At 44.9% G+C, this 115,343-nt stretch carries 122 protein-coding genes, 5 tRNA genes and 1 riboswitch (2 of these 128 cut by a window edge); of the genes, 34 read left to right on the plus strand and 93 right to left on the minus strand.

Translation table 11 applies throughout. The annotated features are described in order from the left end of the window. Positions 1–2,969, plus strand: the 3' portion of a protein-coding gene (locus K7399_RS06785) for an MMPL family transporter (protein WP_037563100.1). The gene continues 256 nt to the left of window position 1, outside the view; only the last 2,969 of its 3,225 coding nucleotides appear in the window; its start codon lies off the left edge, out of view; the stop codon is at positions 2,967–2,969. Positions 2,970–3,051: 82 nt separating this feature from the next. Here K7399_RS06785 and K7399_RS06790 read toward each other — a convergent pair whose 3' ends face one another. Continuing rightward, complete coding sequence (locus tag K7399_RS06790; protein ID WP_160168704.1) at positions 3,052–3,189, minus strand: hypothetical protein; 138 nt, start codon at positions 3,187–3,189, stop codon at positions 3,052–3,054. A gap of 365 nt (positions 3,190–3,554) precedes the next feature. Between K7399_RS06790 and K7399_RS06795 the strand changes: the two genes are divergently transcribed. Beyond that, positions 3,555–5,408 carry an acyltransferase family protein gene (locus K7399_RS06795; protein WP_164875490.1) on the plus strand — a complete coding sequence of 618 codons (1,854 nt, stop codon included), beginning with the start codon at positions 3,555–3,557 and terminating at the stop codon, positions 5,406–5,408. Positions 5,409–5,576: 168 nt separating this feature from the next. Here K7399_RS06795 and K7399_RS06800 read toward each other — a convergent pair whose 3' ends face one another. Further along, positions 5,577–5,735 (minus strand): IDEAL domain-containing protein, encoded by a 159-nt coding sequence (locus tag K7399_RS06800; protein ID WP_223362563.1) that lies wholly within the window; start codon positions 5,733–5,735, stop codon positions 5,577–5,579. A gap of 377 nt (positions 5,736–6,112) precedes the next feature. On the opposite strand from K7399_RS06800, the gene K7399_RS06805 reads away from it, so the two are divergent. Then, a complete protein-coding gene (locus K7399_RS06805; protein WP_172968978.1) occupies positions 6,113–7,018 on the plus strand; it encodes an AEC family transporter in 906 nt (301 codons plus the stop codon). A 37-nt stretch (positions 7,019–7,055) separates the two neighbouring features. On the opposite strand, the gene K7399_RS06810 is transcribed toward K7399_RS06805, so the two are convergent. From K7399_RS06810 to K7399_RS06825, 4 genes are all read right to left on the minus strand, one after another. Then, the gene (locus tag K7399_RS06810; protein WP_051577836.1) at positions 7,056–8,039 is read right to left on the minus strand and encodes a VanZ family protein; all 984 of its coding nucleotides are present in this window, start codon (positions 8,037–8,039) and stop codon (positions 7,056–7,058) included. A gap of 359 nt (positions 8,040–8,398) precedes the next feature. Continuing rightward, the gene (gene tpx / locus K7399_RS06815; RefSeq protein WP_028976491.1) at positions 8,399–8,917 is read right to left on the minus strand and encodes a thiol peroxidase; all 519 of its coding nucleotides are present in this window, start codon (positions 8,915–8,917) and stop codon (positions 8,399–8,401) included. Between the two features lie 118 nt (positions 8,918–9,035). Next, on the minus strand, positions 9,036–9,476 hold the full coding sequence (locus K7399_RS06820; RefSeq protein ID WP_028976492.1) for a MarR family winged helix-turn-helix transcriptional regulator: 441 nt from the start codon (positions 9,474–9,476) through the stop codon (positions 9,036–9,038). A gap of 235 nt (positions 9,477–9,711) precedes the next feature. Next, the gene (locus K7399_RS06825) at positions 9,712–11,127 is read right to left on the minus strand and encodes an MFS transporter (RefSeq protein ID WP_201770043.1); all 1,416 of its coding nucleotides are present in this window, start codon (positions 11,125–11,127) and stop codon (positions 9,712–9,714) included. Positions 11,128–12,074: 947 nt separating this feature from the next. On the opposite strand from K7399_RS06825, the gene K7399_RS06830 reads away from it, so the two are divergent. The 4 genes from K7399_RS06830 to leuD are packed head-to-tail and all read left to right on the plus strand — an operon-like array spanning position 12,075 to position 16,413. Continuing rightward, the gene (locus K7399_RS06830; RefSeq protein ID WP_051577837.1) at positions 12,075–13,238 is read left to right on the plus strand and encodes a 2-isopropylmalate synthase; all 1,164 of its coding nucleotides are present in this window, start codon (positions 12,075–12,077) and stop codon (positions 13,236–13,238) included. A 25-nt stretch (positions 13,239–13,263) separates the two neighbouring features. Then, on the plus strand, positions 13,264–14,352 hold the full coding sequence (gene leuB / locus K7399_RS06835) for a 3-isopropylmalate dehydrogenase (protein ID WP_028976494.1): 1,089 nt from the start codon (positions 13,264–13,266) through the stop codon (positions 14,350–14,352). A gap of 32 nt (positions 14,353–14,384) precedes the next feature. Beyond that, positions 14,385–15,794, plus strand: a complete 1,410-nt coding sequence (gene leuC / locus K7399_RS06840; protein WP_028976495.1) for a 3-isopropylmalate dehydratase large subunit — start codon at positions 14,385–14,387, stop codon at positions 15,792–15,794. Between the two features lie 25 nt (positions 15,795–15,819). Continuing rightward, entirely contained in the window at positions 15,820–16,413 is a 594-nt protein-coding gene (gene leuD, locus K7399_RS06845) for a 3-isopropylmalate dehydratase small subunit (RefSeq protein ID WP_028976496.1), read from the plus strand. A gap of 52 nt (positions 16,414–16,465) precedes the next feature. Here the strand turns inward: leuD and thiE are convergent, their stop codons facing one another. The 7 genes from thiE to K7399_RS06880 form a co-directional block, all read right to left on the minus strand. Further along, positions 16,466–17,122: a thiamine phosphate synthase gene (thiE, locus tag K7399_RS06850; protein WP_028976497.1), complete on the minus strand. Its 657-nt coding sequence runs from the start codon at positions 17,120–17,122 to the stop codon at positions 16,466–16,468. After that, on the minus strand, positions 17,112–17,924 hold the full coding sequence (thiD, locus tag K7399_RS06855; protein ID WP_028976498.1) for a bifunctional hydroxymethylpyrimidine kinase/phosphomethylpyrimidine kinase: 813 nt from the start codon (positions 17,922–17,924) through the stop codon (positions 17,112–17,114). Before thiD ends, thiE begins: the two co-directional genes overlap by 11 nt. After that, positions 17,921–18,733, minus strand: coding sequence for a hydroxyethylthiazole kinase (gene thiM / locus K7399_RS06860; protein ID WP_028976499.1), 813 nt, complete (start codon positions 18,731–18,733; stop codon positions 17,921–17,923). The genes thiD and thiM overlap by 4 nt, the downstream gene beginning before the upstream one ends. Further along, on the minus strand, positions 18,708–19,418 hold the full coding sequence (gene tenA, locus K7399_RS06865; RefSeq protein WP_028976500.1) for a thiaminase II: 711 nt from the start codon (positions 19,416–19,418) through the stop codon (positions 18,708–18,710). The genes thiM and tenA overlap by 26 nt, the downstream gene beginning before the upstream one ends. Before the next feature lie 82 nt (positions 19,419–19,500). Next, a riboswitch (TPP riboswitch) is annotated at positions 19,501–19,599 on the minus strand. 250 nt (positions 19,600–19,849) lie between these two features. Further along, positions 19,850–21,139 (minus strand): IS91 family transposase, encoded by a 1,290-nt coding sequence (locus K7399_RS06870; RefSeq protein ID WP_081787979.1) that lies wholly within the window; start codon positions 21,137–21,139, stop codon positions 19,850–19,852. Positions 21,140–21,228: 89 nt separating this feature from the next. Then, on the minus strand, positions 21,229–21,471 hold the full coding sequence (locus tag K7399_RS06875) for a DUF896 domain-containing protein (RefSeq protein ID WP_223362564.1): 243 nt from the start codon (positions 21,469–21,471) through the stop codon (positions 21,229–21,231). A 151-nt stretch (positions 21,472–21,622) separates the two neighbouring features. After that, on the minus strand, positions 21,623–22,534 hold the full coding sequence (locus K7399_RS06880; RefSeq protein ID WP_028977440.1) for a proline-specific peptidase family protein: 912 nt from the start codon (positions 22,532–22,534) through the stop codon (positions 21,623–21,625). Between the two features lie 171 nt (positions 22,535–22,705). Here K7399_RS06880 and K7399_RS06885 point away from each other — a divergent pair, with 171 nt between their 5' ends. Then, the gene (locus K7399_RS06885) at positions 22,706–23,566 is read left to right on the plus strand and encodes a hypothetical protein (protein ID WP_128166756.1); all 861 of its coding nucleotides are present in this window, start codon (positions 22,706–22,708) and stop codon (positions 23,564–23,566) included. Positions 23,567–23,620: 54 nt separating this feature from the next. Here K7399_RS06885 and K7399_RS06890 read toward each other — a convergent pair whose 3' ends face one another. Next, positions 23,621–23,932, minus strand: a complete 312-nt coding sequence (locus tag K7399_RS06890) for a rhodanese-like domain-containing protein (protein ID WP_028977438.1) — start codon at positions 23,930–23,932, stop codon at positions 23,621–23,623. A gap of 35 nt (positions 23,933–23,967) precedes the next feature. Further along, positions 23,968–25,218: a L,D-transpeptidase gene (locus K7399_RS06895; RefSeq protein WP_028977437.1), complete on the minus strand. Its 1,251-nt coding sequence runs from the start codon at positions 25,216–25,218 to the stop codon at positions 23,968–23,970. 390 nt (positions 25,219–25,608) lie between these two features. Between K7399_RS06895 and K7399_RS06900 the strand changes: the two genes are divergently transcribed. The 8 genes from K7399_RS06900 to K7399_RS06935 all read left to right on the plus strand — a co-directional run bounded on the left by K7399_RS06900 (position 25,609) and on the right by K7399_RS06935 (position 29,997). Continuing rightward, complete coding sequence (locus tag K7399_RS06900; protein WP_028977436.1) at positions 25,609–26,463, plus strand: VOC family protein; 855 nt, start codon at positions 25,609–25,611, stop codon at positions 26,461–26,463. A 125-nt stretch (positions 26,464–26,588) separates the two neighbouring features. After that, positions 26,589–27,428 carry an aldo/keto reductase gene (locus K7399_RS06905; RefSeq protein WP_028977435.1) on the plus strand — a complete coding sequence of 280 codons (840 nt, stop codon included), beginning with the start codon at positions 26,589–26,591 and terminating at the stop codon, positions 27,426–27,428. 317 nt (positions 27,429–27,745) lie between these two features. Next, the gene (gene comGC, locus K7399_RS06910; RefSeq protein ID WP_028977434.1) at positions 27,746–28,081 is read left to right on the plus strand and encodes a competence type IV pilus major pilin ComGC; all 336 of its coding nucleotides are present in this window, start codon (positions 27,746–27,748) and stop codon (positions 28,079–28,081) included. A 10-nt stretch (positions 28,082–28,091) separates the two neighbouring features. Next, positions 28,092–28,532 carry a competence type IV pilus minor pilin ComGD gene (comGD, locus tag K7399_RS06915; RefSeq protein ID WP_160168726.1) on the plus strand — a complete coding sequence of 147 codons (441 nt, stop codon included), beginning with the start codon at positions 28,092–28,094 and terminating at the stop codon, positions 28,530–28,532. A 25-nt stretch (positions 28,533–28,557) separates the two neighbouring features. After that, entirely contained in the window at positions 28,558–28,842 is a 285-nt protein-coding gene (locus tag K7399_RS06920; RefSeq protein WP_028977432.1) for a hypothetical protein, read from the plus strand. After that, positions 28,839–29,297 carry a competence type IV pilus minor pilin ComGF gene (gene comGF / locus K7399_RS06925; RefSeq protein ID WP_051577984.1) on the plus strand — a complete coding sequence of 153 codons (459 nt, stop codon included), beginning with the start codon at positions 28,839–28,841 and terminating at the stop codon, positions 29,295–29,297. The genes K7399_RS06920 and comGF overlap by 4 nt, the downstream gene beginning before the upstream one ends. Next, a complete protein-coding gene (comGG, locus tag K7399_RS06930; RefSeq protein WP_028977431.1) occupies positions 29,275–29,664 on the plus strand; it encodes a competence type IV pilus minor pilin ComGG in 390 nt (129 codons plus the stop codon). The genes comGF and comGG overlap by 23 nt, the downstream gene beginning before the upstream one ends. A 129-nt stretch (positions 29,665–29,793) precedes the next feature. Further along, on the plus strand, positions 29,794–29,997 hold the full coding sequence (locus tag K7399_RS06935) for a YqzE family protein (RefSeq protein ID WP_028977430.1): 204 nt from the start codon (positions 29,794–29,796) through the stop codon (positions 29,995–29,997). 27 nt (positions 29,998–30,024) lie between these two features. On the opposite strand, the gene K7399_RS06940 is transcribed toward K7399_RS06935, so the two are convergent. The 3 genes from K7399_RS06940 to K7399_RS06950 form a co-directional block, all read right to left on the minus strand. Next, positions 30,025–30,750 carry a class I SAM-dependent methyltransferase gene (locus tag K7399_RS06940; RefSeq protein WP_028977429.1) on the minus strand — a complete coding sequence of 242 codons (726 nt, stop codon included), beginning with the start codon at positions 30,748–30,750 and terminating at the stop codon, positions 30,025–30,027. A 63-nt stretch (positions 30,751–30,813) separates the two neighbouring features. Then, on the minus strand, positions 30,814–31,455 hold the full coding sequence (locus tag K7399_RS06945) for an MBL fold metallo-hydrolase (protein ID WP_028977428.1): 642 nt from the start codon (positions 31,453–31,455) through the stop codon (positions 30,814–30,816). A 39-nt stretch (positions 31,456–31,494) separates the two neighbouring features. Beyond that, positions 31,495–32,469, minus strand: a complete 975-nt coding sequence (locus K7399_RS06950) for an ROK family glucokinase (RefSeq protein ID WP_028977427.1) — start codon at positions 32,467–32,469, stop codon at positions 31,495–31,497. A gap of 200 nt (positions 32,470–32,669) precedes the next feature. Between K7399_RS06950 and K7399_RS06955 the strand changes: the two genes are divergently transcribed. Beyond that, entirely contained in the window at positions 32,670–33,518 is an 849-nt protein-coding gene (locus K7399_RS06955; protein ID WP_028977426.1) for a hypothetical protein, read from the plus strand. A gap of 6 nt (positions 33,519–33,524) precedes the next feature. On the opposite strand, the gene K7399_RS06960 is transcribed toward K7399_RS06955, so the two are convergent. From K7399_RS06960 to rpmG, 3 genes are all read right to left on the minus strand, one after another. Further along, on the minus strand, positions 33,525–33,674 hold the full coding sequence (locus K7399_RS06960; RefSeq protein ID WP_156031509.1) for a hypothetical protein: 150 nt from the start codon (positions 33,672–33,674) through the stop codon (positions 33,525–33,527). Positions 33,675–33,785: 111 nt separating this feature from the next. Further along, the gene (locus K7399_RS06965) at positions 33,786–34,361 is read right to left on the minus strand and encodes a 5-formyltetrahydrofolate cyclo-ligase (protein WP_028977425.1); all 576 of its coding nucleotides are present in this window, start codon (positions 34,359–34,361) and stop codon (positions 33,786–33,788) included. 160 nt (positions 34,362–34,521) lie between these two features. After that, a complete protein-coding gene (gene rpmG, locus K7399_RS06970; protein ID WP_010025034.1) occupies positions 34,522–34,671 on the minus strand; it encodes a 50S ribosomal protein L33 in 150 nt (49 codons plus the stop codon). Between the two features lie 275 nt (positions 34,672–34,946). On the opposite strand from rpmG, the gene K7399_RS06975 reads away from it, so the two are divergent. Together K7399_RS06975 and K7399_RS06980 are read left to right on the plus strand one after the other, a co-directional pair. Next, complete coding sequence (locus K7399_RS06975; RefSeq protein ID WP_028977424.1) at positions 34,947–35,153, plus strand: hypothetical protein; 207 nt, start codon at positions 34,947–34,949, stop codon at positions 35,151–35,153. Between the two features lie 5 nt (positions 35,154–35,158). Beyond that, positions 35,159–35,695, plus strand: coding sequence for a hypothetical protein (locus K7399_RS06980; protein WP_028977423.1), 537 nt, complete (start codon positions 35,159–35,161; stop codon positions 35,693–35,695). Positions 35,696–35,748: 53 nt separating this feature from the next. On the opposite strand, the gene K7399_RS06985 is transcribed toward K7399_RS06980, so the two are convergent. From K7399_RS06985 to K7399_RS07020, 8 genes are all read right to left on the minus strand, one after another. Then, positions 35,749–36,057, minus strand: a complete 309-nt coding sequence (locus K7399_RS06985; protein ID WP_028977422.1) for a DUF6506 family protein — start codon at positions 36,055–36,057, stop codon at positions 35,749–35,751. A 177-nt stretch (positions 36,058–36,234) separates the two neighbouring features. Continuing rightward, positions 36,235–38,301 (minus strand): peptidoglycan D,D-transpeptidase FtsI family protein, encoded by a 2,067-nt coding sequence (locus K7399_RS06990; RefSeq protein WP_028977421.1) that lies wholly within the window; start codon positions 38,299–38,301, stop codon positions 36,235–36,237. A gap of 310 nt (positions 38,302–38,611) precedes the next feature. After that, positions 38,612–38,701 (minus strand) — tRNA-Ser (locus K7399_RS06995). Positions 38,702–38,709: 8 nt separating this feature from the next. After that, positions 38,710–38,786 (minus strand) — tRNA-Ile (locus tag K7399_RS07000). Between the two features lie 3 nt (positions 38,787–38,789). Then, positions 38,790–38,862: transfer RNA gene (locus K7399_RS07005), tRNA-His, on the minus strand. A 26-nt stretch (positions 38,863–38,888) separates the two neighbouring features. Further along, positions 38,889–38,962 (minus strand) — tRNA-Met (locus K7399_RS07010). 1 nt (position 38,963) lies between these two features. Beyond that, positions 38,964–39,038 (minus strand) — tRNA-Asn (locus tag K7399_RS07015). A 313-nt stretch (positions 39,039–39,351) separates the two neighbouring features. After that, on the minus strand, positions 39,352–39,990 hold the full coding sequence (locus K7399_RS07020) for an NfeD family protein (RefSeq protein ID WP_028977244.1): 639 nt from the start codon (positions 39,988–39,990) through the stop codon (positions 39,352–39,354). A 231-nt stretch (positions 39,991–40,221) separates the two neighbouring features. On the opposite strand from K7399_RS07020, the gene K7399_RS07025 reads away from it, so the two are divergent. Then, positions 40,222–40,566, plus strand: coding sequence for a LysM peptidoglycan-binding domain-containing protein (locus K7399_RS07025; RefSeq protein ID WP_028977245.1), 345 nt, complete (start codon positions 40,222–40,224; stop codon positions 40,564–40,566). A 131-nt stretch (positions 40,567–40,697) separates the two neighbouring features. Then, the gene (ispG, locus tag K7399_RS07030; RefSeq protein ID WP_028977246.1) at positions 40,698–41,807 is read left to right on the plus strand and encodes a flavodoxin-dependent (E)-4-hydroxy-3-methylbut-2-enyl-diphosphate synthase; all 1,110 of its coding nucleotides are present in this window, start codon (positions 40,698–40,700) and stop codon (positions 41,805–41,807) included. A gap of 82 nt (positions 41,808–41,889) precedes the next feature. On the opposite strand, the gene K7399_RS07035 is transcribed toward ispG, so the two are convergent. The 4 genes from K7399_RS07035 to K7399_RS07050 form a co-directional block, all read right to left on the minus strand. Next, a complete protein-coding gene (locus K7399_RS07035) occupies positions 41,890–43,404 on the minus strand; it encodes a glycosyltransferase family 2 protein (RefSeq protein WP_037581929.1) in 1,515 nt (504 codons plus the stop codon). A gap of 217 nt (positions 43,405–43,621) precedes the next feature. Continuing rightward, positions 43,622–44,200 carry a nitroreductase family protein gene (locus tag K7399_RS07040; RefSeq protein ID WP_028977248.1) on the minus strand — a complete coding sequence of 193 codons (579 nt, stop codon included), beginning with the start codon at positions 44,198–44,200 and terminating at the stop codon, positions 43,622–43,624. A gap of 129 nt (positions 44,201–44,329) precedes the next feature. Continuing rightward, on the minus strand, positions 44,330–44,680 hold the full coding sequence (locus K7399_RS07045) for a hypothetical protein (protein ID WP_028977249.1): 351 nt from the start codon (positions 44,678–44,680) through the stop codon (positions 44,330–44,332). Between the two features lie 79 nt (positions 44,681–44,759). Continuing rightward, the gene (locus K7399_RS07050) at positions 44,760–45,755 is read right to left on the minus strand and encodes a sensor histidine kinase (protein ID WP_128166758.1); all 996 of its coding nucleotides are present in this window, start codon (positions 45,753–45,755) and stop codon (positions 44,760–44,762) included. A 253-nt stretch (positions 45,756–46,008) separates the two neighbouring features. Here K7399_RS07050 and K7399_RS07055 point away from each other — a divergent pair, with 253 nt between their 5' ends. Further along, positions 46,009–46,272 carry a DUF2624 domain-containing protein gene (locus K7399_RS07055; protein ID WP_028977251.1) on the plus strand — a complete coding sequence of 88 codons (264 nt, stop codon included), beginning with the start codon at positions 46,009–46,011 and terminating at the stop codon, positions 46,270–46,272. A 60-nt stretch (positions 46,273–46,332) separates the two neighbouring features. On the opposite strand, the gene K7399_RS07060 is transcribed toward K7399_RS07055, so the two are convergent. Next, positions 46,333–47,229 (minus strand): deoxyribonuclease IV, encoded by an 897-nt coding sequence (locus K7399_RS07060; RefSeq protein WP_028977252.1) that lies wholly within the window; start codon positions 47,227–47,229, stop codon positions 46,333–46,335. Between the two features lie 213 nt (positions 47,230–47,442). Here K7399_RS07060 and vrrA point away from each other — a divergent pair, with 213 nt between their 5' ends. Both vrrA and K7399_RS07070 read left to right on the plus strand, forming a co-directional pair. Then, positions 47,443–48,108 (plus strand): VrrA/YqfQ family protein, encoded by a 666-nt coding sequence (gene vrrA, locus K7399_RS07065; protein WP_128166760.1) that lies wholly within the window; start codon positions 47,443–47,445, stop codon positions 48,106–48,108. A 92-nt stretch (positions 48,109–48,200) separates the two neighbouring features. After that, positions 48,201–49,163 (plus strand): 4-hydroxy-3-methylbut-2-enyl diphosphate reductase, encoded by a 963-nt coding sequence (locus tag K7399_RS07070; protein ID WP_028977254.1) that lies wholly within the window; start codon positions 48,201–48,203, stop codon positions 49,161–49,163. A 193-nt stretch (positions 49,164–49,356) separates the two neighbouring features. Here K7399_RS07070 and aroD read toward each other — a convergent pair whose 3' ends face one another. Further along, positions 49,357–50,142 carry a type I 3-dehydroquinate dehydratase gene (gene aroD, locus K7399_RS07075; protein WP_028977255.1) on the minus strand — a complete coding sequence of 262 codons (786 nt, stop codon included), beginning with the start codon at positions 50,140–50,142 and terminating at the stop codon, positions 49,357–49,359. Between the two features lie 314 nt (positions 50,143–50,456). Between aroD and K7399_RS07080 the strand changes: the two genes are divergently transcribed. From K7399_RS07080 to aroB, 4 genes are all read left to right on the plus strand, one after another. Next, positions 50,457–51,869: an ISLre2 family transposase gene (locus K7399_RS07080; protein WP_223362565.1), complete on the plus strand. Its 1,413-nt coding sequence runs from the start codon at positions 50,457–50,459 to the stop codon at positions 51,867–51,869. A 492-nt stretch (positions 51,870–52,361) separates the two neighbouring features. Beyond that, positions 52,362–54,380 carry a transketolase gene (gene tkt / locus K7399_RS07085; RefSeq protein WP_128167327.1) on the plus strand — a complete coding sequence of 673 codons (2,019 nt, stop codon included), beginning with the start codon at positions 52,362–52,364 and terminating at the stop codon, positions 54,378–54,380. A gap of 56 nt (positions 54,381–54,436) precedes the next feature. After that, a complete protein-coding gene (gene aroF / locus K7399_RS07090) occupies positions 54,437–55,438 on the plus strand; it encodes a 3-deoxy-7-phosphoheptulonate synthase (protein WP_128166761.1) in 1,002 nt (333 codons plus the stop codon). 2 nt (positions 55,439–55,440) lie between these two features. Further along, positions 55,441–56,523 (plus strand): 3-dehydroquinate synthase, encoded by a 1,083-nt coding sequence (gene aroB / locus K7399_RS07095; RefSeq protein WP_028983882.1) that lies wholly within the window; start codon positions 55,441–55,443, stop codon positions 56,521–56,523. Between the two features lie 282 nt (positions 56,524–56,805). On the opposite strand, the gene K7399_RS07100 is transcribed toward aroB, so the two are convergent. The 20 genes from K7399_RS07100 to rpsU form a co-directional block, all read right to left on the minus strand. Continuing rightward, on the minus strand, positions 56,806–57,930 hold the full coding sequence (locus K7399_RS07100; protein WP_028976787.1) for a Nif3-like dinuclear metal center hexameric protein: 1,125 nt from the start codon (positions 57,928–57,930) through the stop codon (positions 56,806–56,808). Continuing rightward, positions 57,924–58,664, minus strand: a complete 741-nt coding sequence (locus tag K7399_RS07105; protein WP_128166763.1) for a tRNA (adenine(22)-N(1))-methyltransferase — start codon at positions 58,662–58,664, stop codon at positions 57,924–57,926. The genes K7399_RS07100 and K7399_RS07105 overlap by 7 nt, the downstream gene beginning before the upstream one ends. 287 nt (positions 58,665–58,951) lie before the next feature. Beyond that, positions 58,952–60,058 (minus strand): RNA polymerase sigma factor RpoD, encoded by a 1,107-nt coding sequence (gene rpoD / locus K7399_RS07110; RefSeq protein ID WP_028976785.1) that lies wholly within the window; start codon positions 60,056–60,058, stop codon positions 58,952–58,954. Between the two features lie 21 nt (positions 60,059–60,079). After that, positions 60,080–61,903 carry a DNA primase gene (gene dnaG / locus K7399_RS07115; RefSeq protein ID WP_176557851.1) on the minus strand — a complete coding sequence of 608 codons (1,824 nt, stop codon included), beginning with the start codon at positions 61,901–61,903 and terminating at the stop codon, positions 60,080–60,082. A 26-nt stretch (positions 61,904–61,929) separates the two neighbouring features. Further along, positions 61,930–62,382 carry a YaiI/YqxD family protein gene (locus tag K7399_RS07120; RefSeq protein ID WP_128166765.1) on the minus strand — a complete coding sequence of 151 codons (453 nt, stop codon included), beginning with the start codon at positions 62,380–62,382 and terminating at the stop codon, positions 61,930–61,932. A 169-nt stretch (positions 62,383–62,551) separates the two neighbouring features. Continuing rightward, a complete protein-coding gene (ccpN, locus tag K7399_RS07125) occupies positions 62,552–63,175 on the minus strand; it encodes a transcriptional regulator CcpN (RefSeq protein ID WP_028976782.1) in 624 nt (207 codons plus the stop codon). Positions 63,176–63,223: 48 nt separating this feature from the next. Continuing rightward, positions 63,224–63,979, minus strand: coding sequence for a DNA repair protein RecO (recO, locus tag K7399_RS07130; protein WP_028976781.1), 756 nt, complete (start codon positions 63,977–63,979; stop codon positions 63,224–63,226). A gap of 31 nt (positions 63,980–64,010) precedes the next feature. After that, the gene (locus tag K7399_RS07135; protein WP_414625721.1) at positions 64,011–64,163 is read right to left on the minus strand and encodes a YqzL family protein; all 153 of its coding nucleotides are present in this window, start codon (positions 64,161–64,163) and stop codon (positions 64,011–64,013) included. Between the two features lie 96 nt (positions 64,164–64,259). After that, positions 64,260–65,165, minus strand: coding sequence for a GTPase Era (gene era / locus K7399_RS07140; RefSeq protein ID WP_128166767.1), 906 nt, complete (start codon positions 65,163–65,165; stop codon positions 64,260–64,262). Continuing rightward, positions 65,165–65,557: a cytidine deaminase gene (locus tag K7399_RS07145; RefSeq protein ID WP_028976779.1), complete on the minus strand. Its 393-nt coding sequence runs from the start codon at positions 65,555–65,557 to the stop codon at positions 65,165–65,167. The genes era and K7399_RS07145 overlap by 1 nt, the downstream gene beginning before the upstream one ends. 18 nt (positions 65,558–65,575) lie before the next feature. Beyond that, entirely contained in the window at positions 65,576–65,950 is a 375-nt protein-coding gene (locus K7399_RS07150; RefSeq protein ID WP_028976778.1) for a diacylglycerol kinase family protein, read from the minus strand. A 3-nt stretch (positions 65,951–65,953) separates the two neighbouring features. Beyond that, positions 65,954–66,433, minus strand: a complete 480-nt coding sequence (gene ybeY / locus K7399_RS07155; protein WP_028976777.1) for an rRNA maturation RNase YbeY — start codon at positions 66,431–66,433, stop codon at positions 65,954–65,956. Then, on the minus strand, positions 66,430–68,580 hold the full coding sequence (locus K7399_RS07160; RefSeq protein ID WP_028976776.1) for an HD family phosphohydrolase: 2,151 nt from the start codon (positions 68,578–68,580) through the stop codon (positions 66,430–66,432). Before K7399_RS07160 ends, ybeY begins: the two co-directional genes overlap by 4 nt. 88 nt (positions 68,581–68,668) lie before the next feature. Continuing rightward, entirely contained in the window at positions 68,669–69,568 is a 900-nt protein-coding gene (locus tag K7399_RS07165; protein WP_051575068.1) for a PhoH family protein, read from the minus strand. A gap of 235 nt (positions 69,569–69,803) precedes the next feature. Further along, positions 69,804–71,018 (minus strand): sporulation protein YqfD, encoded by a 1,215-nt coding sequence (gene yqfD / locus K7399_RS07170; protein ID WP_128166769.1) that lies wholly within the window; start codon positions 71,016–71,018, stop codon positions 69,804–69,806. Positions 71,019–71,036: 18 nt separating this feature from the next. Next, positions 71,037–71,318 carry a sporulation protein YqfC gene (gene yqfC / locus K7399_RS07175; protein WP_010027274.1) on the minus strand — a complete coding sequence of 94 codons (282 nt, stop codon included), beginning with the start codon at positions 71,316–71,318 and terminating at the stop codon, positions 71,037–71,039. Between the two features lie 199 nt (positions 71,319–71,517). Further along, the gene (locus K7399_RS07180) at positions 71,518–71,979 is read right to left on the minus strand and encodes a hypothetical protein (protein WP_028982543.1); all 462 of its coding nucleotides are present in this window, start codon (positions 71,977–71,979) and stop codon (positions 71,518–71,520) included. Positions 71,980–72,012: 33 nt separating this feature from the next. Continuing rightward, entirely contained in the window at positions 72,013–73,014 is a 1,002-nt protein-coding gene (gene floA, locus K7399_RS07185) for a flotillin-like protein FloA (protein WP_028976771.1), read from the minus strand. A gap of 137 nt (positions 73,015–73,151) precedes the next feature. Beyond that, complete coding sequence (locus K7399_RS07190) at positions 73,152–73,598, minus strand: GatB/YqeY domain-containing protein (protein WP_128166771.1); 447 nt, start codon at positions 73,596–73,598, stop codon at positions 73,152–73,154. A 15-nt stretch (positions 73,599–73,613) separates the two neighbouring features. After that, positions 73,614–73,793 (minus strand): 30S ribosomal protein S21, encoded by a 180-nt coding sequence (gene rpsU / locus K7399_RS07195; RefSeq protein WP_010025726.1) that lies wholly within the window; start codon positions 73,791–73,793, stop codon positions 73,614–73,616. 240 nt (positions 73,794–74,033) lie between these two features. Between rpsU and K7399_RS07200 the strand changes: the two genes are divergently transcribed. Further along, positions 74,034–74,954: a Na/Pi symporter gene (locus K7399_RS07200; protein ID WP_028976769.1), complete on the plus strand. Its 921-nt coding sequence runs from the start codon at positions 74,034–74,036 to the stop codon at positions 74,952–74,954. A 13-nt stretch (positions 74,955–74,967) separates the two neighbouring features. Here K7399_RS07200 and mtaB read toward each other — a convergent pair whose 3' ends face one another. From mtaB to gpr, 11 genes are all read right to left on the minus strand, one after another. Continuing rightward, on the minus strand, positions 74,968–76,314 hold the full coding sequence (gene mtaB / locus K7399_RS07205; RefSeq protein WP_028982545.1) for a tRNA (N(6)-L-threonylcarbamoyladenosine(37)-C(2))-methylthiotransferase MtaB: 1,347 nt from the start codon (positions 76,312–76,314) through the stop codon (positions 74,968–74,970). Positions 76,315–76,316: 2 nt separating this feature from the next. Beyond that, positions 76,317–77,084: a 16S rRNA (uracil(1498)-N(3))-methyltransferase gene (locus K7399_RS07210; RefSeq protein WP_028976767.1), complete on the minus strand. Its 768-nt coding sequence runs from the start codon at positions 77,082–77,084 to the stop codon at positions 76,317–76,319. A 1-nt stretch (position 77,085) separates the two neighbouring features. Next, the gene (gene prmA / locus K7399_RS07215) at positions 77,086–78,024 is read right to left on the minus strand and encodes a 50S ribosomal protein L11 methyltransferase (RefSeq protein WP_128166773.1); all 939 of its coding nucleotides are present in this window, start codon (positions 78,022–78,024) and stop codon (positions 77,086–77,088) included. 84 nt (positions 78,025–78,108) lie between these two features. Beyond that, a complete protein-coding gene (gene dnaJ / locus K7399_RS07220; protein ID WP_128166775.1) occupies positions 78,109–79,245 on the minus strand; it encodes a molecular chaperone DnaJ in 1,137 nt (378 codons plus the stop codon). 196 nt (positions 79,246–79,441) lie between these two features. Continuing rightward, complete coding sequence (dnaK, locus tag K7399_RS07225) at positions 79,442–81,301, minus strand: molecular chaperone DnaK (protein ID WP_028976764.1); 1,860 nt, start codon at positions 81,299–81,301, stop codon at positions 79,442–79,444. Between the two features lie 49 nt (positions 81,302–81,350). Then, the gene (grpE, locus tag K7399_RS07230; protein WP_028976763.1) at positions 81,351–81,974 is read right to left on the minus strand and encodes a nucleotide exchange factor GrpE; all 624 of its coding nucleotides are present in this window, start codon (positions 81,972–81,974) and stop codon (positions 81,351–81,353) included. A gap of 41 nt (positions 81,975–82,015) precedes the next feature. After that, on the minus strand, positions 82,016–83,032 hold the full coding sequence (gene hrcA / locus K7399_RS07235) for a heat-inducible transcriptional repressor HrcA (protein WP_028976762.1): 1,017 nt from the start codon (positions 83,030–83,032) through the stop codon (positions 82,016–82,018). 105 nt (positions 83,033–83,137) lie between these two features. Next, positions 83,138–84,283 (minus strand): radical SAM family heme chaperone HemW, encoded by a 1,146-nt coding sequence (gene hemW / locus K7399_RS07240; RefSeq protein WP_028976761.1) that lies wholly within the window; start codon positions 84,281–84,283, stop codon positions 83,138–83,140. Then, entirely contained in the window at positions 84,273–86,096 is a 1,824-nt protein-coding gene (gene lepA / locus K7399_RS07245) for a translation elongation factor 4 (RefSeq protein WP_028976760.1), read from the minus strand. Before lepA ends, hemW begins: the two co-directional genes overlap by 11 nt. Positions 86,097–86,539: 443 nt before the next feature. Continuing rightward, the gene (locus K7399_RS07250) at positions 86,540–86,869 is read right to left on the minus strand and encodes a hypothetical protein (protein WP_028976759.1); all 330 of its coding nucleotides are present in this window, start codon (positions 86,867–86,869) and stop codon (positions 86,540–86,542) included. Positions 86,870–86,940: 71 nt separating this feature from the next. Beyond that, the gene (gpr, locus tag K7399_RS07255) at positions 86,941–88,020 is read right to left on the minus strand and encodes a GPR endopeptidase (protein WP_028976758.1); all 1,080 of its coding nucleotides are present in this window, start codon (positions 88,018–88,020) and stop codon (positions 86,941–86,943) included. Between the two features lie 269 nt (positions 88,021–88,289). On the opposite strand from gpr, the gene rpsT reads away from it, so the two are divergent. Continuing rightward, positions 88,290–88,556 (plus strand): 30S ribosomal protein S20, encoded by a 267-nt coding sequence (gene rpsT, locus K7399_RS07260; protein WP_028976757.1) that lies wholly within the window; start codon positions 88,290–88,292, stop codon positions 88,554–88,556. Between the two features lie 61 nt (positions 88,557–88,617). On the opposite strand, the gene holA is transcribed toward rpsT, so the two are convergent. The 4 genes from holA to K7399_RS07280 all read right to left on the minus strand — a co-directional run bounded on the left by holA (position 88,618) and on the right by K7399_RS07280 (position 93,506). After that, complete coding sequence (holA, locus tag K7399_RS07265) at positions 88,618–89,646, minus strand: DNA polymerase III subunit delta (protein WP_028982552.1); 1,029 nt, start codon at positions 89,644–89,646, stop codon at positions 88,618–88,620. Positions 89,647–89,934: 288 nt separating this feature from the next. Continuing rightward, complete coding sequence (locus K7399_RS07270) at positions 89,935–92,247, minus strand: DNA internalization-related competence protein ComEC/Rec2 (protein WP_128166778.1); 2,313 nt, start codon at positions 92,245–92,247, stop codon at positions 89,935–89,937. 64 nt (positions 92,248–92,311) lie between these two features. Further along, positions 92,312–92,779 carry a ComE operon protein 2 gene (locus K7399_RS07275; protein WP_028976754.1) on the minus strand — a complete coding sequence of 156 codons (468 nt, stop codon included), beginning with the start codon at positions 92,777–92,779 and terminating at the stop codon, positions 92,312–92,314. A gap of 82 nt (positions 92,780–92,861) precedes the next feature. Continuing rightward, positions 92,862–93,506: a helix-hairpin-helix domain-containing protein gene (locus K7399_RS07280; protein WP_028976753.1), complete on the minus strand. Its 645-nt coding sequence runs from the start codon at positions 93,504–93,506 to the stop codon at positions 92,862–92,864. Between the two features lie 95 nt (positions 93,507–93,601). Here K7399_RS07280 and comER point away from each other — a divergent pair, with 95 nt between their 5' ends. Further along, entirely contained in the window at positions 93,602–94,435 is an 834-nt protein-coding gene (gene comER / locus K7399_RS07285; RefSeq protein WP_223362566.1) for a late competence protein ComER, read from the plus strand. Positions 94,436–94,650: 215 nt separating this feature from the next. Here the strand turns inward: comER and rsfS are convergent, their stop codons facing one another. From rsfS to K7399_RS07315, 6 genes are all read right to left on the minus strand, one after another. Continuing rightward, entirely contained in the window at positions 94,651–95,004 is a 354-nt protein-coding gene (rsfS, locus tag K7399_RS07290; protein WP_028976751.1) for a ribosome silencing factor, read from the minus strand. Beyond that, positions 95,001–95,591 carry a bis(5'-nucleosyl)-tetraphosphatase (symmetrical) YqeK gene (yqeK, locus tag K7399_RS07295; protein WP_028976750.1) on the minus strand — a complete coding sequence of 197 codons (591 nt, stop codon included), beginning with the start codon at positions 95,589–95,591 and terminating at the stop codon, positions 95,001–95,003. The genes rsfS and yqeK overlap by 4 nt, the downstream gene beginning before the upstream one ends. Further along, on the minus strand, positions 95,581–96,162 hold the full coding sequence (locus K7399_RS07300) for a nicotinate-nucleotide adenylyltransferase (RefSeq protein ID WP_128166780.1): 582 nt from the start codon (positions 96,160–96,162) through the stop codon (positions 95,581–95,583). The genes yqeK and K7399_RS07300 overlap by 11 nt, the downstream gene beginning before the upstream one ends. A gap of 8 nt (positions 96,163–96,170) precedes the next feature. Beyond that, on the minus strand, positions 96,171–96,467 hold the full coding sequence (yhbY, locus tag K7399_RS07305) for a ribosome assembly RNA-binding protein YhbY (RefSeq protein WP_028976748.1): 297 nt from the start codon (positions 96,465–96,467) through the stop codon (positions 96,171–96,173). A 131-nt stretch (positions 96,468–96,598) separates the two neighbouring features. Then, entirely contained in the window at positions 96,599–97,699 is a 1,101-nt protein-coding gene (gene yqeH / locus K7399_RS07310) for a ribosome biogenesis GTPase YqeH (protein WP_028976747.1), read from the minus strand. Positions 97,700–97,705: 6 nt separating this feature from the next. Then, positions 97,706–98,221: a YqeG family HAD IIIA-type phosphatase gene (locus tag K7399_RS07315; protein WP_028976746.1), complete on the minus strand. Its 516-nt coding sequence runs from the start codon at positions 98,219–98,221 to the stop codon at positions 97,706–97,708. A gap of 537 nt (positions 98,222–98,758) precedes the next feature. On the opposite strand from K7399_RS07315, the gene sda reads away from it, so the two are divergent. The 3 genes from sda to K7399_RS07330 all read left to right on the plus strand — a co-directional run bounded on the left by sda (position 98,759) and on the right by K7399_RS07330 (position 100,156). Further along, complete coding sequence (gene sda, locus K7399_RS07320; protein WP_037563254.1) at positions 98,759–98,899, plus strand: sporulation histidine kinase inhibitor Sda; 141 nt, start codon at positions 98,759–98,761, stop codon at positions 98,897–98,899. A gap of 118 nt (positions 98,900–99,017) precedes the next feature. Continuing rightward, positions 99,018–99,719, plus strand: coding sequence for an RNA polymerase sporulation sigma factor SigK (gene sigK, locus K7399_RS07325; RefSeq protein WP_028976745.1), 702 nt, complete (start codon positions 99,018–99,020; stop codon positions 99,717–99,719). Positions 99,720–99,859: 140 nt separating this feature from the next. Beyond that, positions 99,860–100,156, plus strand: coding sequence for an acylphosphatase (locus tag K7399_RS07330; RefSeq protein ID WP_028976744.1), 297 nt, complete (start codon positions 99,860–99,862; stop codon positions 100,154–100,156). Between the two features lie 115 nt (positions 100,157–100,271). Here the strand turns inward: K7399_RS07330 and K7399_RS07335 are convergent, their stop codons facing one another. From K7399_RS07335 to recD2, 17 genes are all read right to left on the minus strand, one after another. Continuing rightward, positions 100,272–100,496 (minus strand): YrhC family protein, encoded by a 225-nt coding sequence (locus tag K7399_RS07335; protein ID WP_028976743.1) that lies wholly within the window; start codon positions 100,494–100,496, stop codon positions 100,272–100,274. 117 nt (positions 100,497–100,613) lie between these two features. Further along, the gene (locus K7399_RS07340) at positions 100,614–101,747 is read right to left on the minus strand and encodes a bifunctional cystathionine gamma-lyase/homocysteine desulfhydrase (RefSeq protein WP_128167330.1); all 1,134 of its coding nucleotides are present in this window, start codon (positions 101,745–101,747) and stop codon (positions 100,614–100,616) included. Positions 101,748–101,777: 30 nt separating this feature from the next. Then, positions 101,778–102,695 carry a PLP-dependent cysteine synthase family protein gene (locus K7399_RS07345; RefSeq protein ID WP_028976741.1) on the minus strand — a complete coding sequence of 306 codons (918 nt, stop codon included), beginning with the start codon at positions 102,693–102,695 and terminating at the stop codon, positions 101,778–101,780. A 274-nt stretch (positions 102,696–102,969) separates the two neighbouring features. Beyond that, on the minus strand, positions 102,970–103,668 hold the full coding sequence (gene mtnN, locus K7399_RS07350) for a 5'-methylthioadenosine/S-adenosylhomocysteine nucleosidase (protein ID WP_128166783.1): 699 nt from the start codon (positions 103,666–103,668) through the stop codon (positions 102,970–102,972). A gap of 19 nt (positions 103,669–103,687) precedes the next feature. Continuing rightward, positions 103,688–104,329: a class I SAM-dependent methyltransferase gene (locus tag K7399_RS07355; protein WP_028976739.1), complete on the minus strand. Its 642-nt coding sequence runs from the start codon at positions 104,327–104,329 to the stop codon at positions 103,688–103,690. A gap of 270 nt (positions 104,330–104,599) precedes the next feature. Next, positions 104,600–105,175 carry a YrrS family protein gene (locus tag K7399_RS07360; protein WP_028976738.1) on the minus strand — a complete coding sequence of 192 codons (576 nt, stop codon included), beginning with the start codon at positions 105,173–105,175 and terminating at the stop codon, positions 104,600–104,602. Positions 105,176–105,518: 343 nt separating this feature from the next. Then, positions 105,519–105,989 (minus strand): transcription elongation factor GreA, encoded by a 471-nt coding sequence (greA, locus tag K7399_RS07365; RefSeq protein WP_081787905.1) that lies wholly within the window; start codon positions 105,987–105,989, stop codon positions 105,519–105,521. A gap of 84 nt (positions 105,990–106,073) precedes the next feature. After that, positions 106,074–106,718 carry a uridine kinase gene (gene udk, locus K7399_RS07370; RefSeq protein WP_028982557.1) on the minus strand — a complete coding sequence of 215 codons (645 nt, stop codon included), beginning with the start codon at positions 106,716–106,718 and terminating at the stop codon, positions 106,074–106,076. Positions 106,719–106,722: 4 nt separating this feature from the next. After that, positions 106,723–107,397 carry an O-methyltransferase gene (locus K7399_RS07375; protein WP_223362567.1) on the minus strand — a complete coding sequence of 225 codons (675 nt, stop codon included), beginning with the start codon at positions 107,395–107,397 and terminating at the stop codon, positions 106,723–106,725. A 99-nt stretch (positions 107,398–107,496) separates the two neighbouring features. Beyond that, complete coding sequence (gene mltG / locus K7399_RS07380; RefSeq protein WP_128166786.1) at positions 107,497–108,582, minus strand: endolytic transglycosylase MltG; 1,086 nt, start codon at positions 108,580–108,582, stop codon at positions 107,497–107,499. 259 nt (positions 108,583–108,841) lie between these two features. Beyond that, positions 108,842–109,162, minus strand: coding sequence for a DUF1292 domain-containing protein (locus K7399_RS07385; RefSeq protein WP_037563251.1), 321 nt, complete (start codon positions 109,160–109,162; stop codon positions 108,842–108,844). After that, positions 109,155–109,592 carry a Holliday junction resolvase RuvX gene (gene ruvX, locus K7399_RS07390; protein ID WP_028976732.1) on the minus strand — a complete coding sequence of 146 codons (438 nt, stop codon included), beginning with the start codon at positions 109,590–109,592 and terminating at the stop codon, positions 109,155–109,157. The genes K7399_RS07385 and ruvX overlap by 8 nt, the downstream gene beginning before the upstream one ends. Further along, a complete protein-coding gene (locus K7399_RS07395; RefSeq protein WP_010024681.1) occupies positions 109,589–109,855 on the minus strand; it encodes an IreB family regulatory phosphoprotein in 267 nt (88 codons plus the stop codon). The genes ruvX and K7399_RS07395 overlap by 4 nt, the downstream gene beginning before the upstream one ends. Positions 109,856–109,893: 38 nt before the next feature. After that, a complete protein-coding gene (gene alaS / locus K7399_RS07400; RefSeq protein WP_128166788.1) occupies positions 109,894–112,536 on the minus strand; it encodes an alanine--tRNA ligase in 2,643 nt (880 codons plus the stop codon). A gap of 319 nt (positions 112,537–112,855) precedes the next feature. Then, positions 112,856–113,920, minus strand: coding sequence for an AI-2E family transporter (locus tag K7399_RS07405; protein WP_223362568.1), 1,065 nt, complete (start codon positions 113,918–113,920; stop codon positions 112,856–112,858). Between the two features lie 71 nt (positions 113,921–113,991). Beyond that, on the minus strand, positions 113,992–114,189 hold the full coding sequence (locus tag K7399_RS07410) for a hypothetical protein (protein WP_028976729.1): 198 nt from the start codon (positions 114,187–114,189) through the stop codon (positions 113,992–113,994). 217 nt (positions 114,190–114,406) lie between these two features. After that, a protein-coding gene (recD2, locus tag K7399_RS07415; RefSeq protein ID WP_128166790.1) for an SF1B family DNA helicase RecD2 crosses the window boundary here: on the minus strand, positions 114,407–115,343 show its end. 1,421 nt of this gene lie beyond the right edge of the window; 937 of the gene's 2,358 nt are visible here — the last part of the coding sequence; its start codon lies off the right edge, out of view; its stop codon occupies positions 114,407–114,409.

Genomic DNA, 115,343 nt, shown 5'->3' on the forward strand with positions numbered 1-115,343 from the left:
AAACACTACAGAAAATAAGGGCGGATCAGAAAGACCTCCATATCAATAATGTCGTGGACAGTTTTGATCAGACCGATTTAAAGAGTCAGCTGGTCGCAAAAAACAACAAAACGCTCATGGCAGTCTTTCAAGTAGAAAACACGAACGATGTGACCGTCCATCAATTGCGCGCCAAAATGGATACGCAAATCAAAACGAACGGAGTCAAGACCTATCTTACGGGTCAAGAACTGATCAATGACGATATGAGTACCTCCGCGGAAGCGGGACTACAAAAGACTGAATGGATTACCGTTGTATTCATACTCGTTGTTCTTTTACTCGTCTTCCGTTCACTGATCGCACCATTTATTCCGCTCGTCACCGTAGGAATCAGTTACGTCGTTGCTCAGAGTGTGGTTGCGTTTCTGATCAAATATTTTGACTTTCCGGTCTCCAATTTCACACAAATTTTCATGGTTGCCATCATGTTCGGGATTGGAACGGACTACTGCATTTTACTCATGAGCCGTTTTAAAGAAGAACTTGCAAAAGGAAAGGACAAAACCCGAGCAACACAGGCAACTTTTAGAACTGCCGGTAAAACCGTACTGCACAGTGGGATTCCGGTCTTCATCGCGTTCCTGTCTCTTGTTTTTGTTCAATTTAGCCTTTACCGTAGCGCGATCGCCGTCGGTGTCGGCATTATCTTCCTGCTGTTAGCACTTTTCACCTTGCTGCCTCTGTTCATGTCCACGTTGGGCAAACAGTTATTCTGGCCGATGGTTGGTAAAATCAAAGAACCGAAGAGTCCGCTTTGGGCGGGTGCAGGCAATCTTGCGTTCACGCGTCCGCTGATTGCACTTTTAATTGTTGCTGCCTTTCTCGTTCCGCCGATTCTGACTTACAATGGTCAATTATCTTTTAACTCACCTGAAGAGCTGCCTGACCATTATGCAGCAAAGGAAGGATTCGACGTTGTCTCAAATGACTTCGGTCCGGGAAATATATCCCCAGCAACCCTCTACTTAAAAAATGATGATAACATGAAAACAACGGACTATATTGCACTCATTGAACGGATTTCAACTGAACTAAAGACGGATGCAAATGTGTCAAAGGTCATGAGTATTTCCCGTCCATTGGGAGATCGTTTAAAGGATATCTACGTTGCGAAACAGTCACAAGCACTGCACAGTGGTTTATCGGATGCCTCTGACGGCTTAGGCACCTTACAAAAAAGTCTGAACGACACAAGCAAGAAAATTGATGCCTCGCAGCCTCAGCTTGCAGCCGTACAAACCGGAGCTGACAAACTGCAAGTCGGCACAAACGATACAAAAAAAGGCGTTCAAGATCTGCAATCTGCACTGGCAAAGATTTCCGACGGAATTAAAAAGGGATCAAGCGGAACCAGTGAAATCAGGACGCATGTTCACGATGCGCAAAAGCAGCTGACACAACTGCAAACGGGTCAGCAGCAACTTCAAAATGGGTATCAAAACGTTGCTCAGAGCTTGCAGACACTCTCCGATCAGCTCGGAAAATTTTCGACCGGATCAAGCGCTCAGCCGGCCATCGATACAACACAACTAAAGAAAACCTTAGGACAAATTCAATCGGGTCTGCAGGCATACGCCGCGGCACACCCTGAAGCGATGCGGGACCCTAATTTCAGAACCATAGCTGCTGGATTGCAAAAGCTTCCGGATGAGATGAACCAGCTGCAGTCCTCGATCCAGTCTGAAGCAGCGAAACAGTCGCAAGCAGCACAAGGACAAATCAGCCAACCCAATAAGAACATCCAAGCGCTGGCAGACGGAATGAACACCCTGAACGCCCAGTCTGCCAAAGTCTCCGATGGACTTAGCGCTTTTAAGTCCGGTTTGGCACAACTCGATACAGGCCTCGCTCAACTGGAAAACGGGTTAAACCAGGCAAGCAATGGTCAAGCGCAAGTGATTGCCAGCACCCCGAAGATCACTAATGCCTTAACGCAAATTGCATCGGGTCAAGAAAAACTGAAAAATGGATTTTCTGATGTTCAAGATCAGATGAAAGACCTGTCTAGCGGATTATCCGAAGGTGCAAGCGGGACCAATAAAATTCAAAGTGGCCTTCAATCGGCAAACAAGTTAGTCGGCAGCTGGGCAAAGGTTCCTTATGATCAGTCGGGCATCTACGTACCTGAACAGATTTTTAACAATAAAGATTTTAAGACCGCCCTTGATCAATACATGAGCAGTGACGGAAAGATCACAACCCTTCAAGTGACGATGAAGGAAGATCCGTATACCAATAAAGGGATCGCTGATCTGCGCAATCTGAAAAAAGAACTTCCATCAATACTAAAAGGAACGAAGCTCGAAAATGCTCAAGTTGGGGTCAGCGGTATCGCCAGCTTTAACAGTGATTTGAAACAACTCGTAAGTTCCGACTATCAAAAAGCCGTTACCTTTGTCATTATCGGTGTCTTTATTGCGCTCGTTATCGTGCTGCGCTCGCTCAGCATGCCGATCTATTTAATGGCATCGCTTCTGCTCACTTATTTCGCGTCAATGGGCTTCACAGAGCTGATCTTCACTAAACTCTTTCATTTTTCAGGGTTGACGTGGACGACTCAATTTTTCGGCTTTATCGTCCTCGTAGCCTTGGGCATTGACTACTCAATCTTTGTCATGACACGATTTAATGAGTATGTTAATCAAGCAATAAAAGAACGCATGCTGCTCACGTTGTGGCATATGGGAAGTGTAATCTTCTCCGCTGTTTTGATCCTCAGCGGTACTTTTGCGGCAATGATGCCTTCCGGAATGCTGTCGCTCGTTGAAATTTCAACGGTGGTCATTATTGGTTTGGTGCTTTACGCAGCGATCTTGATTCCATTGTTCATCCCGGTAATGGTAAAACTGCTTGGGCGTGGCAACTGGTGGCCGTTTATGGAGCGTCCGAAAAAATCGGTACCTTCAGATGATTCACCCTCCATGTAAATGAAAGCACACAACGAAAAAACCTTGACGGCGTATAGCCGACAAGGTTTTTTCTATAGCTTCCTTTTGTTGTCCAAGCGCTTTAAAAATTAAAGCTGCCCGATGCATAATAGTAAATTAATGTTGCAACCACATCAACGGCGCAGATGATCGCGATGATGGGTACAATTTTACCGCCTTTTTTCTTCGCTTCTTCCGACTTAATCGTCTTTTTATTCATAACCGCACCCCCAAAACCATTATCTCGTTCCTTTTGTTATAATAATGATTGATCCCGATTGCGATCAGCTTTTTCAAACCACGTTGTTCCGTGCATGCATTCATACGAAAAACCTCTGTTTTTTTACTAGTTTAACATAAAATCAAACAAATAAATGACATGCAATTCTGATTCATTTCGAATCCTTTAGCCGATGGATAAAATTTCAATCTTTTTTTAAATGGAATGCAATCTTTTCTCTTGCGTCATGAGGTAAACTTAATCTATAGCTATTAAGCAATGTGAGCAGTTTGTTCGTAACAACAAGAAACAACGCTCGCCTCAGCAACATGGCAAAACACATCTTTCACGGAGGGCGAGTTCACTTGAAATTAAACACGAAACACCGCTATATGGGCGGTTTGGATGGGCTGAGGGCGATTTCGGTTCTCGCTGTCATTGCCTATCATATGAATTTGCCCTGGGCCGGCGGCGGTTTTCTCGGAGTCGGTATCTTTTTTGTTCTGTCCGGCTATCTGATTACTGATCTTTTAATTGACGAATGGGAAACATCCGAAACCATTAATCTCAAACGGTTTTGGATCAGACGTGCAAGACGACTATTGCCTGCAATGATCACTGTGGTCACAATTATATATGGCTATGTTTTTTTCTTCCAGCCAAGCTTGCTGCATGAAACGCAGATGGATGCCGTTGCCGCGCTCTTTTATTTCAGCAATTGGTGGTCGATCTTTCATCATCAATCCTATTTCGACAGTTTTATAAATCCTTCACTCTTGAAACATTTTTGGTCCTTAGCAGTTGAAGAACAATTCTATCTTATTTGGCCACTGCTCGTCCTGCTTGTCCTGCAATTGTTTAAAAGTAAAAAAGCCCTCTATTTTCTGACCCTTGTTTTAGCTGCAGGATCCTTATTGTGTATGGGACTGCTTTATCACTTCGGTACGGATCCGAGCCGTGTTTATTATGGAACCGACTCGCGGGCATTTTCACTGCTTTTCGGTGCAATTCTTGCTTGTATTTGGCCAAGCCGTCACCTAACCGGCAGCAAGGCACAGGGCATTTTTCTTGATGGAATGGGCAGTCTTGCACTTCTGTTTCTATTCTTATGCATTGGCTATGTCGACGCTTTTGAACCTTTTCTCTATAGCGGCGGTCTCGGTCTGTTTTCTATTGTGGTGGTGGTTCTGATTTCAGTACTTGCCCATCCGTCTACTCTGCTTGGCAAGTGGATCGGTGCCAGACCACTGCGTTGGATCGGTGTACGCTCTTATGGAATGTATTTATGGCATTATCCCGTCATACAACTCACAACGCCTGCAAATCAGGCAAACGAGATACATCCGCTGCGTATTGTGATACAGTTAATCTTAATTTTCCTTATTTCTGCATTGTCCTATCGTTTGATTGAACAGCCCATTCGGCGCAGAAATCATGCAAGCAGTAGCTGGCTGATCGTGCAGCACGCAGGCATCGGTCTATTCGCACTGTTTTTGATTTTTTCGGGAACATCCATTGCGGTCAGGCACGTTTCGTTCCCGGTTCATTCTGAACGGTCTGCAATTGAGCAGCACCATCCGGATGCCCGCCATAAAGAAACACATGCGGACAAAAAGAGTGAACCGGTAAATGCAAAAGAGCAGACAAGCCATCCAAAGCAGAAGCAAAAGGCAACGAAGAAAAAAACAAAAAGCAAAAGTGAAGTCAAAACACAAAGTCCGCCATCAAGCAGTGCCAGCTCATTTACCAGTGGAAAAGTCACTGCGATCGGTGATTCCGTCATGCTCGGCGCCGAGCCTTATTTAAAAAAATCGATTCCACAGCTCACGATTGATTGTAAGGTGGGCAGACAGTTCCGAGAAGGATTTACCACGCTCAATCAATTAAAACAATCCGGTGCCCTCGGTCGTTATGTGATCATTGAACTCGGAACAAACGGTCCATACGATCAAGAAGAAATGGATGAATTAATCCGCTTAATCGGCCCGAATCGCAAAATTGTTCTGATCACAATTCGCGTTCCGCGACCATGGGAACGCGTCGTAAACCAAATGATTCAGCAAACAGCTGCGAAACACAAAAATGTCACATCCGTTGACTGGCATCAGGCCAGTGCGGGTCAAGCATCTTATATCGGTAGCGACGGCGTTCACCTGTCAGTTACCGGCGCAAAGAAATATTCAGCACTAATTGTTCATGCCCTTCATCAACTGGATTAAGCGTCTATCCACTGTTTTTTGTCTCGCACAACAATGATAAAGAGAGCGTCTCCAAGTCAAATACTGATTTGTGAGACGCTTTCTTGTGATTGAGGGAGTGATCCGATAAAGAGGCTGATCTATTTTGTAAGGGTTTACATTTGTTTAGCCAGCTCCGTGATCATTCTGTTACTTGATCTGTTCCTTCAGTGCCATAGCGGTTAGTCTTTCAAACCATTCTTTATCATAGGTAGCCAAAGCCAAATCAATTAAGCTCTTCAACTCTTGGTTCGTCAATGCATCATGATTAGGAAGTACATCTTCAAAAGAAATTTCGAGCCACTTCATTCGTGGATGATTTTCGCACTGTGTGACACGCAGCTTGCACCTTTTAAAGTCAGGATAAATTGATGTCACGAAACCAATGCAATCATGCTTTCCCATATATTTTGTGTGAACCCACTGTCCCATTTCCATGGCTGATCGCCTCACTCTGTCTCAAGTTGCCTGGCCATCATCACACTTCCAAGAATGTATCTGCTCTTAGCATATGATGCAAATCCGTTTCCTGCCACAGATCCAAGCCTGTTTGACAAAAGAAATAATCATTTCTCCGCAATTCTTTTGATTGGAACATCTCTTCCCCGAAACAAACAGGCTTCATGGTATGCTATAGAAAATGAAATTCCCTTTAAAGGGAGCCAAGTCATTGGAGGCGCTTTATCATGGCATATATCCATTTATTCATCTCTGTCAGTCTGCCCATCTTGATTATTTGTACATGCGGCGCTTTATTGCAAAAAAAACAGCCCATCGATACAAAAATGCTGGCGAATATCAGCTTATACATACTCGCACCTGCCCTAATTTTATCAGCACTTTCACAGTCGCATTTAAAGGGATCTTACGTGCTCCACATCTTTGCTTTTTCACTGATTATGACCGCTGTTCTTTGGCTGCTCGCCGTTGTTGCCGCTAAATGGATGCATTTATCCGAGGGAAGCAAACGGGCATTAACGTTAACACTCGTCTTTAGCAACGCAAACAACTACGGACTTCCGGTTCTTTTGCTTGCATTTGGCCAATCCGGATTTTCACTTGGCGCCATTTACGTCATCGGTCAGATTATTCTCGTCAATGTGCTTGGTATGTACATTGCATCCCGTGCAGAAATGAGCGGTAAAGCAGCGTTGGTTCACATCGTAAAATCGCCGCTTATCTATGCATCCTTGATTGGTTTTCTCTTTGCATTTCTGCAGCTGCCGCTACCAAGCGGAATTGATACCGCAGCTCAAATGCTCGGCGCAGCCTATCCTGTGCTCGTTCTATTGATCCTTGGAATAAAATTAGGTCATACCCGTTTGGCAGGAATTCGGCGACGCGATGTTTGGGGCGGCGTGCTGCTTCGCTTGCTGCTGGTCCCACTTATCGCTAAAGGCGTCTTATTCCTGCTGGGGATTCACGGCATGCTTGCCTCCGTTTTATTCGTTGAGGTCAGCATGCCGGCTGCCGTAAACAGCGTTATGTTAATCGAAAAATTTAATGGAGACTCTGAGCTCGCGTCTCTGATCGTAACCCTTACAACCGTTCTAAGTTTCATTTATCTTCCCTTTCTCATTCGCATTGGATGAGTTGAAAAGCAGTTGCTACCAGTTGATTCCTAAATGCCTAAAACGTAACAAAAGACGTTTGCATCAGATGAGTATGCGTTGTGGACGCGGAACGAATCATAATGATTTCTGCATGAAAGACGCCTTTCTGCTCCTTCCCCCATACACGAATGGGTACGTTGCGATGCAATCGAGAGAGATGATCTAAGGAACGATGCTTATAAACTGCTTGTTCCGGTTGATGAGAACGGGCATTTTCTTCAGTATAAATTTGCGTTGCCGCACTTAGTTGAACAGAAAGGTTAATTTTCCCCTGATTGTCGTCTGTCTGTAAAGTCAGTGTTTTTCTGCTGCTTGCAAGCAGTGTTCCTGCGTAATCCGGAATACCTAGTGAACGAATCACTGCTCGCTGTGCTTGACCCGATGAATTTGCATGGCTCATTTCTGCAAACTGAACCATGAGCGTGCAGAAAATAATTAATGAAATAACGATCAGACAATGGTTTCGATTCTGGTGATCAATTGCCAGCCAATCAGACAACAGATGCCACAGTGCAAACCCAAGAATACTTCCCAGCATGCAAAGAATTAAATCATCAACGTTTGCATTTCCAGTCGCAAAGAAGAATTGAATCGTTTCGATCAATGTTCCAATTAACAGGGTCATCCCGATAAACCGTTCGAATTCCATCGGCTTTCGTAATAGAATCGGAACAAAAAAACCTAATGGCAGTGCAGCCATAAAAATCTGAACAACACTGAATAGAGCGGAACGAAACTCCTGATCATGTTGGTCCGCTAGGTAAAACAAAGTGTTCACAAAATTCATCGGCACCAAATTATAAGCCTGAAAATTAAATTGCGGACTGGATCCATTCGTTGTTAAGTGTAAAGGTGCCACTAAATTCATTCTGCTCAATGCCCATAGATAGAGAATAAACAGGATCCATAGAAAACAGGACAGCCATTTCTGGCGATGCAGCCTTTTCGACGGGACTCCTGATTGTTCCCTTTTGTTCGTATGATCCGTTGCCTCCGGCATAGTACCCCTGCTTCCCGTGATCGATGATTCAGATTCTTTTCGGGTAAATCGCTGATTGAACCATTGAAAATTTCACATACTCAGGCTATTCCCTTTTCTGTAACAAACAGCACGTATTCGCCAAAAATCGAACCTATTCTTTATGTACCTATTAAAACATTTTAAAAGGAACATTCAGGTTACAAAATTCTTATAAGTTCCTTAAATTTATCTGCTGCTTGCACAATAAAAAGCAAAACGCGCATCGGCTTGTGACAAACGCCGATACGCGTCTTGCTGCTGAACCAATCAATCCATCTTCAAGGGGCTTTTATGCAACGTTTTTTGCTTCAATCCAGTGATTGGTCCGCAATCTTCGCTTATACTAATGCCCGTAATGCGTTTAGAGCTGCTTCGTAATCCGGATGATCGGTCATCTCTTTTACATATTGAACGTAACGAATCGTATTCTCCTGATCAATAATAAAAATTGAACGCATATCCAGTTGAAGTTCCTTAATCAACACACCATAATTCTTGCCAAATGCATGTGTCTTATAATCAGACAGTGTATCAAGGTTGTCAATTCCAGCCACGGAGCAGAAACGATCCTGCGCAAACGGCAAATCGACTGAAATGGTCAGTACAGCAACCCCATCACCAAATTTTGTCGCTTCTTCATTGAAGCGCCGTGTCTGGGCTTCACACACTTTCGTATCCAATGATGGAACAACAGAAATCAGCTTGATTTTTCCTGCATAATCGGAAAGCGACTTCTCTTCCATTAGATCCTTATTCACCGTGAAATCCGGTGCTTTATCTCCGACTTTCAATTCCGGTCCAATTAAAGTGATCGGATTTCCGCCAACCGTTGCAATTCCTTTTTTTTCTTCACTCATCATTTATCCCTCCAAAAGTTCGGTTAGTATTTAATACAAAATCCATCCGTATACGGGTATTCACAAATCAGGTTGCCAACACCTCCTTAACCGAGATAAATGAACTTCTTTGGGACAATCATTTCATTTGACCTTGCGTCACCTGTTGGGTTAACAATTTGATCGTCCGGTTCAAGTTTTGAATCTCGGCTTCAGTCATCTGGCTTGATCGAATAAGTGTCTCAGGAATGCAAACGGCTTTTTCCTTTAAGGCTGCACCCTTTTCCGTTAATCGAACCGTAACGATTCGCTCATCATCCAGCGATCGTTTCCGCTGCAACAGAGCTTTGCTCTCCATTCGTTTCAACAAAGGAGTCAATGTTCCTGAGTCAAGGTCAAGAAGCACACCAATCTGCTTCACCGAACATTCGCGATTTTCCCACAGTGCAAGCAAAACCAAGTACTGCGGGTAAGTGATTTCTAACTTTTTTAACACAGGTTGATACATACGCAGGATTGCTCGTGAGCAACTGTAGATCGAAAAGCATAAGTGGTCTTCTAGACGGAACGCAGGTTTCAATGCTCTCTACTCCTTTATATTTTGCACAATTTAAACGTACACAATTTAGTTTTCCCCGTCAAATATTTTGCTTAATTAAAGATGCGTGTCGTATAAAATCAATGGATCACGCGCACATTCATTGTTTAACAAAACAGAAAAGAAGATCTCCTAGGCTATACAGAGATCCTCTTTTTGCCGTTTCTATTATTTTAAACACTCGGACGTGCTTCCGCACAACGTCCGATCTCATCATTCACTTTAAAATCTGCTGTTTCGTTTCCGGACCCCAGCTGATTGTCAATACCGCAGTTATCGCTAAGAAAATGCCGATCACGATAAAGACCGATAGAATGCCCTGATTGGTCAGCAGCCAAGCCACGATATATGGTGTAACAATGGTGAACAGTCGGCCAACTGCTTGCGCCGTGCCGTTCCCGCGCATTCTCAGTGCCGTTGAGAAAAGTTCAGGAACATAGATTGACAGACCCACCGCCATCAGTATGTAGAGACATACCGTCATCAAAAAACCAATGGTCATTAAAGCTGCCGGTTGCGTCTGAAAAGCATAGATATAGCCTAATAGAGCGGTCATGATCAATGCACCGACAATCATCCATTTTCGCCCAAGACGATCAACCGTCATTCTTCCGATCAACGCACCAATCGGGGCACCAAGCATCATAAGTGCTGTATAACCAAGAGACTTAGAAACGGTAATCCCGCTATTCACCAGTAAAGTCGGTACCCAGGTAACAAAAGTAAATGCAGCTGTATTAATCGCAGCTAGGATCATACACCCTAACAAAGTACGTCTGATCATGCTTTTGCTAAACAATTCACCATAATGCCCCTCTTTGGTAACGATCTGATTCACTGAATCTTGTTGATCGCTGTTCCTCTGAAATTTTCCACTCTTTCTTGCCTCTTCCTCAAACTGTGCAACAATTTGTTCTGCTTTTCTATAGTTTCCCTGAGAGAAGTACCAGCGCGGGGATTCCGGAAGCCCGCGTCGAAAATACCAAACAATGATGGAGAGCACACCGGCAATCGCAAACATCCAGCGCCATCCGATCGTTGGAATAATCATAAATCCAAGAAAAGTGGCGATTGGCGCGGAACAGTTTGCAAAAACCGATAATCCGCCAACCCATTTTCCTCGAGAAGCGGCAGGCACAAATTCCCCTAACAGTGTAAAGCCTGTCACGATTTCGGCTCCAAGTCCAATCCCGCTGATCCCTCTTAAAATAATAAGCGTGGTCATGTTTGGGGCAAAGAAGCTTGCCAGAGAAGCAACACCAAAAATAAATAGATTGACTTGATAAGCAAACTGGCGTCCCCTCCAGTCTCCAATAAATCCGGTTGCTAACGACCCGATGAATAGGCCAACAAAGGTTGTCGAAATAAAGGTGGCATTCAAAGCAAGTGACGACCATCCGCTTTGGACCAATTGACCGAGAACACCTCCTGCCAGATAAACATCAAATCCGTCAAGCATCATCCCTAGCGTGATCAAGGTGAAGATGCGATACATCGTTCTCGTAACTGGAAGCTGGTTAATTCTACGCTCCAAATTAAGGATTTGTTCCTGTGTTAAACAATTCGTTTCAGCATTGATTGTGGTCCGTTTCTGGATCCCCTGTCTTCTGATTACGCCTTCTGTATCAATCATAGCGAGCACCTCATCCCTTCTGTTTCTGTTTCAATTTTTCTCTGTTTTGTTCGTAATACGTTCATTCGCCGTTGCGCTGTCTTCCCTCCCTACCCTCCTTATCTGCTAAAAAAGTGTAAAAAAAGAACCCATTCATGTTTGAATGGGTCTTGAGAACGGTTGAACATCCCACGCACTGCATGAACAGGACACATCGCCCTGTTCACATCCGTACGGTTGCTGTGTCCTACTAAAGCATGAAGTTAGGCTGAGGGCAAACGGTTAGCCCTTGCAACAATTCACTTAGTAGACTTTGCAATCGACGATTTGTGCTCATCATGAGACTTCCTTTCGCTTCGTTATTGGCGTATCGTCAGTCTACTCCTGGACTTTTGATTTTGTCAAGAGAATTTTTTGTTTTTTCGCTCAAAAGAAAATTATATCGATCATTGGCTGGCCGAAACAACGGTCACATTTTTTATAGAGAACTTTCCAAAAAAATTTGATTGAATGGTTGACAAGAAAAATAAACCATGTATTATTGGGGGCACAAACATTTTTCAGAAAACGCGATGATGAGGAATAAGTAATCAGCAAGGGTACTTGCAGAGAGCCGGAACACGGTGAAAGTCCGGCAGTACTACTGATTGCGAACTCACCTCAGAGTGCCGGTTTGAACTTTTCAGATGAGTAGATCCGGCCGAGTGTATGGTGCACTCGTTATCAAATCGACATTTTGCTTGCCAAAATGCCGCTGAGTCATTACTTGTGAAAGTAGTGAAAAGCCGGGTGGTACCGTGAAACAAGTCCTTTCATCCCTGCATCGAGTCATTATTGTGACTGGTGCGCGGTGGAAGGACTTTTTATTTTATTCAGATGCGCCGGGGGAACCGCACCACGATTCCTCCTTGCCATAAAAAGAGATACAGACCAAAAAACAGAAAAATTTTCAGAAGGGAGATTCGAAAATGGAAAAGGTTGAAATTTACGACACGACGCTCCGCGACGGAGAACAGTCACCGGGATGCAGTTTAAACGAAGAAGAAAAAGTGCAGGTGGCACAGCAATTGGAGCATCTTCACGTCGATGTTATTGAAGCGGGCTTTCCCGCTGCTTCACCAGAAGACTTCAAAGCGGTGCAAAAGATTGCAAAAATTGTCAAGAAAAGCACTGTGACCGGTCTTGCCCGCTCAATAAAAAGTGATATTGATACGGCGTGGGAAGCACTGAAAGAAACAGAAAATCCGCGTATTCATATTTTTATCGCTACATCACCGATCCACATGGCTGACAAATTAAAGAAAAGCCCTGAAGAAGTGTTAAAAATGGCTGTTGAATCTGTAAGCTATGCCCACAAATGCTTCCCGCAAATTGAGTTTTCCTGTGAGGATGCTTCGCGTAGCGATTACCCTTTTATGTCTCGGGTTATTGAAGGCGCGATTAAGGCTGGGGCCTCCGTCATCAATCTTCCGGATACGGTCGGATATTGTTCTCCTGAAGAATATTCGGGCATGTTCCGTTATGTTCAAGAGCATGTACCTGGAATTGAAAAGGTTCGTCTGTCCTGTCATTGTCATAATGATCTTGGCATGGCAGCTGCAAATACGCTCGCCTCAATTGAAACCGGCGTGAGACAAGTCGAATGCACCATAAACGGTGTTGGCGAACGTGCAGGAAATGCCGCGCTCGAAGAAATTGCCGTTGCCCTTCACGTCCGAAAAGATCACTACAAGATGATGACCCAGCTTAAAATGAACGAAATCGCCAAAACAAGCCGGATGATCAGCCGCTTCATGAACAGCCCGATTGCCGCGACAAAACCGGTGGTCGGTGCGAATGCATTCGCTCATGAAGCGGGAATCCATCAGGATGGTGTACTGAAAAACCCACAAACCTATGAGATTATCTCCCCGGCACTCATTGGTCTTGATTCTGGAAAACTAGTCCTTGGCAAGCATTCAGGACGACACGCGCTTCGAAATAAGGCTACAGAAATGGGCATTCATCTCACCGACGAACAGGTCAATCAATCCTTCCACGTGTTTAAAGCACTTGCGGATCAAAAGAAAGTGGTAACCGATCAAGACCTGCGCATTCTATTCGCACCGTTTCAACGGGCAGCCATTCGTTAAAATCCTTTTCAAAAGAGATGATGAATTGATGAAAACCATAACCGTCTTACCTGGTGACGGAATCGGTCCGGAAGTCACCGCTTCTGCCGTACGGGTATTAAAATCGATTTTTTCCACCAGCAACAGAAATGTCCAATTCATTGAGAAGAAAATTGGCGGTGCAGCAATTGACGCATACGGTACGCCGCTTCCACAAGAGACGATCGATCAATGTCATCACAGTGATGCCATTCTGCTTGGTGCGGTCGGCGGCCCGAAATGGAATCAACAGTCCATGCAGCTGCGGCCGGAGCAAGGCTTACTCGGCATCCGCAAAGCGATGGGATTGTTTGCAAACCTGCGACCAGTAGAAGCCTTTCAAGCACTGGTCGATGCCTCACCACTGAAGCAGTCGTTTGTTGAACAAGTTGATTTTGTTATTGTTCGTGAACTTACCGGCGGCTTATATTTCGGACGCCCAAGTGAACGGCTTGGACCAAACCAAGACCGCGTTGTCGACACATTAGCCTACAGCAGACAAGAAATTCAACGCGTCGTTGAAAAAGCATTCCAGTTGGCACTGAAACGTCGCAGGAAGATCACGTCAATTGATAAAGCGAACGTGCTTGAATCAAGCCGGATGTGGCGTGAAGTTGTTAATGAAACCGCCAAACGCTATCCGGAAGTTGCAGTTACCCATCAGCTCGTCGATTCTGCGGCAATGCAACTGATTACCAACCCTTCACAATTTGATGTGCTGGTCACCGAGAATATGTTTGGCGACATACTCAGCGACGAGGCTTCTGTCCTTACCGGTTCACTTGGAATGATGCCATCTGCAAGTTTGAGAGCGGATAAAGTCGGTTTATATGAGCCGGCCCACGGATCGGCACCAGACATCGCCGGGCAAGGAAAAGCAAATCCGCTGGCAACCATTTTGTCGGCTGCTCTGCTCTTACGGTACTCCCTGGATATGGATACAGAAGCTGCGCAAATTGAAACAGCCGTTCGTCAGATTCTCAATCAAGGGATCCATACGAGTGACCTGCATGTCGCAAACCATGAAGATCAAATCGTCAGCACCTCAGAAATGACCGATCACGTGATTCATGCCATTAATGCGAACAGAACGTGATCCAACAGTAATCATAAAGAGGAGGAAAACGAATGAAGCCGCGTACGATTATTGAGAAAATATGGGATCAGCATCTGATCCATGAAGAACCGGGAAAACCAGATCTTCTCTACATCGATCTCCATCTGGTTCATGAAGTTACATCCCCGCAAGCCTTTGAGGGACTGCGCATCAATCATCGGCCCGTTCGCCGTCCGGATCGAACATTCGCAACGGTTGACCATAATGTGCCGACATCGGAAAACCGTGAAACAAAGGACGCAATCTCTAAACTTCAAATTGAAACGCTGCAAAAGAATTGCCAAGCGTTTGATATTGAATTGGCCGATATCTATAGTCCGCATCAAGGCATTGTGCATGTGATCGGACCTGAACTCGGCTTGACACAGCCGGGCAAAACAATGGTTTGTGGGGACAGCCACACCTCAACCCACGGTGCTTTCGGAGCGATCGCGTTTGGCATTGGCACAAGTGAAGTAGAACATGTGCTGGCAACGCAGACACTTTGGCAAAAACGTCCAAAAGCGATGCAGATTAAAGTTAATGGAAACCTTGGTATCGGCGTCGGAGCTAAGGATTTAATCCTTGCCATTATTGCCAAGTACGGCATTTCGATTGGCACCGGCCATATCGTTGAATATACCGGTGAAGCGATTCACAACTTGTCAATGGAGGAACGAATGACCGTTTGCAACATGTCGATTGAAGCGGGTGCAAAAGCAGGTCTGATCAGTCCCGACCAGACAACAGTCGACTACCTGCGCGGACGTCGTTTCGCGCCAAAAGGCGCAGCGTTCGATCACGCAGCGCAAAAATGGCTAGCATTAGCCAGTGATGATGGTGCCCACTACGATCGCACGCTCGAAATCGATGCTTCTGAAATTCAGCCTCAGGTTACATGGGGAACGAACCCGTCAATGGGCGCATCGATCAATGATTTGGTCCCCGATCCTGAATCTTTTGATGATGAAGAAAAGAGGCAAGCAGCACAAAAGGCAATTGCTTATATGGACTTAAAGCCGGGCACTCCGATCCATGCCATTCCAATTGATGTCGTCTTCATCGGTTCCTGTACCAATAGTCGAATTGGCGATCTAAGGCAAGCCGCTGAAGTGGCACAGGGAAACCATGTTCATGAAGGCGTACGTGCGCTCATCGTTCCCGGATCATACCAAACCAAGAAACAGGCAGAGGCTGAAGGATTGGATCAAATTTTTAAAGAAGCCGGTTTCGAATGGCGGGAACCTGGATGTAGTATGTGTCTTGCAATGAATGACGATATTGTTCCAGCCGGAAAACGCTGTGCGTCAACCTCGAATCGAAACTTTGAAGGACGTCAAGGTACCGGATCAAGAACGCATCTGGTCAGTCCGGCAATGGCTGCTGCCGCTGCGATCCAAGGACATTTTGCCGATATCCGCGAATTCACTGCGATCCACTAATTTATCAAAAAGGGGAGGATTAACGATGCATCCATTTAAAACGTTTGAAGGCCGCGTTTGTCCGCTCGATCGAACAAACGTTGATACCGATCAAATCATTCCGAAACAATTTCTGAAACGGGTGGGACGTAAAGGCTTTGGTTCCTGCCTCTTCTATAACTGGCGATTCGATGAGCATGGGAATAAAAAAGCGGACTTTGTTTTAAACAAACCTGAATATGCTCAATCATCGATTCTAGTCGCTCGAGACAATTTCGGTTGCGGTTCCTCACGTGAGCATGCGCCGTGGGCACTGCAGGATTACGGGTTTCGTGCCATCATTGCACCGAGCTTTGCCGACATCTTCTATAATAACTGTCAAAAAAACGGCATTTTAGCCATTCGACTCGATCCAACCCGTGTGGACGAACTGATCCGGCGCGGAGCAACTGAGGTATTTGCACTCACTGTAGATCTTGAACAGCAAAAGCTGTCCGCAGCGAATTTTGACGAACATTTTGAGATTGATCCTTATCAAAAAGAAGTATTGCTCAAAGGATTGGACGAAATCGCAATGACTTTAACCTATGAAGATGAAATTGCGACTTATGAAAAGCAGCATGAAACCGTAGTTCACTAATTACCAAGTGCTTGAAAGCCTCCTGGATAACCAGGAGGCTTTTTCATAATCTCTACCCTTTACAAAGCTTTGTTAAAAAACAGTTGACGGCAGCCGCAGGATCTTTCGCTTTTGAAATTGCTGAAATGACGGCGACACCACTTGCGCCCGCAGAACAAATGTCCGGTACATCATCGGGCGTGACACCACCAATGGCGACCATCGGTAACGGGTATTTTTCATCCGATAACTTGCGAATGACCGAATCACCGATCGGTGCCTCTGCATCGTTTTTGGACTGTGTTGGCTTATACGGACCGACACCGATATAATCTGCGCCATCGCGCAACGCCTTTTCTGCTTCTTCAGTGGAGTGCGCCGATACGCCAAGCCACATCGTGTTGCCGATTTTTTGTCGCACTCGCCTTGCCTGTTCATCTTTTTGGCCGACATGGATACCATCCGCCTTAAGCAGGAGCGCAAGGGCTGGATCATCATCAACAAAAAAAGGGACATGATAGTCTCGGCATAATTGCCTTGCGGCGTAAGCGAAGTCGACCCTCTCATTACCGGTTAAGGACTGTTCTCCTTTTTCTCGCCATTGAAAACAGGTAATGCCTGCCTGCAGTGCGATTCTGATTGTTTCCAATGGCGCGTGGCTGCCTGCATCCGGGGATCCCATTACAAAATATAAGGACAGTACGTCGTGCAAGTCTCGATTACTGATCATGAGCGGCATCGCCCCTAAGTGTCCAATGACTTACCGGGCCATGTCCGTGGCCAATTTCTGGTGCACAAGCGATGGCTCGGGTCAATAAATGTTTTGCTGTTTGTACGCTTTTCTCTAATGGACTGCCTTTTGCAAGCTCCGCAGTAATTAATGAAGAAAGGGTACAGCCGGTTCCATGGGTGTGCGGCGTTGGATACCGATTTGCGGTGAACCATGTTATTCGATCTTTTGTTGCGAGACAATCGCGGGCTTTATCGGGATGATTCCTATCATGCCCGCCTTTTAGCAGAACGGCTCTAGCTCCGCGCATCATGATTTTCTTTGCGGCTTTTTCTCGATCTTCATCTGAACGAATGGTCATTTCCGCTAGGACTTCCGCTTCCGGTGTATTGGGCGTAATTAGGTCGGCAAGCGGCAGCAAGTTACGGATGATTGACTCAATCGCTTCGGGAGCGACCAAATGCGCGCCGCCTTTCGCTACCATAACCGGGTCGACAACCAAAGGGCACCACACAAATCGGCGAATCCCATCAGCCACGGTTTCAACCCGTTCCGCATCAACCAGCATACCGGTTTTCAAAGCGGAAACGGTGAAGTCATCGGCGATTGACCGCATTTGCGCCTCAATCGCTTCGATGGATAACGGATAGACGCCTTGAACTCCTTTTGTATTTTGAGCGGTCACCGCCACCACGACCGACATGCCAAACACATCCCGTTCCTCAAACGTCTTTAAGTCCGCTTGAATCCCGGCACCGCCGCCGCTGTCGGTTCCTGCAATGGTCAAAACTTGCGGTCTCATAAATCGGTCACATCCTCAACGGCGGCATAGCGTTGTATTTTTTCTTCATTCATTAAATATAATTCGTCCATCAAGTGTTGACGAAAAGAACCGGGCCCTGCGCATTTTTCACCAGCAAGCTGTCCGGCAAGCGCATAGATCGTCGAAGCAGCAACGGAGGCTTCGAGCGCATTTGACGTAACAGCAACATAGGCTGCCTGAATCACGCCATTCAGACAGCCGGAGCCGGTCATATATGGAAACAGCGGATGGCCGTTTTTCACACGGTAGGTTCGTCTTCCGTCAGTAATTGTATCGACAGCACCTGAAACAGCAACAACGGTGTTCCAGCTCAATGCCACGCGATTCGCCATGTCCGTGACATCCCCATTCCCATCGCCCGCATCCACTCCTTTTGCAGCCCACTTTTCACCGGCAAGCGCAGCAATCTCTCCGGCATTTCCTCGGATAATTGCAACCTTCACTTTCTCAAGCAGTTTCTGAACCGTTTGCAGTCGAAAATCCGTGGCACCTGCACCCACCGGATCAAGAACAACCGGTACACCTGCTTTATTTGCTGCCCGGCCGGACAATCGCATGCTTTCAATTGAATAGGGCGTTAGATTGCCAATATTAAGCTCAAGCGCCCCGCTTATTGCCGCTATTTCTGCCACCTCTTCGTGAGCTTCGGCCATGATTGGCGACGCACCAACTGCAAGTGCTCCATTTGCCGAATCGTTAATGGCGACACGGTTGGTAATAACGTGCAACAATGGTTTTTGCTTACGCACTTCATCCATCAATTCAATGAACCGTTGATTTTTGACCATAAGCGTTTTCTCCTTTTCCGTATGTCGGCCAGTCTTTAAGATTGGCAGCCATTTCCCAAAAGTGATATTCATAATCGCTGCTTTGCATGAAGATATGGATCATTTCGCGACGTTCTTCATCAGATGCTGATCTGCTTGTCTCATCCCACAGCGCACGCTCAATTTCCATATTTTTCTCGATCCCTTCACCGCTGTACTCGGTAATCCACTCGCGGTAAATCGGTTCTTTTGGTCGTGCATCTTTTAATTGCAAGCCAATTTCATAGTAGAGCCATGGGCACGGCATTAACGCAGCCAAACTATGCCCCAAACTTCCTTTACTCACAACATGGTAAAGATGGCTGATATAGCCATAAGCAACTGGAGCCGGACGAAAAGTCTTCCATTCCTGTTCACTGATTTCAAGCGTTTGGAATAGCTTTTGATGCAGCTGCAATTCTCCTTCAGCAAGTCCAAGACCAATTTTTAAAAGCGTAGCCACAACATCTGCGTCATCGCTTTGCGCGGCAGCCATACCATGCAGTTTAGCAAATTCGCGTACATAGTAAGCATCTTGCTTGATGTAGAAACGGAACTGTTCCAAAGGAAGGGTTCCATTCTTAATTCCCTGCACCAACGGATGTCTGAAACTCTGTTGCCACAGCGCATCGCATTGTTTCCGTGCCACCAGTGAAATACTCTCCATTTAATCACCCCTATTTCTTTTTTGACAAAATGAAAACCGCTTTCAGTTATGAAAGCGGTTGATCACTCAAGGTGAAAAGCTGGAATTTGATCAGCCACTTCCCTACGCCGGTATCACCCGGATCAGGTTCAAAGGGTCTTGACGGAGTCAATCTCAGCTTCTCGCTCCCCTAGTGGATCGTTTATTCATTTGTTTTCATTTTAACATAAGCGCTTACATCACTCAATAAGAAAAACCGGGCAAAATACGCCCGGTCCTTTTTTGTTTAGAGATAATCTTTAATTCTGTATTCCTGGCCGTGAACCCCTTTGTAGTATTCAGGATACATTTCTCCTCCACATTGTTCACATGAAAACCGAGGGGGAATGATCGAATCTCCACCATCCATAAGATCCATTTCTCGTACAATTTGTGTAGGGATTTCTTCTTTCTCATGACACGATAGGCAAAAAAACCGTACGGTTTTTTTGTTTGTTTTTTGCACGATTTTCTTTTTGACCGATTTGCGTCGTTTTTTGGTTGAGATAACGAATCTCCTCCTCTAGATACTCTCTTGCCGTTCTTCCTAGGGCTACTTTGATGACTAACCTGCCTTCTTCAAGGCAGACTTCTCCCTTGTATTCATAATAGTTACCGCATTTAGGACAAATATGAGGATCTTTATTGCCAGTTGCGATCGTCCGTTCTCTCCATGTACGTCTGCGCAGAACTTTATTTACCTTGATGACCCAGCGCTTTGTTACTTTTTGCCATGCCATTAATAACTTTTTGCTTAATTTTTTATTTTTTCTAGAATACATGCCATAATGCCGGATCGTTTTAAACTGCTCGTCAGGGATATGACGGATCAAACGTGCAATAAAGGCTTCAACTGAAAGCGTCAAACGCTTTTCCTGATTGTCTCTTTTGTCCTTGTACGTAAAGGTCACGTTGTGACCATCGTAGTCTTCGATGCGATTCAGTCCAATTGCTGGACGGCGGATATAGCGACCAATATAACGGAGTTGTTCTTTCACATGGCCTCGTTGTCTTGGGGCATGAACATAGAAACCTTCTCCATTTTGTAAATAAGCTTTCTGTAATAGAGGCTGAACGTTCTCCTTCTCTTTCGCAGTCAAATGTTTACGAATAAGTTTTAGCACCACCGTCTGCCACTGTTTCCGAAGCATCTTAAACGGAATGAAGTCATAGGACTTCCATTCTCCTTTGCGAGTGATTCCACCCATACTCACAAGCATGTGAACATGCGGATTAAAATTGAGCTGAGATCCAAATGTATGGAGACCAGCAATAATGCCGGGAGTCACTTTCGCTTTCTTCTGAAAAAAGTTTTTGATAAGCCTTGCGGCCTCGTCCATTAAAGGCTTTAGTAAGTGCCGGTGTAAAAGGAAAACATCACGTAAACCTTCATCAATTGTGAAAATGACATGTCTATGATTGACTTGTAGCACATCTTCCGCAAGCAGTCTGCTCCATTCTTCGCTCTCTCCAATAGAACACGTGGTACAAAAACGTCCTTTGCATCGAAAAGGTACTTTTCGAACATCATGACAACCTTCGCAAACCAGCAATTTAAATCCCTTTTTAAGGTTTCCACAATCCTTAAATTTCTCCACTTCTTTGATGACAATTGGGCGTATCTGTCCCTGATACTTTTTCCTAAAAGCTTCCCAATGTCTATGATGATCGAAGAAGATACGTTTAAGAATATTAGGTTTCATAAATAAAAGGTATCACAGTCATATTCACTGCGATACCCCCAAAATCATATACTTTCTTTACCTGTAAAAAAATCCCAAACCCGGAATCCTTACTCCTGATTTGAGGACTTGCGCAACCTTTTTACTTTTTTCGGCGTAATATCTTTCCCTGTTGGGTCGACAACCGTGATCTGAGCCAATTGTTTTTTAAAACGACTACGGAAGTTTTTCAAATACTTTTGGCGTAATTCCGCCTGACGCTTTTTTTCTTGTATTGTTAGCGAACGTTCCCGCGAAAGCCGCGCCAACCTGTTAATTTCATCAATTAATGAACGCATTTTAGTTTCTATCACTCCTGTTTCGTTCTCCTTGTTGCATTATCGCACAGGATTCCATCCGATTTCAATCATTGCTGGACGAATTTACTACAATTAGCAATTCCATTAATAATACGATTTTGGCTGAACATTGCTTTAAAAAGATCATTGATCATGATTTTTAGGTTTATTTATCAAAGCTTCCGCTCTCAACATCTTTGATAAAATCAGCCAGATGTTTGAAATAAACCGGTGCATTATCAATCATGTGGTGATGACCGCCTTCAGGCGTTGTTGTCAAGCGAGCATGCGGAATTGTTTCAGCCATGCGGTGCGCAGCAGCAAGCGGCATCGTTTCGTGTTCACCGAAGGTAATCAAGGTTGGAGCCTTGATGTCCTTAATCTGATCACGTACATCCCACTCTTTCAGCTTTCCGGTCACAACAAACTCATTATCTCCTTGGAATGCGTTATATACGGGGGTTGCCATTGTTCCAATCAGATGAGAGATAGCTTTAGGTTGCTTACGATCAACATATCCTTTATTTAAGAGATCGACATAGTCTTGATAGCGATCATTAGCATAATCATTTTCTACTTCACATTGTTTCATAAAAGAAACCGCATCGGCGGGCAGCACGAGCTCACGAATTTTATTAATGTTCGCCACGTATTCATCGATGTTGTCGGTCATCGATGAAATAATCGCTCCTTTTAAATGATGGCCGTACTTTAGTGCATACAGTTGCACCAGTGCACCACCCCAGCTCTGACCGATCAGATAGAATTGATCCAAACCTAACTTTTTCCGTACCTCTTCCACTTCTTCAAGAAAGTATTCATAAGTCAAATAACGGTTTGCAGTTTCAGGATCCGAGTAATCCGGCTGATCCGAATAAAAAGACCCGAGTTGATCATACATATGGACCTGAATGCTCAACCCTTGTTCAGCCAACTTTTGCGCGAAGTTTTCATAGTATTCATGGGTTCCTCCCGGACCGCCGTGCAAGCATAGTAAATGAAGGTCGCCTGTTCCTTGTGTGTTCGTCCAAAGATGATACCCATTATCTAACGTGATGATCGTTGTCCCTTGCTTCATCAAATCACCTGTTCTTCAATTTCCTATTTAAAAACCTAACCACAGCATGAACTCGATCACGCAAAAAGTCAAACCGTGCATTCACTTTATCTTCAAGAATGTAATTACTGCTTTCGCATCGGGGAATGTTTCCGATCCAGTCGTTAAGGGAATCATTAGTGATAAGCGATCATGAACAAACAGCAGAAAGCAGGTGTATTTATGAAATTACGTGCCGTTATTTGCCTTGCACTAAGCACCTTACTGTTGATTGCCGGTTGCAGTCAAAGCAGCAATGGCCCTAACACCGCTGAAAACCATGACTCGGTACAGACAGACCGCTCAAACGCTGAATCAAGAAATGACAAAAGTGCAGCGGATCAGAATGATGTCAAGGATCACTCATCGACGGCAAGCACACCAAAGCTTGGCTCACTTAATCAAACGCTTCAAGCGATTCAAAAACAATTAAACGATCAAAAACAACTCTTTCTCCCAGACTATGTGCCCATTGAAGATGGAAAATATCGTTCAGCTGTTGTGACGGAGCAAGCTTCAGATTACTCCGTCACCTTTAAACAAACGAACACTCCGGCTGCTGTTAATGACCCATCATTAGCTCATGCAAAAACGATCGCAGCAATTCGCGCACGTACGTTCCAAAACAAAAATGATGCAGCCAAGCAGATCAATCACAACACATTCAGTGCTTCCGATGGGAAAGCGGTAGAGCTTGGACACGGTATCACCGGCTATGCAGATGCCGGGGCAGGTACGGCCGGCATTTCATGGAACGAAGGCCGGTGGACACTGGCTTCATTATCACCGACCTCCGATGCTGCAGACGGTACAGATTTAGCGCGTGAAATCGTTGCTTATCTTGAGCAGCATCGCTTACCCATTCCTCACCAGTACGGAACGGTTCAAGTCTATACGGACAAACGGCAAAGCATCGTTCGCTGGCAAGCAGGCGCAGCAATGCTTGAGCTCACGGGTACCATCCCGCCGCTTACACTAATCAAAATCGCTTGTTCAATCCAAAAATTCGATTAACAAAAAGCAGGATGACTTTTATGTTACAGTCACCCTGCTTTTTTACTCAGGAAATTAATTCGGATCCCGTTCCACTCCGCCCGTCCATTCCATCATCCCGCCGCTCATGTTTTTCACGGTATAACCATGTTCAGCCATAAATTCAGAAGCAGCGACACTTCTTACTCCGGCATGACATACGACAATATATGTTTTGGACGGATCGATTGCTTTGCAACACGAAGGAAGCTCATTGAGGGGAATATTCACTGCTCCGGCAATGTGTTCTTCTTTGAATTCAAAGGGTTCTCGCACATCGATAATATTTATCGGTTTTTCTTTCATTATCAGTGCTTCAACGTCTTCAGGAAAGATTTCTTCGTACATGTGCGTGCTCCTTTATTTCGATGTATTCTTTGTATTTAGTAGATAATGACCGGTTCGTTCTGTTCAAGGTGATCATAGACTGTTTTCATGACGTTCGGCGGCGTATTGACACAGCCGCCCGATCCTTGAGTGAGGTAGGCATCCTTCTTCCAATTACGTCTCCAGCTCGCATCATGAAAACCACAACCGCTCATGGTAAACGGTGCCCAATAATCGACTTTTACAGAGTAGTGCGGGTTCCCTGCCTCGCTGCCTTCAAGTACAGATGGAGATTCTTTGTACATGATATACCATAAACCTTTTGGCGTATCTTCTTGAGTATCATGCCTACCGGTGACGACATCAGTCGAAAGTATGAGTTTGCCATTTTGATAGATCCATATTTTTTGCTCAGAAATCGATACTTCTGCATACGTATTGCCAATTCCGTTATTCGCTGTATTATGGTAGCCGATTCCATAAGTGCTGTACCCGACTCCGTAAACATTATAAGCCTTCAATGCAGGGTCACTGTCTTCGAATGCTTTGGTAATGCGCTTGGTTTCATCGTTTACCTCCAGCGCCCAGCCATACGATTCACCCTGTACAGAAATGATCTTTCCTGAGTGTGTTTTGAAAGAGAATGTCTTGTTCAATGTTGACTGGTTTTTATTAATCTCGGCAACTTTATGCTTCAAATCTGCAGAATCAATCTTCAGTTTTAAATCAGGGGAAACCGAAGCATTTTTAATGTAGGTGTCAGCTTTCAATACATAATCCTTATTTTGGACGGTATAGGTTACCTGCCGTTTCCGCAATGCTTGCAGTGTACTTTTTTCTTTTTTTACCGTTTCGCTGTCTGCAGTAACCGGTTGAAGAAACTGCTGCTTCAGATGGATCACACGCTTATAACTTTGATGCTCATAATCTTTTATGATTTTTGCACGATCAAACTGGTTGCCATTTTCGCTCTTTACGACATGAACCACACCATCGCTCAGATAGGCATAAGCATCTTTCGGTGCCTTTCGCTGCTTGTTCAATTGATTCAGCTTATCTTCTAATTGTTTTTTTAATGTTACAGAACGGTACGTGTCTTGTTGGTTCGGCATTAATGAAAAATTTTTGGTTTTATAGGATGGCCACCATGTCTTCTGTTTCTCAAAGATCTGTTTAATCTTCGAAAGATCTTGCCTAGAGAATGTTGCAACAGAATTTTTTCCGTTAATCACCCGCTCCTTATCTATGTAAATATCATTTTTCAACCTCAATTCAGATAAATGCTTCAACGCTTGCTCCGGTTTCATATGACCGACGGCCACGCCATTGATGGTCACATGTGCGTTAAACCGGGTTGCCTGAACATAACGGATTCCCCCGAGTATAACAACTGCGATGAAAAAGATACTGCTACTTATAATGATTAAATTACGTCTATTTATGATCGCTCACCTCAAGAAAGAATTATATGCATTAACGATCCATATCATCAATCGGTTTCATGGTACTCGTTATCTATAAGATAAATGAGTACGCACAATTTAACAAGAATTTATTAATCGTGACTATTCGCACAAAACAAATTCTTTGATCCAAATCAAAAATGTTGATCAACCCTGCCCCTCAAACTATAATTAATATACTTAATTACAATTTGTTAGTTTCTAGGTTCATGACAAATAGGAAATGAGGTTTAAATGATGCCCTTACAAGCGAACGAGCAAACCATGATTAAACAGGTTTCATTAAAAGTGAATAATCTGGTAAAAATGATTGAATTTTATTCGAAAACGATCGGTTTAAGGCTCATCAAACAGAGTCAGACTCAGGCACTTTTTTCTGCTCAAGGCTCCGATCAAGTGATTCTTCAATTAAAGAAAATTAATGACGGAGCAAGCTCACTCGCAAAAACCGGTCTCTATCATACCGCTTTTTTGCTGCCTACTCGAAAGGATCTTGGCACGATGCTGCTGTGGTTTTTAAACAATAAAGTGACGCTCATTGGAGCCGCTGATCACGGTTATAGCGAGGCAATATATCTTAATGATCCTGAACAAAACGGTATCGAAATTTATCGGGACAAACCGATTTCTGAATGGGATATTCTTTCTAATGGGCACATCAAAGGTGTGACGGAACCGATGGATGCACAAGCGGTACTCGCAAGCGCTGATGGTCAGTGGCAAGGGATTGTACCCGGTTCGAAAATCGGTCACATTCATCTAAAAGTGAATGATTTAACTGAAACTGAATCCTTTTATAACGGCATTCTTGGGTTTGATGTGAAGGATCATTTCGGAAGACAGGCGAAATTCTTTGCTGCCGGTTTGTATCATCACCATATCGGAACAAATAATTGGTCCGGAAATCAGCTCGCACCTATGGCAAGCAACGATTTGGGATTGGATTACTTCTCGATTCAACTGCCGGATGGAGTAACCAGCAAGCACGTTCAAAAACGGTTAGGCGCTCGGAAAGAGCCTTTTGAAATCGGTAAACAAGGAGAACTGATTGTGACTGATCCTAGTGGAATTACCCTCCATCTTGATTAAAAATTAAATACAGTCCCCCGCATCAGTCAATGCGCGATCAAAAGAATTTCCAGTGTGCTGGTGCACATGATTAGACGAGGGCTGAAGGGTTTGCTACACTTTAAGTATTGAGGAGGAGGAAAAATATGACTACTATTCCACAAGTAACACTCAATGATGGATTGCTGCTTCCCGCTGTTGGTTTCGGTACATACAAGCTCAATGGCGCCGCAGGCATTAACTCAATCTTAAGCGCAATTGATACCGGTTACCGTTTGCTTGATTCAGCCTTTAATTACGAAAATGAAGGTGCGCTCGGTGAAGCGGTTCGAAGAAGCTCCGTTCCGCGCGAAGCATTGATCATTACCTCCAAGCTGCCCGGACGTCATCATAAATATGATGAAGCCATCACAACCATTCAAGAGTCATTGTTTCGAGCAGGTCTTGATTATTACGACCTTTATTTAATCCACTGGCCCAATCCAAGCAAAGATCTATACGTTGAGGCTTGGCAAGCGTTAATTGATGCCCAGAAGTGGGGATTAATCCGTTCAATCGGCGTTTGCAACTTTCTGCCGGAACACTTGGATCGTCTCATAAAGGAGACTGGAGTAACGCCAAGCGTAAATCAGGTTGAACTTCATCCTTACTTCTCTCAAGAAAAGCAGCGTGCCTATGACAAAGAACACGGCATCGTTACGGAATCATGGAGTCCACTTGGTCGTGCGAACAAACTGCTTCAGGATCCGGATATCAAACAGATTGCCGATGCCCATCAGAAAACGATCCCGCAGATTATTCTGCGTTGGCATGTTCAGTTAGGCGCTGTTCCAATTCCAAAGTCTTCAAAACCATCACGACAGCTTGACAACCTGTCTCTATTTGACTTTAAATTAAATGACGAAGAAATGCAGAAAATCGGACGGCTCAGTCATGCGGATGGCCGAACCTATAATCAGGATCCGGCAATATATGAAGAGTTTTAATGATATCCGATCAAACGACTTTCCGGGATATTCCAGCGGAGAGTCGTTTTTTTGTGGACTGCAAAAAAGCAGTGTTTTGAATTTTGTCACACTGATGTGTCTTTAAAAAAGGAAATCATTCGTTACATGACGAAATAAGAATATGTGTTCTTAAATAATCTCAATACCAATAAGGAGGTGGAGAATGCTTATGGTCAAATAAGTAACCCGCTTACAACTCCCAGCTCAATTTATTCATTTCGTCGACGCGTTTCTCGTTACTCACATTTCCTGCTTTACCCCCACTACATTTCACCCATCATAAAGGAGTCCTTCGCATGATTAAAACCTTTCATAAACTGATTCTCGCCTCTGAAAAAGCTTTCACCCTAATCGAAATGATGATCGTACTTTTTATTATTTCCATCCTGCTGCTTATCGCTGTACCGAACATGACCAAATCCAATGATGTCGTACAGGAAAAAAGTACGGAGGCAACGGTTCAATTGGTTCAAGGTCAAGTGGCTGCTTATCAAACCAATCACAATGGCGAACTTCCCGATAATTTAGAGGAACTTGTTCCTGAGTATGTCAGCAGCATCACCGCATCAAATGGCAAACCTCTTGTGTATAATGCAACGACCGGTGAAGTCCGGGCACCTGCGGATGAATGAGCCGCCACCGATGCATCAAGCATCATTATTGCAAAACACGAAAGGTTTCACCTTGATTGAGGTGCTGATCGCATTGTCTATCATCTGCATCATTGTTCCTTTGTCCTTTTTCTGTTTTTCTCGGCTCACTGATGAGCTCACAATCAGACATTTCGTTGAAGCGGTCAATGAAACCATTTACGACACGCAAATGGAGGCGATCGCTCGTGCCGATTTTGCTCAAATTGTTTTTTATGATGATTTTTACTATGTCTCAATTAATGGGCGGACCAAACGGATTCTGATGAATCCACGTATCGAGGTTCTGAGTGCAAACAAATCAATCAAGATTAATCAGCTCGGCCATTTTAGCAAAATTGATTCATTCTTTGTTAAACTTGGGCGCATCAGTTACAAATTCACCTTTCTACTTGGTCAGGGGAGGTTTTACTATCAGAAGGTTTCAGGATGAGCACGGTTTTATTTTCGCTGAAGCCATGATGGCTTTAAGTATACTTTCAATTCTCTTGATCGTTTCTATGCCCATTTTGGCGCATGTATACGACGAACGGCAGATCATCAAACAAAAGCATGAAGCCATCCGTATGCTTCAACACCAATTATTATTATGGCGCAGAAACGACAATGCTTCACTGAATGCAGAACAGGACACTGACTTTCAGTTCGAATGGATTGAAAGAAAGGAACATTCCGCTTATCTTTCGGTTCACTGGACTTATCGCGGACGCACCTATCGGCTAACCGGAGAAGCGTTACGATGAAAAAGCAAGCGGGGTTTACACTGCTCTCAACAATGCTTGCACTTACTGTGTTATTCGTCGTTCTCAGTCTAACGACTGCCCTTGTACAATTAATGAACCACCACTTTCAGCCTCGTCTTGACAGCCAAAAAGAAGTGCAACTTTTCTTCGCCCAAACAGCAAATGAACTCCATCAATCCACTTCTGTCCTAAACACATCGGATCATCAACGGTTAACGTTAATTCACAGTGAAGGGGTAATCAGTTATTCGTTTCTGTCACCAGGACGCATTGTCCGGCGTGTTAATGAACAAGGCTATGAAATTGTGCTTCAGCGTGTTGCAGGCGTCTCCTTCCAAACAACAGATGATGAACAGGTTTCCATTCATGTAACCGATCAGCAAGGACGGGACTTCTACTGGACGGATCGACTCTATTTAAGGAGTGATGCTGATGAAAAGCAAAGTGCTGAATAATCAACAAGGATTCATTCTTCCGTTGACAATGATTTTGTCGCTGGTTTTCATTGCCTTTATTTTTCACGCGCTTTTTCTGCTGCAAAGCGACCGTACCTTTTTTCAACATACACAGACGCACTTTTTTCTTCAACAGTTGCGTGAATGCGCGCTCAACGACTTCCAACAGAAATTAGAACAGGACGCTTTGCCGGATGAAGGAACATTTAACTATCATAACGGTACCGTTCAATACATTGTTACTGAAGATTCGGCATTTGTGACCATAAACTTCACCGTTCACTATGGTGATGAGCGGGAAATTGATCGAATCGTCTACGATAGGGAAAGCGGGAATCCGGTACGATGGCTGGAGCGGATCAGTTAATGCAATGCTTCATGAATCGTGTTTGACGGCATGCTTGAACCTCGGTTTGCGTTTATTCTGTCCACCATGTATCCAATTTCATTTTTATGGGCATACTGATCATAAAAAGCAAGAAGGTGCACGTACGCGATGAAGTCGGAAGAATACGTTCGCTTCTTAACCGAACAGTTTGTTCGCTACATGGAGACGCCGCGCGATCAAAGGAAGAAGGTGCGTCAGGAACAGAAAGCGAATCGCCCTCCGCTTCGCAATCTTCTCTTTGGTCAGATCCCCGATGCCATTGAAGACTATACGTCAAAAATGAGTAAACGCATAAAAAAGCATAAAAAATAACTCGGTGATTCGATGCCGAGTTATTTTTTATGACTGCTCTTGTTTTTCCATTGTAAAAGCGCGATAAGTCAGTTTCCCTTGGAACATCTGCAGGATTTGAATATGCTGAAGCCATACATCGAGCGCTTCTTCATCAAGCTTACTCGTGAAATGGTAAGAAGGCTGAGCATCCTGCTCATCTTGTCGCAGCTGATTTGTACGGTATGCTTGAATCTTAGTGAAACCGGCTTGTTTCCAAAGGGTGAGCCACTCTTTTTCAGTACGTACATCTTTTACACCATAAACCGTTTCAATGAGCTGCTTCTGTTGCTCATCCAACGCTTCTTCAATGGTCATCTCGACGGCAGCCATTCGTCCACCATTTTTCAGTACGCGAAAATATTCAGGGACAGAATGCGCTACATTGGTAAATGCAGTTACTGATTCAGAGAATACAGCATTGAAGCGCTCCGATTGAAACGGCAAGGCTTCTGCCGAGGCTTGAATGATCTTGGCTGTTCGTTGCCTATTCTTAAGCCTTGTTTTCGCATGTTCAACCATTAATGGATGCAGATCAATACCGGTTACCTCTGCCTTTAATTGATCCGAGAGGTACATGAGCGTTGCCCCTGTTCCGCAACCTACATCAAGCACCTTGTCTCCTGCTTTAATTTGTAATTGATGGACAAGCTGCTCCGTGAGCACATGTCCGCCTGGATGCGCATGATCAACTGCCAACTTTGCAAGAAAATCAAGATACCGATGATTACTCACTTCTTGCACGTCCCTTCGCTTTTGCTTCTCATGCTATCGTATGATCAGCAGTTGGGAACGTGCTCAGGTCAATCCCATCAAGAATGGATTCGCGATTCGTTCATGCCCGATTGTGGTCGAAGGTCCATGCCCGGGACAAACCACGGTTTCATCGGGCAAAAACAGCAGCTGTTCGCGAATACTCTCCAGCAATTGCACTTGATTGCCGCCATATTGATCGGTCCGTCCGATACTTTCGCGAAAAAGCGCGTCACCGCAAAACACGGTATGTTCTTGAGGAAAATAAAAGGAAACCCCTCCGGGTGAATGTCCCGGCGTCGGAAGAACCTTGAAAGAAAAAGATCCAATCGATAAATGTTCATTTCCTTCCAGTAAATGCTCAGCTGCGCCGGCAGTAACCGGCTGAGCCATCGCAAAATGGGCAGATCCGTTCTTTTCCGGATGATCCGGCCAGTCCGCTTCGTTCGTTTGGCCATAAGCCGGGACAGCCCATTCATCGCGAACAGCGTCTAATGCACCAATATGGTCAAAATGAGCGTGAGTCAATAGAACCGCTTGGGGAACTGCGCCGCTTTGTGCAATGATTTTTTTAATTTTATTAAACTCCTCACCCGGATCAATAATTAAACACATGTCGGAGCTATTATCGATCAAAATATAGCAATTTGCTTGTATCGGTCCAAATGGACAAACCGTCCATTTCAAGTCATACACCTCCCCATTCACTCAATCACTATACTGTTCTTATTTAACGGTTGCACGATTTATTTTCTTAATACAGAGCCATGCGGAACCAATCACGCCAGCGTCGTTACTGAGCTTCGCAATATCAATCGTACATGCATCAAAAACCCGAGGCAACGCAAACTGTTTAAAGGACTTGGTCAGCGGCTGAAGCAATGAATCCCCGGCATGGGAAACGCCTCCACCAATCACGATTTTCTCGGGGTTAAGGGTTACAGCGAGCGCGCCAAGCGCGAATCCAAGATAATAGGCCGCTTTTTCAGCAACGGTTACTGCCAACGGATCCTTCTTGGCTGCACAAGTAAAGACATCTTCAGAAGTGATATCGCCCTTGCCCTCAAAGATATCGCGTAAAATGCTTTCCGAGTCGTTATAGTCCAGTGCAGCTAAGGCAAGCCGTCGAATACCCGTAGCCGATGAAACCGTTTCAAGGCAGCCGGTCTTGCCGCAATTGCAGGATACACCTTCATCAGGGATTACCGTAATATGACCAATTTCTCCAGCCATTCCGCACGTACCATGAAGGATCTCTCCGTCACAAATGATGCCTCCGCCAACTCCGGTTCCTAGGGTGACACAAATCAGATTCTTTGCACCCTTGCCGGCGCCCAGCCACATTTCGCCGAGTGCAGCCATATTCGCATCATTATCAATAACAACCGGAAGACCAATCGCCTTTTCAAGCGCTTCTTTGAACGGATAGTTTTTCCAGCCTATATTCACCGCCTGGTAGATAAAACCGCTATCGACATCGATAAATCCCGGAGCTCCGACTCCAATCCCTCGAACCGTCGAACGCTCCAAATTGAATTGGGTCATTTTTTTCAAAACGCTTTCACTAATGTCCGCGGCTATATGTTTTCCATTATCAATCGTATTTGTGCCAATGGCCCACTTATCAATCATTTTGCCGTCATCATCAATCAACGCCATTTTTATCGTTGTGCCGCCTAAATCTACACCAATATTAATCATTCAATCACACCGCCTATTTATTAGGATCATCTTTTTTATTTTCACAAAAAAAAATCCTTTTGCCAATCACCCAATTAAGGAATTTTTCTTTGAGAGCTGAATTCTTCATCACTTTGACATATCTTTGTGAAAACCTGATCATCTTTGCGCAGAACCGTGAATAGGATAAAACATTGAGACTTGTCCGGAGGTTTTTAAAGATGCACAAAAAAAAAGCTCTCGTACTCCCACTGCTCATCACAATAACAACAATTTTCACCTTACTTGTCTTCCCATTCTTATTATCGGATCGTCCTACGATCACTTATTTCCCCGGTCATGAACGTATCCGCTTTCTAAAAACGGAAACACAATTACGAAGCGACCTAGATGCAGAAACCCTGCAACTTGATACCTTCGCTCGTACACAGGAAAAGAACAATTTAATGCAGAATTTTTCTTTATTGTATCGCAATAATCAGCTCGTTTCCACCCTAAATCATTGGGAAAAAAATACGGCGGCGTTGTCTTCAATAAAAAAAACCGGTCTGGAATCCGGTTTCTACGAAGGTCTTACGGTTCACCAAGCAGAACTTCACCTGGATGAATCGATCTATGGAAGGGAACGCTATTCTCAAGATCAACTTATGGTTCTAAAACAGAATGATTCTTATAGCGCGTTTCGCCAACCGAGAAATCGTCAAGAAGCACTCGCACTTGCCGACTATAATCGTCGAGTGGAACAGCAAAGGACCCAGCTTTTGCAGCAAGCAGCGCAAAACGATCACATTCGGATTGCCGATTATCGTGTTATCCCTTTAAATGAACTGACAGATGAAACCTTAACGAAGGTCTTTCCCTTTAACGAAGCAAAGGCAGAGCGCATTGCCGGCCAGCTTTGGGAAGGACTTTACAAAAACTATGTACGCGGCATTCAGCTCACTCAGGAGCAAGGGGTACAAGCAATTGGGAGTACCCTGCCGCTGCTGCTGATTGCGCCTGACCACATGCTGATCGTGATTCGCGCACAGTCTGGCCAAATCGTCCTGCTTCGTCAAAATTTTTCTTAATCAACTTTAAAATTGATCGTCTTTGATACGGCGAAACATGATGACATGCCCTACAATTAAGACGGCAAGTTCAAAGAGCACACGTCTTCGCTTCATTAGAAAAAAAGTGGTGAGTATCAAAAGCAGCGTTTCAATAATCGTGTTTCTCTTTGTCAAAACAAGCACCCCATCCTCTCATTGATCTGCGTTTAGTGTGGCTTTCGCGCAGAATTTTCATTCGTCAAGGATGGATAGCCTGCTGGGAACATGAAATAGCGATGATCGTTATTACTTGACTTGATAACAGCCGCGTTCTGTAATGAGCCATCCGACCTGCTGATCATGAGGTTCAACCGGAAGTTGTTCATTGAACTGCTGCTCAAGCAATAATGAAGCCGTTATTCCTTTGAATCCCGCTAGAAAACGGTCATAATAACCGCCGCCATAGCCGATCCGGTACCCCTTATGATTGAATACGACACCGGGCACAATAAGCAAATCAATCGTATCAGTGGCTTGTTTCTGTGTTTTTTTCGGATCTGGTTCCATTAATCCGTAGAAGCTAGACTCAAGCTGGCTAAATGTATCCAATCCATAAAAGGTCATACTGTGCGCTTTGGGATTGCATTTTGGCACAACAATTCGTTTATTCTCTGTCCAGGCCCTTGTGATGATCGCCATCGTTTCCACTTCTCGGCCAACGGATAGGGTAATTCCGATCACCTGAGCATCCTGCCAAATTGCGGTATCAAAAAGATGTTCTCTAATCTGCTTGCACTTCTCTGTAAACACATCGTCATCTAATGTTTCCATAGCCATAGCATGGAGTATTTGATTGCGCAAATTCTTTTTTTGACTCTTCATAATTTCCTCCATATCTTGATGTCTATTCTGTGATGTTTCGTAACGATTGTTCTGTTTCTGTCGGTAACCTTACAGGGGCTGTTTTCGTCCAACTTTATAGCTATACAAAAAACCGCAAAAAACCCATAAAAGGTCTTTCGCGGTTTTTTTAAAGCAAAACTTACTTTGTTTCGCGATAAAGCACGTATTTCCTCAGTTTTGGGCTGTATTTCTTCAGCTCAAGACGTTCCGGATTTTTTTGCTTATTTTTCGTTGTGATATAATCGCGATCACCGGTTTCGGTATTTTCCAAAATAACCTTTACACGCATATTTATCCCTCCATTACTTGACTACTCATCGTGTTCATAAAAACATACACCTAATCTTAACAAAAATACTATGGTGCTTCAACCTTTAATTCGATTCAATCGCAATATCTATTTTTTGCCAATAGAAATCCCCAATTTTTTCTATTTATTTTACAAACTTCTTTCTTTTTCGTCGAAATTCTTCCGTAACAATAGGAGATATGATATAAATAAAAATGAAGTCATGTGGCTGTTTCACCACATGCGCCTCAGACAATGGTGAGGGGGGTAATGAATTGGGGTTAATCATCTTGATACTCATGATTGTGGGGTTGGTCGCTTTAGCTGTGTCTTACTTTAAACAAGACAGCATCAAGCAAGTTGAAGGGCAGCTAGAGGAAAATTCAATAACCATGATGCAAGAACTGTACAAGGTCAAGAAAAAAATTCGTGTACTCGAAGAAGAAATTATGCTCGGGGACCAAGATCATTCTAAAGGGTGAATGCAGTGACAAATAATGGAATCCGCGGTTTTGCCGCCGGCATTTTGCTTTCTTGTGCCGTCTTTGCTTTCTTTTATTATTTGATTTTCAATCATGGAGAGCAGGCAGCAACCAAGCAGGTTGTGAAGCAAACGCCATTGACGGAAGCAACCGTTAATCAATACCTTGCCAGCAACCACCGTAAAGCGATCGATCTTGATGCGTATAACCAGTGGCAGAACGATACTCAAAAAGCTACGGAAAAAGCCGGCAGCGAGCAGAAATCAGACAGTGACAACAGCAAGAAAGAAAGTTCTTCCGACTCGGACAAGAACAAAAAGACAACCTACAAACTACATATCAAAAGCGGTATGACTCCTGGCGATATTTCTCAAGAACTTGTTGCGGCGAAAATTCTAAAAGCAGACAAACGAAGCGATTTTGACGCATATCTCAAGAAAAACAAGTTAGAGAAATATGTGCAGCTTGGAAGCTTCAACGTTTCTAGTGATATGTCGATCGCAAAACTCGCTCAAGTCATTACAAAAAATCATACAAACTAATTTTATCGTATCAAAAACCCAAGCAGTGGTTGCTGCTTGGGTTTTCTCATGTATTAACAGAAAGCCTCGTCACCGCTCGTAAATCCAAGGCCGGGATGGTGATCAAATCGGACCACCCCGACAGCAGCCTTCCCTCTTACTGCTGCAGAGATTTTCCCTACGCCTTCATTTCCGAATCCGCCGCATAATTCAATGCATTTAATGCCTTCATCAGCCAGCGCCACAGCTGCATTCACCGCTTCTTCATAATTTTGTACGCCAACCACTTTAAGATTGATTACCGGTGTTTTAATCTGAGCCTGCGCTTGTGCTGTATTGATTTCCGGTCCGATAAAAAGAAATGCTGCTTTTACTTCTGCCATCTCTCCCACCCTCTCCTTCTTTTAACGGATTACACAATTCAGCATAACATAAATGTATGCGATTACAATGCGGTTAAATCGTTTCGATTTATAACTCTTATCAATAAAAAAAAGCCTTTGCGGCTGTATACAGCAAAGGCTTTTTTGATGTGAGCTTCGTTTCGGCACTGATGGTATTTACTTGCTCGTGTAGTGGTAAAACTTATCATATTCCTTATACATTTCAAGCGCAATTTCTTGGTTTTGATGACCGTTGCGCACGCGCGGAACAACGACCGCAATAGCAACCTGCGGATCGTCATACGGCGCGTAGGAGACAAGCGTTTCATTATACAGGCTGTGGTCTTTGCGATCAATCTGCGCGGTACCGGTTTTTGCTGCGACTTTATATTTCTCGCCTTGAGTTCTGAACACACTGCCTGTGCCGTTCGCCCCATGGGTCACGAGATAGAGCCCATGCTGAACACGTGCTAAATCGCGCTTATTATTGCCAATTGTATTCAGCACTTTCGGTGTAAACTGATCGATTGTTTTTCCCAACTGGTCGCCATCTTTCCCAGGTTCATGAACCGACTCAAGTAGATGCGGCTGCATCCGGTAGCCGCCGTTGGCAATGGTCGAGATGTATTGCACCATTTCAAGCGGCGTATAGGTATCATACTGGCCAATGGAAAACTGATGGATCAGCCCTGGATTATCCGGCATGCCGCCATTGAATCCAGTACCTTCTTTAGGCAAATCAATGCCCGTTTTCACACCCATGCCAAACTGACTGTAGCCGTTTCTCAGATCATTAAACGCTTTTTGAAACCTCGGCGTATCTACCGACGGAAAGCGTGCGTTATAGTAGCTGCCGGCTGAACTTAAATGGATACCGGCCATGTTTGAAACAATTGCCCCCATAAATACGTTCGAGGAAAACTGCAAGGCTGTTTCAGGCGTTTGCGCGCCTAACCCACCCGGTTCCCATGAGGAGAAACTTCCCTTGCCTCCGGGATATTTAATCGTTTTATCATAAAAATGTTCGGGAACCGCGTTGTGTTGAAAGCCAATTAGTTCCGTTGCGCCCTTAACCGCGGATCCCATTTCAAACTGGGAAGTAATGACATCACTGGATACATCTTTGAATTTGCCATTGACATATTTTTTACCGCCAATGGCTAAAACCGCGCCTGTTTTCGGATTCATCATCACGGCATAGGCGCTGTCATTTTGCCCGTTTCCCCCGATTGACCGTGCAGATATTATTTTTTGTTCCAGAACTTGATCAAGTTTCTTTTGCAAGCGAATGTCAATGGTAAGCCGCAGATCATCCCCACGTGTCCCATCTTTAATCTGCGGATTGCCAACCGGAAGTCCTTTTTCGGTCTTATAGGTCAAGGTCATTGGTACACCACGTAAATAATTTTCATACTGTTGCTCTAAATAACTGGTTCCTACTTCGGTATTGCGGCTGTATCCTTGTGCCAAATAAGCATTAAGCTTATCTTCCGGTATATCGCCTGTTTTACCAACATAAAAGGGTTTGTTTTTAATATATTCTCTTGAAGAGACATCGGCAGTCTGGATTGATCCGTCAAACTCATTCAAGTGATCGACAACATTGATGTATTCTTTGTCGTCAACGTTCAATCCTCGTTTAATAATGTAGGGATTTAAATTGGATGCTTGATTAAAGGCATGCTGAATCGCCATGATCTGAACATCCTTTGCAGAGTAACCGGTTAATTCCGACTTTGGAATCTTCGAGAGCAACAGCTTGTACGCCTGAATTGGTTTCTTTTCATACTTTTTCTGCTCTGCTGCAGTCAGGTATTTAGCATACGCATCCTTCGGATCGTTGAACTTTGTCAACACATAATATTCCCTTTTATCACGATCGGAAATTTTTTTAATTGCCGTATTATCCATGGTTAAGTACTGAGACAGCTTCTTTGCATAGTTTAAAGCTTCCTGCGCACTGATCCCCGCATTGCGAATAAAAACGATCGCAAGTTCTGCTTTATTGTCGGCAAGCGTCACACCATTCCTATCGAGAATTCTGCCCCGTGCAGAATCGACGTGCGCAGCCTGTGTCTTATTTTTATTTACAGCATTACGATAATCTTCACCTTTGACGATCTGAACGTAGCCGAGCCTCAAGATTAAGCCGGCAAAAGCGACAAAGACAACCAAAAATAATAGATTCAATCTCATCGGCAAATTATTTTTTGTTCCCTTATTTTTCACTGTTTGTTGCGCCACTTTTTCCCCTCCTAGGACAATGCTTTCATCACCCAAACATATCTATTCGTTAGCCGTTTTTCATTTAAGCGCAGCGGTATTGATGATCATTGACTCAAAGCCAACACGAACGCATTGTGATACAACTTGAACTCTTTATCATTTTAAGTTCGTACCATCTTTCTGTCAAAACGCAACGTGTGCAGAACTTGCGCAAAATGATTTGATTTTCTTTGCTTTTCATTGACGATCGGAACATAATAAAACACCCGGAAGTGCCTTTAAATGGCTACTTCCGAGTGTTTGCAAAATGGTAAATATTATGTACCAACGGAGGAAGAGGGATTCGAACCCCCGCGAGCCGTGAAGCCCCTGTCGGTTTTCAAGACCGATCCCTTCAGCCAAACTTGGGTATTCCTCCATGATAAGTGGTGGACCCTGTAGGACTCGAACCTACAACCGGACGGTTATGAGCCGTCAGCTCTAACCAATTGAGCTAAGGGTCCACGGGCGGTTAGTGGGGATCGAACCCACGCATGCCGGAACCACAATCCGGTGTGTTAACCACTTCACCATAACCGCCAGGTTAGTGAAATGAAGTAAAAAAATAGCGGCGGGGGGGATCGAACCCTCGACCTCACGGGTATGAACCGTACGCTCTAGCCAGCTGAGCTACACCGCCATGGCTCCACAGGTAGGATTCGAACCTACGACCGATCGGTTAACAGCCGATTGCTCTACCACTGAGCTACTGTGGAATAAAACCAGAACAGGAACTAATTTATCACATGCGTCAAGGCTTGTCAACATCTTTTTTAACAGGTCAACGTCTGTCCTAACGACAAGAAATAATATACCATATCTGGTTGTTAATGACAATATCTTTTTTTGAATTTGATTTGGGAAATTTTATTGAGTGATTCACTGGTTTGAACGTCTGCAAAAAATGCGCATGCTGTACAAGCCATACTTCCCCTACCCTCAGCGGCTATTCCTTCGCTAAAGACGGAAAATTGACTTGTTGTGCGTTGGCGAATCAAAAAATACGGGCCTGTCAAAAGAGCGCCGTATTTAATTCATTTCGTTCAATTGGTCGACAAAAATGCGTGTTCCGTCCACAGAGATGACTTTTATCGGCACCCCTTTTTCAAGGTAGATTCCATCGGTGATTGCACTATAGTTCTTCCCGTCAATCTTTACCGTTCCTACCGGTCGAAACGGCGTAATCGTTCGTCCTTCCTTACCGACTAATTGACGATAATCATCATTGATGGAGTTATAGCCTTGTTCAGACGATAGTCGATCATGGAGCATCAATTTATTTAGATAATCACGCTGTGGGATTATTTTGCGAAAAAACCATGAAGCGCATGCACCAATGACAAAAGCAATGCTCACAAGCAGACCGTAAATCAATGACGGCGTCGGCAGTGCGCAGCCAAGAAGCATCAGAATAAAACCCAAAGCACCAATAATACCGGTTGTAAACAACTTGCCGTCGATAATAATCAACAGCAGGCCGCCAACAAGCAGCAAAAAGATCCACGACGAAGATTGTTCGGTAAGAAAGTGTAAAAAGTAATAAATAAACAAACCGCTCCCAGTCAGTGCCAGCAAGCCTTTCGCTTTTACAAGCAATTCTGCAAATAAAAAGCAGGAAGCCAGCAATATAACAATAAATCCTCCTGCAGGATAAGCAAGTATCATCATGTTCCCCCTCTATAATCAAAATGCCGCTTTCATTGCTCCACAAGTTGAAGCGGATGGCATCCACATCATTTTCTATCTATAAACATTAAACCATACAACCGCAGCTTAGGGAACGATACTAAGAAAAATCACTATCTATTTAAAAAAACCGGCATATTTTCATAGATTCATGCATATAAATGAAAGGGACGCCTTTCTAGAAAATTTAGGAGTAAGAATGGAGAATGAATCATGAAAAAACGATTCTTTACAATTCTTTTCATTTTGGCCTGCTGGACAAGTTATTCGGATCTGACTTCAGGATCACTTCCAGCCGGACAAGCCTCCGCGACGCAACCTTCAATAAAGGAATCTCGGCAGTCGCGCCCTGTTGAAAAAGCAGCGATTAATTTTCAACGCATCACGGTTGAACCCGGTGATACACTGCTTTCCATTACTGAGCGCATGAATGAGCAGCAACCCTCCATTGAACAAGTGCTCAAGGACTTTTCCATCCTGAATCCTTCTGCCGATCCGAATCATCTGCAAATCGGCAACACCTATGCTTTCCCTTATTATCATAAAAAAGCAAATTGAGTTTCGCGGGCACTGCCTTCATGATCAAGGTTAGACGATCATTTCTTCATACAGATTCGGCGAATTCATGATATACTGACTTTAACTGAAAGATTATCTAGTCATTCATTTTACGAAGGAGCGAATCGCTCGTGTCTGAACTTACACACCGCACGAAAACCAGAAAAGTCAAAGTTGGCAATCTAACCATTGGCGGTTCTAATGAAGTGATCATACAGAGTATGACAACAACGAAGACAAGAGATGTTGCCTCAACCGTTAAACAAATTCATCGGCTTGAGGAAGCAGGTTGTCAACTCGTTCGGGTGGCTTGTCCGACCATGGAGGATGCCCTTGCCATTCCGGAAATCAAAAAACAAATCAAAATTCCGCTTGTAGTGGATATTCACTTCAACTACAAACTTGCATTGAAAGCCATTGAAGGCGGCGCCGATAAAATTCGAATCAATCCAGGAAATATTGGAAAACAGGAAAATGTTGAAGCCGTCGTTCGAGCAGCTAAAGAAAAGCATATCCCAATCCGAATTGGTGTCAATGCCGGCTCGCTGGAACGGCACATTCTTGAAAAGTACGGTTATCCAACAGCAGACGGTATGGTCGAGAGCGCTTTGCACCACATTAAGATTCTTGAAGATCTTGATTTTCATGACATCATCGTTTCACTGAAGGCGTCAAATATCCATTTAGCTGTTGAAGCTTATGAGAAAGCCGCACGGACTTTTGATTACCCGCTTCATCTGGGGATCACAGAATCCGGTACTCTTTTTTCCGGAACGATTAAAAGTGCGGCTGGCTTAGGCATTTTACTTAATAAAGGCATTGGCAACACAATGCGCATTTCTCTTTCTGCCGATCCTGTTGAAGAAGTGAAAGTGTGCCGTGAACTGCTTAAAAGTTTCGGTCTCACGAACGCGGCAACGCTCGTATCGTGTCCAACATGCGGCCGTATCCAAATCGATCTGATCAAAGTTGCGAACGAAGTTGAACAGTATATTTCCAAAATCAATGCACCAATTAAAGTGTCCGTGTTAGGTTGCGCCGTAAATGGCCCCGGAGAAGCCCGTGAGGCTGATATCGGCATCGCCGGCGGTCGCGGCGAAGGTCTTCTGTTCCGGCATGGCGAAGTTATTCGAAAGGTTCCCGAAGACCGAATGGTTGACGAATTAAAAAGTGAAATCGATAAACTTGCGGATGAATACTTTGCAAAGAAAAAAGAGAAACAAGAAAAAATTAACATCTGATTGCGCATCCATTGAGCGCTCATCTAAATTAGATGCACAAAAACCGCCAAGCATCCAGTATGGAACTGTGTTTGGCGGTTTTTCATGCTTTATATGGGCCCCTCAGACGCCAGATTTGATGAATCATAACCATAAATTCGAAAATGGTTAAAATAGTGAGCACCACAAATCCCTGCATGAGATATGGCTTTAGAGCGGTCTGAATCGTTTGGCTGGCCAGCAAGCCCGAGTTAACTTCAATAAAATACGCGGCTGTTGCCACACCGAAGATAAATAAAAGGAAATAAAGAACAAAATGAGAACGTGTTTGCCCCGTCTCCGCACGATATTGATTCGCCCAACCATCTTGCTTGGTAATTTTTATCTTTGCCAACCATACATTAATATGGATACCAATCGTGATCCACAAATAAATTTCAGGACTTATCAGCAAGGCTGCAAGCACCACATCGATGAACCGGCTGTTTGGGGTTTTTAGGGTTAAAATCAGATTCAAGATTGAAGCAGCAATGATCGGCGTGATCCAAATCCAATTCCAGTAAAACTGTTCGGTAAGCACTGAGAGCCCAACCAAAACAACAAATAAGCAGCGAATCAGCAGATTGATGAACAGACCGCTCTCTTGAATCCACAGGCGACGTGCATATTTCGTGCTCAAGCCATCCTGCAACATGTAGTCTGTGGTCCCGGAAACCCATTTATTTCGCTGGCTCGAATACGTATGAAGTGTTTTCATACTGTCCACATAGCAGCGGGCGTGCTTGCTGATCAGGCAGACCCATCCGCAAGCTCTAATGTATTGCGTAAGCAGCAGATCCTCGGTATCCGACTTATCATCGTAGAGTCCATTCAGCTTATAGCATTCGCTTACCTCTTTGGCTGCCTTAGGTCGAAAGATACTGCACTGCCCACCGGCGATTTCCGCAAAGTGGCCGGCGTATTTTTGTTTCATTGTCCACTGCGCAAATTCACGATTTTGCTGCGCGACCCACCATCGATTCAGCGGGGTGCCATACTTTCCTTGTCGAAGCAGGCGTTCACGATTCGGATCATTTCTTAAGTGCCTACGTGCACTCTCCGGCACAAGACATGTATAATTTGCAGAAACCGCCCCAATCTTATGGTTTTGACTGAGCTCACTCCACAATATTCGAATACAGTCTTTATCAAGATAGACATCTGCATCGATGCCGACAAACGCTACAATACTCTCTGCATATTTCTTTTGAAGCCCCCCTATATCTTGGTGGACAGGATCAATTGGATTCCCCCAGAACAATTGATACAGCTGGTTTAACGCACCGACTTTACGTTGCTTGTTGTCCACGGTGCGGAGGAGGAAAACCGTTAAGTGATAGCGCGCATTACACTGCATGATGATTTTTTCTGTATTATCGGTGCAGTTGTCCAGTGCAATATAAATATCCATCTCCAATCCTTTAGGAATCGATTGCTCCGATAAACTTTTCAATACATCCGCTATCGAATCCTCCTCATTGTGTGCAGGGATCATTACCGCAATCCTTGGTGAAAATTGCCCCATACTAAAGAGTCGATTGTTTACCGCATCATCATACGTAATTAAACGAGTCTCCACTATTTGTTTTTTCCTTTCTTTTTTTCTTTGTCCGAGCTGACGATTATTTGTATGACCCCTACGCGATGATTATGACTAATGTCTCAGCAAATAAGAATCAATTGACCCCCTAGTCTTTGAATTGAAAAAAGCATTTAGGCTGCCCACGAGCATCATATAAATAAAAAAAAGACCGGAACAGATCCGATCTTTAGCCTTGTATGATTTTTTTAAAATTTCACGCGTCAATCCATTCGCTTATTTCAGCTACAGACTTGCGTTCTGGTACTTTCGGAACAACGCCTTCTTCCGGATAGCCAACATATACGAAGCCCATAACCCGTCCTTTTTCAGAAACGCCAAATACTTTTTTCGCTTCGTCCGTATATGCTGCACCCCCTGTACGCCAAATACTTCCTAGTCCCAGCTCATGCGCTGCAAGCATCAGATTTTCAACCGCACAGGCCGTAGCCGCTACATCCTCAATCGCAACTGCACGCGGATTGTCACTTGGCTCCATTGTTACAACTATGATAACCGGGGCGCGTTTCGCACTTGCAATCCCTTTTTCATAGGCTGCGTTCAATGTTTCTTGATCTGCATGCTTAAGCGTTTTTTGATTTTCTTTTCCATAAACAGCACCGAGTTTGTTGCGTCCTTCTCCAGTAAGCACAATAAAATGCCACGGCTCTGTATTCATATGGTTTGGCGCGCGTCTCGCCGCATCCAAAATTTGCTCAATAAGTTCTCTTGACGGTTCTTTATCGGATACTTTACGTACGGATCGTCTTGTACGAATTGCTTTGATTGTCTCCATGCACACTCATTCCTTTACACAGTTTTCGTATTATGTCGATTAAAGTGTAACATGTATCACATGATTATCTCTAGAAATATGCTTTTACAACAAAAGAACCTTTACTAAAGTAAAGGTTCTTTTGTAGCATTACCAAAACAGCGGCGAAAGTAATTGAATCAACACAGCCAAACAACCGATACCGATGGCCCAGCCACCCAAAGTGCGGGCGCCTTGTCGAAGTGCAATATAACCAATAATGATCCCAGCGATGCCCAGAACGATCGGCAAGAAAAATAATGCGATCACGGAACAGATTAGTCCGAGCCAGCCAATTCCCTTGCCGCCTTCCATGACACGTCGGTCACCATGATCCCGATCTGCTTCTGGATCGTATTGATCGGCAGCCAATTCTCGCGCATACTCCTCATTGTTGTATGCATTTTGCTTATCGTACAATGAGTCTGTTTTGTGATTATGATAATGATCCTTATCAGCCATAATGACCCCTCGCTTTCATTTTAGGATCATATATAGTGTGACTCAGAACGATCATTTTCACAGATGCATTTATTGGAAATTATACTGCAGGAGAAACAAACGGAAGATAGAAGCTGACGGTTGTTCCTTTTCTTGGTACGCTGCTGACACAAAACGTTCCGCGATGTTCCGCAATGATTTTCTTGCACAAAGAAATCCCAATGCCTGTCCCTTTCGATTTCGTGGTGTAAAGCGGCTGACCTAAGCGTTTTAGCACCTCGCGATCCATACCGGGACCATTATCGATCAACGAGAAGCGATAGCCGCGATCTTCAACACTGCCACGAAGTATGATTTTATTTTCATTATTTTTTATCTCAAACGCTTCCATCGCATTTCGCAGCAAATTAATCACGACTTGTTTTACTTTGTCTAGATCAACATTGCAATGGTTCTCGGTATAAGCAATGTCATAATCAAAAGCAACGTGATTAACCGTGCACTCAGCTGACAGTAATGCGACGAGCTGTTTGCACAGTTCATTTGGGTTCATCTTCTTATACGTACATTTTCGAAGCGACATGGTTAAAAAGTTATCCAAAATGGTATGCATCCGCTCAATTTCAGATAAAATCACCGGATGATACTTCTCGTATTCTTTCGTATAGTTGCTAAGCTGGAGAAATCCTTTAATAATCGTAAGTGGATTCCTTAATTCATGTACAAATTCTCCTGTCAACCGTGCCAAAATCTGTGTATGGAAACCGACAAGAATAATTTTTCCGTTCTTTGTGAAACCATTATATAAAGTGCCCAGACCAAGTTCATTTAACTGATCATGCAACAGAGCCGTAACAATATCATCGCTTTCTTTAATTGCATTTAAAAAGTTCTGCGCTTCATCAACATATAAATCCGAAAAAAATTTCAGAAAATCATGCCCAAATCGCTCGACAAATGCTTGTCCTTTTTTATTGCATTCTAAAATATGCCCTGAAAGATCAATGCAAAAACGAAATTCTAAAGAAAGCTGCTCTTCAAATTGTTCCTTTTCGGTAACGGTTAGAAAGGATTCTCGGTAAATAATGGTTATCACTCCTCTTGCATTAGTAACAACTTTTTCACCATTTCCCCAATACTTATCTTTCTTTATCTCTTTTTCTCTAAAGTGTTCCTAATGCTTTTCATTATACTTTAATCAGTCGGTTTGCGACACTTTTATTGGCAATTATTGTTAGACAAGTTCCGACATTTTTCAGAATTGTCTCGAATAAACCGCTGTCATTTTTTTCTGTCACCGATCATAACTTAATCATTGCGTGCATTCTATATCGATTGGAGTGGGTTTCTTGAATCCGATCATCGAACAATTGGTGATTCAGAAAATGAACCATTTAACAGCTGAAGAATTATATCAATACGCCGTTCAATTCAAGATCCAGGTCACAAAACAACAAGCTGCAAGTGTGGCCGGCCGTGTACGTCATCAAAACATCAATCCGTTTCAGCCGAGCGGTCAGGCGGCCCTTCGACGAATCTTGGATGAGGAAATTGGTGAGGACTTAGCCGAACATTTAGAGAAACAGTTTGAGCAGCTCGCAAAGAACCTCTGATCTGAACGAATAGAAAAGCCGGAATCCGTTTGGACCCGGCTTTTGTTCTTCCCTTATTGTTTATGAGCCTGTTTCGATATCATGGATCAGCTGCTCATTAAATTTCTGCTTTTTCAGCATATCGATTTCATACTTATAAGGCGGTTTCTTACTTTTTTTATCCGCGCCTACATAAGGCGTCTCGAGAATTTTCGGCAGTGTGTCCAGCTGCGGATGATGCACAATATCGTTGAGTGCTTGAAAACCGATGGTTCCAAGACCGATGTTTTCGTGACGATCCTTTTTTGCGCCTTGCGGATTCTTGCTGTCATTGACATGTACGACTTTAATTCGGTCAACACCAATGAGATGATCAAACGTTTCAAGTACACCGTCAAAGTCTTCAGCTACAGAATAGCCTGCATCATTTGTGTGACAGGTGTCGAAACAAATCGATAATTTTTCGTTCAACTGCACCCCATCGATTATTTTTGCCAGATGTTCAAAACGGAATCCGCATTCGCTGCCCTTTCCAGCCATCGTCTCCAAAGCAATCTGAACTTTATCCCGGGCTTCGAGCACTTCGTTTAAGCCCTCAATGATCTTAGCGATTCCTGCATCGACGCCTGCGCCGACATGAGCCCCAGGATGAAGGACAATTTGTTTCGCACCAATTGCTTCTGCGCGATCAATTTCTTTTCTTAGAAAGGATACACCAAGCGCAAACGTTTCCGGCTTTACTGTGTTTGCTATGTTTATAATATAAGGCGCATGAACCACAACCTCTTCAATGCCGTGCTCCTTCATATGCGCGCGTCCCGCTTCAATATTCAATTTTTCAATCGGTTTTCTCACTGTGTTTTGCGGCGCCCCGGTATAGATCATGATTACATTTTCTCCAAATGATACGGCTTCTTCACTTGAGCCGAGCAGCATTTTCGCACCGGACATGTGAACATGAGAACCTATTTTAAGCACAGACAACCCCTCCTCTTCTTCGCTATTTTACCACAGTTGCTTCACTCACGTATTCACCTGAATCCTCGGTAATTGTCACCGATATGCCGTTATGACATAAACTAAATATCAGCAAATGTCCCCGTTATCGATGGACCTTGCCGTTGTTCACTATGCAGGGGCAACGGTCAAAAACCTTATTTCATCATGGGGTAAAGAAAGGAGCGAACCATTATGCCGCCGTTCGAGCGTGGTCCTCAGGATCCATTTTTCTGGACGATGCAGCCGCCCAGTGAACCCCCTGCAGAGCCTGCGCGCGGGTTTGGATTCCCACCGATCTTTCCTGTTCGCCAATCGCAAGCACCGCAAATGCCAATGCAACCGACTCCGCCGCCACAAAGCGGAAACGGCGGGATTGGTGCGTTGCTCACCTCGCTGCTCTCAGCAGGAGCGCCGACATCAAATGGTGCGACTACCGGCTTGAATTTAGGCGGTATTTTGGTTAACGCTCAAAAAGCCATTCAGACCGCACAGACCGTTCTGCCAATGATTCAACAATTTGGACCGTTAATTAAAAATGCTCCGGCAATTATCAGCGCGATGAAAGGTATCCAAGGGGACAGCGATAAAACGGATAAAGATGAAGACAGCAGCGATGATACGCCCGACCACAATGAAAAAGCTGCTGGCGAGCGCAAAGAAAGCGAGAGTGACCCAAGTAAAGAAACGGTTGATAAAACCGATGCATCCGATTACGGTCAAGCGCACAAACAAAAGAAAAAAGGAATCACCAAGAACAGAAAGTCCCTAGAGGCAAAACGTAAAAAGCATTATAAGGCGTCGTTAATGAATAGTGAGACGGTCACGACCAAACCTTCCGTTCCCCGTATGTATATTTAACGCTTGAGAATCCATTGTGTTCCCAGACCGGCTCATTTATAATGATTTAATGAGTTGACTTATTGCAGTTACTGCAGAACGGGGAGATTAACATGAACGTAATCAAGGTCTCACCGCGAGGCTATTGTTATGGTGTGGTTGACGCCTTGGTCATTTCCAGAAAAGCAGCGATGGATCCAAGCCTGCCAAGACCCATTTATATACTCGGCATGATCGTGCACAACCATCACGTCACCGAAGCGCTGAAGGAAGACGGCATCATCACCCTTGATGTGCGGGGCAAGAAAAGAATTGAACTGCTTGACGAAGTCGATCATGGTACCGTAATCTTTACCGCACACGGCGTTTCACCGGAAGTGCGCAGGACGGCAGAAGCTAAGGGATTGACGGTCATTGACGCGACATGCCCTGATGTAACCAAGACACATACCCTGATCAATGAAAAGAAAAAAGAGGGCTACCATGTAATCTATATTGGCAAAAAAGGGCACCCGGAGCCTGAGGGTGCCATCGGTGTCGCCCCAGATCGTGTTCATCTCGTTGAAACCATCGAGGACATTGATCAGCTTCATTTGAATACGGACAAGATCCTGATCACCAATCAGACCACGATGAGCCAATGGGATGTCATGGATCTGATGAATGAAATCAAAGCCAAGTACCCACAAGCGGAAAATTGTAACGAAATCTGCCGAGCAACACAGACACGGCAGGAAGCGGTGGCAACACAAGCAAAAGATGCTGATCTGCTTATTGTCGTTGGTGACCCGCGCAGCAATAATTCCAATCGGCTTGCTCAAGTATCTAAAGAGATTGCCAAAACCCGCTCCTACCGGATTGCTGATTTGTCTGAACTGAAGCTTGAATGGCTGAACGGCGTGCAAAAGGTTGCCGTGACTGCCGGTGCCTCGACGCCCACTCAATTAACCAAGGAAGTCATTCTCTTCCTCGATCAATATGATCCGGAAAACCCGGAAACGTGGTCAACCGAAAGCCAAGCGGCAAAAAATAAAAACATACTGCCTAAAGTTAAAGTGAAAGCAAGAAAAAGTTAACGCCATACATCTCATTTACTCCCAGCATACGTTCATACGGGTCTTCCTTTTCATAGAAGACAATCCGCATGAACGTATTTGTTTCTCAGCACACACATAGACGCCCGAGGCCGTTTTGCGTATTTCTGTGATCGCGATGATAAAGACGTAGTGTCTTGCTCTGTTTGAAAAGCAGCCAAGCGGCTCCTGAGACTTAGAACCTGCGTATTGATTGATCCCTATCCACTTCATTAGCATCCACTTCGTTCAGTATTTGTTTCAAAACGTTCACTTCAATCTGGCCTGGCGCAGAAGCGTGGTCAACACTTCCGAACGTAACCGCAGACCCGGTAATCGCTCCGCTGATTCTCGACAGCTTTCCTAGACTTCCCATGGACATGGTGACAATCGGAACCGTCACGGCTTGATTCGCTTTTAAGGTTGCATGCATCAGATGCAGCACATCTGCTGGCGAGCTTGGCATCACCGCAATTTTTGCAATATCCGCGTGTTCAGCTTCCATTTTCTTTAAAATCGAAATGATCTTAGATTCAGGTGGCGTACATGAGAAATCGTGGGCACTAAAGACAACCGTTCTTCCCATTTCATGTAATCGTTTCACTAAACGCGTCCGCGTATCGTCCGAACGAGATAATTCTAAGTCAAATGCATCCGCCAGTTTCTGCATTGCCAATGCTTCGTACAAATGGAAATAGTCCGCTTCGCTGATCGATTGCTCTCCCCCTTCATTTACACTTCTGAACGTCGCGAGGAGCGGTGTTTGCCCCATAACGGCATTAAGCTGATCTGCAGTATCTAGGATCGCCGTCCAAGAGCTGTTTCTCATATAGTCGATACGCCACTCAATAAAATCAACCGGCCCCGCAAGGATTCGTTTCGCCGCGTTCACCGCCTGTTCTGCTGTCTTGGCGGTGATTGGAGCACAGATTTTCTGTCGCCCGGAGCCAATCATTAGATTTTTTAATAGAACAGTGCTCATCGTTTTCCTTCTTTTCTGTTTATTATCGAGAGCGTAGCATGCAATCTGAACGCTGTCAATTCGTGTAAAAAGTCTGTTGCAGTAACCTATGGTGATCGGGCAATGGTTTAACTGATGATGATTTATTTTTTTCGACTATGTGTAAAATGTTTCTCGGGGGATAAATTTGATGTGGGCGTAAGAGGATGCGATGGCATGCAGTTCTTTCTTTATTTCTTTTTAGTCTAATTTTGACTGGACGAAAAGGAGAAGGCTCCTTATTCTAAATGTATACCGACCAAGGTGAATACATCAGGAATAGAGGCCTTCTCTCAATGGATAGTATAAAAGATTTATTAGAAATTTGGAAGAACCAAACGAGCCTTTTGGCGTTTGAGGAAGAGGCAACCGCCTATATGTACCAATTTATGAGGCGCAGTGTTGAACAGGTATTTTCTTTGCTTGATCAAGCAATCACTCGGGAGAAACAAGCTGAGGGATGGAAAGTAGACAGCCATAAAGATCAACGTATTCTCCAATTTTTATTTGGACCTGTGACGCTGTATCATACGCGTATGATTAACCCGGAGGGTCATGCCTGTTATCCGTTGGATAACCTTCTGAGGTTGAGAAAGCACATGCGGTATTCGCCAAATGTTGAGTATGAAACAGCAACTTTAGCCAGCCGTATGACTTGTCGGGAGGTCGTGAAGACTTTAGCAACGTGGACTCAGGTTCAAATGAGTCACACTACCGTCATGCGCTGTGTTCGAGCCGTCGGCGAAGCTCAAGAAAAGCAGGATCAGGAGCTTGTCATCCAAGCAGAGAATGGAGAATTAGATGGAAAAAGGCAGCCGAATTTTCTCTTTGCGGAGGCTGATGGAACCTTTGTCCGGGGATTGAAAAAGCGCCAACATATTGAAATCAAGCATTTCATTTTATATGAGGGTTGGGTGAAGAATGGAAAACGGCGGCTCCTGAAAGAGCCTTACGCGGTCATGACCAGCAAGGGACTGGATACTTTTTGGGAACAGGTTGGAGCCGCAGTCGAAAAGCGATATCGCTTATGGCAGACACAAGTTGTCGCTAATAGTGACGGAGGAGTAGGCTATGACGAAGCTCATTTTAAAGATGCTTTTTGTGGGTCACACAAACGTATTTGGGTTCAACTTGATGCGTTTCATGTTGCCCAATCCCTTATTCGTTCACTACACGGTGATAAGGCATGGATCACCCGTATACAACAGGCGATTCAGAGAAAAGACCGTACAGAGGTCATCCTGTTACTGGATACGTATGAAAGTAATTTAGACGAGGATGAGCGTATTAAGCAAGTCGAAAAGGTAAAGCAATATCTGATAGGACACTGGGATCGTCTGTTTGACTGGCGAGAAATTATGGCGAAAGAAACGCTTCCCGAAAATGCGGGGAGATTGGGTGCTATGGAATCCAATCAACGGCATTTGACGTTCCGCATGAAAAAGCGTGGCATGCACTGGGGTGAGTCGGAAGAAGGCATGGTTAAGGTTATTCAAGGTATACGTAACGGGACGTTAAAAGCGGCGTATCTTTCTTCGTTCATTCCGACCAAACGCGACGAACGAATCATAAAAAAAATGATACGAATTGCATCCTTGTTGAAGGAACCTACGGTTCCGTCTATTGGTGCCCATCGCGGTCGAATTGGAACCAACGCGTCCTCTTCGAGTGCAGTAGGCAAACTGAACAAAGTGCTTACGTTTGCCTAAAAAATATGATTTTATACCTAAGGTGTACAAATTTAGAATTAAGAAGCTCTTTCCCAATAAAGAGTTCCGAGAAAAGCTTGACACATACTTTTTTCGAATTTGTCTTGACTTTCAGATAGCAACTTGTTATTGTAATTGTCACCAACTGGTTTAGGAGTTTTTCAAATGATGATGATAAAACAAAAAGGTTGTTTCCAACTCAATCGATACTATTACTTTGGCTGGTTTAGTTAGTGTTTGTATCCGCGAATCTTGCAGATGCAAACACACTTCCGTTTGCATCTGTGCTGGCCAGAGTTGTTTTTCATGCATCATAACAAACAAGCCGCATCGATGTTGTCCGATATAAGGTCAATAAACTGTGCGGCTTTTTCCTATATCCGGTGAAATGATCCGGAGAAAAGTCCCGCGGTTTACGGATAACCGCGGGACTTTTTTCCGTTCATCAGATTTATCAAGATCCAGTAAAAAACAGGAAGGAGTGACGCAATGATGAACATTGATCCCATCGATCAATTATGTGTAAATGCAGTACGAATGCTGAGCTGCGCGTGCATTGAGCAAGCGGGTTCAGGCCACCCGGGACTGGCGCTTGGGGCTGCTCCAATGGCTTACGTTTTGTGGCGCAATCATTTGCATTTGAACCCGGAGGACTCAAAATGGTTTGATCGCGATCGATTTGTTTTGTCGGCAGGGCACGGATCATCCCTGTTGTACAGTCTGCTTCACCTGTCAGGATTTAATCTGACGATCAATGATTTAAAACAGTTTCGTAGGTTGAACAGCAAAACGCCGGGACATCCTGAATACGGAACGACATGCGGCGTCGAAGCAACAACCGGCCCGCTTGGGCAAGGTTTAGCAATGGCGGTGGGCATGGCAATGGCTGAAGCGCACCTTTCTTCTATGTATCATGCGAAGCAAACGGATGTGATCAACCATCGCACCTTCGCGCTGTGTGGAGACGGCGATCTAATGGAAGGTGTCTCTCACGAAGCGGCCAGTCTTGCCGGGCACTTGAAGCTGAACAAATTGACGGTTCTGTATGATTCGAATCAAGTCTCGCTCGACGGTGCAACAAAGCGTGCTTATTCTGATGATGTTCAGAAACGCTTCAAAAGCTATGGTTGGCACTATGAACGCGTAGAAGATGGCAATGATTTGGCTGAAATCGATGCTGCAATTTGTCGGGCAAAAGAGCAGAACATGCGCCCAACCTTGATCGAGGTGCGCACCATAATCGGATTTGGCGCGCCCGGACAAGGAACGAATCAAGTTCATGGTATGCCGCTTGGTGCAGGCGGAATCGCTTCCTTGCGCACCAGACTCAATTGGCATTTTCCTGAATTCTTCATTCCCAAAGAGGTCTATGATCGATTTGCGGATTGCATTGCGCGGCGCGGCAAACAGGCTGAGGCCAAATGGAACCGCCGTATTGATCAATGGTCGATCGATTTTCCCGAACAAGCCAAACCATTCAAACAATCGCTCAGCAACACGTTGCCCATCGCTTGGAAGACGTTCCTTCCACGCTATGCCGTTGGAATAGAGGCGTCCGGCCGCGAAGTGAGTCAGCGAATGATCCAAATGTTCGCAGCAAAAATTCCTTATCTATGGGGCGGTTCGGCAGATTTGGCCAGTTCAAACAAAACAGATATCGAAAACAGCAATTTATTCAGTGCTGCCAATCGAAACGGCAGAAATATTGCTTTCGGTGTTCGTGAATTCGCTGAAGGGGCTCTATTAAACGGTATCATGCTTCACGGGGGCAGCCGAGTATTCGGAGGAACCTTTCTTGTCTTCTCCGATTACATGCGCGCCGCCATTCGGCTTGCTGCTTTGCAAAAGCTTCCGGTAATCTATGTCTTCACGCATGATTCCATTGCTGTTGGCGAAGACGGACCAACTCATGAACCGGTCGAACACCTCATGAGTTTGCGGGCAATGCCGGGAATTTCCCTGATTCGCCCTGCAGATGCAAACGAGACGGTCGCCGCCTGGGAAGCGGCTATGGAGACGTACCATCAACCCACAGTCTTAGTGCTGTCTCGACAGAAACTGCCGGTTTTACGATTCTCGGCAGAACGCGCGCGTGAAGGGGTGCGCCGCGGCGGCTACGTGCTTTCGCCACAAACAGGTGCAAGGCCTGAAGGGATCTTAATTGCAACCGGCTCGGAAGTCCAGCTCGCCGTTGCTGCTCAGCAGCTTTTGAAGCAGTCAGGACATGACGTTTCCGTCGTTTCCTTGCCTTGCTTCGATCGTTTCGAGCAACAAAGTAAGTCTTACCGCGAATCGGTGCTCCCGTCCCGTATCCATCGCCGACTGTCAATTGAACTGGGAACGACGCTCGGTTGGGAACGCTATGTAGGAACAGAGGGCATCCGGCTTGGTGTAGACACCTTTGGAGCCAGCGGTTCTGCTGCTGAACTCCTGCATAATTACGGATTTACCAAAAAAGGGATTGTCAAACACTACTTGCAGCTTATCGACGCTGCGGCTCCATCAATCTGATGCTGGAGCAATCCATGATAAACAGCGTTGAAATCAGATGAAGTGAGGGAAATGAAATGATTATTACGTTTAAACAAACCGTGACACCGGAAACTCAGCACGCTTTTCAAACAAAATTCAACCAGTTGCACAAGCAAGTATTTATTTTCGGTTTGCACATGGCGGTTGTCGGACTTGACCACTACTCTTTTTCAGATCAAGAAGCCGAGGCCATTGATCAAATCATTGCGGAAACGCCGTCTTTTGTTCAAGCAAGCCGCAGTTTTCATCCTGAAGACAGCGTCATTCAGCTGCCGCATTCGGAAATTGGCACCAAGACCTTTACAATTATGGCCGGCCCATGTTCCGTGGAGTCGGAAGATCATATTCGACGTATGGCCGAGGTAGCCCGTCGAGGCGGCGCATCCATTCTGCGCGGCGGGGCATTTAAACCACGAACTTCGCCCTACTCCTTCCAAGGGCTCGGTGAGGAAGGCTTGCGCTACTTACGCAAGGCTGCGGATGAAAATGGAATGGATGTCATTACTGAAGTTATGGATGAAACCCATGTGCCACTCGTCGCAGAATACACGGATGTAATGCAAATCGGTGCACGGAATATGCAAAACTTTTCTTTGCTAAAAGCTGTGGGAAAAACCCGCATTCCCGTTGCGCTGAAACGCGGGATGGCCGCTTCCATTGATGATCTGCTGAATGCATCCGAGTATATCGCAAGCGGAGGTAATACCAACATTATTTTGATTGAACGCGGCATTCGGACTTTTGATCATCAGTACACGAGAAATACGTTTGATGTAGCAGCTGTCCCCGTTTTGCAAAAGCTGACGCATTATCCGGTCATTGTTGATCCAAGTCATGCTGTTGGCTGTTGGGATTTGGTTGCGCCCGCTGCGTACGCAGGTACTGCGGCAGGCGCCAGCGGGATGATCGTTGAAATTCATGATCATCCCGAAAAGGCAATGTCCGACGGCCCGCAAGCACTCAAATCCGATACGTATCTGACCATGACGAAGCGTGTTGCCGCACTTCGTCAATGCATGGCAACGTGGGAGGATTGAACGTGAAACTTTTTGCTACACTCCCGCATAAGAAGTACCCTATTTTCATAGAACGCGGGATTCTCCAACAACTGGGTTCTCTGCTCACCGAGATCTGGTCGCCGCGCAAAATAGCCGTAGTCAGCGACCACCATGTTGCGCCCCTGTATCAGGAACGCATCATCCGGCAATTAGAGGCAGCCGGATTTCGCACCGCTGCTTTTCAAGTACCCGCTGGAGAATCATCCAAAAGTTGGAAAACTGCTGTGCGGTTATACCGAGCGCTGACAAACAATCAGTTCACACGATCAGACGGTGTACTTGCACTTGGGGGCGGCGTTGTCGGTGATCTCGCCGGGTTCATCGCCTCAACCTATATGCGCGGTATTGCTTACATTCAAGTCCCTACCTCGCTGTTAGCACAAGTAGACAGCAGCGTTGGCGGAAAAACAGCGATTAACTTAGATACTGCGAAGAACATTGTTGGAACCTTTCACCAGCCGGACGCCGTTTTCATTGACCCGGATACGCTGCAAACACTGCCGCAGCGTTTTCTATGTGAAGGTTATGCCGAGATTGTCAAAATGTCCGCATTAGAAGGTGAAACATTTTGGCAGATGACGGGTGAAGTGCACCATCCGCAAGACATTGTCACACAGGCGGAACCGCTCATCCATCAAAGCATTGCCTATAAAACAAAGATCGTCTGCAAGGACGAAAAAGAAGCTGGACTCAGGCAGGTCCTGAACTTTGGGCACACCATCGGCCATGCAATTGAACTGCTTTCCAATGGAGCGTTAGCGCACGGTGAAGCAATCAGCATTGGAATGGTTCAAATAACCCAGTGCTTCAAGGATTACGGTTTGACAAAACACGGCACTTTAGATGGTTTGGTTCAGCGGCTTCAACAAACGGGACTCCCGCTAAAGTCAACGCTGATGAACACTGCTGACTTTTACCGTCAAATCATTAATGATAAGAAAAATCATGGCGGACGGCTAACTCTCGTTTACCTAAAAGCACCGGGTCAACCTGCCATGCACTCAATCCCGATCAGTCAAGCTGAATTCTTCTTCACAGGAAAAAAGTCGCTAAAAAGTGAATGATCCGGATCGGCACAATAGACGGGTGATGTTTGCATCGGTACCGCTTTGATCGATCGAGCCCCCCGTTCTGCAATAAGCCCTCTCATTTCTTTATCTGAGAGGGTTTATTACCGGTAAAGAAAGTTTATGATTTCACCCCGACTTCAAACCAATAGACGAGTGTCTTGATCGAGAATCCAAAGTGGAGGTGCTCTGGCGCCAGCGGCATGCGAGTAACCGAAGCGACAATTCAGCACCGAAAAGACACGAACCCATCATACATGCATGAAGGAACTTTCCTAATTAAACAATAAATCGAAATGGATTGGTTACCGACTCTGAAATCAGCACTTCTGTGTCAAAATGCTCTTCCTCAATCACACGGCTTAAGTATTGCCGCACGCCGTTCTTCATCACGCGCTCGATATAATGACCTGCATCAATGACATGAAGTCCGCACAATAACGCATCATGCGCCGTATGATAATAAATATCGCCGCTAATCAGCACATCTGCTCCCCTGTACTTTGCATAGGGAATCAAACGGTTTCCATCGCCTCCAGACACCGCCACAGTGCGGATCATAGCATCTGCCGCTCCAACCGCGCGCAGTCCGTCAATCCCGAGCTTCTCCTTGACGGAACGGCAATAGCGTTCAAAAGGCATTGCTTCCGCAAGCTTTCCAATTCTGCCGAGGCCATAGGCTTTCCCCTCATTTTGAATCGGAATCACCTGATAAACAGGTTCCTCATAGGGATGGGCTTTAACCATTCGGGCGACTACTTTACGCAACAAATGGTCGGGAACAATGGCCTCAATTCGCTGTTCATCCGTTTGTTCCACCTTTCCTACAGAACCAAGATAAGGATGGGCACCCGAACGCGGGAGAAAAGAACCGGTTCCCGAAGCAGCGAAACTGCAATGACTGTAGTTTCCAATCGAACCCGCTCCTGCATCTCCGATCACATGGCGCAGGTTCTCCGCATGACTTTGCGGTACATAAACGACAAGTTGATACAGCGGTTCATGATAGGTGGGCTGCAAAATTTGCGTATGCTTCAACCCAAGTTGTGCGGCAAGCATGTCATTGACACCGCCATCCGCGATATCAAGATTTGTATGCGCAGCATAAACAGCGATGTCATGTTTGATACATTTTGTAACAATCTTCCCTTGTCCTTGATCAGAGCGCACGTTTTTAAGCGGGTGAAAGATCAGGGGATGGTGAGCAATGATTAAATCAACCTGCTTATCTGCTGCTTCATCGGCGACATTTTCGAGCACATCTAAGGTAACCATCACGCGTTTCACTTCTTTATGCAACGTTCCGACGAGAAGACCAATTTTATCCTTTTCATAAGCCAGTTTTTTCGGTGCCCATTCTTCAAACCGTTGAATTAAATGTTCGCCTGAAATCCAATTTACCAAGCCGTTCGCTTCCTTTCTTCCTGCGCTCCTTTGTTTTCGAAATAGGAACGAATCCATTGCAGTTCTTTTTGATTTGCTTCTATTTTTTTCAGTACCTCTTCGGATTGCCCTGTATTCCGAAGTGCCGTCAGGATGCTGCTAAGTCTGCGTTCCCTGTTTTTCCATTTTTTGATGAATAATGGATCTTGTTTTGATGAGAGCACCGGACCCATCATCAGTTCCGGCTCTGATAATAGTCTCGGTTTGCTGCCTTGACTCGCCTGAATCACTTCATAGACATGATGCCCTTCATTGACAATTGCTTCATCAGAAATCGTCCAGCCATTATAAACCAGCCAGCGCCTGACACGTGGTTCGCGACTATTCGGTTGCAAGATAAGTACCGTTTTCTTACCAATTTTGTTCTTGCCGCGTTCTAATATATCGGCAATCAATTCGCCGCCCATACCGGCAATGACGATTGCACTCGCTTCTCCTTGCTCCCGGAGTACATCCAGTCCGTCGCCAAGTCTCACATCAATTCGGTCTCGAAGGCCTTGTTTTGTGACATTTAACGTCGATTGATACAACGGACCTGGCCGAACCTCTCCCGCTATCGCTGAATCAGCTCTGCCGATTTGTACCGCCCGGCAAGGCAGATGGGCATGGTCCGAACCAATGTCCGCCAAGCATTCAACTTTAGGAACAAAATGAAGAACACAATCCAATCGAGGAGATAAATGTATTTTTTCCATGCTCACAATCCTTCGTTCAAACTTTCGATTTGCCACTGTTATGGTATCACAAACGCATCAAAATCCCAAAACAGTTAAATTTTCAAAATAACAATTGATAACGTTTACAACATCGATTAGAATAGAGGAATAAGGTGTATTCTCCTCCTTGACCTTACTTTTTTGTCCATGTTTCGATTTGCATCCGGCAAACAATCTAATTAAAATAAACAGTAATCGAACACTAGCCGAAACACAGAGGCTTCATGTAAAAAAAAAGCTCCCCATTGGGAGCGGCCGTGAAAGGCTTAGTCGAGAAAATCTTTTAGTTGTTTGCTTCTGCTTGGATGACGAAGTTTCCGCAATGCTTTCGCTTCAATTTGGCGGATACGTTCGCGTGTCACACCAAATACTTTGCCGACTTCTTCCAATGTCCGCGTTCTCCCGTCATCAAGACCGAAACGCAAACGCAGAACGTTCTCTTCGCGATCCGTTAGTGTATCAAGCACATCTTCAAGCTGTTCCTTTAATAATTCATAAGCTGCTGCATCAGAAGGTGCTTTTGCATCCTGATCTTCAATAAAGTCACCAAGATGCGAATCATCTTCTTCACCAATCGGTGTTTCAAGAGAAACAGGCTCTTGCGCAATTTTCAAGATTTCCCGTACTTTTTCCGGCGGCAGTTCCATCTCTTTACCAATTTCTTCCGGTGTCGGTTCGCGACCAAGGTCTTGAAGCTGCTGACGCTGCACACGAATCAGTTTGTTGATGGTTTCGACCATGTGAACCGGGATACGAATTGTACGTGCCTGATCGGCGATTGCTCGGGTAATTGCCTGACGAATCCACCAAGTTGCATACGTACTGAACTTAAACCCTTTGGTATAGTCAAATTTTTCAACGGCCTTCATAAGACCCATATTTCCTTCTTGTATTAAATCAAGGAACAACATGCCGCGTCCGACATAACGTTTTGCAATACTTACGACAAGTCGGAGGTTTGCTTCAGCGAGTCTCCGCTTTGCACTTTCATCACCATCATTAATGCGTTTCGCCAGTGAGATTTCCTCGTCTGCCGACAAGAGATCTACTCGTCCGATTTCTTTAAGATACATGCGAACAGGATCGTTAATTTTGACACCTGGAGGAACGCTCAGATCGTTAAGATCGAATTCCTCTTCTTTATGTTTATCATCGGAATCAGGTCTGTCGGATTCATCCGTAACGTTTACGCCTTGATCGGCAAGCGTTTCGTAGAATTCATCCATCTGTTCCGATTCCTGATCAAATGGTGCAAGCCGGTTTGAAATTTCCTGGTAGGTGAGCGAACCCCGTTTTTTCCCGAGTTCGAGCAAATGTTCTTTTTCTTGTTCTACCGTTACTTCCTGATCCGTCTTGCTGACTTTTCCAGCCATTTGACCCCCTCCTTCTAATAACTAATCATGCTCAGTCTGAACCTGACTCAGCCTTTTCTTCGCGTCGATTATTTCGGACAAAAGCCGCGCAGCCTGCTCGTAATTACCGCCTTGCTCGGCTTCTTTTCGCTGGCGCTCCTTTTCCGCAATTAACGACGCTTTTGCGTGTTTGATGACTTGATTGATGCAATCGCCAATTTCCTGCTCATCCACCTGGTCGCTCATCGGCATTAATGATAATTCCGTGACCTTGCGCTGCAACGCCGGGTCGTCAAGTTTCTGAAGAAAAAGTCCTTCATCTGGTGGATTTCCTTGTTCATAGTATGCATAAAGATAGGCGGCTAATGCCTGATGGATCTCACTGGTAAACGAACCGCCCAATGAGTCTCTCACGCGATCGGAAACCTCTCTGCTTCTCATCATTCTTGCGAGCAGTCGTCGCTCTGCCATTTCGTATGCAGGAGGAATGCGATTGCTTGAGACAAGTGGTGCTACACGCATTCTTTTCTTGTCACGCCTTTGCACCTTAACCGTCATTTGCTGCAGCTGCTTTCTCAAGGAGTCCATGGAAATTGAAAATTCCTCCGAAAGTAATCTAAGGTAGTGATCCCGTTCAACTGCTCGCCTTTGGGCAGTCAGTTCTCTCAATACATCTTCAATGTAGAGGAGCCGATCTCCTTCATCACTCAGATTCCTTTTTCTCCGGAGATAATTCATCTTGAATGTCATCAATGTTTGACTAGCCCCTATTACATCACTCTTAAATCGTTCACCGCCAAACTTGCGAATGTAGTCATCGGGGTCGAGTCCTTCCGGCATTTTTGCAATCTTGATGACCTTACCGTCTCCTTGAAGCATTTCAGCTGCCCTGAAACTCGCTTCAATTCCAGCCGTATCGGAGTCATAACAAATAATAATTGTATCGGCGATCCGCTTTAATGCGGCAGCTTGTGCCTCCGTCAGCGAGGTCCCCATTGAAGCAACGCTGCAGGTTACTCCCGCTTGATGCGCACGCACCACATCAACATAACCTTCAAGCAGCACGGCCTGACTCCTTTTGCGAATTTCCGGTCGTGCCAAATGAAACCCATAGAGGATGCTGCCTTTATGAAAAACATCCGACTCCGGCGAGTTCAAATACTTCGGCTTGGCATCGCCTAACGTTCGCCCACCAAAGGCAACCGGTTGACCGCGCATATTAAAGATAGGAAAAATGATTCGGTTTCTAAACCGATCAAAATACTTATTGTCAAAACCGCGCTGTGCAATGATCCCCGCGTCTGCCATATACTGCAGATTCATGTTTCTTTTTTGCAGCAAATGTGTGACCGTATCCCAACGATCAACAGCGTACCCGATTCGGAAACGTTCAATCATTTCTTGATTAAATTCCCGTTCTTCAAGATAGCGCATACCGGGCGCACCATATTTTGCAGTTGTCAGCAAATAATGATAAAATTTTGTTAATAATTCCAATCCCTCAATGGTTTGCTTTTTCTTCTGATCGTTGGGATTGCGGAACGCATTCTTTTTGGACACAGAAGGCCCTAAATCAATATGTGCACGATCTGCCAGAGATTGAGCGGCTTCCGTGAAAGTCATGCCTTCGATCTCCATCATGAACGTAAATAAATTGCCGCCTGCACCACAGCCAAAACAGTGATACAACTGCTTATCCGGGGATACTGAAAATGACGGCGTACGTTCCGAATGAAATGGACACAAACCGATATAATTTTTGCCCTGCTTTTTTAATTGCACATAGTTGCCGATTACATCAACAATATCCAGGGACTTCCTTATTTCTTCGATAACTTGATCCTGAAGTTGCAAATAGCCATGCACCACCAGTATTCTTACTTATTTATATCCTAATGATCGAACCGGCATAACAAATTTATCAAAGCATCAGAAAAGTTTTTCCGATGCTGACGTGTAAACGGCTTCGGACCTTTGATGCGTTCACCAGCATTTAAGGCACGATAGGCTTGATAACGACGACTAAGCAGCATATCGACATTCTGTTCACTGACAATCTGACCGCGGATCGTCAAGACGTAAACATGACGATTTGTGAGCAGCCCTGCCAGTCCAATATCTTGAGTGACGACAATGTCGCAGGGATGCGTGTGATTGACAATGTACAGATCTGCCGCTTCCTTTCGCTGGTCGACAAACACCCATTTTCCTTCACGATCCGCTGAATAGCTCGCATAGGAGGCGACAAAAACCGGTTCAAAATCATAAGATCGCGCAATCGCCAGGATTTCCTCTTTCACAGGGCAAGCATCTGCATCGACAAATAAGGTATTTTTTCTCTTCATAGTTAAGGGTTCTCTACTCCCCATAAAAAATCCTGCATGTAAATTTATGTTTTTATTATTTTAATATTGTCATTTTTTGTCGAATGATGCAGTGAACACAAACACTTATTATAAACTAATTTTGCAAATTAAGACAGTATTAATGATTTTGTTTGCCCATAATGGCTGATTATTTTCGTTTGCCTAGGGAAACGAATGCTTTCGTTATGTTTGTCTTCGTCATTCGCCCAACAACCTCAAAACCCTGTCCTTTTGTATGAACGACCGGAACCGAATCGACTTCTTTAGTGATCAACAAATCTGCAACATCAACAACGGTATCATTTTGTCTGCAATAAGCGATGTTAGGCATGCGCGACATAATCACACTGACTGGTACCTGATTCATATCCTGTGACCCGATTGCCGTGCGCAAAAGATCCTTACGCGATAAGACCCCGGCAAGCAATCCCTTCTCATCAATGACGAATAATGAGCCGACATCTTCAACAAACATTTCGCAAACCGCTTGATAAGCGGACGCTGCCTCTGAGATCACAATGGGCACTGATTGAAAGTCACCCACGGTCAGTTTTCTGATTTCTTCATTCAGAAGTGTTTCTGAGGTTTGTCCAGTGTAGAAATACCCCACTCTTGGACGTGCTTCTAGAAACCCGGACATGGTCAAAATGGATAGATCCGGCCGCAGTGTCGCACGGGTTACATTTAAGTGTTCGGCGATTTGTTCTCCGGTAATCGGCGCTTGTTCTCTAACGATTTCAATAATTTTATGCTGGCGTTCATTCAGCTCCAAATCGTTTCCCCCCAACAAAGCTCTTCGAACCTTTGTCCGAATTACGACTCACGGATCGCGTGTTCGGAATTTGGACAATTGCTCGATAAATTTTCTTGAACGCAGTTTGATGCCCGCATTCTGCTCATAATAAGCATATATTATTGTTTCAATCATTCCAATAGTTTTTGCTTTTAAAGATACTTTTCCCAGCCGTTCGAGCGGTACATGCCGCATAATGGGCAACAGTTTCTGCACCGCACCGCCCATTTCAATCGCATATCGATCAAACAGGGCACATTCGTCGCACAAAAAACCGCCTTCGACAATCGAAAAGCGGTATCTGCTTTTCTGTTTTCCGCATCGAACACAATGCGTTAATTCAGGATCAATGCCTGCTTGCGGCAGCATTTTCATTGCAAAAATAGCCGACATGATCGCAGGATCCTTTCCTTTTTCCATAAGCAGCAGCGTATCTTTAAGCAAACGGTAAATCGCTTGAGACGGAAGACCGTCTTCAGTCAATCGATCGGTCAATTCAACAATTAAAGCAGCATATCCAGTAATTTCAATGTTTTCAATGATTCTTCGGAATGGATTCAAGCTTTCTGCCTGGTACAACACACCAAGGCCTCTGCCTTTACGAAACAGACAGAGGCCGTAAAACAATACATGGCTGATCGCGGATAGTTCGCTTTTTGGTTTTTTGGCTCCTCTCGCCATTAGCCCAATTTTGCCGAATTCCTTCGTATACAAAGTCACAATTTTATTTGTTTCTCCATAGTCGGTTGTCCGAATGATAATGCCTTCTGCTTTCACCATCATCACGATCACCCGCCTTTCGAATCACTGCCGATCACGCACCGGTGTGTTCTTTTAGTTCAATCATCTCGCTGTTCTGCTGATTTTGTTCCTCTTCTTTGTCTTCAATTTCTTTCAGCAAAAGGTAGGGGCCAATGTTGCCCGTTAACATAAAGAGCTTCCAAGTGAGATCCAACATATTTCTCATCCTTCCCATTCATTCTCCTCGTCTATAGAGTCTGCGAAAAATGAAGAAACATGTGAAGAAATGATTGTCAATTTGTTTTCTCAACAAGCAGACGATTTAATCGTCCTGAATGGTATAACCAAAATTCTTTAGTTCTTCTTCCTTATCACGCCAGTTCTTGTCGACCTTAACCCAAAGTTCAAGAAAGACGCGCGAGCCAATCAATGCCTCAATTTCCTTTCGGGCAAGCGTTCCGATCTTCTTCAACATACTTCCTGATCTGCCGATAATAATCCCCTTTTGTGAGCTGCGTTCAACCATAATGGTTGCCTGAATTTCAGTCAATTGACGCTCTTCATCTACTTTCATCTTATCAATAATTACAGCAATCGCATGAGGGACCTCATCTCGAGTCAGATGCAGTATTTTCTCTCGGATGAGTTCCGCCACAACAAAACGTTCCGGATGATCGGTAATTTGGTCTTCTGGATAATATTTCGGTCCCTCCGGAAGCACGCAGCCAATCTGGTCCATCAGTGCCGTTACGTTCTGTCCTTGGAGTGCTGAAATCGGAATGATCTCTTTAAATGAATAGAGACTGCGATAACGGTCAATCAGCGGCAACAAATCATTAGGATGAACTTTATCGATCTTATTCACGATTAAAAAAACAGGTACTGCCGTCTTTTTCAAAAAGTCGATGATAAATTGGTCGCCGCGTCCATAGCCTTGCTCCGCATCAATCAGAAAAAGAACAAGATCAACTTCGTTGAGCGTCGCTAAGGCGAGCGATGTCATTACTTGACCCAGTTTATGCTTCGGCTTATGTATCCCCGGTGTATCGATAAAAACCACTTGTTCTGAATCAGTGGTATAAATTCCATGAATTTTATTTCGCGTTGTCTGTGCCTTGTCGCTCATGATGGCGATTTTTTGACCAAGTACTCGGTTAAGCAACGTTGATTTTCCCACATTTGGTCGACCAACAATGGCAGCAAAACCAGATTTAAAAGATTTTGTCATTACATATCCTCCGATTCAAACGCCCCAGGCAGCAGTTTTGCCACCGTGGTCACTTCAGTAATTCCCTTCCTATTTGCAAGAATAACACGCATATTACTTGGACAGAGCTCACTCAGAACCTGTCTGCATGCACCGCAAGGAGGCACAGGACGTCTGCTGTCCGCAATAACCGCTATTGCTTCATAATCATGCTCCCCTTCGGAGAAGGCTTTAAATAAAGCCGTCCGTTCGGCACAATTGCAAACCGAATAGGCCGCATTTTCTATGTTACAACCTGTGAAAACCTTTCCCGATTTCGTAAGCAGGGCGGCACCTACTTGAAAATGGGAATAGGGTACGTAGGCCATCTTCATCGCTTGCTGCGCGCATTCAATCAATTTTTGATCATTCATCGTAACGCTCCCTCCCTTTCAATGAAACAGTGTTGCACATACAATGACAATAAAAATAACGGCAGCCATTACTGAAAACCACCAGACGGCGGCCGCTGCAGTATCTTTTGCTGCTTTAGCTATCGGATGGTTTTCTTTGGTTACTAAATCGACCAGACGTTCAACGGCTGTATTGATTAACTCCAAACTGATCACGCCGCCAATTAACACGAAAATAATAACAAGATAAATGAGCGAAACACGAATGGACCATGAAAAACAGAGGACGAGTACCGCTGCAGCCAGCTGAATCTTTAGGTTCCGTTCCTGCGCAAGCGCAAGCAGAAAACCGCTGATTGCATCCTTAAAACTTTCAAAAAGACGCTTATGTACCCTTAAATGACGGCCATTCATCGGTTAGTCCCTGCTAAGCCCGAACGAGGAAAGAATCTTTTCCTGAAGAGCGAACATTTCCTGTTCTTGTTCCTTAGTCTGGTGATCATAGCCAAGCAGATGCAACAACCCATGAATGACCAAAAACCCGAGCTCACGCTCAAATGAGTGGTTGTATTCGGCAGCCTGCTCATGCGTACGTTCAACCGAGATAATAATATCGCCAAGCACACGCGGTTCCCCTGCTTCAGGAAGAATCGGCACTTCGCCTTCCTCCATTTCTTCAAGCGCAAAGGAAATCACGTCGGTCGGTCGATCAATTCCGCGGTAGTCGCGGTTAATCACTTGGATCCGCTCATTATCCACAAAAGTGATGGAACATTCAATTTCTCCTTCCAGATGCAGCTGTTGATCTGCTGCAAAGTCAACCAGTTTGATGACGCTTTTCTGAATCGATTCGTTAATTTCGCCAGTTTCGTCATGCATATCAATTGTCATTGTCATTTAGGATTCACCTTTTTCATCTTGAGGTCTTTTGGATATTCTATACGTGAATGATAAACACCGCGAAGTGTTTCATCAATCGATTTCTCCACGCTTTTTAATTCTTTCAGTGTGATCGAGCATTCATCAAACTGACCATCGCTCAAGCGCGCGTTAAAAATACTCTTGACGAGGTTATTCACTTTAACGGGATTCGGTTTTTTCATGGCGCGAACCGCAGCTTCAATACTGTCAGCCAGTTCCACAACCGCCGCTTCTTTGCTTTGTACTTTTGGTCCTGGATAACGGAATTCACTTTCGTCAATCGGTGTTTCGCTAAGCTCCTGCGCTTTAACATAAAAGTATTTAAGCAGCGTCGTTCCATGGTGCTGCTCCGCAATATCAATAATTTCTTTCGGCATCCGATATTGACGAAGAATGTCGGCTCCGTCATACGGGTGCGAAACAATAATCGTTCGGCTTAGCTGGGGAGAGATTTTATCATGCGGGTTTACACCGCTCATTTGATTCTCTACAAAAAACTTCGGACGCTTCGTTTTCCCTACATCATGATAGTATGCAGCGACCCGAGCAAGCAATCCGTTTGCACCGATGACCTCACAGGCGCGTTCGGCAAGATTAGCCACCATGACACTATGGTGGTAGGTGCCTGGAGCTTCAATCAGAATTTTGCGTAACAGCGGATGATTGGGATTAGATAATTCAATCAGCCGGATTGGTGATAAAATGCCGAAACCTGTTTCAAACAGCGGCATCAGACCATTGGTTAATATTACAGAAAGGAACCCCGACAATGCGGCAAACCCGAGACTAAGTCCGGTACCGACTGGAGTAAACGGTGTGTTTTGAAACATCAGCAGCGCCAAGACAACAAGCACGTTTACGAGAGCAATTAGCCCACCGTTTCGAATCATTTTCGGACGTGCCTGTCTTTTTTTGAGGACTAAAGCCCCGGTAAGCGAAGAGAAAAACAAATAGATACCCATTGGCGCATCAAAAATAGCCGCTTTTGTACTAATCCCGAAAATGACGCTGCCCACAATAGCAAGCAGGATTCCGGATACAATCGCAATCCTTTCGCTAAGCAAAATGCGAATCATAAGTGTGGCCATCGCCAGCGGAATCAGAAAACCAATGCCCGAAAGCTCAGTCAATCGAAGATAACTGCATAACTTCAAAATGGCTGCAGCACCTGAGAAGATTATGGCATAAATATAAATGAATTTAACGGAATAAGTCGGATGTTTCTCTTTAAAACGCTTGTATTCAAACCAAAACGCAAACGTAATGAAGCCGGTAAACAATAGCAGACCAACAAATGGAATAATATTAAAGTGGTCGTCAATTAATCCGACTAATTTTAACTGTCGAATCATATCATTGGTAACCAGTTCTCCTTTTTTTACAAGAACTTCGCCTTGATGAATCACGACGTTATCCACATTGCGTGCTGCTTCTTGTTTATTTTGCTTGGTTGCATTCGCGTCAAACGAGTAATTAGCCGTAATATAAGCATCCAAAATTTCATTTAAGGCACGTCTGATCTCATCATTAAGCACAGATGATGGAAGCGAGGCAGCTGCTTTATTCTGGACACGCTCCAAATCATTCCAGCCGACTTTGTCATTCATCGCCTCATAGATGCTTGTGCTCGCAATATCCTCAGCTATTTGCAGATCATTACCGGAAGCGGTGATCAATGAAATAAGCGTCGTATTGGAAAGATGTGCGTCGGAAGAGTCTGCCAAGCGGGTCTTGACACTTGCAATGGCTGTATCTACATCCTGCTGCGCAGAATCGGAACTAATCTTATTTTCTTTTTTCACAGCGGATATGGTATCAAAAAGGTCGCCGACTTTTTCAACCTGAATCATGCCAAGATTTTTATTATAAGCGTAAGCAGACGGTGTTGATCCGATCGCTTCCTGCTTCTTGGCCTGAGTCGCTTCGGTATCGACTGTGTCAATCGGCGATTGCAAATCAACTGTAGCGATTTCGTGAAGCTTCACATTTGTATTTTTGGGCAGAACACTGCCAATCATCAGTCCGTACAAAATAAGACCGACAATCAAAACAATGCCCCAGTCCGTTAAATAGGTCAATGCAAATTTTTTTATCTTTTGTTTGAATGGAATGGATAGTGTCATGGCTATGCCCCCGCAGCTTGTCTCCATTTCGGGTTCGTTTCTCGCCGAAACGCCTGCCTGATCTCTCTAAAAGTAGTAAAACTGATGATCAGTCCCCATAGGCTTCGATAATCTTCTGAACAAGCGGGTGACGCACGACATCGGTACGATCCAAATTAACAAAGGAAATACCGGCCACATGTTCCAGAAGCTCCTTTGCTGTTTTAAGTCCGGACTTTTTGCCCTTCGGAAGGTCGACCTGCGTGACATCACCGGTAATAATCATTTTTGAACCAAAGCCCAAACGCGTTAAGAACATTTTCATCTGTTCCTGCGTTGTATTCTGCGCTTCGTCTAAGATTACATAGGCGTCCTCCAAGGTCCGTCCCCGCATATAAGCAAGCGGAGCGATTTCGATCGTTCCCCGCTCAATGAGACGAAGCGTATGTTCCGCTCCAAGCACGTCGTTCAAAGCGTCATAAAGCGGACGCAAGTAGGGATCGACTTTTTCCTTTAAATCGCCCGGTAGAAAACCAAGACTTTCACCCGCCTCGACTGCCGGACGCGTTAAGATCAACCGCTTAATCTGACCTGCCTTCATCGCTGTAACAGCCATAACAACAGCCAGATAAGTTTTGCCGGTCCCGGCAGGTCCAATCGCAAACACCATGTCATGTTTGCGAATTGCTTGAACGTAGCGCTTCTGCCCCATGGTCTTGACACGGATGGGCTTGCCCTTGCTGTTTGTCGCGATTTCATCGCCGTAGAGGCTGCTGAAGGCATCGAGCTGCCCATTGTCCGCCATCTTCAAGGCATAGACAGCATCCCGTTCGGAAATAGAGATACCCTTTCTTATTAAACGAAGGAGTGCATTAAGGACCTGCTCGACTTTTCGCGCATCACCCTCGTTTTCCGTTGAGACGTTAACGGAGCCGCCCCGGGTCACAATAGACAAACCTAGGGACTGCTCAATGATCTTCAGATGCGCATCACCCGGTCCGAAAAGCATCAGCGCTTCATTCCCATTTTCAAATTCTAATGTAATTTTATATAAATGGCGTTCTGGCAAGCTCTATGTGTCCTCCTTGAAAATCGGTTGCGTTTCCATTATTCTACCATATGTTGTTGTTGAGATTCCAATTTTGATTTTATTCCTTGCTTTTTAAAACACCTGCAGGCGCAATTTAAGCGTTGTGATGCAGCGACTGTAAGCAAGGAAGTACATGCACGGCATTGCAGCAGTTTTATTGCGGCTTTTTCTTCATCTTCTTTTTTTCCTTTTCGATATTGATTGCTTTTGGGACAGCAATATTCTCATGAACAACTTGATGCGTGCGCAAGTACAACTGCCCTCTCACAATTTTTTTATAATCAATAACAGCATTAAGAATTTTAGCATCCTCAGGCAACTGATCCAACAGTTTCTTCTCCGACGATTCAATTGCGTCACGGGTCGCTTGTGCAACGGTCAACTGTCGCGTCACTTGTTTTGTTTGTCTGTACTGCTGTTTGATCAAAACAAAAGGTGTACGCCAAATCAAAAAACGGATTGGTTTGCGAACCGTTTCCAAATCATATGCTTTGAACGGCTGCTTTTTAAAGCCCCATAATGAAACAGTCATGTGCCACATTTTCAGCTGATAACGATTATAGTCCTTTCCCGTATAAAGCGTGTAGTGATTCGTCATTGGGATTTGCATTTCTGAGCGATACCAAGTCTCGCCAATCACTTTGCCTCTTGATGAAACGAATTTGAATGACTCGTCACTGCCTATTTTCCCGCTGACCAATACCTGTCCGGCTTTGACGAACTGGTCACTTTCCACTAAAGGTTGTCCGTTTTCAACGTATAGGCGCTGGACAACCGCTTGTTTCGCGGCAACTAAATTTCTCGGTCCGCTCACCTCTTTAGGTTTGGGATACTTTTTTTCAACGACATTAATCCGATAAGTGGTTCCTTTTCTTGAGACGCCAATCCATGTGACCTTGGTTAATTTTGTTGACAGCGCATTTTCAAGCTGGCTTGTATCCGGAACAAATAGATCGAGCGAACCTTCGTATAAATGATTCTGCCTTAAAATGTTGCGAATTTGATCCGCTAATTTCGGATCGGCACCATCAATTCGAACCGACCAGACCATGTTGGAAAGCATGAGGAGAAGCATCATAAAAAAAAGCAGCCCGGCCGTAATTCCCAGCCGCAATTTTAATTTTCTCAAATAAAAGGGAAGCCCGTTTTTTTCTAGAATATGAATGCGACATTTTGACTCTTTCAGCAGCATTCTTAATGCATTCGAATCAGTGAGTGCAATGGAGCACGTCAGGGTTGTCTCATTTGTGCGCATAATATTCCAAATACGTATTTGTTCACGCAATCCGATTCGAATGAACCGTTCCGGCTCCGCGCCAATGATCTCCGCTCTTAAATAGCCTTCTGTACGATGCAATAGATGCCTCAACCAAACAGCCTCCCTTCATCATTCATTCTCAAATCGGACACCCGTTACGCGTCCCTGGAGAACAATTTCCTTCTCAAGAATCGTTTCGAGAACAAAATCATTGCCTGTTATATGGAGTTCGCCCTCATTTAAAGCAAGTTTCAACTCAGTTTTCGAGAATGAGAGAACGCTTTGATAGTTTTCAATGGAGAGTCGAAACTGGCCGATTAGTGTTAATCGGGGAACACCCAGCATCACATCTTCAGGAATGTCGGATACTTCGGCAAACCACTTTTTTAAATGAGCGCTCCATTTTCTCATAATCTCCCTCCACCTCATTACATGCTTATGAATGAAGAGCTGCTGATAGCACCGGTTTCAAATAAATCCTCATGAAAATCGGCTGCTTGTTATACAACGCATCCTTTTGATAGCCCAACCAAACATCTATTTCTGTGTTCATAAAAAAAAGGGTCTCATTGTCGTAAAGAGACTTTTGAGACACCCTCAAAGAATATGGTCAGCGAATTTTTTTGTTTTCAAAATAACGATGAGGCTGGGCAGAGCGCGGTTTCCCGATTATTTCAGAAAAAATGAAGGCTTGGCGAAGCTTCTGCCGATCGCTCATCCAGGTGTTATCCGTACTGATGGATCGGGGAACTTTGGCCTGTACAGAAGGTGTTTCTGAAGGAGCAGGAATGGACTCATTAAACCGTTCTTTCATCTGTTGATATCTTTTTACCCATTCATTTTCGGTCACTGGTTCAGAAGATGCCTGTTCGGTGACCGGTTCAGTACTCTGTTTCTGATTGGAGCCTATTTTGGCAGCTTGCCGCATCGACCGCTGCATCGAAACCTGTGGGTGCGGGCGCCTTCCGCGTTCTTGCCTGATCTTACGTTCCTTTGCATTTTGCTTTTCTACTGATCGAGCTACAGTGAAAATCAAATAGATGACGACGCCGATGACCCAGATAAAAAACATAGGGCAACCTCCTTACTGAATCGCTTCACAACATTACTTGTACTCGTCGCCTGACGTATTGTCGCTGTTCTCCTGTTTACCGAAGGAATGGCGCATTTCTGTATCAGCCTTAATATTGTTGTAGTTCATATAATCCATGACACCAAGCTTACCTGATTTCAGCGCAGCAGCCATGGCCAGAGGTACTTCGGATTCCGCTTCGACAACCTTGGCACGCATTTCTTCGACACGCGCACGCATTTCTTGTTCATTTGCCACAGCCATGGCACGCCGTTCTTCGGCTTTGGCCTGTGCAATGTTTTTGTCTGCTTCTGCCTGCTCGGTCTGCAGAAAGGCACCAATGTTCTTGCCGACATCCACATCCGCTATATCAATCGATAGAATTTCAAAAGCCGTTCCGGCATCCAGACCTTTTTCAAGAACAGTCTTTGAAATGGTATCCGGATTTTTTAATACATCTTTATGCGTTGACGAAGCACCAATTGTGCTGACGACACCCTCTCCGACACGAGCGATCACCGTTTCTTCACCGGCACCGCCGACGAGACGGTCAATATTCGCACGAACCGTAATCCTTGCCTTGACTTTAACTTCAATCCCATTAATCGCCACACCGGCAATATAAGGGGTCTCAATAACCTTAGGATTAACACTCATCTGCACAGCTTCAAGAACATCTCTTCCGGCAAGATCAATTGCTGCTGCACGAGCAAAAGTCAAATCAATATTTGCGCGGTGAGCCGCAATCAGCGCGTTAACCACACGATCGACATTTCCTCCAGCCAGATAGTGGCTTTCCAATTGATTGGTGTGTAGATCAAGCCCCGCTTTTGTCGCCTTAATTAACGGATCAATCACACGCCTTGGAATAACACGCCTCAATCGCATACCAATTAATGTGAATATGCTAATTCGAACACCTGATGACAGTGCTGAAATCCATAGCATTACCGGGACAAACGTAAACAGCACGACAATTGCAATGATCAGCAGAGCCGCGATAATTAAAACACTCACTGTTGAAGCGTCTAACATTAATCTCATCTCCTGTCTTTCTTAGATTGTTACGCCATGTATCATCTTCAACATCTATCGTACCATGAATTATTTTTAAAATCTTGCACATAAATAAAACTCTGTTTGTTCACTAAGACCAAACAGAGTTTTTACTTTTATTCACTTAATTTACTGCGCACGATTTTATTGACCATACCGCCATCTGCCCGGGCTTTTACCTTAGGCATTATCGCTTTCATCACTTTGCCGATATCTGCTTTAGAAGCGGCACCGACTTCCGAAATTGTTTCATCTATAATCGCCTCAACTTTTTCTTCAGAAAATTGTTCAGGCATATATTTTTGGACAATTGCAATTTCACTGGTGACTTCATCAACAAGATCCTGACGCCCTGCATTCTTAAACTCTTGGAGGGAGTCTTTCCTCTGCTTAAGCTCTCGGGTCAGGACTGCCAGTGCCTCGTCATCGGACAATGGTTTACCTAGTTTGATCGATTCGTTCTGCAGCGATGTTTTAATCATGCGAATGACCGAGAGGTTTTCCTTATCTCGCGCTCTCATCGCTTGTTTCATATCTGTAGTCAAACGATCAACAAGGCTCATTTGCCGTGCTCCTTCTTAGTATCTGCGGCGTTTTTTACGCGCAGCCTCAGATTTTTTCTTACGCTTAACACTTGGTTTCTCGTAATTTCTCCGTTTCTTAACTTCCGCTAATGTACCGGATTTCGAAACCGACCGTTTAAAACGTCGAAGCGCATCTTCAATCGATTCATTCTTCCGAACTCGTGTCTCGACCATCTTTGTTTCCCTCCCTCCAAAAACGAAAACAATTCAAATGACATCTCTTTTATGTCAATAGCCATTATATACGATAGAAAACAAATTATCAAATGAGGAAATGCTTTTTTTTCCAGTCAGCGCTAAATTACAGTTCGCGCGTACGAAAAAAAATCGGAAACAACGAAATTCACTTGCAATTGGAATCATTTTTGTCATTCATTCCTTGCCTTGTCCATAGAATAGGACGAGGTGATCAAAGTGAATCATCAAGTCGTTGCTTTTATTTTATATATCTTACTTTTCTTGCTCGGAATGGGCGTCATGTCCGGAGGCATGAATGCACTCGTCGGTCGTCGCATGCGCAACACATTGGAACGTGCAGCAAGCACGCCAATGAGAGGTCTGATTATTGGGACACTGGCATCGATGCTTCTGCAGAGCAGTTCAGCAGTTACGATTATCACTGTCGGATTAATTGGCGCACAGGCTATGCATTTCTCGCAGAGCGTCGGCATTATTCTTGGCGCAAACATCGGTACGACGATGACCGGTGAAATTGCTGCACTGCCCATCGGATCACTTCATTATGTGTTTTTCGCCGCCGGTTTGCTCATGATGTGTCTGCCGTTCAAACGATTTTTTTCGTTCGGCTCTTTTTTATTTGGAATCGGCTGCCTTTTCGCATCGATGAACGGATTCAGTTCGCTCGCTGAATCCTTGACTCAATCGCCCTTTGTTCGCGACCTGTTAGTCGATGCCAATGGAAGCATGCTTTACGCCGTCATCGTAGGCACACTTTTTTCTGCGATTATTCAATCGAGTTCCGCCACCTTGCTTGTCTGCATGGGTTTTCTTGACCACAACATACTCACTTTGCCTGCTGCAATTGCCATTATGCTTGGCTCTAATGTGGGTACTTGCCTGACCACCTACCTTGCAAGTCTTGGCACAGGGCGTGAAGGCCGATGGACCGCCTACACGCATATTCTGTTTAATGTGTTGAGCGTTGTCGCTTTTTTCCCATTTATCCATTTTATGGGCGATTACACGATGATGCTGGGCGGCAGTGGCAAGACGGCTCTTGCGCACGCATCGGTTATCTTTAATCTGGTTACCGGTTTAATCGCTGTACCTCTAGCCGGTCCATACGGCCGCTGGGTTGAGCGGCACCGCTTATAAACCCATTTCTAAGTTAGGCCAGCGTTGCTGAGTTCGGATCTAGAACGCGAACGAACTCGCCTTCATTGATTGGATAGCCTGTTTTCACTAATTTGACACGGACAAGTTTACCTACAATATCGTTAGACGGATACTTGAACTTCACCTTCAAATAGTTGTCTGTGAAGCCAACAAAGTAGCCATCTTCTTCATGATGATTCAGAGGTTCTTCAGGAATAACCTCCAACACCTGTTGCTCATATTTTGCCGCATACTCTGCCGACAGCTTATTTGATAATTCAATCAAACGATTGACCCGCTCATGCTTGACTTCATCCGGCACTTGATCCTTCATCCCAGCAGCCGGTGTACCGGTTCGTTTTGAATAGGGAAAAACATGAAGCTCTGAAAAATGCAGGTCGCGGATAAAGGCATAGGTCTGCTCGAATTCTTCATCCGTTTCGCCAGGAAAACCAACAATAACATCGGAAGTCAACGCAAAATCGGGAAGTGCTTCACGCAGCAGCGCAATCTTCTTCGCAAAAAATTCTGTTTTATATTTACGATGCATCCGTTCCAAAACGGTATCGGATCCTGCTTGCAATGGAATATGGAGATGGCGGGCAAGAACCTTTGAACGACCGACAACATCGATCACTTCATCGGTGATTTGACTTGCTTCAATTGAAGAAATTCTAAGCCGCTTCAAACCAACCACGTTGCTCTCCAGATCACGGAGCAGCTGAGCGAAATTATAATTCTCCATGTCTTCTCCGTAGCCGGCAGTATGTATCCCGGTCAGGACGATCTCCTTGTATCCGGCATCAACCAGCTGCTGTGCTTGTTTCATCACATTTTCAGGCGTCCGTGAACGCAGGAGCCCGCGCGCCCAAGGAATCACGCAGAAAGTACAAAAATTATTGCATCCTTCCTGAATCTTGAGTGATGCGCGTGTCCGATCCGTAAATGCTGGTACATCAAGTTCTTCATACACCTTTGCTTTCATGATGTCGCTTACCCCGTTGATCGGTTCCCGGTCTCTTCGGTACTGCTCGACAAAGCCAAGCAGACGATTGCGGTCCTGAGTGCCGACGACGATATCGACGCCTGGGATAGACATCACCTCAGCCGGCGAGGTCTGCGCGTAGCAGCCGGTAACGCAGATCACTGCCTCCGGATTGCTTCGAATCGCTCGGCGAATCGTTTGGCGGCTCTTCTGATCACCGGTATTGGTTACCGTGCATGTGTTAATGATGTAGACATCCGCATGTTTTTCAAATTCAGCACGTTCATAGCCCTGATTTTTAAAAAGCTGCCATATCGCTTCCGTTTCGTAATGATTAACCTTGCATCCTAATGTGTGAAAAGCAACTGAAGGCATTTTTATTCATCCACCCCACATTGTAAAAGTTCAAAATGATAAGAGATCGCCGATAAAAGGTACAATGCTGCTGTTTCCGTTCTTAAAATTCGCGGGCCGAGTCCGCACAGAGCGAAGCCATGATTCTTCAAAGTATCTGCTTCTTCAGCCGTCAAGCCACCCTCTGGACCAACGACAGCAAGCAAGGAATCTCCGGCAGTCATTTCTTTTAGTACAGTCGGAAAACATGCCTGTTGTCCTGCTTTCGCAGTTTCTTCGAAGGCAACCACTTTAAATGGAAATGACGCACTAAACGCGATCAACTGATCCAAATTCATCGGTTCACGGATTTCAGGAATAAAGCGACGGTGCGACTGCTCTGCCGCTTCCTTACTTATCTTTTCAAGGCGGAGCCGTTTCTTATCCGCCTTGTTCTTTTTCCACAGCGCAACGCAGCGATCAGCCTGAAAAGGAACAAAACAGCGTGCTCCGCATTCTGTTCCTTTTTGAATAATCGTTTCAAATTTATCACCTTTAGGAATGCCCTGTGCAATGGTGACATGAATGGGCAGTTCAGAATCTACGCATTGCCGACTTTTGATCAGTGCTTGCACGCTGCCCTCTGCAAAGGATTCAATTGCACATAGATAAACAGCACCTTTATTATTCGCACACAGGATTAGGTCAGAGGGTTTCATACGCATGACCTTCTGAATATGGTGCGCATCATCACCGGTAATGGTTACCCTATGATCGCTAAACTGATCGGCATTAATGAAATAACGCTGCATCTTATTCCGCCTTCTCGGCAATCAACGCAACCCAATCGCCGGATTCCATTGAATCAATCACACGAAGACCGTTCTTTGAAAGCGTCTGAACGACTTGTGCTTTTTTCTGTTTAATAATCCCTGATGCAATGAGACGGCCGCCATCGTCCAGACGCTCACCAACGCCGCTCTCGGCAAGACGAATGACCAACTCAGCAAGCAAATTGGCAACAACAATCTGATAGGTTCCTGTAACGTGATCCGATAGATTGTTTTGGCGTACCTTGACGACATCTTGAACATGATTCAGCTTGACATTGATCTTGGCCGACTGTACAGCTACAGCATCAAGATCTACAGCCATGACCTCGTCTGCCCCTAATTTTGCTGCCGCAATGGACAGTACGCCGGTGCCGGTGCCGACGTCGAGAACGCTTGCTTGGTTAGGCAGATACTTCTCAAGTGCCTCAATGCATAGCACAGTGGTCGGGTGTGTCCCGGTACCGAAAGCCATCCCTGGATCAAGCTCAATGACCTGTCGCTCCGAATTCCTCGGCTCGAAGCTTTCCCACGTCGGCGAAATGTAGAACCAGCGGCCGACTTCCACCGGTTTATAATATTTTTTCCATGCGGTTGCCCATTCTTCTTCATTGTGCTCACTGAGTGTAACCTGTCCGTCCCCCAAGTCAATATCATACAACACTAAATTGTTCAGCGATTGTTTGATTTCTTCAACCGTTTCACCGAGAAAACTGTTTATCGGCAGATATGCTTTAACATTTACCCCGTCAATCGGGTAATCGGCCGGATCTAGTGAATACCTTGAATCTGATCCAGCAAGCTGCCGCAGATCTTGGGAGTCTTCAATAACAACGCCGCCTGCGCCCGCCTCATAGAGTATATTCGTGACCGATTCGATCGCTTCCTCAGTTGTATGAATACAAATTTCCGACCATCTCATCGCGTTTGTGGAATCGCTCCTTAATAAAAAGTTGAAAAATGCAGCCGATATCAAGCTATTGTATTCAGAGAAAAGAAACAGGCATTAGTCGCCCTTGAATACTTTTTTCTTCATTTTATCAAAAAAACTTGCATCGCTATCGTCGACTTCGTTACCGTCAAGTGCCGACAGTTTCTTAAACAAACTCTTTTGTTCCTCAGATATATGTTTCGGTGTCACAACTTTTACGGTTACCCGTTCATCGCCTTGTCCATAACCGCGAACATTTTTAATTCCTTTTCCTCTGAGGCGGAATTTTGTGCCTGTCTGTGTACCGGCAGGGATTCTAAGTTTCACTTTACCATGAAGGGTTGGTACTTCGATTTCATCGCCCAGCGCAACCTGTGCAAAGGACACTGGAACATCGAGCAACACATCATCACCGGATCTCTGGTAATATTTATGCGGCCTAACCGCAAATACAATGTAGAGATCTCCTGAAGGTCCGCCGTTTACTCCTGATTCACCTTGACCGGACAAACGAATTTGCTGCCCGTCATCAATGCCTGCCGGAACTTTGACTTCAATCTTTTTGTTCACCTTCATTTTGCCGGTACCCGCGCACGTACTGCACGGATGCTTAATTGATTTACCCGTACCTTTGCAGTATGGGCAGACGCGCCGGTTCACAACCCGACCAAACGGCGTATTCTGCTCCTGATTCAACTGTCCTGTACCATGACAGTGGGCACATTGTTCCGGTTTTGTTCCCGGTTTTGCACCTGAACCGTGGCAAGTTGTACAGGTTTCCTCTTTAGGAATGCGGATGTTCGTCGTTTTCCCAAACGCTGCTTCTTCAAAGGTCAGCGACATTTCGTATTGAAGATCTGCGCCTTGGCGCGGCGCATTTGGATCACGCCGTCTTGAGCCGCCATTAAAGATCTGATCAAAAATATCGCCGAAACCGAAATCAGCACCACCAAATCCTTGACCTCCGAAACCGCCGCCAAATCCGCCTTGATTTGGATCTGCTTCACCAAATTGATCATATTGCGCACGCTTTTGCGGATCGCTTAATATTTCATAAGCCTTGGTAGCTTCCTTGAATTTTTCCGGTGCACCCGGATCTTTATTGACATCGGGATGGTATTTACGCGCTAATTTTCGAAATGCTTTTTTAATCTCATCCTTAGATGCATCTTTGCTGACGCCGAGGATTTCGTAATAATCCCGTTTACTCATCAAATCACTCCCGAAATGATTTCACATAAAATTAATCATATCATTCGTATCCCTGTTTAAGCAAGAAAAAGCCAAAGCCAGAACCCGCGTCCGACTTCGACTTTCTTGAATTACACGCTTTCATCGACAGATCAGGTCGATTCTTTTTTAGAATATGCCGATCAAGGTAAAAGGCGACAAAATAAGAAGCTGCAGATCAGTTCTTCTTGTTCTTGTTTTTGTCTTTATCTTCGTCATCCACTTCTTTATAATCTGCATCAACAACATCGTCATCTTTCTTGCTTCCTTTTGCTGCGCCTTCCGCACCTTGTGCACCCTGAGCTTGTTGCTGTGCTTGTTGATACAGTTTTACAGACAATTGTTGAACAAGCTCATTGAGGGCATCTTTCGCTGATTTGATTGCTTCAACGTCTTTGCCTTCAAGTGCTTTTTTCAGCTTATCCTTGGCATCTTCTGCCTTAGATTTTTCAGAAGCATCGACCTTATCGCCAAGTTCGTTCAGCGTTTTCTCAGTTGAGAAGATCAGCTGATCGGCTTCGTTTCTCAGATCAACCTCTTCTTTGCGTTTCTTATCCGCATCTGCATTCGCTTCTGCGTCTTTAACCATCTTGTCAATCTCATCATCGCTCAGACCTGAAGATGACTTGATCGTAATGGATTGCTCTTTGTTTGTCCCTTTGTCTTTTGCTTTAACGTTCACAATACCGTTTGCATCAATTTCAAAGGTTACTTCGATTTGCGGTACACCCCGTGGAGCCGGTGGAATATCGGTCAATTGGAAACGACCGAGTGTCTTGTTGTCCGCAGCCATCTGGCGTTCCCCTTGAAGGACATGAATGTCAACCGCAGTTTGATTATCTGCCGCCGTTGAGAATACTTGAGACTTGCTTGTCGGAATCGTTGTATTACGTTCAATCAGTTTTGTGGACACGCCGCCCATCGTTTCAATTCCAAGGGACAACGGCGTAACGTCCAGCAGAACAACATCCTTCACATCACCGGTCAGCACGCCGCCTTGGATGGCAGCACCAACGGCAACAACTTCATCAGGGTTGACCCCTTTACTTGGTTCTTTTCCCGTCAGATTTTTGATTGCTGCCTGAACGGCCGGGATACGTGTTGATCCGCCGACAAGAACAATTTTGCTGATATCGTCCATCGTCATATCGGCATCAGACAGAGCCTGACGAACTGGACCCATTGTATCTTCAACGAGATCTGCGGTCAGCTCATCAAATTTTGCACGAGTAAGCGTTGTTTCCAAGTGTTTTGGACCTGTTGCATCGGCGGAAATAAACGGCAGTGAGATTTGCGTTTGTGACACACCGGACAACTCTTTCTTTGCTTTTTCAGATGCATCTTTCAGACGCTGCAGAGCCATCTTATCTCCAGAAAGATCGAGACCTGTTTCTTTCTTGAATTCACCAATTAAGAATTTGATGATTCGTTCATCGAAGTCATCGCCGCCAAGCTTATTGTTTCCAGCCGTTGCTTTTACTTCGAAAATGCCATCGCCAAGTTCGAGAATCGAAACATCGAATGTACCGCCGCCAAGGTCAAAAACGAGGATGGTTTGATCTTCGCCTTTGTCCAGACCATAAGCGAGGGAGGCGGCTGTTGGTTCGTTGATAATGCGCAGCACTTCGAGTCCGGCAATTTTACCGGCGTCCTTTGTTGCTTGGCGCTGCGCGTCGTTGAAGTAAGCCGGGACCGTGATGACCGCTTTGTCCACCGTTTCGCCAAGATATTGTTCAGCATCTGATTTTAATTTTTGCAGAATGATTGCTGAAATTTCTTGAGGTGTATATTTTTTGTCTTCAACTTCAACCTTGTAATCCGAACCCATATGGCGCTTAATCGACAAAATTGTATTTGGGTTGGTCACGGCTTGACGTTTTGCAACTTCACCAACCTGACGTTCGCCGTTTTTGAAAGCAACTGCCGATGGCGTCGTACGCGCTCCTTCCGGGTTAGGAATAACGACGGGCTCTCCGCCTTCCATCACTGCCACACAGGAGTTTGTTGTACCTAAGTCAATACCAATAATTTTACTCATGTTCATTTCCTCCTAATATTAAAAAACATTAAGTTTGAACGTCTAGATTTTAGGCGCTGACTTTCACCATTGCCGGGCGAATTACTCGTCCGTTTAATGTATAACCCGCTTGAAGTACTTGGATCACGGTCCCTGATTCATGCTCTGCACTCTCTTCCTGCATCACTGCTTGGTGAACATTCGGATCGAATGGCTGATTCAGAGACGGAATTTCTTCTACGCCTTCTTTTTTTAGCGCATCTTCAAGCTTCGACAAAACCATTTCCATACCCTTTTTTAAGGATTGTCCGTCTTCGGATGTCGTTTCAACGGCAAGCGCACGTTGAAAATTATCGAGAATCTCAAGCATATCGGAGACAAGATCTTGAGCACGGAATTTGCGAGAATCTGTCTTTTCTTTGTTCGTGCGCTTTCTAAAGTTATCAAAGTCCGCCTGCGTTCTCAGCATGCGACTATTCAACTCATCATTTTTCTTCTTAAGCGCTTCGATTTCAGCCGTTTGCTCAGCAATCTTCTTAACAAGCACCTCACGGTCACGCTGATCATCATTTTGATCCGGTGCACGATCTTCCTCTGCACCCTCACCCGGCTCTGCAGCCTGAGTTTGTGGGTCTGTTTCCATTTCAACTTCTTCATTGATTTTCTGTGAATCTTTGTTTGCCTGTTCTGTCATAGGCTCACCTCCTAAAATATAGAAAGAGCGCGATCAGGCTCTTATTTGGTTAAGTTTTCGGTTAAGATTTTGGAGACCGTGTCAATTAAGGTCACCACACGCGGATAAGCCATCCGTTTTGGGCCGATTACTGCAACTGTTCCGAGATGCTCCCCGCCCATTGAATAGGTCGTTGTGATCAGGCTGCAATCTTCAATACCATTTAATTTGTTCTCGCGGCCGATACGAATATGCAAACCGGTGGCCGGCATACTCATGATCTCGTGAACGATTTCTTTTCCCTCAAGGACATTAAGCAAAGAAATAATCTTCTTGACATCTTGAAATTCAGGTTGTGCAAGAATATTGTTCTTGCCGCTGCAGAAAATTTGTTCCGGATCGTCCATGGTCAAACTTTCCTGCAACATGTTCATCACACGATTGTAATCACGAATGTGGAGACGCATGACGTTGGAAATTTCCTTGTTTAGCCGCGCTTGAAGCTGATAGAGCGGAACGTTTTCAAGCTTGTCATTTAAGATATTAATAATTTTTTCAATGTCCTCTGCTCGAATCGATTTAGGAAAAGTAACCATCTTGTTTTCCACATGCCCTGTATCGGTTACAATGATCAGAACCCCTTGCGTCTGATTCAGCTTAACCATTTGGATGTGTTTCAATCGCATGTCCATCAATTCAGGACCAAGCATAATCGCTGTGTAGTTTGTGAATTCAGAAAGAACTTGCGCTGTGACGCGAATCAATTCTTCCTTCTCAGAAAACTTCTTCCGATAGGCATGTCGAATGTTTCCAACCTCATCTTCAGAAAGCAGAACCGGAGAGAGCAAATGATCGACATAAAAACGGTAGCCCTTTTCTGAGGGTACTCTTCCGGAAGAAAGATGTGTTTTCTCAAGAAAACCCATTTCTTCCAGATCTGCGAGTTCGTTTCTGATCGTCGCCGGACTAAAATGAACATCGTCCCGTTTTGCAATCGACCGTGAACCAACTGGCTCGGCAGAGACAACATAGTCATTAACTAAAAGCTGCAACAAAAACAATTGACGATCAGTTAACATCTTGTTGATCACCTCTGTTAGCACTCGATCTATCCGAGTGCTAATTCTACATTAAAATTTACCAACTTCATTCCAGTTTGTCAAATCTTTTCGGACATTCTTTCTTCAAGACATTAAGAATGCCCCAAAGACATCGTTGCCTAGAAAGATTCCTCTTTGTGTCATCGCCAGCCGACCATCATGTTCAGCAAGTAGTCCTTTCTTCTTCAGTCGTTCGATCGCATCGCCGTATACCGTTTCGATTGGGCGACCAAATTTATCGTTAAAATGGTCAATGCTGACTCCTTTCATCAGTCTCAGTCCAAGAAACATTTCTTCTTCCATTTTTTCTTCAAAAGTTACTGCATGCTCCGAACGTCGTGAATGACCATTTTTTCGAACACTGTCAATATATTTTTTTATCGGGCCGGCATTGGCATAGCGCATTCCATTGACGTAGCCATGCGCGCCGGCACCCATCCCATAATACTCTTCATTTTGCCAATATAATGAATTATGGATCCCCTCAAATCCCGGCTTTGCAAAGTTGCTGATTTCGTAATGATGAAGGCCGTAACGCCCCAGTTCCAAAATAATTTGACCGTACATATCTGCTTCTATATCCTCGCCAGGCAGCCGCAGACTCCCGCTCTTCATGCGGTTATAAAAAATCGTTTTCGGCTCAAGCTGCAGCGAATAAATGGAGATGTGCGGCGTACCCAAACGTAAAGCTCGCTCCATTGAATCATGAAGGCTCGATTCCGTCTGACCCGGAAGTGCAAACATCAAGTCGACCGTTATGTTATCAAACCCGTGACGCTGAGCTAGCCGAACCGCACGTTCCGCATCATCTGACTGGTGCGCCCGTCCAATCGTTTTCAGCAACTGGTCATCAAAAGTCTGAACGCCGATACTGAGACGCGTAACCCCGTAGCGCTTCATGATCTCAAGCTTAGCTTCATTAAGATTTTCCGGATTCGCTTCGACAGTAAATTCTTTAACCGCAGGATGAAACAAATACTTCCGGACGGTTTGGAACAGCCGCTCGAATTGACGTTCATTCAGTGCTGTTGGTGTTCCGCCGCCAATATAGATTGTTTGCGGAAGTCCAAATTCTGCATAATGACTCATTTCTTGTGCCAAAGCATCAAGGTAGTCGTCGACCGGCTGATTTTTCATGAACACTTTATTAAAGTCACAGTAATAGCAAATATGGTCGCAAAAAGGAATATGGATGTAAGCGCCGCGAACCTTGGCTGGATTAATCGTCATGACTCATCTTGAAGACGGCCATGAATGCTTCTTGCGGGACTTCAACACTACCGACCGCTTTCATCCGTTTCTTTCCCTCTTTTTGCTTTTCTAGCAATTTTCGTTTCCGTGAGACGTCGCCGCCATAGCATTTCGCTAAGACATTTTTTCGAAGTGCTTTGATCGTTGAACGCGAAATGATCTTCTGTCCGATTGCTGCCTGAATCGGGACTTCGAATTGTTGCCGCGGAATCAATTGTTTCAATTTTTCTACGATTGCTTTGCCGCGTTCATAAGCGAACTCCTGATGAACGATAACGGAAAGTGCGTCCACTTTTTCGCCATTCAACAAAATGTCCATTTTGACCAAATCGCTTGACCGGTAGCCGTCCATCTCGTAATCGAGTGACGCATAGCCTTTTGTACTTGATTTCAAAATATCAAAAAAGTCGTACATGATCTCCGACAGCGGCAGATCATAGATCACATTCGTTCGATTCGCATCTAAGTATTCCATGGTTTTAAATTCGCCGCGTTTGCGCTGGCATAATTCCATGACAGCACCGACATAGTCATTTGGTGTCATAACGGTGGCCTTCACATACGGTTCTTCAATCTCTTGAATGAACTTGCGCTCCGGCATTTCGGATGGGTTGCCAACCCGCACACTTGACCCGTCATTCAACTTTACCTTGTAAATAACACTTGGCGCGGTTGCGATCAGATCAATGTTAAATTCACGTTCCAGCCGTTCTTGAACGATATCCATGTGAAGCAGTCCCAAAAATCCACATCGGAACCCGAATCCCAGCGCTTCTGAGGTTTCGGGTTCATACTGTAGCGAAGAATCGTTCAGTTCCAGTCTTCCGAGCGCCTCGCGCAAATCGTCATAGCGCGCAGTATCAATCGGATAGAGTCCGCAGTACACCATCGGATTCATTTTCCGATAGCCGGGCAGCGGCTGGTCCGCAGGCCTGTCCGCATTGGTCACCGTATCGCCGACACGCGTATCATGTACTGATTTGATCGAAGCAGTGATGAACCCCACATCGCCAACCGACAATTCCTCACGATTTTCGATTTTAGGGGTAGCGACGCCGACTTCGAGCACCTCAAATGTTTTTCCATTCGCCATCATTTTAATGGTGTCGCCGACGCGAACCGATCCCTCCATGACACGAATATAAACGATAACGCCGCGATAAGCATCATACAGTGAATCAAAAATGAGTGCTTTTAGCGGTGCATTGGGATCTCCTGATGGTGCAGGTATCTTTTCAATAATCTGCGTGAGTATGTCTTCGGTACCAATACCCGCTTTTGCCGAAGCAAGCACAGCATCAGAGGCATCGAGGCCGATGACGTCTTCAATTTCCTGTTTTACACGCTCCGGATCTGCACTTGGCAAGTCGATTTTATTAATCACAGGGATGATTTCGAGATCATTTTCCAAAGCGAGATACACATTGGCTAAGGTTTGCGCCTCTACGCCTTGCGCTGCGTCAACAACCAGCAGTGCACCTTCGCATGCGGCAAGACTTCGTGACACTTCATAAGAAAAGTCGACATGGCCCGGTGTATCAATGAGATGGAAGATGTATTCTTCGCCATCCGGCGCTTTATACGTTAATTCTACGGCATTTAATTTAATCGTTATGCCGCGTTCCCGTTCAAGATCCATAGCATCAAGCGCTTGTGCTTTCATTTCTCTCTTGGTTAGCGCTTGTGTCGCCTCCAAAATACGGTCGGCAAGTGTTGATTTACCGTGGTCGATATGAGCAATGATTGAAAAGTTGCGGATACGCGACTGGCGCTGTTTTTGATTCTCTGACATTAGTGTTCCTCCTGCTTCCAAAAAAACATCACTTAGTTTCGATTATATCAATGGTCATGACCCGTTTCAATCACGAACACAAAAGGCGAAAATTCAGGCATAAGAAAAGCCGGGCAAAAAGCGCCCGGATATTATCTCCAGCCATGTATGACGGTCTCGCGTCTTTTCGGTGCTGAATTGTCGCTTCGGTTGCTTGCTTGCCGCGGGCGCACCGCGAGCTTCCTCGGACAAGCATTTGTCCTACGGGGTCTCCGTTGGTTTGCGATCAACGGGAACGCTTCGCGGGAGTCTTGCATCTGCGCGTTTAATCCCGGAATGGACGTTTTTTAAAGAGTGTCCTAAAAGTCAATTGACTTTTGAGACACTCTCCTTCATCACCGGTATACCATTGAAACTGCTTCTCCGTATTATACCTATTCCAATAGACCCACCCGACAGGATTTTTAAAATGCATGGATGACGCCTTGCACGGTCTCGGCGACGGCACTGATCCCTAGGAGAAACAAGCGTTGCACGCGTTCGGACAATGACGCGTCGGTTTGATTTTCATTTAATGTAATCCCGGTGTTATTGCGTGTACCGGTTGTTTCTGTTTGTGCGGCGGCTTTCTCACTGTCTGGAATGACAATGTTTTGTTCATGAAAACCTGTATCTGCTTGTGCCGGCTGCGCGGTAGTCGGCTGAGCTGCATCGCGAACCGTGACTGCTCCGTAAAGGACGCAGAAAAGCAAGACAGAAAGAACAATTAGACATTCGATCACGATACGTTTCATCCTGCACTCGCTCCTTTGGGCTTGTCCCGCTTCGTTGCTTCATTCTATGCAGCAAGTCGTGAGTTCATGACTTAATGCGTATATTGGCCGACATTTCCTTGATTCACCTGATGATGAAGCGCTGCATTCAATCCTTCAGCAAGCACATTCCCCATCTTCTCAATAAAGAAATCAACTTCTTTCGGTGTGACCATCATCTGCGATCCGCTTGCACCAAGTGCTTCCTTAATCAATTGTGCTTTCTCAGCTTCACTTAATGTTCCTACCATTCCGAGGAATGCAGCGCGTTTCTCTTGGCTTGGCAAATTAAGTTTACGATAATCGACGGTTTCACCAAATGTCATCCAGGAAGGCGAGAGTGCCTTTGACGGTTTTTTATCCGTCATTTCACGTTCCAAATGGCGCAGCAGCACATCAAGCGCATCACTTGTAATTGTTACAGCATCGACAACAGTCGGCACGCCGATTGCAATAACCGGAATACCCAGTGTTTTTTTACTGAGCTCTTTACGATTATTGCCCACGCCGGAACCGGGATGAATCCCGCTGTCGGCGATTTGAATCGTCGTGTTTAGCCGATCGACCGCGCGAGCAGCGAGTGCATCAATGGCAATCACAAAGTCCGGTTTTGTCTTCTCAATAACGCCTAAGATGATATCACTTGTCTCAATTCCGGTTACTCCCATAACGCCGGGATTAATCGCGCTGACCGGACGATACCCTTGCTGCACGTGTTCCGGCTGAAGATCAAATAAGTGCTTGGTGACCAGCACATTTTCGACAACGCTCGGTCCGAGCGCATCTGGAGTCACCTTCGTGTTGCCTAGTCCGACGATGAGACAGCTTGCATCATCGGCAATGGTCAGTTCTTTTAAAAAGGCAGAAAAGTGTTTTGCAAACAGTTTTTCAACCCGTTCCTCAATATCCGTATCGCCTGTTCGCAAGTCCTTTGCTTCAAAAGTCAGGTAGGATCCTTCTTTTTTTTGTATTGCTGCAGCCGCTTGACTGTCAATCACCATTTTAGTGATTTTAACGCCGGCTTCATCAAAGTGCTCCGTATGCAGCCCTGGAACTTCCGGCTTATTTTCATTGGCTTCGATCGCTAAATCCGTGCGTACCGTATACTTTTTCAGATCTAATTCGTGACTCATGATCGAACTCCTTTCCTCATTTATAAGCGCAACAAGCCTTCGTTGATTCATTCAGAACAGATCATATCTTTTAAAAGGATGTTCATTTATGCTTTTTTCATTCATTCATTGCAAAAGGTGGGACGCTTTGATACAATACAATTTGTCAGATTGGAACTCTGCTTACAGGAATAGGGTCTTTTTGGCCTATCGTTTATTTATATAAGAACGTGTTTATTTCGGCGGAGTAAGGATGATGACCGGGAATTCATGATTTGGAGGTGAATCGAATGCCAAATATTAAATCTGCAATCAAACGTGTGAAAACAAGCGAAGCGAACCGTCAGCAGAATGCTCAGTTCAGATCCGCAATGCGCACAGCGATTAAATCATTCAATGGAAAAGTTGAAGAGAAAGATGTTGAAGGCGCAAAAGCCGCTTTTCTTGCTGCTACGAAAAAAGTTGACAAAGCAGCATCTAAGGGCTTGATCCATAAAAACAAAGCAGCTCATGAAAAATCAAGACTTTCCAAGAAGTTAAGTGGATTGAACGCTTGATCATGAAAAACGGCTCGCTTCGAAAAGCGAGCCTCTTTTTTTTGCCTTATTTAGGATTTGATTATGCAGCTTTACCCGATATAGAGATAATCAGCAGTTCAAGTGCAAGGATTTTATCCATCTGTCCAGTCTTAATCTGAAAATCCGTCTCCGTACAACGCTTGAGCGCATGCTGCAGCAGCACCGGACTGAACGCGCGCGTTTGCTGCAAAGCAAGCTTGACTGCATAAGGATGTACACTCATTTTACTTGCTATACTATTCTGCGTGTAGCCGGCCTCTTGGTAACGGCCGGCTTGATACACAATTCGAAATTGGCGTTCCAAAAGTGCGAGTAATTTGAGCGGTTCCTCTTTCATGCGAACGAGCTCGTGAAACAATTCAAGTGCCTCGGCTGTTTTTTGATGCATGACCTGGTTCACTAGCAAGAACACATTGGTCTCAAGTGACTTAGAGCCGATTTCTTCCACCGCTTGCGCGTCAATTGGACGTTCAGTACCGCAATAAAGCGCGCACTTTCCCACTTCATTTGCCAGCTGGCCAAGATGCGGTCCGACAGCGTTCATCATTTGCTCGTGCCCTTCTCGCGTGTAGTGCGCGCCATACTTTTGGGCGACCTGTTCAAGCAATTGAAAAAGTGCTGTGTCACTTAAATGCGATAGTTCATAAACAGCCGCTGTTTTTTCAAGCCTTTTGACAATTTTCTTGCGTCGATCGAGTTTTTCATACGGCGCAACAATGATGAGAACCGTACTCTCCGAAGGATGGTTCAGATAATCCTCTAGCCGATCAATCGTTTGCTCCACCTTTGTCTTTGTACGCTCTCCGGTCAAAAAGAATGCATTATCCATGATCACAACTTTCTTTTCCCCGAAAAAAGGAATCGTTTCTGCATCCTCGATCGCGTGTTCCAGCGGCAATTCGGTGAGGTCATAGCGCGAAAGATTAAAGTCGCGTTCCTCCTCAACCAACGCTTCACTCGTTAAGTTTTTTTTCATCAATTGAATTAAAAAATCCTGCGTGCCAAAAAGCAGGTAAACGGGTGCAAGCGGCTTTTTTATCGATAAATTTGCTGATTTTGGTTGTGCCATTGAGGTCATCCTTTACCTGCAGGTTCCGAGCGGTATTCTGAATCCGCCCTTTTTACTTTACCGTCCCTTTGCTTTCTTCGCAAGCCGCTTTCACTCAAATGGTCGATAAATAAAAAAGAAAGCGGCGATATCAATTGCTTTCCGCCGCTTCCTGATATATATAAACGCCAACCTGCGAAGCCTAGGACATCGCCGGTCAAGCGATATATGTTACTCTCTCTATGGTATCCTATGAGCAAAAGAACTATGGGTGACATTGCTGCGCTAAATGATGGAAATTCAAGGCGTTTACGGATCGTATGCATGTTCAAAGCCGCTCATCTTCGTTACATCAAACCAGAAGCGAATGGCTCCTGATCGGTCCGTTCTTAAACGAAATACATCGTACTGGTGCAGTGCCTGAACAATCTCCGGATGCGGATGTCCATACCGATTCGCTCTCCCACAAGAAATGACACCGATTGCCGGATTCAACTGTTCCAGCCACGCCTCAGACGTTGATGTGCGGCTTCCATGATGACCAAGCTTAAGCACATCCGCACGTAAATTAGGATACCTTTGCATCAGCTCGCGTTCCCCAGAACTGCTTAAATCACCGGTGAAAAGCCAGCGTTCTCCGCCAAGCACCGCGTATAAGACAACTGAATTGTCATTACTGTTTTTCGCATCCTCTAATGGGCTGAGTATGTGAAAAGCCTGTGCCTTCACTTGTAATGTCATACCCGAGCGCAGCAATCGAATCGCCGTACCTGATGCAGAAAGCGTTTGGAAAAGTTGCTGCTCCTGCAGATTCGGATCATGATAAGGACTGACCAACAATTTTCGAATGGCTGTTTTTCCGACGATTCCCTGCAGTCCGCCGACATGATCATAATCACTGTGGGTAAGCACCAGTGCGTCAAGATGCGTCACGCGCTGGGCAACAAGCTCATTCAACACGACATCCCGCCCAACTTCAAATGGCTTTCTGCGCATCTTCCATTTTTCCTTTTCAAATGGGATTGTTCCCCCCGTATCGATAAGCAGCGAACCTTGACGATGCGGAAGCTGTATCAGAATGCTGTCGCCTTGTCCGACATCAAGAAACGTGACCGACCCGCGCGGATCTGCATAATCAGTCAGCGTCACAACCAGATACATCATCAAAAATGGGGTGCACAGCATGAGCAGTGCCTTTTTGTTACGATGCTGTTCCCAGAGCAGAAGAGAGAGAAAAATCAGAACTACCGACATACAGATCTGCCAACCGGTTAAGGCACCGTAAACCATTTGCAGCGATGGAATTTGTGCCAATTTAAGCAGTATTTGGTGCGGAAGCAACAACAATGCATCCACTGCCCACGAGAAGAACGATGAAGAATCTGCCCAAACGAATGAGGCGAAATAAGCGATGGCACAAAGTGGAAAGATAAGAAAGGTGATAAAAGGAACGAAGAAAACACCGAGGACAACACCAATCAAAGACATCTGGTAAAAATTAGGAACAATGATTGGAAACGTTGCAAGCTCACAAATCAGAGACAAAGTGATCATTCTTACAATGAATGATGCGTAAGCCTGTGCAACAATTGGCGCTGCGATAAGCACAACAAACGCAATGGCAAACGAGAGTTGAAACCCTAAATCAAAAACGATGTTCGGATCAAGAAAAACCATGACAAGACAAGCGATACTGATTGGATCCGACACCGGCATCTTATGCCGTCGAACCAGCGAAAAGAGCAGCACAATACTTGCAGTAATACCAGAGCGGACCACGGATGGCTCTGCTCCGGTTAGAAAGACATATACAGGCATCAGCAAAATAAGAAACAATGCGGCGTATTCCCGCACCACACCGATACGACGAAACAAATAGTACAAACTGCCGAAGACAACGGCAATATGCATTCCGGAAACAACAAGTACATGGACGAGTCCGAACTGGCGGTAAGCCTCAGAAAGTGCGGGATCCATTTGTTGATCGCTGCCAAACAAAAGAGCATTCATCATCTGCGCACTTGGTGGGGTAAACTGCGCATCAATCCGGGCGGTCTGATCTTGGCGAAAACGACTCAAAAAGCCAATCATGTTATAACCGGATTGTGAGCGCATTTGCAACTGTTTCGCATTCATTTTCCAGTAAATATGATGCTGCTCGAGATACTGCTTCTGATTAAATCCATGAAAATTAGTTGGTGCCATGGGCTGGTCCATGGCTCCGATGGCCCGCCACAACTGACCTGCTCTGATGAGATGCCTCAGCCGTTCCTTTTCAACTCTAGTCTTCAACAAATAATCAACGATCACCGTTTCGCCTTGATTCGTTTTCAGTTTAAAACGCAGCCGATCACCGTCAAAGTCCGGCAATGAAGCAATTCGGCCACTCAACTGTGTTTCTCGGCCAGAAAAGATTGATTTATCGGTTTTTACAAACGTAAAATCAACGACAAGGATCAACATAAGAGCCAAAAAGACAGCAAACATACGGTAATGCCGCCGAAAAACAAGATAGAAGCTGTAGCCGATCAATAGTAGCACTGGTACAGTTCCATTGCGTCCGCTAAGCGCCCAAGCTGTCGTGCAGACACATAAAGCAGCCAGATGCCACTTACCTGTCAATGAAAGCTCTCACAAGCACAGTCGCACTCAATCAGCTGCTGTTTCACAGACAGCACCTCCTAAGTTAGACCTCTGTTTTGTCAGAAAAAATTTTATCGATATTCGTTTTGAAAGGAACCTTTTTAACCGTTACGTGCGCTGCTTCAAAAAGCTCCTTCGCATAAGGATGGTTCTTATAATCTTGAGCAAAATAAACAGCTTTGATGCCTGCTTGAATGATCGCTTTGCAGCACTGGACACATGGATAATGTGTAACATAAATTTCTGCACCGTCTGTCGGTTCGCCAAATTTAGCACATTGGAGAATCGCGTTCATTTCCGCATGAATGGTACGCACGCAATGCCCGTCAATCATATAACAGCCTTCATCAATGCAATGGGGCCCTCCGGCAATCGATCCGTTGTATCCTCCGGCAATGATTCTTTTGTCGCGAACGATAGTTGCGCCGACAAAAAGACGTTCGCATGTACTCCGGGTTGCCAATAGATGGCTTTGTGCCATAAAATAATGATCCCACGATAGTCTCTCCATGTCTTAGAAAACCTCCCGATTTTTTACCTGTCCTCCTATTGTATCAGAATCATCGGCTTTTTCAGAGTGCATTCGCGATCGGTCAATAAAGCGCCATAAATGGCTTCATTCGCTCCAGAGATTTCTCACCAATCCCAGATACACCAGCCAAGTCATCCACCGACTTAAACGAACCATGCTCCGTTCTGTATTGGATAATCGCTTTTGCTTTTGCCGGTCCTACCCCCGGAAGCTGTTGCATTTCCTGCTCATCCGCAGTATTTATATTGACTTTTGATTGAGCTGACTGCGATTCCAACGCACCGTTCTCTGATTCTTGTGCCGAGGGAGCAAGCGCCTGTGCACCCTTTTCCGGCACATGGATGACCATCTCGTCAGTAACCTTTTGAGCCAAATTAATTTTGTCCCGATCTGCCTTTTTCGTAAACCCGCCTGCACGTTCAATTCCGTCAATGACGCGTTCTGAAGCTGAAACTTGATAGATACCCGGCTTCTTCACCGCTCCTTTGATGTCAATCACAAAAATTTCGGACGCAGCATCTTTGGCTGGTGCCGCATTCGTTTTCTTTTCTTGATCCGCGTTTGCAAACAATTCTTCAGCCTGCCTCATTTCCGCCTTATTCTGCAAATTGTGTTGGTGCGTAAAATACCAGACGGCACCTGTAAGCAACAGGACAAGAAAACCAATCACTGCCAGCTTGCTTAGCGCTTTTCCAGTGTACTTCATACGTCTCCCCCTTTCGTATCAGGTGCGTCAAAGACATAATCCATTCAAGCGAAACATAAGTTCTAAGAGGAGTTTAACGAGGGCAGAGGTGAATCATGATGAGAATCGGCGTCATTGGAACCGGAACAATTGGGACGCTGCTGGTTGACGCATTAATAAAAAGCAAGGCTGCAAAACCTCACGCGATTTCCGTAATGAATCGCACCAAAGCGAAGGCAGAAGCGCTTGCGAAGAAACATCCACGGCTATCGGTTTGCGAGTCACCAATTGACATTCTCCGCCGGACAGATTTAATTTTTCTTTGCGTGAAACCGAATCAATTTTTTCCGCTGCTGCGTCCGTTGCGGCATGCGTGGCAGCCCAGCCAGCTGGCGATATCGGTTACAAGTCCGATCACAATTAAACAGCTTGAAACGTATGTTCCGTGTCCGGTCGCTCGCGTCATTCCGAGCATCGTCAATCAAAGCCTTTCCGGAAGCACGCTGGTAACCTTTGGAACGCACATGACGGATTTACAAAAAAGCAGGCTGTGGGCCGTGCTCGCCCAGTTTTCCAATCCAATCGAAATTGATGAAGCAAGTGTCCGTGCGGCTTCGGATATTGCAAGCTGCGGACCTGCCTTTATCACCTATCTGCTGCGCAAAATGATTGATGGTGCGGTCACTACAACACCGTTATCCCATAAACAAGCGACACAGCTGACGACTGAAATGATCGAAGGATTAGGAAATGTGTTCCAAGAAAAGCTTTACACACTTGAGGAGTTGCAGAACAAAGTCACGGTTAAAGGCGGGATAACGGGGGCAGGCCTTAATGCACTTGAGAACGCATTCCATGACGCTTTCGAGAATTTGTTCCGTGCCACACAGGAAAAGTTTGTTGAAGACCAAAAGAAAGTTCGGGAAAGTTTTGAACAAGAAGAGTCTTAATTCGTGGTTTCAAGATAATACATTCGCCGCAATCACGAAAAATCCTTCATTAAGCAAGAAAAAATGATCCGAATATCCTTTCCACATCATAGGATAGCGGATCTTTTTTATTAAGGGGTTGTTTCGTCCCCCTATTCCTCTATTTTATGTGCAAAAACTGTAAAAAACGAAAAAGCACGGAGATCGAATCATCTCCGTGCCTGCGTCGTTCAAACTTATGATAATTTCTTTTCAAGTGTATATGACGGGGCATCTCCCCATAGCTTTTCCAGTTGATAATAATCACGTTCTTCTCGATGGAAGATGTGCGCCACCACATCCCCTAGGTCAATCAGCACCCACCGTGCTTGGTCATACCCCTCCATCCGATGTACTGTGACTCCTTTTTCATCGGCAGCCTTTCGCAAGGCCGTTGATATGGCCTGTACTTGTTTTTCGGAATCACCGTGACAAATGATAAAATAATCGGCAATGACGGAAATTCCCTCCATTTTTAGGATAACAAGATCCTGAGCCTTCTTATCATCAGCGGCCTCGGCAAGGTACTTCACCCATTCTTCGCTATTCATTCAGTCACCTCATTCGTTTTTTTATCATTTTTCATTACAAGATCATTATATGCTTCAAAAGTCTTCGGATAGACGCTTTGTTGTTTGGCGACCAGATAGGCGATCGTTTTCTGGAGTTCTAAGCGCACCGCCTCGTTCAAATCGCGTTCTGCCGCTTCTCTGACCGTATCGACGCCTGGAAAAGAACGATTGGGTTCGATGTAATCAGCAAGAAAAATAATTTTTTCAAGAAGCGTCATTTCTTTACGTCCCGTTGTATGATAAATGATCGCGTTTAAAATATCCGGATCGTCAATCCCAAACTTGTCTTGAACATACACTGCTCCAGCGGGTGCATGCCATAATTTATCCGAATACTTCAGGCAATCGCTCCACGTTCCTGGTTTGCGCAGGATCATCGCCTTTAATTCATCATCGGAGAAATATTTCACGATATCATGCAACATCCCGGCCAATCGTGCCTTATACACGTCTCCCCCATATCGATTGGCGAGCTTGCCGGCCGTTTCCGACACGCCGACAGAATGAACGAAACGTTTTTCCGGAAGAATCTCTTTAATTGCCTGCTCTGCTTCATCAATTTGCATAGAGTCCACGCTCCTTAATGTAGTTTATGACTGTGTCACACAAAAAGTAGCGGCAAGACCGCCCCATCTTTAAACGCTCGCGCAGAAAACTTGAGGACAAATCCACCAAGGGCATCTCGATGTACTGCACATCTGCAAAATCAGGATGCGACTCCGGATAACCTGGGCGATTAAACGCAATGAACGCGGTCATTTCACTTAACTTGCCAACTTTGTGCCATGTTGGGAGATCATCGACCATGTCTGCACCTAGGATGAAATAAAAGTAATCATCCGGATAGCGTTCACGAAGCAATGCAATTGTATCAACAGTGTAGGATTTGCCTTTGCGTTCAAGTTCTAAGCGGCATAGTTTAAACCGGTCATTTCCTTCAATCGCCAGTTCAACCATATCCGACCGTTCTTCAGCAGATGCACGCGCATGCTTTTCTTGAACATGAGGAGGCTGATACGTTGGCAAAAACCAAACCTCATCCAACTCGCAGGCCTCAAGCGCCTCTTCGGCAATCAAGAGGTGCATAAGGTGCGGCGGATCAAAGGTGCCGCCATAAACACCAATTCGTTTTCCCATGATCATCCCTACTTCTTCGGGAGGTCGATACGCTTGTGTTCTTTTGATGGCCGATATAAAACTGCCGTATGACCAATCACTTGAACAAGCTCCGCGTTTGTGTGCCGACTCATTTCGCTGCTTGCCTCAGTTGGATCTTCAAAAGTATTTTGTAAAAATTGCACCTTGATCAGCTCACGCTTTTCCAGCACACGGTCAATCTCTTCAATAAATTGGGGATGCACCCCCGTCTTGCCAACCTGAAAAATCGGTTTAAGCGCATGTGCCTTTTTTTTAAGAAATTTTCGTTGATTATTGCTCAGCATATGTTTCGTTTAACTCCTCCATGAACCAATGACAAAACATGTCATGGCCAAAATCTTAGTGTTCGTGTTCACTTTTAATTATACATCTTTAGCATTAGAAGGCCGATCGTCCAACCCGTCTCCTTAGTTCTTCACCCTTTGATAAGCGACGGGCGAAGCGAGACACCAATTCCTTTCGGTGCATAAGCCGTGATCCGCGCACCTCGACCCTTGATCGTAATCCAGCCTAAACCGGAAAAGACGAGATCACACGCCTGCTGATCGGTACGAAAATCGAAACGTTCCATTGGCGGAAGATCAACTTTTTCGCTCGGCGGTGTCAGCAAATGCCCAAGCTGGCGCGCATATAAATCATCAGCCTGCTCCATCTTTGTGCGGTGAATGACAAGCGACGATGACGCGTAGACAATAAGCGACCTTCGTGCAGGACCAATGTAATCAAGCCGCCCAAGCCCGCCCAGAAACAGCGTCTGACGCTCATTTAGTTGAAACACTTTCGGCTTTATTTCTTTCACCGGCATAATTTTCTTTAAATCACGCGGACCAATAAAATGTGCTGCCTGGTGATCATTAATAATTCCCGGGGTATCGTACAAGTTACACCCGTCACCAAGCGGGATCTCGATGAAATCCAAGGTTGTTCCCGGGAAACGAGAAGTCGTTATCGCTGAATCGCCAGTGCCTAAATGTTGGATGAGATGGTTGATAAACGTCGACTTACCGACATTGGTCGCACCAACAACATACACATCACGACCCTTTCGATAATGGTCAATTGCTGCAGCAACTTCATCCAAACCATGGTTCCTTGATGCACTCATCAGCCGCACGTCGACCGGTTTCAATCCTTGTTCACGTGCTGACCGGCGTATCCAGCTGGACAATTTGTTGGGATTGGTGGACTTCGGGAAGAGATCGCGCTTGTTCCCAACCAGAAGAACCGGGTTCCCCCCAACAAAACGTTGGAGACCCGGTACCCAGCTCCCTGCACTATCAAATAGATCAACCAAATAGACAACCAGTGCATCATGCTCTGAAATTTTGGAAAGCATGGTCAAAAAATCGTCCGCAGTCAGCGAAACATCCTGTATTTCATTATAATGCGTTAATCGAAAACAACGCTGACAGACAATCGGATCATGCTGCAGCGCACTTTGTGGGGTATAACCCAGCGCTTGCGGATCCTCGGTCTGAATCTTTACACCGCAACCGGCACAATAAATTTCATCCATTCCTGATTAATCCTCCCATTTCAACAATCCTCGGTGCCTCAATCGTGACAAAATAAACCGCTCCAGGTGACGATTTAATTTCGTTGCCCATCCGTCCGAATCGACAATCGGCGTGACAAGGATCGTGTGCATACCCACTCGGTTTGCTCCCCAGATATCGGTTAATAACTGATCGCCGACAACCACCATTTCATCTTTTTGCACTTTCATCAGCCGCATCGCTCGTTTGAATGCGAACGGGAGCGGTTTGTGCGCCCGAAAGATATAGGAAACACCGGATGAATTGGAAAACAGCTTGACTCGTTTTTCACTATTATTCGATAAGATCATGACTGAAATTCCGGCTGCCTCCAAGCTTGAGAACCATTGAACAAGTTCGGGAGTTACTTTTTCTTTATTCCACGCGATTAACGTGTTGTCCAGGTCGGTGACCAATGCTTTGATGCCCCGTTTCTTTAACTTGCTGGGGTTTATATCTAATACACTTTCCACATGTTCTTCGGGCAAAAATTGTCTTAACACGAATTTCTCCACCTCATATTCTGATCCCATTTTCCCACATGTTGACGATTTTACCAAGTCCTAATTCATAATTATCCCATGAATAGGGAAAACTCGAAATCAAATCATGAAAATATGACCATCAATTGATGATTTCATGAAAGAGTATGGCTAAATATTCCCTAAATATTTCGACACGATGTGACACGGGTTTATCTGTGGATAAATTTGTCCACATCATTCAACACTAGTTTTAAACATAAGTCTTAATTTACCCACACAGAACGCACAGTTTATCCACTTTCGCTGTGGATAAACTCATGATTGTTCCCTAACTTGGATCATGATAGAGTGAACATATGAATTATCGTTTTCTCATTATTCACGTAATCATTGCTGGTAGCGGTTGACAACTGGCTGCCTTGAGCGCTTTTTCAAGCCTGACGAATTACCGCTGTGTTTCTTTTGATCATTTAAGGTCATCCCACATACACGAAGCACAATTCACGTGGATTAATTTTCAGGAAAAAGGATGTGAGAAACCGGAAACGGTTGACAATGGATATACTTTCAGACGATTTGCTTATTGAATCCTACGTTAAAGCCAAGGAATACAAATTAAGCGCAGACTTCATCCGGTTGATTGAAGAAGAAATCAAACGCCGCAGTTTGGACAAAGAAATGAAACAGACGGGCTGATCCGGATTCACCACGATCGCGCCATTCTTTTCTTAAGGTACAGGCACAGGACAGGGCGAATACCCATACACTAGAAGACAGCTACGAAATATCAGATCTCCCAAAGGAGTGAAGGGTCATGCTGTCCATTGTTGGCGGACTCGCCTATTTATTTAAAAACGTCTGGCTACTTGTCTCCTACGTCAAGAACAATACCTTTCCGCAGCCGTTGTCAGCTGCGGAAGAAGCCGAATGTTTGCGACGTATGGCTGAGGGCGATGAAGATGCGCGCAATAAACTGATTGAACACAACTTGCGCTTGGTTGCTCATATTGTGAAAAAATTTGACAACACAAAAGAGGATACAGATGATTTAATATCCATCGGATCCATCGGATTGATTAAAGCGATCAACAGCTATTCCACCGGAAAGGGCACAAAATTAGCCACATATGCTGCACGTTGTATTGAAAACGAGATTCTCATGCATTTGCGTGGACTTAAAAAGTCAAGAAAAGATGTATCTTTGAATGATCCGATTGGACAGGACAAGGAAGGCAACACCATCAGTTTGATCGACATTTTGAAATCGACAAATAAAGATGTCGTCGATGAAATTTCGCTTAATTTCGAGACAAAAAAAATCTATGGAGCGCTGCATATTCTTGATCCACGTGAACGCGAAGTGATTATTGACCGATTTGGTCTGGATAACAAGGACGAATTAACGCAACGTGAAATTGCCAAGAAGTTGTCTATTTCAAGAAGCTATGTCTCCCGTATCGAAAAACGTGCCTTAATGAAATTATTTCATGAGATCTATCGAAAACCGAATCAGTAATGGAACACGCAAGCGATCGAAGCAGGAACATTAACCAAAACTCGATTCAATGGTACACTTTACTTAGCGTAGTTCAGAATATGAATCAGAATCGAGGCATTATGATGAACGAATCCCATAAAAGCAAAGGTTTGCATTTGATGGGCGAACCAGAAGAACTGAAAAGCGTGCATATTGTTGTGAAAGGAAAAGTACAAGCTGTCGGTTTTCGCTATTTTACTTGGCAAACCGCAAATGTCTATCGCATTTCAGGTTGGGTACGCAACCGCATCGACGGAAGTGTTGAAATTGCGGCCGAAGGTGAAAAGTCAGACATCCATCAGTTTGTTAAAACGATTAAAAAAGGAAGTCCGTTCTCACGTATCTCCAACGTATCCATTTACGAATATAGCGAACCACGAAACTATACGCAATTTGAAATTCGAAACTCTGATTGAAAGCTGATGAAACCCGCAGCAAAGATGCCCTTGCTGCGGGTTTTAGTGTCTTTGATGAGGTCCAAGCCTTAAATGAAAACCTGCTGAGATGCACCGTCCAGCAGGTTTGACATACTTATTGAAGCTTTTCTTTCAGTTTCGTCGATCTCCAGCAGCAAATAAAAGAACTGATTAAAAACAGTAGACTTACTCCGGATAAAACCTCAAGTTTCCATTCAATTGCGTGATATGGCGGAATGAACGTCCCGACATAAAGAAATGCGCTGAGAAACAGACACAACATCCCCACTCTTTTATAATCGACGATTTTGTTCAAAATGGTTTTCTGCTCTTCTTCCACGTTCATTCCTCCCCTTCAAGATTACTATAACATGAGCGGGGCAGAGAGAAATGAGGTAGTTTCTGACAAGAAGTGCGAGTAACTGATTTTGAAAAAATTTGAATCTGAACTGCGGGCTCAGTCCAAGGCTTGTGCAAGGTCATCCAGCAAATCCTGCGCATCCTCGATTCCGACAGACAAACGAATGAGGCCATCGGTGATTCCCAATGCGTCTCTTCGCGGCTTTGGTATTGATGCATGGGTCATCTTCGCCGGAACCGAAATCAGGCTCTCGACTGCACCAAGACTTTCAGCAAGTGTAAAATAGCGCGCTTTTGAGAGTATTTGATTCACCGTTTGTTCATCACCGACATCAAATGAAATCATGCCGCCAAAGCCAGAGGTTTGTTTTGCTGCAAGTGCATGACCGGGATGGCTCTCCAAACCCGGATAGTAAACCTTTTTCACCTTTGGGTGGCCCTCAAGGAATTGAGCAATTTGGTTGGCATTCTTTTCGATTTGCTCCATACGCAAGCCCAATGTCTTAATCCCGCGAAGTAACAGCCATGCATCCTGAGGACCAGGTACTGCACCAACCGAATTCTGAATAAAGTAAAGCCGTTCTGCTAACTCTTCCGACGCAACGACGGCTAGTCCTGAAACAACATCGCTGTGACCGCCGATATATTTGGTGGCACTGTGAAGCACAATATCCGCCCCTAAGTCGATCGGGTGTTGCCAGTATGGCGTAGCAAACGTGTTGTCAACAATCAAGAGCAGTCCATGACGGTGTGCGATTGCCGATGCCTTCTGAATATCAGTAACCTTAAGAAGCGGATTGGTCGGCGTTTCAAGGTACAGGGCTTTGGTATGATCGGTAATCGCGGATTCGATTGCTTCCAGTTTGCTTGTATCTGTAAACGTCGCGGTGATCCCGAGCCTTTTGAAAACTTTGTCAATCACACGGAATGTACCGCCATACACATCATCAGTAATCACAACGTGGTCGCCGCTGTTCAGCAACATAAGAACCGAGGAAATAGCTGCCATTCCAGAGCCAAAGGCAAAGCCGGCCTTCCCATGTTCCAACTGGCCAATCAGCACCTCGAGCGCGCGGCGTGTTGGATTGGCCGAGCGCGAATAGTCGTAGCCTTTCGTTTTTCCCACTGCTTCTTGCTTGTAAGTACTCGTCTGATAGATCGGTACAGATACACTGCCTGTGAATTCATCACCAAAAATGCCTGCATGGATGACTTGAGTTTTCGGTCTCATCATGTTTTCCTCCAAATTATGCTTCAGTATTTAAGATTCATAGATGCGTTGACTAAGATAGCGTTCACTGGAATCAGGGAAAATAACGACAATCGTTGTCCCAGGTTTAGCTTTTTCAGCTTCGAGCAGAGCCGCATGAAGCGCTGATCCCGATGAACTGCCAATAAGTAACCCTTCAAGCGCAGCCGCTTCTTTGAGTCGTTTGAATGCATCTTCATCAGATATTGTATAAATTTCATCAAAATACTCGGTTTTTACGAAAGAAGGAATGAATTCCATCCCAATTCCCTCTGTTCGATGTTCCGCCGGTGCACCGCCATTTAAAATTGAACCCACAGGTTCCACAACAACCGTCTTAATCTCCGGATTTCGTTTCTTTAAGTAATCCGCAGTTCCTGTAAACGTTCCGCCTGATCCGGCTCCGGCAACGAGGACATCTAAGGAGCCATGCAAATCTTCCCAAAGTTCAGGTCCAAGTGACTCAAAATAGGCCTTCGGGTTATTCGGATTGGCAAACTGATTCGGGCAATAGCTGTTCTTAATTGACTGTTCGAACGCTTTTGCTTTTTTGATCGCACCTGCCATCCCCTGATCTGACGGGGTTTTGACCACACGAGCGCCAAGTGCTTTCATTAAGGTTTGTTTCTCAACGCTAAATTTTTCAGGCACACAGAAGAGTACATGGATGCCCTTTCCCACAGCTGCAAGGGCAAGGCCAATTCCCGTATTGCCTGCTGTTGGCTCAATCAATGTTCCTCCAGGTTTAAGCTTCCCAGACTGCATCGCTTCACGGATAATCGTTTCACCAAGGCGATCTTTAACGCTTCCTCCCGGATTGAAGTATTCACATTTCGCATAGAGGCGCACGCCTTTCGGAAGCGGAAACGCATGCAGAGCCACTAGCGGTGTTCTGCCTACCAGCTCATGTACATTATCATAAACTGCCATATCTTTCTCTCCTTGTCTCTGGGCACAAAGTCGTTCTGCTCAGCTTGGTGTGCCGGCATTTTTTCGCAATTTTTTGCGCCGACAAGTACGTGACCTGCCGCTCAGCTGCTCGGGCAACAGACAACAGCTGAAACTGTAACGCTATTCAAGTGTTGATCCATTGTATGACTGGGCGAAAATTTGGCTAATCGAGAAACCGCCGCCTCATCAAACTGCGTATTTTCTTGTGATCGCTTATTACACATGCTTGTCACGTTTACGGATAGGTGCCTATTCATGAGTTAAGCTCCTTTAAGATTGAAAGAATAAATTCGGCTGAATGCTTCGCTGCTGTTTCCAAAAATTGATCAAACGATCGATTTGAATTCTTTCCGGCAATATCGGATAATGATCGAATGACTAAAAACGGTACCTTGAACTGATGACAGACTTGTGCAATCGCTGCCGCTTCCATCTCAACTGCCTTTAAATCTGGAAAGGTATCTTTCAGTTTTAAAATGCGCACAGAATCGGACATAAATGAATCCCCGGAGCCAATTAAACCTTTAACCATTTTGTGCTTTGAATCAGCACTGCTGGCTGCGAGCGCCGCTTCAATTAATTTGTGATCCGGTAAAAAAGCTGGAGGCATGCCCGGAATCTGACCAGGCGCATAGTCAAACGCAGTTGCATCCGCATCATGGTGGATCACTGATGACGAGATGACAACGTCACCGATTGAAAGTGATGGATCTGTTCCTCCCGCAGACCCTGTATTAATCACCGCTTGTGGATGATAATGATCCAGAAGCAACGTTGTGCCAACCGCTGCACTGACCTTTCCAATTCCGGATTGCAGCAGAATAATTTCTGTTTTTTCAATGGTTCCTTTATAAAAACGGCAGCCGGCAATTGCGATGGTTTCGACTCCGCTCATGCGTTTCTTTAATAATGAAACTTCTTCTTCCATTGCACCGATGATGCCTAATCTCACAACTGGATCCTCCTGAATATCATTCATTTTTATTGGCAACAATCAGCCATGCAAACCGGTTCAATTGTTTGAAATAGGGCTGAAAATGGTGCCTTTGAAAAAGATTTGCCAAGTCTTGCCGAAGTGGGTAATACTCCGTTTGAAGGTCGTTCAACAAACGGGTATACCCATGGCTACTCGCCCAGTGGTGTATCTTTTTCTTTTCACGTTCACTGTCAAACAGCGTGTCTATAAAAACTATTCTACCATTAATCGGAAGAAAACGGCTATAGTGGTCAATTGCCCGGTCTTTCTCCTGGTCGGTCAAATGATGGAAGGCAAACGAACTGATAATCGTATCAATGGGATCGTTCAGTTTTGGAAAATTAAGAAAATCACCATCAAGAATGTGTAGATTGGGGAGCTTCTCCATCGCTTTCTCCCGCATTTTCCTTGACGGTTCAATGCCTGTAACCTTGAATCCATGAGCAATCAGCTTTTTTGTCAGGTTGCCTGTGCCTACCCCAAATTCGAGCACCGCCCCACGTGCATAAACCGTTGCTGTTTCTAAAATCCGGTCATAATCCTTGAATACCTCTTTATATTCACGATCCCCGCCAAATACCGAACGATCGTAATCATCTGCCCATTGCTCGAATGTGTGGATAAATTCGCGTCCCACGCGATATTCCCCCTTGGCGCTTAAATCATTTAATTCTTATACTATTAGTATGGTTTAAATGATCTAATGTCACTAAACTAGCACAATTCGCTTGCGTATTCAATGAAAACATGCGATTATTTCTGATTTTGTAAACTGGATTCCGATTCCTTCCTGCCAAGCGATGAGGCCTACGCGAATTTTCTGTATGATTTAGACGGTAATGAATGGTATAGAACAAAAAGTCACTATATAAAAAAACCAGCCGTGCGTGACGGTTGGTTGCATGATTTATGGAGCCTTGACATTATCGGCTTGCCATTTTCCATCTTTATAGATGAGGTGAACAACATAGATGGCATTGGCATCGCCTTTTGGACTGACCCGTGCAAGCGAACTGCTCGGGGTTCCTCCATTACCAAGCCAGCGAATCGTCATATTGGTCTCATCGATACCTGTCGCTTCTGAAATGGCATGTACTTGCGCGTTCCAATCCGCAGAACCCATTTCATAAGAGGCTTGATGACTTTCATCAGATCCGGAATCAGCACTCGAACTTGAGGAGTCAGTACTGCTCTCGCCTTCATCATTCGCTGCCTGACTTGATTCATCCGAAGACTGATCTGAGCTTGAATCCGATTGAGTATCGCTGCTTTTCGATTCGCTAGACTGAGTACTGGATTGTGATTCCGATGATGCCGCAGGTTTCGAATCTGGTGATGTGTGAAAAACGGAAATGAGAATAATACATCCAATTGCAAGTATGAGCAATGAAACAATCCCAATTGTCCAACTGAGCAGCCGATCCATTTTGCTTTTCCGCTGTTCATAACGGGATGAGTAGCCATTGCCTCGCTGACTTCTCATAAAGACATCCTCCTTTTAACGACCAACGACAGTGATTATACAGTGAATTAATTACTCGATTGTTTGAATGGTCATCATTGATTGATCCTAATAATGAAATAGAATAAGACAAACTGGTTCGTGCCTGCCAGCTTTCACACGCACACTATAAATGAATTCGAAGACAAGCACTGCATCATGTCTGTCCAAGCAAAACTGCGTCATTTGTCCGCATAAATAAAGGGTATGTCGCATAAATCGCATTATGTTAGCAAAATGAGCCGGATCGATGACGAAGAGAAAAAGCGCAAAAATGCCGGAACTGCTTCCGTGCATATTTGCGCCCTTTCTGTGCGATCAGCGGTTACTCTACTTTAAGAATTTTAACACGAATGTCGCCGCCCGGTGTGCTGACACTGACTTCTTCACCAACAGACAAACCAATCAAGCCCTTAGCCATCGGTGAATCGTTGGAAATTTTCCCCTGAAATGGGTCAGACTCTGCGCTGCCGACAATTTGATAAGTTTCCTCTTCGCCGTCGGGCAATTCTTTAAAAGTGACTGCTTTTCCTATCTTAACAACATCCGTCGTCTCGTCATCTTCAATAATAACGGAGTTGCGAATCATGACTTCAAGCTGTTGAATACGCGCTTCAACAAAGGCTTGCTCATCCTTCGCCGCATCATATTCCGAGTTTTCAGAGAGGTCGCCGAATCCACGTGCAATTTTTATACGTTCGACAACTTCCTTTCTCTTTTCAGTCTTCAATTCGTTCAATTCACGTTCAAGTTTTGCTTTACCTTCAGCGGTCATGTAGTGAAGTTTTTCCGACATATTTGCCACACTCCTGATTCGTTTAATCATACGGGTTCATAGACAGCGCAAGAGTTTACAAATTTTGAAAACACCCTGTACTGCTCACATCGTTGTTTTATTCTTCTCTTCGAGTACTGCGCGAATTTTGGTTGCCATCAGATCAATGGCAACTGAATTTTTTCCGCCTTCCGGAATGATAATATCCGCATAGCGTTTCGTTGGCTCAACAAATTGCAGATGCATTGGCCTTACAGCGGTTAAATACTGATTGATAACGGATTCAACGCTTCTGCCTCGCTCTTCAGTATCACGAAGCAGCCGCCGAATAATTCGTAGGTCCGAATCTGTATCGACGAACACCTTAATATCCATCAGATCACGCAGGCGCTCATCTTCAAGAATTAAGATGCCTTCGAGGATAATGACATCTTTAGGTTCGACGGGTACAATTTTATCAGATCTTGTATGTACTGTATAGTCATACGTTGGTTTTTTTATTGGGTGGAACTTTAGCAGTTCTTTGACTTGAGAAATCAACAAATCGTTATCAAACGCCAGCGGATGATCGTAATTTGTCAACAGCCTTTTTTCAAAAGGTTTATCATCCTGTGATTTATAATAAGAATCCTGTTGAATCACTGTGATCGATTTATCTGGAAATGTACGGTATATCTCACGCGTTACCGTCGTTTTTCCCGATCCCGAGCCTCCTGCGACTCCAATAACAATCGGCTTGCTTCTTTTCATCATCTCAGCGTTCCTCCCAATGCAACCCATGTACGTTCATCGTACTGACGGCCATACCATCGCCGACTGTCAAAAAAACAGTATCAAAGTCTGATTGCTGTGCAAGAAAATGGTTGTATGCGTCTACCTTCTTCACCAATCGATTCAATTGCCGTTTTTTTACTCCGTCAATATCACAAACAAGGCCATGAAAGAAGACATTGTCTGTAACAATGATCCCTTTTTCCCGGAGTAATTGTGTATAGCGATGAAACATACGTTCATACTGAGCCTTTGCAGCATCAATCAGAATCAGATCAAACGGTGCAGCGTCTGCAACTTCCTGTAATTCTTCTGTTGCATCACCGTAGACAATGTGAATGACGTGCTGCAGATTCAGCGTTTCGATATTCTGCTTCGCTTCTTCAATCATTGCCGGATCACGCTCAACGGTAATGATCGATGTATCTGATCCTGCTGCAAGCGCCATTCGAATCGATGAGTAGCCGATTGCCGTTCCCAACTCGAGGATTCGCCGTGCACCCGTCCAGCGAATCAATTGCTGGAGAAAAGCCATCGATGAGGGCTGCATGATCGGAATATAACTTGCAGCAGCTTTTTGCTCCATTTGCTTAAGTCGCTCGTTTTCTGAGCAAGTGAACGCATCCGCATACGCGGATAGCTCCTTAAAATCGATCAACCCAATCTTCCTTTCCTTGCCATTGCCCCCTGCAGCTGCACGGACGCTACAGTTCTTTACGATTCCACTATTCTTTCATGCGTTAAAAAGAGATAGCATTTATGATTTTTCCGCCCATTCATGACGGTATTTAGCAATGACTTCTTGGTGTTGCTTATAGGTTTGTGAATAATACACTTTGCCGTTTGGTCGTGCATAAAAGTAAACATTCTTTGACTTGATCGGCCTCAGAACGGCTTCAATCGCGTCAAGCGCCGGAGCACCAATCGGTCCAACCGTCAGACCGGAACGCGTATACGTATTATAGGGGGTATCCGTTTTTAAATCTTTTTTCGTGTATGCACGAATTCTGCGCTGCTGTCCATAAGCAATGGACGGATCCGTTTGCAGGCGCATGTCCAAATCCAAGCGATTGTAGAAAACGCCTGCGATTTTTTCACGATTTTTTTGATCCGGTGCTTCCTGCTCGATCAGTGATGCCATCGTTAAAATCTTGTGTACTGACCCAAGCTTATTCGTCTTAATCTCCCCGGAATAGCTGTGCAGCCGCTGCGCCGTTTTATCAAGCATCTTGTTCACCATCTGATCGAGCGTCAGCGGCGATTTCCCTTTTTTAAATCGATAGATACCCGGAGCAAGATACCCTTCGAGCGGATACTCAATCCCTTTTTGAAAGATTTCATTTGTTAAAAATGGATATTTTTTCACATAATGATCGTTTACATAATGATGATCTTTAAGCTTCTTCAGAACATCCGGTTTGTCCAATTTAGCCGCATTCGCCATTTGAGCTGCAACTTCACTGACCCACATTCCCTGACGTACATCAACAAGAACAATGATTCCTCGATGAGCACCATTTTTCAAATTATTCATCAATTGACCAACCGACATTGTTTGATTAAACGAATAAGTACCTGAGCGATACGTATTTAAATGATTCCATCGTGCGTAAAATTCAAACGCCCATGCTTTGCGAACTAATCCTTTTTTTTCAAGAATCTGAGCCATATCGCGAACCGATGCACCGGATGGAATCGTGATTGTTATCGGCCGGTCGTTTTGTTTATTAATCGGCGTCAACAAACGGGTATAATAACGATTAAACCCCCAAGCCGCTCCCGCAGTGAGTGCGAAAAGAAGAATCACAGCAGCTGCGAAGATACGCCAATGCTTCTTTTTCATAGAAATGAGCCGCTCCTTTCAAGAGTACCCATCAATTATACACTATTTATTTACCGAATTTATCACGTTTCGACAACATACGCCGAACGTTTTTGATTTATTCCGTTTAAGAAAAACTGGGCATAGCCCGCGCAGGATGCGGTTGTGAACCATCAATTTTGTGCCTGACGAGCACTCCAGTTGCTCGCTTGATGCACAGCCTTTGACCAAAAAACACATGCTTTCTTATACTGCATGGAAAAAGCCCCTAGCCAGGGGCTCATTCATCGCTTTCATCACTAAACGTGTTAATCATTTCTTCAACAATATCCCATTCTTCATCCGTCTCAATCGGGAAAAGTTTGAAATCATCGTCGTTGCCTTCATAGCGGAATGCAAAAACTTCCTGCTCTTCATCTTCTTCCAAATCCTGTTCAGCCGGAACAACCACGACATAAGACTTGTCCGTTTCCGGGACATCAAAATAAAAAAGGACGTCAAATAGGTTTTCATCGCCATTTTCTTCCGGAATGACAATGCGTTCTTTTTCTTCCTCATCCGGGAGGAAGATTGGATAATGGTTATGTTCGTGTTCACTCATCTTTTTTTGACTCCATTCTTTTTTTATCTAAATAGCTTTGCAGTATGAGCACTGCTGCTTCTTTATCGATCACTTGCTTTCTTTTCTTTCGACTGACATCTGCAGAAATCAAAATTCTTTCGGCCGCCATGGTCGTCAAGCGTTCGTCCCAAAGCTCCACGGGAAGCTTAAACTTTCGGTGGATGCTCTTTGCAAAACCGCGTGACGCCCCCGCTCGAGCGGATTCTGTTCCAATTAAATCTTTAGGAAGTCCAACCACGACGGATTCAACAGCATAGTCGTTAATCAGTTGGCCAATGCGATCAAACAGCAGATTCTTCTTATGTTCGACATATTGAACGGTTTCAATACCTTGTGCGGTCCAGCCAAGCGGATCGCTGATCGCGACACCGCATGTCACGGAGCCAAAATCCAAACCCATTATTCTCATTCTTTTTCCCATTTCTCTTTGAGGTATGTTGTAACAAGTTCTTCAATAATTTCATCACGTTCAAGTCTGCGAATTAATTTTCGCGCATCCTTATGTCTTGGAATGTATGCAGGATCTCCTGATAGCAAATAACCGACAATTTGATTAATCGGATTATAGCCTTTCTCATCAAGAGCATCATAGACTTTAAACAAGACTTCGCGCGCATTGTGATCCTTTTGATCTCCAAAATTGAACTTCATTGTTTTATCCATGATACCCATCCCCCAAACAGAATTTTGTACTGCTCGTGAAGGTCGAATCAGCGGACAGCCGCTTTCTCAATCAAATCAGAAACTGCATCGAGTGCATCCCGTACTTTTTCAGGCTGTTTGCCACCGGCTTGAGCCATATCCGGTCGCCCGCCGCCGCCGCCGCCGCAAATGGCCGCAACTTCCTTAACAATTTTGCCTGCGTGGAAGCCTTTTTGGATCAGGTCTTTCGTTACACCGGCAACAAAATGGACCTTCCCATCTTCGACCGAAGCAAGAACAACAATAACCGATTTCAGCTTATTCTTCAGGTCGTCGGCCATGGCACGCAGCTGATTCATGTCCACCGAGTCGATCTTTTCTGCAATGTACGCAACGTCACCGTTCTTTTTCGCAGATTGTTCCAGTTCTCCGGTTTTCGCACTACCAAGCTTATTCATTAGCGCCGTGTTTTCTTTTTCCAGGTTCTTGATTTGTTGCTGAAGTCCGTCAATACGTTCCGGCAATTGATCCAGCGCTACCTTCAGCGATGCAGCAATGGCTTTCGACTGAAGCTTAACTGTATTCAGACGTTTAAATGCTGCTTCCCCAGTCAAAGCTTCGATCCGTCGTGTGCCGGCGCCGATGCCGCTCTCGCTGACAAGCGTGAATAACCCTAGTTCAGCCGTATTAGCTACATGACAGCCGCCGCATAATTCAATGCTGTAATCTCCAGCACTAACGACACGTACGACTTTACCGTATTTTTCACCAAATAAAGCAACCGCACCCAGCTTCTTGGCTTCATCAATCGGCATTTCCTTGGTTGTGACTGGCAGCTGTTCCCAAATCTTTTCATTAACAATCGCTTCAATTTGCTGCAGTTCTTCATCGGTGACTTGGCCGTAATGTGAGAAATCGAAACGCAGGCGATCGGCAGCCACATAAGACCCTGCCTGATTGACATGCGAACCGAGTACATCTTTAAGTGCCTGATCAAGTAAGTGTGTTGCGGTATGATTCTTCTGGATCGCAAGTCGTGCTTTTACATCAATTTGTGCATTCAGAGAATCGCCAATTGCAAGATGACCTTGCTTTACAACACAAGTATGCAGGTTCTGTCCGTTCGGTGCGTGTTGAACAGCGGTGACCGCGAGTTGCACGTCTGAATTGCTCAATTCACCTGTGTCGGCAACTTGACCGCCCATTTCCGCATAAAATGGTGTACGATCCAAAATAATTTGCACGGTGTCACCTTCAACCGCATGATCAACGGTTGCATTGTCTTTCACAAGTGCGATCACTTTTACTCCGTTTACCTTGAAGTCGTTGTATCCGATAAACGTACTTGTATTGGTGATATTGCGCAGCGTATCGCTCTGAACATGCATTGACTTTTGGTCTTTGCGTGCCGCGCGCGCACGATCCCGCTGCGCGTCAAGTTCCTTTTGGAAGCCATCTTTGTTAATCGAAAGCCCGGCTTGATTCGCGTATTCTTCTGTAAGTTCCAGCGGGAACCCGAAAGTGTCGTAAAGCTTAAACACATTGACACCGGCAATCTCCTTTTCGCCTCTGCCCTTTGCTTCATCAATGTACTGCTTCAGAATCGCGACACCTTCATGAATCGTTTCTTGGAAGCGCTCTTCCTCGCCTTTAATGACCTTCTGAACGAACGCTGCTTTTTCAGCAACCTCCGTGTAGTAATCCTTCATAATATCGGCAACGATCGGTACCAATTTGAACATGAACGGCTTATCCAGTCCAAGATCCATTGCATAGCGTACCGCACGGCGGATCAGGCGGCGCAGGACATAACCACGGCCTTCGTTCGACGGCAAGGCGCCATCGGCAATCGCAAACGTCACCGTCCGCACATGATCGGCGATAACTTTAAATGCCGTGTTCTTTTTACCGGTTTGATATTTTGCTCCAGACAGTGCTTCAATTTTGTGAATGATCGGCATGAATAAATCGGTATCAAAATTCGTTTCCGCATCCTGGATGACACTGACCATCCGTTCAAGTCCCATACCGGTATCAATGTTTTTCTTTGGAAGCGGCGTATGGCTGCCGTCCGGATTGTGATTAAATTGCGAGAACACAAGATTCCAGACTTCAAGATAGCGTTCATTCTCGCCGCCCGGATACAGTTCAGGATCATCCGGATCATCGCCGAACGCAGGTCCGCGATCATAGAAAATCTCTGTATTCGGGCCGCTTGGGCCTTCACCGATATCCCAAAAATTGTGTTCCAGCTTAATGATTCGGCTGTCCGAAAGACCGATCTTCTCATGCCACAGCTGATAGGCTTCTTCATCTTGCGGATAGATCGTTACTGACAGTTTGTCCGGATCAAAGGCAATCCAATCCGGACTGGTCAGAAACTCCCAAGCCCAAGTAATGGCTTCCTCTTTAAAGTAATCGCCAACTGAAAAGTTGCCAAGCATTTCGAAAAATGTATGGTGGCGCGCCGTATAACCGACATTCTCAATATCATTTGTTCGAATCGCTTTCTGCGCGTTGCAAATACGCGGATTTTTAGGAACGACTCGTCCATCGAAATATTTTTTCAGTGTCGCTACACCGCTGTTGATCCACAGCAAGGATGGATCATCGACCGGAATCAGCGATGCGCTAGGTTCAACCGAATGACCCTTTCCTTTGAAAAAGTCCAAAAACATTTTTCTAACTTCCGATGAACTTAATTGTTTCATCACAAGAACCCCCACTCAATTTGTTACAGCATTATGTAAACCAATCGGACGCTCAATGAAAAAAGCTCTCATCCCATCACCAGAAAGGACGAAAGCTTTTAAGCTTAATCTGCGCCGCAAAGAAAAGAAGCAACGCAGCCTATGTATCACAGCGCTCAGGAAAATTCTTCCCGTCAAACAGCTGCAGCTGCCCCGATGAACGGCGGAAAAGCCGTTCCCGCACATTGCATTCGGTTGATGAGCTCGCTGCCCGCACGCTTCACGCTATTCTTTTCGTCTCGGTTTCACTATTCTGCCGTAATTATAGATGAAATTCCCCTTATTTGTCAATGATTCGAAATCGCTCGTTCAGGTGGCGCAAACACGTGCGAATGATGATGAAACAAGGAATCGCAAGCAACATACCCACAATTCCAGCGAGCTCACCTCCGGCACCGACTGCCAGCATGATATAGAGCGGATGGATTTCCGCACTCTTTCCGACCACAATTGGCTCGATGACACTGCCTTCAAGAAATTGGATTAAAATGATCATCAAAATCACGCCGGACATCGCGTAAAACGACTTCGTCGCAGCCACAAGTACGGCCGGCGCCGCACCAATAAACGGTCCGAAATAGGGGATCAAATCCGTTGCTCCGATAAACAGTCCGAACACAATCGGATAAGGGACCTTCAGGATCCATAGTCCGATCGTCGCCATCACCGCCAGTATACCGCAGACCGTCAACTGACCGCGAATATACATCCCTATGGATTGATCCATCTCAGCGCAGAGATCTGCCGTTTGTTTCCGCCATTTTTTTGGCACAAACAGCAGGACCTTTTTCTTAATCAGCGCCGCATCTTTGAGCATGTAAAAAGAAAGAAAAGGAATCAAGAGCAAGGTCAAGAATGAGCGAATCACATTGGAACACCAGTCAATGATCCCTTTTCCCATTTTATTCAAACTGTGTTTGATTCGAACGAGCGCTTCATTCACCTGATCATGTACCGCCTCTGGAGTGGACGTGTACACTCGATCCAGATTCGTTTCATACAACTGCTGATAATTGGTGATCTCGTGATCCAAACTGCGGAGTTCATGCAGCAAAACAGGACCGCCTTTATAGACGGCAAGACCGACAAGACTAAAAAAAACAGCATAGATCACAAGAATAGCTACCGTCCGATGCAGCCCCAAGCGCTGCACACGGCCGACTAAAGGGTGCAGCAAATACGAAATAATTGCTGCCGCAAAAAAAGGAATAGCGATATGCATCAAAAAATGGGTAACACTCCCGATGAACGGCAACAAACGGTAGAATAAATAGCCATTTAGAAAAAGCAGCAACATGATGAGCAGCATCTTCATCCACTGCAGGGCAGTCCATTTTCGCATCATGATCCCTCCAAAACTAGTTTTACCCAATTCGCAGCGAATCATGAGCGATAAAACAAGATCGGAATGAATGCTTAGAAACCATTCGCTTTCGCTTCCAATTCAGACTCTTGAAACAAATCATCAAGATCGGTCAAACTGCCGTCTTCCTCAACCTGACTCAGCGACAATTTCCCATCTTGCAAGGTTAATTCGATAAAACATTTCCAGCAATAAAATTGATTGACACCTATTTTTCCGATATCAGTACTTGAGCAATTGGGACATTTCATTTTTTTCACCTCAGTAATGAGCTTTTGTTACATCTTTCATTACTGGCATCCATGTCCATATTTGCTGGAAAATATACATGCCTAATCAAAAAAAGAGAACAAAACTCGATTGTGGGCACGACAATACGTAAAAAAAACTTGGCCAATCAGCATCTGAACCATTGCTTGTGACCAAGTTTATTCATCTTATTGATTTAAAGTAACGTGCGCTACCTCATCAATCCTTTGCGATGGGAGCGTTTTCTGCTTCGGTTGGCTTATCAAACTCCGGCTCATCAGGATGCAACTGAGGTTCCGATTCCTCAATCAGATGCAGCCGTTCGCCTATTTTTCGCGCAAGATTAGAGTTGCGCTGATCCACGTCATTACTGCTTACCGCTTGATTAAATGCCTCAACATCGCCGCATAGAACGAGAGAATCCTTGCTCCGGGTCACCGCCGTGTAAATCAGATTCCTTTTCAGCATGCGGTGATACCCCTTAACAATTGGCAGGATGACAATTGGAAATTCGCTGCCTTGCGCCTTATGAATTGAGCAGCAGTACGCGAGTGTCAGCTGATTCAGATCATGCTTGAGGTATTTGACTTCAACCGACGAATCAAAAGTGACGATCACCGTATCTTCCTTATCTGTCGTCTCCTTTGCACGAAAAATAGCGGATATCTCACCAATGTCACCGTTAAATACTTGCTCATCAGGATTGTTCACCAACTGCAATACCTTATCATGAACACGGAAGATATGATCTCCGTACGTCAGCTCACGTTTCTGGTCATTTTTCGGATTAAAGAGTTCTTGAAGGGAGCGATTAATCTGTTCGATACCGGCATTGCCACGGTAAATCGGCGCAAGCACTTGAATGTCCCTCGGCGGATAGCCCTTTTTTTGTGCGCCGGCAGCGACCTTGCAGATGACATCAATCACTTGGTTCTGATGGCATTTGAAGAAACGGCGATCCTTTCGCGGCTCTGCGACATCGACAGCTTTACCCTCTTTGATTTCATGAGCAAGTTCGATAATTGATGAGCCTTGCGCCTGACGGAAAATAGCGGTTAATCGGATCACCGGAACGGCGTCGGATTGAATCAAATCGCTCAGTACCTGCCCGGGACCAACGGAAGGCAGCTGATCTTCGTCTCCGACAATGACCATC

This window comes from Sporolactobacillus terrae (assembly GCF_019930545.1).
Taxonomy (GTDB): domain Bacteria; phylum Bacillota; class Bacilli; order Bacillales; family Sporolactobacillaceae; genus Sporolactobacillus; species Sporolactobacillus terrae.

Bases quoted from the DNA above. Each gene is read 5' to 3' on its own strand.
- K7399_RS07280 (WP_028976753.1), bottom strand. From the start codon at position 93,506: ATGAAGTACACTGGAAAAGCGCTAAGCAAGCTGGCAGTGATTGGTTTT.
- comGF (WP_051577984.1), top strand. From the start codon at position 28,839: ATGAAAAAGCAAGCGGGGTTTACACTGCTCTCAACAATGCTTGCACTT.
- grpE (WP_028976763.1), bottom strand. From the start codon at position 81,974: ATGACAGAACAGGCAAACAAAGATTCACAGAAAATCAATGAAGAAGTT.
- lepA (WP_028976760.1), bottom strand. From the start codon at position 86,096: ATGTCAGAGAATCAAAAACAGCGCCAGTCGCGTATCCGCAACTTTTCA.
- aroD (WP_028977255.1), bottom strand. From the start codon at position 50,142: ATGAGCACTGTTCTATTAAAAAATCTAATGATTGGCTCCGGGCGACAG.
- yqeH (WP_028976747.1), bottom strand. From the start codon at position 97,699: ATGGATGAAATTTATTGTGCCGGTTGCGGTGTAAAGATTCAGACCGAG.
- K7399_RS07395 (WP_010024681.1), bottom strand. From the start codon at position 109,855: ATGGGTATCATGGATAAAACAATGAAGTTCAATTTTGGAGATCAAAAG.
- K7399_RS06870 (WP_081787979.1), bottom strand. From the start codon at position 21,139: ATGAAACCTAATATTCTTAAACGTATCTTCTTCGATCATCATAGACAT.
- sigK (WP_028976745.1), top strand. From the start codon at position 99,018: ATGCTGTCCATTGTTGGCGGACTCGCCTATTTATTTAAAAACGTCTGG.
- K7399_RS07250 (WP_028976759.1), bottom strand. From the start codon at position 86,869: ATGAAACGTATCGTGATCGAATGTCTAATTGTTCTTTCTGTCTTGCTT.
- thiD (WP_028976498.1), bottom strand. From the start codon at position 17,924: ATGAGACCGCAAGTTTTGACCATTGCAGGAACCGACAGCGGCGGCGGT.
- thiE (WP_028976497.1), bottom strand. From the start codon at position 17,122: ATGATCAGTAATCGAGACTTGCACGACGTACTGTCCTTATATTTTGTA.
- K7399_RS06790 (WP_160168704.1), bottom strand. From the start codon at position 3,189: ATGAATAAAAAGACGATTAAGTCGGAAGAAGCGAAGAAAAAAGGCGGT.
- K7399_RS07105 (WP_128166763.1), bottom strand. From the start codon at position 58,664: ATGGAAAAAATACATTTATCTCCTCGATTGGATTGTGTTCTTCATTTT.
- rsfS (WP_028976751.1), bottom strand. From the start codon at position 95,004: ATGAATAGCGAAGAATGGGTGAAGTACCTTGCCGAGGCCGCTGATGAT.
- K7399_RS07360 (WP_028976738.1), bottom strand. From the start codon at position 105,175: ATGAGAAGTCAGCGAGGCAATGGCTACTCATCCCGTTATGAACAGCGG.
- K7399_RS07275 (WP_028976754.1), bottom strand. From the start codon at position 92,779: ATGGAGAGACTATCGTGGGATCATTATTTTATGGCACAAAGCCATCTA.
- tenA (WP_028976500.1), bottom strand. From the start codon at position 19,418: ATGGAGAGTATTTCACTGGTGGCACGGAAACAATGCGATGCGCTGTGG.
- K7399_RS07150 (WP_028976778.1), bottom strand. From the start codon at position 65,950: ATGAATGGCCGTCATTTAAGGGTACATAAGCGTCTTTTTGAAAGTTTT.
- alaS (WP_128166788.1), bottom strand. From the start codon at position 112,536: ATGAAACAATTAAGTTCATCGGAAGTTAGAAAAATGTTTTTGGACTTT.
- dnaK (WP_028976764.1), bottom strand. From the start codon at position 81,301: ATGAGTAAAATTATTGGTATTGACTTAGGTACAACAAACTCCTGTGTG.
- K7399_RS06985 (WP_028977422.1), bottom strand. From the start codon at position 36,057: ATGGCAGAAGTAAAAGCAGCATTTCTTTTTATCGGACCGGAAATCAAT.
- K7399_RS07345 (WP_028976741.1), bottom strand. From the start codon at position 102,695: ATGGCAGTTTATGATAATGTACATGAGCTGGTAGGCAGAACACCGCTA.
- greA (WP_081787905.1), bottom strand. From the start codon at position 105,989: ATGTCGGAAAAACTTCACTACATGACCGCTGAAGGTAAAGCAAAACTT.
- tpx (WP_028976491.1), bottom strand. From the start codon at position 8,917: ATGAGTGAAGAAAAAAAAGGAATTGCAACGGTTGGCGGAAATCCGATC.
- floA (WP_028976771.1), bottom strand. From the start codon at position 73,014: ATGTTAGACGCTTCAACAGTGAGTGTTTTAATTATCGCGGCTCTGCTG.
- K7399_RS07385 (WP_037563251.1), bottom strand. From the start codon at position 109,162: ATGAGTGAACACGAACATAACCATTATCCAATCTTCCTCCCGGATGAG.
- K7399_RS07300 (WP_128166780.1), bottom strand. From the start codon at position 96,162: ATGGGAAAACGAATTGGTGTTTATGGCGGCACCTTTGATCCGCCGCAC.
- sda (WP_037563254.1), top strand. From the start codon at position 98,759: ATGGATATACTTTCAGACGATTTGCTTATTGAATCCTACGTTAAAGCC.
- K7399_RS06905 (WP_028977435.1), top strand. From the start codon at position 26,589: ATGACTACTATTCCACAAGTAACACTCAATGATGGATTGCTGCTTCCC.
- K7399_RS06950 (WP_028977427.1), bottom strand. From the start codon at position 32,469: ATGATTAATATTGGTGTAGATTTAGGCGGCACAACGATAAAAATGGCG.
- K7399_RS07160 (WP_028976776.1), bottom strand. From the start codon at position 68,580: ATGACACTATCCATTCCATTCAAACAAAAGATAAAAAAATTTGCATTG.
- yqfC (WP_010027274.1), bottom strand. From the start codon at position 71,318: ATGAGAAAATGGAGCGCTCATTTAAAAAAGTGGTTTGCCGAAGTATCC.
- thiM (WP_028976499.1), bottom strand. From the start codon at position 18,733: ATGGTCAAAAATCAACGGTTCATTGAATTGATGGATGAAGTGCGTAAG.
- holA (WP_028982552.1), bottom strand. From the start codon at position 89,646: ATGGCACAACCAAAATCAGCAAATTTATCGATAAAAAAGCCGCTTGCA.
- K7399_RS06900 (WP_028977436.1), top strand. From the start codon at position 25,609: ATGATGCCCTTACAAGCGAACGAGCAAACCATGATTAAACAGGTTTCA.
- yqeK (WP_028976750.1), bottom strand. From the start codon at position 95,591: ATGCAAATTGATGAAGCAGAGCAGGCAATTAAAGAGATTCTTCCGGAA.
- K7399_RS06935 (WP_028977430.1), top strand. From the start codon at position 29,794: ATGAAGTCGGAAGAATACGTTCGCTTCTTAACCGAACAGTTTGTTCGC.
- comGD (WP_160168726.1), top strand. From the start codon at position 28,092: ATGCATCAAGCATCATTATTGCAAAACACGAAAGGTTTCACCTTGATT.
- K7399_RS07405 (WP_223362568.1), bottom strand. From the start codon at position 113,920: ATGATGCGAAAATGGACTGCCCTGCAGTGGATGAAGATGCTGCTCATC.
- K7399_RS07180 (WP_028982543.1), bottom strand. From the start codon at position 71,979: ATGTTTTTTATCTGGGTCATCGGCGTCGTCATCTATTTGATTTTCACT.
- K7399_RS06955 (WP_028977426.1), top strand. From the start codon at position 32,670: ATGCACAAAAAAAAAGCTCTCGTACTCCCACTGCTCATCACAATAACA.
- comGC (WP_028977434.1), top strand. From the start codon at position 27,746: ATGATTAAAACCTTTCATAAACTGATTCTCGCCTCTGAAAAAGCTTTC.
- gpr (WP_028976758.1), bottom strand. From the start codon at position 88,020: ATGAGTCACGAATTAGATCTGAAAAAGTATACGGTACGCACGGATTTA.
- K7399_RS07410 (WP_028976729.1), bottom strand. From the start codon at position 114,189: ATGAAATGTCCCAATTGCTCAAGTACTGATATCGGAAAAATAGGTGTC.
- K7399_RS06920 (WP_028977432.1), top strand. From the start codon at position 28,558: ATGATGGCTTTAAGTATACTTTCAATTCTCTTGATCGTTTCTATGCCC.
- K7399_RS06895 (WP_028977437.1), bottom strand. From the start codon at position 25,218: ATGAAACCGGAGCAAGCGTTGAAGCATTTATCTGAATTGAGGTTGAAA.
- K7399_RS06800 (WP_223362563.1), bottom strand. From the start codon at position 5,735: ATGAAGTGGCTCGAAATTTCTTTTGAAGATGTACTTCCTAATCATGAT.
- prmA (WP_128166773.1), bottom strand. From the start codon at position 78,024: ATGAGATGGTCGGAAATTTGTATTCATACAACTGAGGAAGCGATCGAA.
- rpsT (WP_028976757.1), top strand. From the start codon at position 88,290: ATGCCAAATATTAAATCTGCAATCAAACGTGTGAAAACAAGCGAAGCG.
- K7399_RS06885 (WP_128166756.1), top strand. From the start codon at position 22,706: ATGAACAAACAGCAGAAAGCAGGTGTATTTATGAAATTACGTGCCGTT.
- mtaB (WP_028982545.1), bottom strand. From the start codon at position 76,314: ATGCCTTCAGTTGCTTTTCACACATTAGGATGCAAGGTTAATCATTAC.
- rpmG (WP_010025034.1), bottom strand. From the start codon at position 34,671: ATGCGTGTAAAGGTTATTTTGGAAAATACCGAAACCGGTGATCGCGAT.
- K7399_RS07025 (WP_028977245.1), top strand. From the start codon at position 40,222: ATGAAAAAACGATTCTTTACAATTCTTTTCATTTTGGCCTGCTGGACA.
- dnaJ (WP_128166775.1), bottom strand. From the start codon at position 79,245: ATGAGTAAACGGGATTATTACGAAATCCTCGGCGTCAGCAAAGATGCA.
- K7399_RS06805 (WP_172968978.1), top strand. From the start codon at position 6,113: ATGGCATATATCCATTTATTCATCTCTGTCAGTCTGCCCATCTTGATT.
- udk (WP_028982557.1), bottom strand. From the start codon at position 106,718: ATGAAAAGAAGCAAGCCGATTGTTATTGGAGTCGCAGGAGGCTCGGGA.
- rpsU (WP_010025726.1), bottom strand. From the start codon at position 73,793: ATGGTCGAGACACGAGTTCGGAAGAATGAATCGATTGAAGATGCGCTT.
- leuD (WP_028976496.1), top strand. From the start codon at position 15,820: ATGCATCCATTTAAAACGTTTGAAGGCCGCGTTTGTCCGCTCGATCGA.
- hemW (WP_028976761.1), bottom strand. From the start codon at position 84,283: ATGACGATTAATCCAGCCAAGGTTCGCGGCGCTTACATCCATATTCCT.
- K7399_RS07080 (WP_223362565.1), top strand. From the start codon at position 50,457: ATGGATAGTATAAAAGATTTATTAGAAATTTGGAAGAACCAAACGAGC.
- K7399_RS07190 (WP_128166771.1), bottom strand. From the start codon at position 73,598: ATGAGCCTTGTTGATCGTTTGACTACAGATATGAAACAAGCGATGAGA.
- K7399_RS07040 (WP_028977248.1), bottom strand. From the start codon at position 44,200: ATGGAGACAATCAAAGCAATTCGTACAAGACGATCCGTACGTAAAGTA.
- K7399_RS07210 (WP_028976767.1), bottom strand. From the start codon at position 77,084: ATGCAGCGTTATTTCATTAATGCCGATCAGTTTAGCGATCATAGGGTA.
- K7399_RS06890 (WP_028977438.1), bottom strand. From the start codon at position 23,932: ATGTACGAAGAAATCTTTCCTGAAGACGTTGAAGCACTGATAATGAAA.
- K7399_RS07120 (WP_128166765.1), bottom strand. From the start codon at position 62,382: ATGAAGAGAAAAAATACCTTATTTGTCGATGCAGATGCTTGCCCTGTG.
- K7399_RS07135 (WP_414625721.1), bottom strand. From the start codon at position 64,163: ATGAGAAATATGTTGGATCTCACTTGGAAGCTCTTTATGTTAACGGGC.
- K7399_RS07145 (WP_028976779.1), bottom strand. From the start codon at position 65,557: ATGAATGATCAAAAATTGATTGAATGCGCGCAGCAAGCGATGAAGATG.
- aroF (WP_128166761.1), top strand. From the start codon at position 54,437: ATGATTATTACGTTTAAACAAACCGTGACACCGGAAACTCAGCACGCT.
- leuC (WP_028976495.1), top strand. From the start codon at position 14,385: ATGAAGCCGCGTACGATTATTGAGAAAATATGGGATCAGCATCTGATC.
- K7399_RS07330 (WP_028976744.1), top strand. From the start codon at position 99,860: ATGGGCGAACCAGAAGAACTGAAAAGCGTGCATATTGTTGTGAAAGGA.
- era (WP_128166767.1), bottom strand. From the start codon at position 65,165: ATGACAAAATCTTTTAAATCTGGTTTTGCTGCCATTGTTGGTCGACCA.
- K7399_RS07165 (WP_051575068.1), bottom strand. From the start codon at position 69,568: ATGCTTTTCGGACCGGGTGATGCGCATCTGAAGATCATTGAGCAGTCC.
- K7399_RS07045 (WP_028977249.1), bottom strand. From the start codon at position 44,680: ATGGCTGATAAGGATCATTATCATAATCACAAAACAGACTCATTGTAC.
- K7399_RS07020 (WP_028977244.1), bottom strand. From the start codon at position 39,990: ATGATGATACTTGCTTATCCTGCAGGAGGATTTATTGTTATATTGCTG.
- vrrA (WP_128166760.1), top strand. From the start codon at position 47,443: ATGCCGCCGTTCGAGCGTGGTCCTCAGGATCCATTTTTCTGGACGATG.
- comER (WP_223362566.1), top strand. From the start codon at position 93,602: ATGATGAGAATCGGCGTCATTGGAACCGGAACAATTGGGACGCTGCTG.
- comGG (WP_028977431.1), top strand. From the start codon at position 29,275: ATGAAAAGCAAAGTGCTGAATAATCAACAAGGATTCATTCTTCCGTTG.
- rpoD (WP_028976785.1), bottom strand. From the start codon at position 60,058: ATGGCTGGAAAAGTCAGCAAGACGGATCAGGAAGTAACGGTAGAACAA.
- hrcA (WP_028976762.1), bottom strand. From the start codon at position 83,032: ATGTTAACTGATCGTCAATTGTTTTTGTTGCAGCTTTTAGTTAATGAC.
- K7399_RS07340 (WP_128167330.1), bottom strand. From the start codon at position 101,747: ATGAGACCGAAAACTCAAGTCATCCATGCAGGCATTTTTGGTGATGAA.
- ruvX (WP_028976732.1), bottom strand. From the start codon at position 109,592: ATGAGAATAATGGGTTTGGATTTTGGCTCCGTGACATGCGGTGTCGCG.
- K7399_RS06830 (WP_051577837.1), top strand. From the start codon at position 12,075: ATGGAAAAGGTTGAAATTTACGACACGACGCTCCGCGACGGAGAACAG.
- recO (WP_028976781.1), bottom strand. From the start codon at position 63,979: ATGATGGTGAAAGCAGAAGGCATTATCATTCGGACAACCGACTATGGA.
- K7399_RS06825 (WP_201770043.1), bottom strand. From the start codon at position 11,127: ATGATTGATACAGAAGGCGTAATCAGAAGACAGGGGATCCAGAAACGG.
- yhbY (WP_028976748.1), bottom strand. From the start codon at position 96,467: ATGCTGAGCAATAATCAACGAAAATTTCTTAAAAAAAAGGCACATGCG.
- K7399_RS06965 (WP_028977425.1), bottom strand. From the start codon at position 34,361: ATGAAGAGTCAAAAAAAGAATTTGCGCAATCAAATACTCCATGCTATG.
- mltG (WP_128166786.1), bottom strand. From the start codon at position 108,582: ATGAAAAAGAAGCATTGGCGTATCTTCGCAGCTGCTGTGATTCTTCTT.
- tkt (WP_128167327.1), top strand. From the start codon at position 52,362: ATGAACATTGATCCCATCGATCAATTATGTGTAAATGCAGTACGAATG.
- K7399_RS06810 (WP_051577836.1), bottom strand. From the start codon at position 8,039: ATGCCGGAGGCAACGGATCATACGAACAAAAGGGAACAATCAGGAGTC.
- K7399_RS07070 (WP_028977254.1), top strand. From the start codon at position 48,201: ATGAACGTAATCAAGGTCTCACCGCGAGGCTATTGTTATGGTGTGGTT.
- ybeY (WP_028976777.1), bottom strand. From the start codon at position 66,433: ATGACAATGACAATTGATATGCATGACGAAACTGGCGAAATTAACGAA.
- K7399_RS06880 (WP_028977440.1), bottom strand. From the start codon at position 22,534: ATGAAGCAAGGGACAACGATCATCACGTTAGATAATGGGTATCATCTT.